The sequence below is a fragment of the Corynebacterium sp. UMB0012 genome (genome assembly GCF_030216265.1).
Taxonomy (GTDB): domain Bacteria; phylum Actinomycetota; class Actinomycetes; order Mycobacteriales; family Mycobacteriaceae; genus Corynebacterium.
The window spans coordinates 1-112,087 of the sequence record NZ_JASOKQ010000008.1; the positions used below are offsets into that span (position 1 = coordinate 1).

A 112,087-nucleotide genomic window follows, 5' to 3' on the forward strand; every position below is an offset into this window, starting at 1 on the left:
TTTTTGGAAGCAGAAACCGCCACAGGAAATAATAGAAATCAAGGCAAATGCCTAGGAACAAAACTCGGGGCACTTCACCTTGCCGACGCCCACACCCCTACCCTCCGCACAATCACCCTCCCTTCACCCAACACCGCCCCATACCCATACGGAACTCCTTAAATAGCCCTAAGAGGATCCAAAAGTCACCTCAGAAAGGATCCAAAAGAGGATTGGCAGCTCGCCCCCGCTACCGCATACTAGAAATCACAGCAGTTAAGAGCTGCTACCCCAGAGAGAGATTGTAGTTTTACTCCGCCGATCCGAAAGGAATGTATATGTTCGATACCCTCGCAGACCTCAGCTCCGCCATTGACTGGGAAGCACTCGTTAAGGGCATCAAGGGCCTCATCGAGGCTTCCTCCGAGTCCAACACCGACTCCGAGGGCCTGTCCTCCGTATTCGAGGGCCTGTCCTCCAAGGATGACGCAGAGGCTGCTGCAGAAGCTAAGTAATTAGCTTTCTGTACTCCTTCATGAAGACCAGCTAAACCCCCTCACCTTCTTCCTCCGCTCGGAACCCACCACAAGGAACCGCGCACGAAGGTGCGGGGGTTTCGCTGTTTTCAATCGCTGTTTCACGTTCGCCGTACTTACACTAGGGAGATAAAACCCATTGAGCCTTAGCATCCAGGAAGCGTGGACCGCACCGTGTCGAAACCTTCACAGCCGCCCATTCACCAACGCATCCGCGCGGCCATGACCCTGCAGCGAACAGCCGCTTTAACTGCAGTAGTTTGCGTGGCGCTGACATTACTTGGCGCATTCTTTACGCCCACTGAGTACCAGTTGATTGCCGCGGTCGTCGGTCTTGCCCTAAGCACAATCACCGTTTTTGCCTTTCGGCTGCCGCTCGCTATGGCGACGCTTTTCGTATTGGTATGGCTCGTGGCAACTATAACGGCAGAAGCGCCTTATCTAACCTGTGTCTTCCTTACCCCTGTCTTCCTGGCAGTGGTAGCTTTTCACGAAAGACATGCTCAAACTCTCGGTGTTGGTTCGATCCTGTGGATCGTAGGCCAATTCGATCCAGAGGCCGGCAGTTTAGTTTTTAACCCCGCCTCCGCCTTTACTTGGGCCATGTTTATCGGAGTCGGCGCAGTGATTGGCGCTACTCTCGCACACTCCGCTCGACGCTATAAAAATGCAATGGTGGAATGGAACGACGACGTGAAGCGCCGACAGTCCGATCTCGCCGAAACCTTGCACAATTCGGTTGTTTCTAACCTCACGGTAAATACTATGCAGCTAGAGGCCCTGAGCCTCGAGTATTCCAAACAGCCAGAGCTAGCGAAGAAACTCGATGAGCTCAGCGATTCCATGCGCTCTTCCATGTCCGAAGTACGTGCACTGACTAAGGTCCTGCGAAATAATATCGATGGAATTAACGACGGCATGAGTTTTGGTTCAACCACAAAACCAACGAGCTTTGCTCAGCTGATTTCGGAGGAAGAGGAACGCCTTTCCCGTCTCAATCGATCACCCGTTGTTGAGGTCACAGGGGAAGAGTTTGCACCGGAATTCCCGCAAGCCATTCTCGATTCCATTGCAGCCATCACAACAGAAGCCTGCCTAAACGCGGTGAAGTATTCTCCACCAGGGGCAGAGATTGCAATTTCCGTTCGACCCCATATGGGCTGGACTGTCATTACCATCACTAATCCCGTAGCTAAACCAACAAGCAAGAACACCGAAATGTCCTCCGGCATTGGCATGTCCTCCATGAACCGGATTGCAACCACGATTGACGCACGATTAGACACGGAGTTGGAATCGGGGAAATGGGAATTGATCTTATCTCTGCCGCCCAGTGCCCATAAGCGGCGTTAGTTCCACCACGATGTATAGCAAAGGCTTAATCCATACACTAAGCTTTCGTTTGTTTCTGCATATTCAAACTTTCACAAAAGGAGCGCCTTAATGCAGGCCGCACTCGCAAGTCTTCTCACTCCACTCATGCTGTCTTCCTCCCTATTGGGCGGCCTTACCCCGGGCGATCTCCCTGCCACCACCGAATACAAGTCTGCAGTCGAGCTCGCTTTCGGTTGCCCATCTCCATGGTGCGTGAAGTAAAAATATCCCTCTTGGTCGTCGATGACGACCCACTTGTCCTGGAGGCCTTGGGTCGCTACTTCGCCTCGGCTGAGGACATGGAGGTGCGCGCCACCGCAGAAAATGGCAAGGTCGCCCTCGAGCTTTTGCAAGAGCAGGACTTTGACGTCATTGTCGCGGACATCCATATGCCCGAGATGGATGGCACGACCCTCTTGCGCGAGGTCAACAAATTGGAAGACCCTCCGGTCTTTGTTGCGATGACCGCGATGGACAATGACGAGACCCTCAAAGAGGTCATGTCCAATAAGGCTGCGGCCTATATTCTGAAAAGCTCCAAGCCGGTCTACATTTTAGATACCGTGCGCGAGGCCGTGCGCGGTGGCACGGTTGTCACCCCGCAGTCGCTTACCCGTTTGTTTGAGCAGCTTCCTAATTGGAACACTGAGGGAGCAGGCGCCGATGCGGCTGCCGCAACCGCGAAGATCAAGGACAATCACCACATCTCTCCTGCGCTAGAGCAGGTCCTGGACTTGGTCTGCCAAGGAAAGTCCAACGAAGAGATTGCCAAGAGCACGCATTATGCACCGGGCACGGTGAAGAAGTACGTGTCCACCCTGCTCAGTGAATTCCATGCCAAGTCGCGCCTCGAGCTAGCAGTGAAGGCGCTCAAGGCCGGCTACGGTTCTTAGAACCCAATTGTTGGACAATCCGGGGGTAGAGTACCCCCGGATGAGTCAATACCCCCTCTAAACCCCACATGCTGGGGTTTATTTTTTGTTTTTCTACCCCCGCTTACCGTTTTCCAAAGGAGACTAGCATCACGTTTACCGCTTTCCTATAATTACGGCAACACAAAAGTTCATAGTATTTCCCAGGCAACAATTGGAACCTGAACCTGCAGGGTTGCCGCACGTCAGAGCGTTATGGCGCTCGCGTTTTCCTTTAGCCTTACACAGTCACGTCATAGAAAGCAGGTGAGTGTTGAACACCAACCTGGCGCGCGTTCGTCGCAGCAGCGATAGGCCTCCCGTCCGCACTCGGCCCGCATAATGGCCCGCTGAACATCGCACTTCACATCGAATCCCTGCGACCCTCACATTGCGTCGCGCGCACCCGCGTGTTCGCTCCTCACCCGACTGCAGCCTTGCAGTACCACATAGCTCACCGCTTACGTCCCAGCCGCCGTATCGCCTGGCAGCCCACTGTCCGGAACGAATACTGCTAGCGGCTACGGGGATGTGACCCGTTTGAAAAAGAGGTAGAACCAATATGACTTCTCCTGCTAATACCCGCTTGCCCATCTCTGATGATGTGGAAGCAGTCCTGCCTGCAGCAATTAGCCGCGCACACGACTGGTTGAAGTCCACTGCGGACGAAGAAGATAAGGCCACCGAACAGCTCGCGGACCTGCTGCGCGATGAAGACGGCGTGAAGTTCACCATGGACTTCGTCGACCGCGTCATGCGCCCAGAAGATGACAAGGTTGCCGCGCACGCGCTGAAGGATATTTCTTCCCACTATGACCCGTCGTTCCTGGGCAGCATCAATGGTGCACTCGTTGGCGCCGGTGGCTTCTTCGGCCCCATCCTGCCGAACCTAGTCATGCCGGTAGCCCGCCTATACATGCGCAAGATGGTTGGCCACCTGGTTCTAGACGCAGAGTCTGATGCCCTCAACAAGATCCTGGACAAGGCCGCCGAATCCGGTGAGCAGCTTAACCTCAACCTGCTGGGTGAGGCCGTACTCGGTGAGGAAGAGGCGAAGTCCCGCGCGGAGCGCACCCTCAAGCTCATCCAAAACCCCCGCGTGACCTACGTTTCGGTCAAGGCTTCCTCCATGGTGGCCCAGCTCAACCACTGGGATATCGACGGCTCGGTAGAGCGCCTCAAGGAGCGCCTGCGCCCGCTGTATCAGGCTGCAGCAGACCGCACCGACAAGGTCTTTATCAACATGGACATGGAGGAGTACCACGATCTCCACCTGACCATCCGCCTGTTCAAGGAGCTGCTCAGTGAGCCGGAATTCCTCACCTTGGATGCCGGCATCGTGCTGCAGGCTTACCTGCCAGATACCTTCGATGCGCTCAAGGATGTCGCTGACTTTGCCAAGGAGCGCGTGGCTAAGGGCGGCGGCAAGGTCAAGGTGCGCATTGTAAAGGGCGCGAACCTATCCATGGAAACCGTGCAGGGCGAGGTCCACGATTGGCCGCTGGCTACCTACACCAACAAGCTCGACGTTGACGCCAACTACTACCGCCTATTGGATTTCATCCTGCGCGAAGAATACGCCGATAGCGTCCGCATCGGCGTAGCAACCCACAACCTCTACACCGCGGCAATGGCCTATGAACTGGGCAAGAAGCGCGGCGTGCTGCACATGATGGATTCGGAGATGCTGCAGGGCATGTCCCCAGCACAGCAGGCAGCGGTGCGCAAGGTCTTTGACGGCCGCCAAATCCTCTATACCCCGGTTGTCCACGCAGAAGACTTCGACGTCGCCGTGTCCTACCTGGTGCGCCGCTTGGAAGAAAACTCCGCGCCGCAGAACTTCCTCTACGCGCTCTTTGCCCCTGGAGAGGAGCCATTGGCGGACCAGGAAGAGACGTTCCGTCGGGCCGTCGCCAAGCGCTGGGACACCTTCGCTGGTGCCCGCCGCACCCAGAATCGCCTCGAGGAAGACGGCCGCCAGGCACCGCGCACCGGACGCTTTACCAATGAGGCAGATACTGACCCGGCGCTCGCGCCGAACCGCCAGTGGGCGCTGGAAGCGCTCAAGCGCAATCCAGGCGAGCACGGCATTGCGGAGGTTACCGACCCTGCCGCGGTCGAAGGCCACATCGCTCGTGCCAAGGAACTGGGCACCGAGTGGGGCAAGCGCCCTGCCGCCGAGCGCGCCGCCGCACTGGAGGCCGTGGCAGATCAGATCGCGTCCCAGCGCGGCAAGTTCATCTCCGTGGCTGCGTATGAGGCCAATAAGACTGTTACCCAGACCGACCCTGAGGTCTCTGAGGCGATTGACTTCTGCACCTACTACGGCCAGTCCGCGCGCCTGCTGGAAGAGTCTTATTCCGAGTTCACCCCGCACACCGTCACCGTGGTAACCCCGCCGTGGAACTTCCCCATTGCCATCCCCACCGGCGGCATTGCTGCCTCCTTGGCGGCGGGCTCGGCGGTCATCGTCAAGCCTGCACCGCAGGTGGTTCACTGCGGCAAGCTCGTGGTGGAGACCTTCCGCACCGCCCTCGAGGCGCAGGGACTGGACCCGGACCTGGTCCAGCTCGTGCTTACTGATGAAGGCGAAGCCGGCAAGGCTCTGCTCTCCCACGATGACGTGGACAATGTCATCCTCACCGGCGCCTCCGATACCGGCGCGCTCTTCCGTTCTTGGAAGCCGAAGATGAACATTATGGCGGAGACTTCCGGCAAGAATGCGCTCATCATCACCCCAGCCGCAGACCCGGATCTGGCCATCGATGATCTCTACAACTCCGCCTTTGGCCACTCCGGACAGAAGTGCTCGGCGGCCTCCCTGGTTATCTTCGTCGGCGCGGCCGGCAAGTCCGAGCGCCTGCGCACCCAGCTGCTGGATGCCGTCAAGACCCTTAAGCCGGGCCCAGGCTTCGATATCACCACCACCATGAACGGCCTGGCGGAAGAGCCGAGCGAGAAGCTCCTGCGCGGTTTGACCCAGCTCGAACCGGGCGAGAAGTGGCTGCTCAAGCCGGAAAAGCTCAACCAAGAGGGCACCCTGTGGTCCCCGGGCATCCGCGATAATGTGCAGCCGGGCTCTTGGTACCACAAGAACGAGTGCTTCGGCCCCATCCTGGGCATCATGTACGCCGATACCTTGGAAGAGGCCATTGCCTGGCAGAACGACACCGGCTATGGCCTGACCGGCGGCATTCACTCGCTTGACGACGCCGAAATTGAATACTGGATCGACAACGTCGAGGTGGGCAATGCCTACGTCAACCGCGGCATCACCGGCGCGATTGTCCAGCGCCAGTCTTTCGGCGGTTGGAAGAAGTCCGTCATGGGACCGGGCGCCAAGGCTGGCGGCCCGAACTACGTGGCGCAGATGGGCGAGTGGGCCGATGGCGAGCTCAAGCCGCGCAACGTGGACATTGCCCCAGCAAGCCTCGCCGCGCTGCACCGCCTGCGCGATAACCTCTCCGGCAAGCTCACCGAGGACGACATCACCTGGCTGTGGCGCGCCGCTGAACTGGACCAGGTGGCGTGGCAGGAAGAGTTTGGCCGCAATCACGACCGCACCGGTTTGGTTTCTGAGGCCAATATCTTCCGCTACCGCCCGCTTCTGACCAAGCTGCGTGTGCGCGTGGGCGAAGGCTACGAGCTGCGCGAGGTTGCTCGCCAGGTGCTGGCCGCCGCAATTACCGGTACCGCCACGGAAATCTCCGCCACCCCGGAGGTTGCCACCCAGCTGCAAGACCTCGGCTTCGACGTCAAGGCCATCACCGACGAGGCTTTTGCCACCGACGTGGCCAATGACGCCTCCTCCCGCGTGCGCGCCCTGGGCACCGTGCCGGATTCCATCTACGAGGCCGCGGTGCGCTCCAACTCCGTGGTGCTGGACCAGCCCGTGCTTGCCGACGGCCGCCGTGAGCTCATGCCTTACCTCCTTGAGCAGGCAGTTTCGGTTACCATGCACCGCTTCGGCATTATCCGCAACGTAGGTAACCTGCGCGACGAGTAATTCCCGGCCGCGTCAGCGGACGTGTTAAAGGTATTGAAGGGAGGTAGCGCCCCGCCCGTGGGCCGCTACCTCCTTTTTCGTATATGCGCTGCGAGTTTAATGTGGCATAGTGGTAGGCAATGTCTACGTCACATAATTCGTCTTCCCGCGACGAGGTCAAGCGCCCGTCTGCGCAGGAAAAAGGCAACGCAACCCAGATCCAAAAGCCAGGCGAGGAAGATTCGCATACCCTCGTCGCTTATGATGACGCGCACCTTGGTGCAGAGGCTGCCAGCGAGCACCCTGCCGAGCGCGACGATAAATCCGCTGTTCTGGCCAAGGACTTCCGCACCATGGCCAAGGTCTCGGTAATCTTTATCCTTATCGTCGCCGGCCTAGCGCTGGCCGGCTACCTGCTCAAGTTCATTTGGGTAGGCCTGCTGCCGGTCTTGCTCGCCATCCTCGTCTCCACGGTGCTCTACCCCATCAGCGCGTGGCTGCGCAGCAAGGGATTCCCGCGCTCGCTCGCGGCGGTGAGCACCTTGCTCGGCCTCATCATCATCTTCTGCGGCGTTTTTGCCGCCATGGCCCCCGTAGTCACTAGCCAGAGCCAAACGCTCATTAACCAAGCCGAAGAGGGAATCAACCAGCTCACGGAGATGGTGGAAAAGTCCCCCATCGATATCCAAAGTGACCAGCTACAGTCCGTGCTCCAGGACGTGGTCAAGTTTGCCAAGGGCCAAGCCTCCACCATCGCCACCGGCGTTATCTCTGGCTTCTCGATGGCCAGCTCCATCGTCGTGGCCGCGCTGATCATGCTCTTTGTCACCTTCTTCATCATTAAAGACGGCGACAAATTCTTGCCTTGGCTGCGCAAGTACACCGGCAATTCCACCGGCTGGCACGTCACTGAGCTGGGTTCACGCATCTGGAAGACCTTGTCCGGCTTCATCCAAGCCCAGGCCGCCGTAGCCATGGTGGACGCAATCCTCATCGGCCTTGGCCTGTGGGCGCTGCAAGTTCCGCTTGCGCTCGTCATCGCTGTGGTGACGTTCTTCGCCAGCTTCATCCCGATCATCGGTGCGGTCACCGCTGGCGCCCTCGCCATCATCATCGCGCTGGTCTCCAATGGCCTGACCAACGCGCTGCTGGCGCTTGCACTTATCATCATCGTCCAGCAGGTGGAAGGCAATGTCCTCCAGCCGATGCTGCAGTCCAAGGCCATGGGCTTGCACGCGGCCGTTGTCCTACTCTCCGTCACAGTCGGCTCTACCCTGGCAGGCATCGTCGGCGCCTTCCTCGCCGTCCCCGTGGCTGCAACCATCGCTGTTGTGGTGCGCTACCACGCCGAGATGGCCGCGCTGCGCTCCGGGGAAGTCGCCCCTTCAGATATAGACATCATCACCGGCTCCAAGGATGATCCTGAAGATTTCAGCGACGTCACCTACGAACACGCCGAGACTCCACGCGACAAGGTAGAGCAGCTCTACCAGTCCATGAGTCCGCTGAGCTAAGACTCAGCCACCACTAGCAGCGCGCCGGCCCTCCCCCGGCGCGCTTTTAGTTTTTAGCGCAGAAAGCCTAGGTCCGTAGCGGCCGAGGCGAGCTGGCGCGCACCGCGGTCGAGGACGTTGGCCCAGGTGCCCTTGGATTCCTCATTGGCGGAATCGGACACCTGCTTAAGCAGGGTGCAGGGCACATCGAAGCGCTGGCATACTGCGGCGATGGAATAGCCTTCCATGTCGCACAACTGCGATTTCTTGGCCAGCTCGGTGCGCAGGGCAGTATCGGAGACAAACATGTCCCCCGTGGCCAGTCCGCGCACCGGCAGGCGGCCGGAGGTCTCGAGCTCGATGGTCTCTGGCAGCAGGTAGCGGTTGATATCGGTAAGCACTTCTAGCTTGAAGTCATGCTTGGTGACCTTATTGACTTCGAAGACGCCAGCCATGCCGTCGACAAGCGCGCCGGCCGTGCCAATGTTGACCACGCGATCGGGAAGGGCGCCGTTCGCGCGGGCGTCGGCAAGAGCTTCCGTCAGCGCAATGGCCGCCGGAACCGTACCGATTCCGGTGATGAGCAGGGGTTCGCCTTCCGGAATGTGGGCGGCTTCCGCATCTACGGCGGCGACGAAAAGGGTGCGTCCGTTGAGATTCTCCATGCCTGCGAGAATACCTGCCCACCCTAGTCAAAGTTCAATGTGCGGTTCTTCTGGCGCAGGCGAATCGTAATGTTTTTCTGTCCAGCGCCGAGGGCAATGATTTTCCCGCTGAGCACCCGGGCGACGGCCAGGTCCTCTTCCGTCGGTGCTTCGGCCGCCACCCGCGCCGTAGGCAGCCAAGCATCGTGCGGGTCTGGCGCGCCGAGGTGAATGAGCCGTTCGCGCTCCACGTCGATCCAATAGCCCTCCGTGGCCATGAAGCGGTCGTGGCTCCCTTCGAAGGAATCGCGGCGCCACCCGCCCTCGGCCACGCGGAAGACAAAGGGGCAATAGCCAAAACGCGAAGGCACGATGTAGCGCGTCTGGGGGCTGACACGCCAATGGCCGCGCGCGGAACTCCACACCTGGCGGTAGGTATCAGCCAGGCTCATGCCCAACCGCAGGCGCTGCTGCCGGTCCTCCTCTAGGCCAGCATCTTCTACCTGGGTGTTTAGCTCCCCGAGCCGCGTGGCATCGGCCACATACATGCCCAGCCACGCTTCCTCCGGAGTGGTGTACGGGCCGGTGATATCACGGTGGAAGGAATCCGGCACGGCTCTTTCCGCGTCCTGGGGCAGGCGCTGGCGGGCGGCAAAAGCCCACAGGCGCGGATGCCCCATGCGGTACAGCATCACCGTCGCCCGCGGCAGGCGTTCGTGCACCTGCTGGCGCGTCAGATAATCACCCGCGCTGATGCGCCGCAGCAGCTGCTTAGCGACGTCCCCCTCTACCTGCTGCTCCACACCCGGCGCGACTTCCATCTCCGGCAGCTGGCTAAGCAGCATCATATCGATGATGTCTCCCAAATCAAAGACCTTGCTCAATTCCGCCTGCGCCTCTGGACCAAAAGCCTCGATCCCGGCATATCCCAAGGCACCGCCCAAGCGGCGGATGAGATCCGGAGACACGCTCACTCGGTTGCGAGTCGAATGCAATTCCGCAGCGTTGAGATTACGGTCCAGGCCCACGAGGGCTCCTTCCTCCCCCTCATCGGGGATTTAATTCTTGGTCATGCTTGGGATTAAGCCGGACATTGGTCTTTGCGCGGTGCCCTTCATTGGGGTCTCGTCTTGGGAAAAAGGCGTCAGATAGAAGCCCTTCCAGGAGATTGTGGGACTCCCCAGCTTCGTCGCTGTTGGTTCTCGGTCACGCAGCTTATGACGTACTTAATCCCTACGAGTTACATCGCAGGAAAGTGGCGCGTTGCAATTACCCCTTTCATAGTCCCATTCGAGAGAATTCTTGCAACTCTTATGCCTATAGTATGACGCGGAATGATTCTTAATCATTCCCTTTCTTTCGCATTTCTCTTTCTGGCCAGCGCACAAAGGAGCCTCCCCTTTGAATGACAAGAATTCTTGGGGTTCATCTGACTCAACCCCATATTCAGATTCGAACGGACCTGCATCCCCTATGCGGGACTCCGGTACTGGAACCAACGCAGAATCTTCGGGCAAAGGCACGCGCACCGCCATTATTGTCGTTGCCGCCCTCGCCATCATTGCGCTTATTGGCGGTGGTGCCTGGGCACTAACGGGAAACAAAGATTCTGATGAATCGAGCAGCGCTGAACCGAATTTTCATTCTCAAGAAAACAACAGCGAGGAAACCACCGAAGAGACGATTTCTGAGAAAGAATCCACGCCTGAGGAGAAAGCTAAGACTACACAAGCTAAGGGCGCTAGCACTCGACCTTCCACAGAGGAGAAGTGTGGAACGCTAGCCAATAACCTAATGGACGTTCCAATTGGCACGCTTCAGCTGTTTTGCGATGGCACCTGGCTTTACATGGCCCAAAAGCAATCCTCAAATTATGGACTGTTCTACTGGACCGATAATGAGTGGAAGTTGTACCGGTCTGACAATACGACTGGAGACTCCGTCAATCAGTGCTACGACAAGGGCAAGTTGGACACGGCTGGCGCCCCGAAGGAGCTGACCAACCAGCTCCAACTCTGCGATGCACAGCAAACGCAAACTCCAAAGGTCCGCGACAAGCCTATTACCGCCGAGGAGGAATTTCCGCCCGAAGATTATTGGTACGGCGAATGCGACGGCAGCTATGTGCTCATCGCGGAGTCAGTCATTATCCCACCGGCAACTGATCCGATTTCTGAGCCCTACCGAGTACACAAGAAGTACCCAGGCTCCAAGATCATCAAGGGCGGCACATGTAGTTCCCTGCGCAGCCGCACTGAAGGCGGCTCTATCTATGCCATCATCTACGAAGCCGGTCACAGCGTGGACAAGGTCTGCGAGCTCAAGGCCAAGTACGGCGGCAATGCCCGTTCCCTCAATAACGACGCGGATTTCTCTGACCCCTGCTAATCCAGATTCCGCGCTCAATTCCCTGTCACTCCCCTTCTGCTGCGTTGACTCCCTACACCCGCTACAACGCAGCGTGCACCCCTTTGACCTTTCATCTACCGCCTCAATGTGAAAGCAATATCTTATGCCTAAATCATCTGCCCACCTAGGCCGAATAAGCATTGCAGCGAGCGCCGCCCTCATTAGTTTCTCCTTGGCTTCCTGCGATGACGAAACGTCGGATACAACCGCACAGGAGTTTTCAGTGGAGCCGGCGACGACGTCCGCTACAGAAGAAAGCAGCGATGCCAAGCCGGAAGAATCGCCCACTGACTCAGCTGCGACAGAAGAAGAACCTACTCGGCCAGTGCCCCGAACGTCGTGATGGATGACGAGCAGCCGAGCCCGGAAGCCGACACCACTTCGTCGTGTGGTGCAGCTGATGCCCAAACAGCATTCTCCGAAGGCGTATCCCAAGTCGCTCCGTGGGGCACCATCGGATGGGAGCTCTTTGACTCCTCCGGTTATGACCCCTGCGCATCCCTATCGTGGGAAACCCTGATGATTGAGGGAGGAACCAGTTCTTCGCCTTTCCACATCATGTTGTTTAATCACGGCGAATACTTGGGCACCGCAACGGCAAAGCCCTATGGATTCGCCCCACTATTGAGCGCGTGAGTGATTCCGAGATCGCGGTAACCTACCACTGGCCGCGCGAAGGTGAAGGCAATGCCAACCGCTCAGGCACAACCAACGCAGGCTTCCGGTGGGATGAAGGACAGCAAAAGGTAGTCATGTCCGGCGACGTTCCGCCTATGCAATAGTTCGATGTAAAACAAGCACGTTTCGCTAAAATTTCACCGATTTGGCAGCGAAACGTGCTTGTTTTGTTTGCGGAGGCGGCCGCGGTGCGGCGGAGCGGTGCCTCGAGGGGAACGCAAAAGCCAAGAAGTGGCCGCGTTCTAGGCTTTCGCGGGGAGCCAGGGGCGGTTATCGTGGCCGTAACGTAGCCGAAGGAGAGATAGGAATGAGCGAGAAGACGTTTCAGCAGAAATTCGGGGTTTTCGCGCTGGTGGCGGCGGTTGTCTTGCTGATCGTGAACTTAACCGTAGTAGGGCCTACGGTGTTCGGTATCTCCACGCCGCTGCTCCTCGGAATCACGGGCATCATAATGATGCGCAGTGAGAGAAGCAGCAGCGGCGCACAGGACGACTAACGCAGGCGGTGGCCTACGAAGCCGGCGGCAAGTGTGTTGCCGGAGGATTGATCGATGAGCAGGAAGTTGCCCACCGCGCCGCGGGCGGCATAGTCCTCGACGGGGAGCTCGGTCTGGGTCTGGATAGTGATGTGGGCGATGTCGTTCATGGCGACGGACTCGGGGTCCTCAACATCGGAAACGCCATCAAGATCCAGGGTGCGGGTGACGGCGGCGACGCGGGCCTTAACCAGGGAAGAGCCGTAGCGCAGCTTAAGCATCTGGCCGGGCTTAATGTCCTTTTCGGTCAGGCCGACAACGGTGGCGTCGAATTCGCGAGCGGCCGCGGGGCGCTGCGGGCCAGCGAGGATATCGCCGCGGGCGAGATCGATGTCGTCGGCAAGCAGGAGCGTGACGGAGTCGCCGGTGGCGGCGGAGTCGGCTGGGCCGTCAGCAGTGTCGATCTGGGTGATGGTGCTGGTGCGGCCTTCAGGGAGGCGGACCTCGTCGCCCACGGAGATGGAGCCCGCCTTCACGCGGCCGGCGTAGCCGCGGTAATCGGAGGCGTGCTCGCGGATGACGTACTGGATGGGGAAACGGAAATCCAGCTCATCGGCGCGGCCGGTGGCCACGGGGACGGTCTCGAGAACCTCAAGGACGGTCGGGCCGGTGTACCACGGCATAGTGGTGGAGCGCTCGACCACGTTATCGCCCTTGAGGGCGGAAATCGGCACCACGGTGGTATCGGTAATACCCAGGCGGGTGGCGATCTGGTTGAACTCGGACTCGATATCGCGGAAGACCTGCTCATCGTAGTCCACCAGGTCGATCTTGTTCACCGCGAGGACCACGTGGCGCACGCCGAGGAGGGCGGCCACGTTGAGGTGGCGGCGGGTTTGTTCGACGACGCCATGGCGGGCGTCGATAAGAAGCACCACTACCTGGGAGGTGGACATGCCGGTGACTGTGTTGCGGGTGTATTGCACGTGGCCGGGGGTATCGGCGAGGATGAAGGTGCGCTTATCCGTGGCGAAGTAGCGATAGGCCACGTCGATGGTGATGCCCTGCTCGCGCTCGGCACGCAGGCCGTCAACAAGCAGGGAAAGGTCCATGCCGTCAAAGCCGCGGTCGGTGGAGGTGCGCTCCATGGACTCGGCCTGGTCCGCGAGCACGGACTTGGTGTCATAGAGCAGGCGGCCGACGAAGGTGGACTTGCCATCATCAACGGAGCCGGCAGTGCACAGGCGCAGGGTATCGCGCTGCTTGAGGGCGCCGACATTCGGCGTGAGGGTCGTAGTCATCAGAAGTAGCCTTCCTTCTTGCGGTCCTCCATGGCGGACTCGGAAAGTTTGTCATCGGCGCGGGTGGCGCCGCGCTCGGAAAGGGTGGAAATGGAGATCTCCGCGAGCACCTCATCCGGGATCGACGCGGTAGATTCCACGGCGCCAGTACAGGACATATCGCCCACCGTGCGGTAGCGCACGGTGCGGGTTTCCAGCTCCTCGCCTTCGGCCGGGCCGCCCCATTCACCAGGAGCCAGCCACATGCCATTGCGCTTGAATACCTCGCGCTCGTGGGAGTAGTAGATGGAGGGCAGCTCCAGTTCGCGAGCGCCGATGTATTCCCAAATATCGGACTCGGTCCAGTTGGAGATGGGGAAGACGCGGACGTTTTCGCCGGCCATCTTTCCGCCGTTGTACAGGTCCCACAGCTCGGGGCGCTGGCGGCGGGGATCCCACCCGCCGAAGGAATCGCGGATGGAGAAGATGCGTTCCTTGGCGCGGGCCCGCTCCTCATCGCGGCGGGCGCCACCGCACACGGCGTCATACTCGCGCTCGGCGATGGTCTCCACCAGCGGCACGGACTGCAGCGGGTTGCGGGTGCCGTCGGGACGCTCTTGCAGGTCGCCGCGGTCGATCCAGTCTTGGACGCGGGCGACGTGGAGGCGAGCGCCGGATTCTTCCACGAGGCGGTCGCGGAAATCGATAACCTCGGGAAAGTTGTGGCCGGTATCGACATGGAGCAGCTCAAACGGCACCGTGGCCGGGGCGAAGGCGCGGCGGGCTAGCTCGAAGACAACGACGGAGTCCTTGCCGCCGGAAAAGAGGATGCCTACCTTGTCGAACTGCCCGGCCACTTCGCGCAGGATGTGGATGGACTCGTTTTCTAGGTCTTTTAAGTGTGGAGAAAGTGTGCTCATTATTCGTGTAACCCGCATTCTGTCTTGCCGTCTGCAAATACGCGCCCGGACCGGGCATCGTCGCCTTCACCGACCGGGAAGGTCAGCGGGGCGCAGCCGATGGAGCGGTATCCCTGCAGGGTGAGTGGGTGGATGATGAGGTTATTGTCCTCGATATAGCGGTCCGTATCGTCGAGATCCCAGGTAATGATGGGCGAGATCTTCAACCGGCCGGTGCGGTCGAGGCTCAGCGCTGGGGCGGTGGCGCGGTGCTCGGAATCGGCGCGGCGCAAGCCGGTAACCCAGCCGGGATAAGGATCCATGGCCATGTTCAGCGGCTCGACCTTGCGCATGCGGTTATAGGCCGCGGTATCGCGGGCGTAAAGGCGCGGGCCGTAGACCTCGTCTTGTTCTTCTGGGCTGAGCAAAGGCAGCACGCGAACAAGTGGCAGGTCCGGGTAGCGCTTTTCCACCTCGTCAGCTACCTGCAGGGTTTCCGGGAAGTGCCAGCCAGTATCGATAAAAAGCAGGTCCGCATCGAGCCCGGCGCGGTGAGCGAGCTCGGCCAAGACCGTGTTCTCCATGGACATGGTCACGGCCAGGCGGCCGGGTGCGTGTTCGGCGGCCCATTCGGTAATGGTTTCCGCTGAAGCGTCATAAAGCTTATCCGCCCACTGGTCCACCAATTGCTGGTTGCGCGCGGCTACCTCGGCGTCCAGCGGCGCGGTATCGCGCGTGCCTTCCGGGGAGATGCTGGGGTCGCGGTAGTTCTTGCCACCGTCCAGCAGGTTCGTCGTTGGGTTCATGCCGTCACACATTAGGCAAAACCCCGAGGCGGCGCAGCGGATTCTGGGCGAAAAGCCGCTGAGCTTGGCGGGAGGCGCGAATAAAAAGTTTCCAATCCGTACCAAGCGGACTAGATTTACAGACAAGACAGTCTATTGCGGGCGTCCGCGCCCAGCACAAGGAGGCACTTTCATGCAGCGTATAGCCATCATCGGGGAGGGCCCGGCAGCCCTATCCACCACCGAGAAGCTTATCAGCGCTGGCATGTGTGTGGACCTCATTACCCAGTGCACCGCACCATTCGGTCTACTCCGCCGCTTTGCGGGCTTGGCAGGCGTGCTGGGCGACGCCGTCACGGGCTCCCACTGCGGCCCCGGCACCACTCCCCGACTCCGTCTCATCGGCAACGTGCGGGTAGGACCAGACGGCGACATCACGCAGAACGAAATCCACCGCTTGGCCGCCTCGGGCAATCGCGAGCTACTCGTATTGGAACTCAAGGCCCGCGGCGTGGCCGTCACCACGTGGGAGGGCCTATGCGCCCCACTGCAGGATTTTGAAGACTGGCGCAGCGTCATCACCCGCGCGCAGCTGGCTCACGTGGGGATTTAGCAGCAGTTATCAACTAGCGCCCCACCCACCACCGGTATAAACTTGCACGGCTACCCAGCCACGGCAAGGAAAGGGGCGCGAGTCCATGGATCTGGTTCGCATTCTCATTACACGGTCGGCGCCGTATACGCCGTATTTCATCGCGGTGCTTGTCCTGCAGGCCTTATCTACGGCCGCCACGCTGTACCTTCCATCCCTTAATGCCAAGATCATCGATGAAGGTGTGTCTCAGGGCGATGTGGACTTCATCTGGCGCACCGGCGGCATCATGCTGGCCGTTGCGTTTGCCCAAGTCATCACCGCCATCGGCGCGGTATGGTGCGGCAGCCGCACCGCCATGGGTGTCGGCCGAGATCTTCGAGGCGAGGTCTTCCGCCACGTTAATTCCCTGTCCGCTGAGGACATGAGCCGCTTTGGCACGCCTACGCTCATTACCCGCGGCACCAATGATGTCCAGCAGGTGCAAATGGTTTACATGATGATGCTGAACTTCATGGTGACCGCACCCATCATGTCCATCGGCGGCATCATCATGGCCGTGCGCGAAGACGCCGGAATGTCCTGGCTGGTGTGGGTGTCCGTGGCGGTACTGCTCGGCACCATCTCCGTTATCATTTCCCGCCTCATGCCGCTCTTCCGTTCCATGCAGGACAAGCTGGATTCCATCAATGGCACCTTGCGCGAGCAGATCACCGGCATCCGCGTGGTGCGTGCCTTCGTGCGCGAGGCCTATGAGTCCGAGCGCTTTACCGAGGAAAATAAGAACATCACCCGCCTGTCCTTGAACATCGGCCGGCTTTTCGTGGTGATGTTCCCGCTCATTACGGTGATCCTCAACGTGGCCACGGGCGCGGTCCTGTGGTTCGGCGGCCACCGCGTGGATGAGGGCTTGGTCAACGTCGGCTCGCTGACCGCATTCCTGCAGTACCTGCTGCAGATTCTGGCGGCGGTGATGATGGGTACCTTCATGGCGATGATGCTGCCGCGCGCCATTATCTGTGCCCGCCGCATCACCGAGGTGCTCCAGCACGAGCCCTCCATTACCCCACCCAGCTCCACTACCTCTCCGGAGGCCTGCGCGGGCACGGTGGAATTTCGCAACGTGGGCTTTTCTTATACCGGTGCGGATGCGCCGGTGCTAGAAGACATTTCCTTTACCGCTCAGCCCGGCACCACTACCGCCATCATTGGTTCGACGGGCTCGGGCAAGACCACCCTGATTTCCCTCATCCCACGCCTGTACGTGCCGACGGAGGGCCAGGTGCTTATCGACGCCACCCCTACCACCTCCCTGGCCCGCCAGGACATCGTCCAACGCGTCTCCCTCGTCCCGCAGAAGGCTTACCTATTTAGCGGCACTGTGGCCTCCAACCTGCGCTTGGGCAGGCCCGAAGCCACCGATGAAGAGCTCTGGGAGGCGCTGCGCGTTGCCCAGGCGGACTTCGTAGAAGACTTGGACATGCCCATCGCACAGGGCGGCACGAATGTCTCCGGTGGCCAGCGCCAGCGCCTGTCCATCGCGCGCATGCTTGTTGCCCGGCCGCTGATCTACCTCTTTGATGATTCCTTCTCCGCGCTGGACGTGGCTACCGATGCCAAGGTGCGCGCCGCAATGCGCGCCTCCTTTGCCGAGCGTGAGCAGCCGGTGACCAGCATTATCGTCGCCCAGCGCGTGGCGTCAATCCGCGATGCAGACCAAATCCTGGTATTGGATGCCGGCCGCATCGTTGACCGCGGCACCCACGAGGAGCTCCTGGGCCGCTGCGCGGTCTATCAAGAAATCGTTCATTCCCAAGAAACCGCCGGTGTTGCAGGAGGCGAAAACTAATGGCTGAGAACACCACTTCTACCGCCGAGTCCACGGATGCCGGTTTTGATCCGATGGACGGCTCCGCACCCCGCCAGGCCAAGAATTTCTGGCCCTCCACCAAACGCCTTTTCTCCCTGCTTGCTCCCTTCAAGCGCCAACTGTGGGCCGTCGCGGCAATGAACATCATCTGCATCTTCTTGGCCGTGGTAGCCCCGAAGATCATGGGCAAGGCCATGGACGTCATCTTTGCCGGCGTCATTTCGCGCAACCTTCCCTCTAATATTTCCGCCGAGCAAGCCATTGCGGGCATGCGCGCTGAGGGCCAGGACCGCTTTGCGGATATGGCTTCCGCGATGGACTTCGTCCCCGGTGAAGGCATCGATTTTAACCGCCTGGGCACGCTCATCATCACCGTGATCGCGATGTATATCGTCTCCTCTGGCTTCCAGTGGTGGCAGGGAGCCATCCTCAACAAGTTAAGCATGGATATCGTGTTTGACCTGCGCGAGCGCGTGGAAGCGAAGATTAATGCGCTGCCTCTCAACTACTTTGATTCCCAGCAGCGCGGCGATATCCTTTCGCGTACCACCAATGACATCGACAACGTGCAGCAGGCCCTGCAGCAGGCGCTATCGCAGCTGTTTTATGACGCGCTGCTGGTCATTGGCATCACCATCATGATGTTCAGCGTTTCGTGGCAGCTCGCTCTGGTGGCTCTACTGTCCCTGCCACTTACTGGCCTGGTCATTGGTGTCATCGGCAGCCGCTCGCAGCGCCAGTTCAAAACGCAATGGCGCTCCACCGGTCAGCTCAACGGCCAGGTAGAAGAATCCTTCTCCGGCCACGACCTAGCCATCGTCTTCGGCCGTACCGAGGCCATGACAGAGGAATTCGACAAGCGCAACGAAGAGCTCTACCACTCCGCAGCTAAGGCTCAGTTCCTGTCCGGCATCATGATGCCCATCATGCAGTTCCTGTCCTACCTGTCCTATGTGGCCATTGCGGTCCTGGGCGGTCTGCGCGTGGCCAATGGACACATGACTTTGGGCGCTGCCACCGCATTTATCCAGTACTCCCGCGAGTTCAACCAGCCGCTCGGCCAGCTCGGCGGCATGATGCAGCAGGTGCAGTCCGGTGTGGCCTCGGCCGAGCGCGTCTTTGAGCTTCTCGACGCCGAAGAGCAAGCCCCCGACACCACCGACGAGGACCTTCCCGGCCGTGCCCAGGGGCTCGTGGAGTTCCAGGACGTTGACTTCTCCTACGCAGAGGAGAAGGAGCTCATCACCGTCCTCAACCTGCGCGTGGAGCCCGGCCAGACCGCGGCCATTGTCGGCCCCACCGGTGCCGGCAAAACCACCCTGGTCAACCTGCTCATGCGCTTCTATGAGCTAGATGGTGGTCAGATTCTCATTGATGGGCACGACATCGCCCGCATGCCTCGCCATACCCTGCGTTCCCAGGTGGGCATGGTGCTCCAGGACGCCGTGCTCTTTAAGGGCTCGATCATGGAAAATATCCGCTACGGCCGCTTGGATGCGACGGACGAAGAAGTCATTGCGGCGGCAAAGGCAACCTATGTGGACCGCTTCGTTCACGCGCTGCCCGATGGCTACGACACCATCATCGACCAAGACGGCGGCGCAATCTCCGCCGGCGAGCGCCAGCTCATCACCATCGCCCGCGCGTTCTTGGCCCAGCCCGCGCTGCTCATCCTCGATGAGGCCACCTCTTCGGTCGATACCCGTACCGAGGTCCTCGTCCAAGAGGCGATGAACGCATTGCGCGCGGACCGCACCTCCTTCGTCATTGCCCACCGCTTGTCCACCATTCGCGATGCCGACCTCATCCTCGTCATGGAGAACGGCACCATCGTGGAACAAGGCTCGCACGACGATCTCCTTGCGGCCCAAGGCGCATACTGGCGCCTGCATCAATCCCAGTTCGCTCAAGGGTAGGTCTTCCCCGGCGGTGAGCTACTCCAGCCCTACCGTCACGGTCGGCGCGTTGAAGTGAGCACCCTTGAGGTTCACCAGCTCAAGGGTGACATCGCGCAGCTCAATGTGGTCCATGATTACATCGGGCACCTCCGCATCGGGGACGGGGTGCGGCTCTGGAACACCGAGCTTGTCCAACACGGCATTGATATCGTCGCGGCTTAAATCGATATCCGCCCGGGGTGCAGAAACCTTACCCACCGCCGGGGTGGCCTTAAGCTCGGTAGCCATAATGGTCACCGGTCCGCCGCGTACCTCGGTGGTGTCCCCTCCCGTGGTCAACATGCCATCGCCGTAGCGGCCAGGCAGCGTGATCCCAAGGTTGTCGATGTCGAGGTTCTCGCCCTTCAGCTCCAGGACCCGCACATCACCGCTGGCGGTGGGGAAAGTACCCAAGGACACGGTGACATTCTTCGTCAGCGTCACCGTATCCGCGAAGACGGTACTGAAGTACGGAACCGCCGGGGCATCTTGCGCATTAACCCGTTCGGAACCGCTCACACCACCCACCGCCAGCGCGCAGGTCAGTACGGCCAAGCAGCTACGCGCCGCCCGCGGCATCGCCCTCATCATTGCTCTGCTGCTTCCTTGGTGCGGCGCTTTTTCTCACCTGGCTGCCACGCAAAGGTAAAGGCCCCGCCAATGATGCCGAGCAGGGAGCCGATGATGAAGCCGCCCAAATTGGACGTCGGCAAGGCAATAATGGCCACAATGATGCCCAGCACGCCGACATAATTCGAGGTTGCCGGCTGAAACCACGCGCCAAGGCCGAACATCGCCAGCAATACCCCGATAAGCAGCGTAGATACGCCAGAAATAGTGGAGATCATGACTAAAAGGTCAGAGATCCGGATGGTGATATAGGCCGGCGCGGCAATAATGATGCCGGACAAGATGAGCAACAGTCCGGGAAAGAAGGGCCGGCCGTTGCGCCAGCGGCGGAAGCGCTGCCAGGCGCTGGGCTTAGATTCCTCCTCGCCCGTTGCCTCCGCCGCCGGGAGGGTCTGTGTTTCTTCCGTGCTGGACTCAGCAGCCATTATCGGACCCCCTCCTCACCGTCACTCCCACATTCTTGGCAGAAAGGCTCTGTGCACCCACGGAGGTGGCCTTCACATCGTCCGCCTTGAGGGAGACCTGCTTGGAGTACAGGCCCCACGCGCCAGGATCCGCGGTATCGCTCAGCTGATTCGCATCGATACCCACGTTGACATCCTGCATCACCAAAGAACCATCCACGTCGGTCGCACCGACCAGCAGGCTATCGGACTCCACGCTGCCCTCACCCTCAGCCTTCAGCGCTAGGGTGGCCTCCCCACCTACGCCGGGCACCTTGGGAACCGTCACGGAAAGGCAGAGATCAGAGACCTTGGCATGGTCCAGCTTGATGCGCGCGACAGGAAGGTGCTCTTCGGCCTTTTGATCATCATCAACAAAAAGCGAAAAGCCCTCTCCATCCAAGTGCCCCATGGTGATCTTGAAGAAGCTACCGGAAAGGGCCAGGTTCGCGGTCAAGCCGCCCTGCGCCACGGCGAACCCAGTAACGCCAAAGGCGGCGAGGCCTGCGGTCAAGGCCACCGCGGCCTTGGTGATATTGATTTTGCCCATGGCGGTTTGCCCTTTCTGCGGCGGTCTAAGTCCTCTTCTTGGCGGGTTCGGCCGCGCTGCGGCTTCCAACCCTGGTGGCACTCCGCCGCCGTGCACAGCACGTTTAGGAGAATATGGCGACCGAGTTTCTCATCTTGACAGTGTACAGCCCACCCCGCTGCGATACCGCACTGAATGCAGACTCTGGGATTTCCACCCCTAGGCTTTAAGGTAGATAACAACGTGGAGCATCAGTAATAAAGGAGCACGCATGACCACCGTGTTCGGTTGGATAGCTATAGCCGCATCGATTCCGGTGTGGCTGTACTTTTTCACCCGCGTATGGGCCCTCTTTAAGTTCATCCGCTCGGGCGGACCCACCCAGCTCAAGCGCACCGATAGTCCGGGTAAGCGTTTATGGCGCGTAATTGCGGAGGTCTTTGGCCACTCCCACTTCAAGGGTAAACCGCTGGTCAATGCCGCCCACTGGCTGGTAATGGTGGGCTTCCTCTTTGGCATTTTGGTGTGGTTTGAGGCCTATATCCAAACCTTCGCGCCGGATAAGGGCTGGCCGTGGCTCAGCCACTGGCCGGTCTACCACTTCGTCGAGGAAGTCTTAGGCATCGCGACGGTCCTAGGTATTGGTTTCCTCATCGGCGTGCGCCTCAAACTCGGCGATACTGAGCGGGGCAGCCGCTTCTTCAACTCCCAGACCGCCGCGGCGCGCTGGGTAGAGTTCATTGTCTTTTCTGAGGGACTCGGCATGATCCTGGTGAAGTCCACCAAGATCGCCACCTACGGCGGCGGCTCCGCCTGGGCGGATTTCTTGAGCGTCCACCTTGCCAAGCTCTTCCCTGCATCCCCAGCATTGGTGAGCTTCTTCGCCCTGTTCAAGCTGCTGTCCGGCATGCTGTTTATTGTCTTTATTTCCCGCAATTTCCAGTGGGGCGTGATGTGGCACCGCTTCACCAGCTTCTTCAATATCTTCTTCCAGCGCAACGCCACCGGTGAAAAGGCGCTGCAATCCCTGCCCACCCCGGACTTGGAGGAAGACATCACCCCGGGTAGCTGGAAGATGCTGCTGGATTCCACCTCGTGTACCGAGTGCGGCCGCTGCCAAGAGCTATGCCCGGCGTGGAATACCGAAAAGCCGCTGAGCCCCAAAAAGTTCATGATGGACCTGCGCCAGGGCGCACTGGATAACTACAATCCGCACGAGGGCCTGGATGTGCTGTCCATGGCCGGAGTCATCGATGATGACGTGCTGTGGTCTTGTACTAACTGCGGTGCCTGCGTGGATCAGTGCCCAACCGATATTGAGCACATCGACCACATCGCGGATCTGCGCCGCTTCAAGGTACTTGCGGAATCGGACTTCCCTTCCGAGCTCACCGGCCTGTTTAAGAATATGGAAAACAAGGGCAATCCATGGGGCCGGAATAATTCTGAGCGCCGCGCCTGGATCGATGAGGCCCGCGCCGATGGCATCGACGTCCCCATCATTGGTGAGGACGAGGCCGATTTCTCCGATATGGAATACCTGCTCTGGGTGGGCTGTGCTGGCGCTTATGATGACGATGGCCGCCGCACCACTCGTGCCGTAGTAGACCTTCTGCATACCGCAGGCGTGAAGTTTGGCGTGCTCTCCACGGGTGAGACCTGTACGGGTGATCCTGCCCGCCGCGCCGGCAACGAGTTCCTTTTCCAGATGATGGCGCAGCAAAACGTTGAAACCCTCAACAACGCCTTCGACGGGGTCCCGGAGGGCCAGCGCAAGATCATCACCACCTGCCCGCACTGCTTTAACACGATCCGCAATGAGTACCCGGACTTTGACGGGCACTTCGACGTCTTCCACCACACCCAGCTGCTCAACCGGCTGGTCCGCGAAGGCTTGCTCAAGCCGGTGCCACGCACACCGGAGAACCGCAAGCCCATTACCTACCACGATCCTTGCTTCCTCGCCCGCCACAATAAGGTCTTCGATCCTCCACGCGAGCTGCTCGAGGCCACCGGCGTGGAGCTGCGCGAGATGGACAAGAACCGCGACGAGGCCTTCTGCTGTGGCGCCGGCGGCGCCCGCATGTTCATGGAGGAAAAGCTCGGCACCCGCATTAATGACTTTCGCACCGAGCAGGCCCTCGAGACCGGCGCGGAAGAAATTGCCACCGGCTGTCCCTTCTGCAATGTCATGATGACCGGCGGCGTGAAGTCCTTGGCGCAGGATTCCACCCCCACCACCAAGGTCAATGACGTGGCGGTTATGCTGCGCAATTCCATCTCCCTCGACGAGTCCGGCACCCTGCCGGAGCCCCACCCCAAGGCGTTCCTGGCTACCCCGGTGCGCCACCAAAAGTCCGCGGGCACCACTGACGCCCCGCTTGCCGACGCCCCCACTTCCGCCACCCACACCCCGACCGAATCGGCACAAGTTCCGGCCGCATCGGCCGCACCCGCAGCGCCGTCTGCATCGCAGGCTCCTCAAGCGCCGAAGGCTCCCGCGGCACCAAGTGCACCCACCCCTCCAAGTGCTCCGGCAGCACCTGCACCACAGGCACCCGCGGCACCAACTTCGCCACAAGCTCCCCAAGCACCGGCAGCGCCCGTCGCACCAGCTGCTCCCGCAGCACCGAGCGCACCCACCCCTCCAAGTGCCCCGACAGCACCTGCACCAAAGGCACCAGCCGCGCCGACCTCTCCTAGCGCGCCCGCAACGCCTGCAGCACCTGCAGCACCGAAACCGCCAGAGGCCCCTGCTGCGCCCACGCCGCCAAAGGCTGAGCCGCCAGCCGCACCGGCCCCGCCAGCACCGCCGGCGGCTCCGGCACCACCGGCGTCGGAAAGCGTGCCAAAGCCACCTGAATCTGAGTAGGCGCGCAGGGGCATTGGTGCGTACGCTGTAGTCCATGCATTTTAATGCGGGACTCCCCACCGATGCCCTGCTGCTGGCGGCAGGCGCAACTGAAAATACAAATTCCCTCGTCTCTTTCGCTTGGATTATGGCCGCGGCTCTACTCGCGCCGCTGGTCTCTTATATGTTGGGCTACCGCCTGCCGTCGGTGGCCCTCTTGTTGATTTTCGGCATGATTATTGGCCCTTCCGTACTCGACCTCGCCGCCGAGGACGAAGGCATCGAAATGCTCAAGGAACTCGGCGTGGGCGCGTTGTTCCTCCTCGCGGGTTTTGAGATTCAAATCTCTACGCTCAAAACCAAAGAAGCCGGAACGGCCCTATCTACCTGGATTATCTGCGCCCTCGCCTGTGGCGTGGGCGCCTACTTCTTGGTGGATAACGTGCCAGGTGCCATCGTCGTTGCCTTGGCGCTGACTTCAACGGCGCTGGGCACGCTCACGCCGATGCTGAAACAGGACCGCATTCTGGGCACCAAGGTGGGCAACTCCGTGATGATTCACGGTGCCATTGGTGAGGTCGCCCCCATTACCGCCATGGCGCTGTTGCTGGGTACTCGTTCCACACTGACGACGATGATCATTTTGTTGTTCTTCATCATCATCGCCGTTGCCGTCGCCGTCATGCCAGCGGCCATCGCCTCGACCATCCCTTGGGTAAAGGCCGCCTTTATCTCCGGTGCGGGCTCCACCAACCAAACGATTTTGCGTCTTATCATCCTGATTCTGGCCATCCTCATGGCCGTAACCGCAGTCTTTGAGCTCGATATCGTGCTCGGCGCCTTTGCCGCTGGCATTATTTTGAACCGCATCATCCCGGATGAATTCCACCGCCGCCTGGAGCACCGCCTCGATGTGGTGTTTTATTCGATGCTTATCCCGGTCTTCTTTGTGGTCTCCGGCATGAGCATTAGCTGGGATACCATCGCTCATAATCCGTGGAAGGTACTGGGCATTCCAGCTCTCATTTTGGTGACCCGTGGCCTGCCCGTCTTCTTGCGCGAAAATGTTGGGCATACCGGATCTGATATTGAAACCTTCCGCCAGCGCCTCCAGGTAGGTTTGTATTCCGCCACCGGTCTGCCAATCATCGTGGCGGTAACGTCCCTGGCGGTCAATTCCGGAATCATGGAAGCGGAAAATGCCTCCATCTTTGTCTCTGGCGGCGCACTTACCGTCGCCCTCTTCCCATTCCTCGCCAGCCTGGTGGGCGGCAAGAAGCAGCCTGAAAAGAAGGATGAGGAATCTTCCGCCGCTGAAACTAAGGACCTATAGGCAGCGTTCGCTAAGAGCACGCCCCTAGCAGGGAGGAAATTTCCTAAACTGGGATGCGTGAGTAATAACTTTGGTTCTTCCCCTATCAATCGGACCATGCGCCTGTCCGATTCCGAGCGCAACGATGCCATCAATGACCTCGCCCGCGCCGTGGGTGAAGGCCGGTTAACCATGGAGGAGTTCGAGGACCGCTCGGACGACGTCATGCGCGCTAGCACCCACCAAGACCTCGTGCCCGTCTTTCAAGACATTCCGGCGCGTGGTTCCCACGAGGTCAAGGTCTATTCCCGCGGTGAGGTCACGCGCGCCCATAATGCGGGCAAGAAGCCAAAGTTTGCGACCGCTCTGTCCGGCTCGGTGCTGCTTGCCGTTGCCAGCCCAACGCTTATCGTGATGAGCGCGACCTTGAGCAGCCCATGGCTTTTGCTCGGGGGCGCGGTAGCAGCCGCGCTCATCCCTATCCTGTGGATTCTGCTCTACGTTGCCAAGGTGGGCCCTTCCTCGTGGCACGCCCCATCCGTGCGCCAAATTGAAAAGGAGCAATTGCGTGAGATTCGCGCGCTCACGGCGCATGAGCGCGCACAGCAAAAAATGATCGAAGAAAAGATGTGGGCCGATCGCCGCATGCAAGCCGGCGAAATTACCGGACAGGCCATGGATCTGGCCAAGCGGAAGTTCAGCGAGTGGAATAAAAAATAGTCATCGCCGGTGTTGAAGCATTTTGTGTAGCTGTGAATCGTGGCACAATATTTCCATGACTTCTCCCAAACACCGCATCTTTGACCAGTCCGACAAACTCAAGGGCGTCGCGTATGACATCCGCGGCGAGGTCTCTGCGGAAGCGGAACGCATGGAGCTCGATGGCCACACCATCTTGAAACTCAACACCGGTAACCCGGCCGTCTTTGGCTTCGAAGCACCCGATGTCATCATGCGCGATATGATCGCTGCCCTGCCTACTTCCCAGGGTTATTCCACCTCCAAGGGAATCATTCCTGCCCGCCGATCCATCGTTACCCGCTACGAGCTGGAGGACTTCCCGCCCTTCGATATCAACGATGTCTTCTTGGGCAATGGCGTCTCCGAGCTCATCAGCATGACCACCCAAGCGCTGCTCAATAACGGCGATGAGGTTCTCATCCCGGCACCGGATTATCCATTGTGGACCGCAGCTACGTCCCTGGCAGGTGGCACCCCAGTGCACTACCTGTGTGATGAGGACGATGATTGGAATCCATCCATCGAGGACATCGAGTCCAAGATTACGGATAAAACCAAGGCCATCGTGGTCATTAACCCGAATAACCCAACGGGTGCGGTCTACTCGCGCGAAGTGCTGCAGAAGATCGTCAATATCGCCCGCGAGCATAACCTGCTCATTTTGGCCGATGAGATCTATGACCGCATTCTTTATGACGGCGCGCAGCACATCTCCATCGCTTCGCTAGCCCCTGACCTTCTCACTATCACGTTCAATGGCTTATCCAAGGCCTATCGCGTGTGTGGCTACCGTGCCGGCTGGATGGTACTTACCGGCCCTAAGCACCACGCCCGTGGCTTCATCGAAGGCCTTGAGCTTCTGGCCGGAACACGCCTGTGCCCGAACGTACCGGCGCAGCACGCTATCCAGGTGGCGTTGGGTGGGCGGCAGTCTATCTTTGAGCTCACTGGTACCGGCGGGCGTCTTTTGCGCCAGCGCAATATCGCCTACGAGAAGCTCAATGAGATTCCCGGCGTTTCCGCGGTAAAGCCTATGGGCTCGCTCTACCTCTTCCCGCGCCTGGATCCGAATGTGTATGAAATCCATGATGATGCCAAACTCATGCTGGATATTTTGAAGGCGGAAAAGATCCTCATGGTGCAGGGAACCGGCTTCAACTGGCCGAACCCAGATCACTTCCGCGTGGTCACGCTGCCGTGGGCATCCCAGATTGAAAACGCCATTGAGCGCCTAGGTAACTTCCTTGTGAGCTACAAACAGTAATTTTCTTCCCGCCAGTTGCTAATGATAGTGATAATCCGTCACAATAAGGTGCATGGGAAGACATTCTGCGGCAATCAAGTCCCAGCCGGCTTCCGCCCTGTGGAGCCGGCTTTTTACTTCGATAGCTCAAAATCATTGGCGGATAGGCCTTCTTGGCGCGCTCGCCGCAGCGCTCATAGCTACCGTTGCCGGCTTGGTAATACTTTGGCCCAACAGCCCTGCCAATGAGCACACGTCCGCGGAATTTCAGCAAACCTATACGCTCAATCACCCACAGGTAGAGGGCACGGTAGATACGGCTGACCATTCGGCTTGTCAATCAGAACAAACGGGACAGGTCTTTGACACTCCTCCCCTTATCCCCGGCACGGAAGAGATATATTGCGATCGCGCACTAGTTAAAATCACCTCTGGCGAAGACGCAGGGCACATGACCCAGCTGGTCACCTATGGCAAAGCTGGCGATCCGCAGTTGGAAACCGGCGACAAGATAGTCTTATCCAAGGCTACTGACCCGTCTGGGGCGGTTACCTATGCTTTTGCGGATTATCAGCGCACCGGCAGCCTAATCTTGTGGGCGGTAATCGTTGCCATCATCGTAATTGTTTTCGGCGCATGGCAGGGGGTACGCGCCATCATCGGCTTGGCGATTAGCCTTGGCGTAGTCTTTGCGTTCCTTTTGCCTGCGCTTATCGAGGCCCATAGTCCCCTCTGGACCGCCCTCGTTTCCTGCGCCGCAATCATCTTGGTCGCCGTACCACTCGTGCACGGGGCAAATTGGAAAGCAGCTTCAGCGGTAGGTGGGTCGCTGCTAGCTCTCATTATCGCGGCATTCCTCGCCTGGGCCACGATCGATACCTCGCAGTTGCAGGGCTACAGCTCCGAAGACAACCTAAAGCTCTTGCTCTATATGCCGGGCATTTCCATCCTTGGAGTGCTACTGTGCGGTTTCGTTGTCGGCTCCCTTGGCAGCCTTGCCGATGTCGCCGTGGGCCAAGCCTCCACAGTCACCGAGCTCCACGAAGCCGACCCAGACGCGCGCCCAAGAGAACTCTTTCTTTCTGCAATGAAGGTAGGCCGGGATCACATTGCCTCGATGATCTACACACTCATCCTCACCTATACCGGCGCCACGCTTCCGCTCCTTTTACTCATTACCGCAGCGCAGCGCCCCGCCAGCCAGATGCTCACCAGCGATCTCGTCGCCACCGAGTTGCTTCGCTCCGGTGTGGGTGCGATGGCTCTAATCCTCGCAGTGCCGATAACCACACTTATCGCAGCGTTTACGATTCCGCATAGCCGTGTAGCCGCCTAAACATGAACTGGCTTAGGCACAAGCGAGAGGGCCGAGCAATGTTCCTCACTGCTCAGCCCTCCGTATCGCCTTTTGGCATAACCCTAGTTAAAGGGTGCGGCCCAAAGCCTCGACCTTCCAGCCGGCCTGCTGCCAGTCTGCGACAGGCAGCACATTGCGGCCATCGATAATGTGCTTATTGTCCACAAGCTGGCCCGCCTGCTGCGGATCCAATTCTTTGAACTGCTTCCACTCGGTTGCCAGAATAACTAGCTCAGCCTCGCGCAGGGCATTGTCAGTGTCCGCGGCGTAATCCAAGGTGGGGAATACCTTCTTCGCGTTGTCCATGCCTTCTGGGTCATAGACGGTTACTGCCGCGCCAGCCAGCGACAGGGAACCGGCTACGGCAAGGGCGGGCGAATCGCGCACGTCATCGGAATTCGGCTTAAACGCGCAACCCAATACGGTCACGCGGTGGCCAAGCAGGGAGCCATTGAAGGCTTCCTTGGCAAGGTCCACCACGCGGTCACGGCGGCGCATATTGATAGCATCCACCTCACGCAGGAAGGTCAGCGCCTGGTCGGCGCCAAGCTCGCCAGCGCGGGCCATGAAGGCGCGAATGTCCTTGGGCAGGCAACCGCCACCAAAGCCGAGGCCGGCGCCAAGGAACTTGCGGCCGATGCGTTCGTCGAGCCCAATGGCGTCGGCAAGAGCGGTAACGTCCGCGCCTGCAATCTCGCAGATCTCAGAAACGGCGTTGATAAAGGAAATCTTGGTGGCTAGGAACGCATTAGCGGAGACCTTGACCAGCTCGGCGGTCTGCCAATCCGTCACGATGAATGGGGTGTCCTGCGATAGCGGCTGAGCATAAACCTCGCGCGCTACCTCTTCGGCACGGCTTTCGCCTTCGCGCACACCGAGAACGATGCGGTCTGGGGTGATGGTGTCCTTGACGGCGTAGCCCTCACGCAGGAACTCCGGGTTCCAGGCGATTTCCACGGTGGTGCCTTCTGGGGCAAGCTCATTGGCTAGCTCTTGGAGCTCCGCCGCGGTTCCCACCGGAACGGTGGACTTACCAAAGATGATGTGATCGCCCTTGAGCTTGGGCACCAGATCCGTGATGACAGCCTTCACGTAGGTCATATCGGCCGCATAGGAACCGCGGCGTTGCGGGGTGCCTACACCCAAAAAGTGCAGGTTGCCGAACGCGGCTGCTTCTTCATAGTCCGTGCTGAAGTCGAGGCGGCCGGCCTCGATATTGCGCTCAAGCACCTCCGGCAGGCCCGGTTCAAAGAACGGAACCTTGCCCGATTTAAGAGCGGAAATTTTATTGTCATCTACGTCCACGCCTAGTACTTCATGGCCGAGCTCGGCCATGCAGGCAGCATGGGTTGCACCCAAGTATCCGGTGCCGATTACAGTCATACGCATAAAGCCCCATATTAGAGGCTTTATGTGAATGCCGGTTTAAGCCTATCGAAAATTCAGGTAAGACTTCGATGGCGTCGGGCCGCGCTGGCCCTGGTACTTCGAGCCCAGCGAGCCGGTGCCATATGGGCTTTCCGCTGGTGAAGTCATCTTAAAGATAGCCAGCTGACCCACCTTCATGCCCGGCCACAGGGCGATAGGCAGGTTGGCGGTATTAGAAAGCTCGAGCGTGATGTGGCCGGAAAAACCTGGGTCAATAAAGCCCGCGGTGGAGTGGGTCAACAATCCCAGGCGGCCGAGGGAAGACTTGCCCTCCAAGCGACCGGCCAAGTCCGCCGGCAAGGTGAATTTTTCCAGCGTGGCGCCGAGCACGAACTCGCCTGGGTGCAGGATGAAGGACTGATCTTCTTCTACTTCCACCAAGGTGGTGAGATCCGGCATTTCCTCTTTGGGGTCAATATGCGTGTACCGCGAGTTATTGAAGACTCGGAAATACTTATCTAGGCGCACGTCCACGGACGAGGGCTGGATAAGTTCGCTGTCGAAGGGCTCGATGCCCAATTCGTCGGCGTCAATGGCGGCACGGATATCACGATCTGAAAGAAGCACGGCCCCAATTCTACTCATGCTAAAGGCCGCGGTGTATAGTAGGCCGGAGCGCACAAACGCGCAGTGCCGACGTAGTTTAATGGTAGAACTGCAGCTTCCCAAGCTGCTAGCGCGGGTTCGATTCCCGTCGTCGGCTCCAATTTCGGGGGAAAATTTCTTGCTAGTCAGTGGCGCTTAGCCACTGGGCCAGTTCTTTTTGTGCCCGTTCTACCCCGCCTGGATAGTGTGCTTCCAACTCTGCGGCTGCCGGTTCGAAGAATTTCTCTGTGAGCGCGGCTAGATCGCGCTCAGGAACAGTGCCGCGGATGTCATCTAGCGGGGCGCGGAACGTCATTCCACAATCGGTGCGGCGCTGATATCCGCGCCAGTCTTCGCTGTAGATGCGAAGCTCTGCCCCACGCAGGTTGGACTCAATGACCACGTTACCGAATATGAGTGTGGTAAGGGTTCGCTCTTGCATGGCGCCGAGTCTACTAGCCGCAGCGGACGATGGGCTGAGGGTCGTAGACCGTGGTGGTGGTCTCGCGGGAAAGCTCCTTGCCGCCTAGATCCTTGATGATGCGGGTATCGGACGTCGTAAAGCCTGGCGCACCAGAGGAAGGCGAGCAGTCGCTGCCGGGCACGGACATAGGTTGTGGGTCGGTCTTAGCCCAGCGGCCGTTGTTCACAGACTCGACGTCGACGGTCTTGGTGCCCTTCAGGCGCACGGTGATCTTGCCGCCACCAAAGTCGGTCTCAATGCGGACCGGGGTATTGAAGGTATTGGTGAACTGCAGGTCGATGGCGCCCTCGTACACGGTAGCCTCGCGGCCGGCTGGGTAGCGGGAAATGTAGTACGAGTGCGGGGTGTGGGCGGTGTCTTCCATGCCCGCAAAATAGGCAGCGTTGTACAAGGTGGTGGCGAACTGGGAGATGCCGCCGCCCACGGCGGAGCCGGAGTGGCCATCGATAATGATGCCGGACTCAACGTAGCCTTGCGCCGTGCCGCGAGGGCCCGTGTGGCCGTTGAGGGAGAAGGTCTCACCCGGGTTGACCACGGCGCCGTTGACCTGCTGGGCCACCAGCTCGATATTCTTGCCGGAGGCAGCGGAGTAGCCCTCGGTGGTGAACTCGCCCACGGTGTCGTTGAAGGTCGCCTTCTTGGCATCGTCGGTGGTGAACTCTGCCGGGTCCGGCTTGTAAGTAGCATCCCACTCGCGGTCATCGCCGGTCACGCGCTTGTCAAAGTCCTTCATGGTCGGCTCCCAGTCGATGATCTCGCCGTCTTCGGACGGGGTGATCTGCTTGTCGTTGCCGTTGAAGGAAATCTTGGCATTTACGCCGGGGACATCGGCGCCCTCGGAGCGCTCGGCCAACAGCTCCTGCGCGCGGTTGGTATCCACGGCGAGCTTGAGCTTACCGTCCTTCTTTTCAATGCTGGTGAACTGGGAGATTTCCGGCTTATTCAGGGTAGCGGTGACATTATTCTTGGCCTTCAAGGTAATGGGGTTATCCAGCGCCTTGGCGGCATCGCCGGTGCGCATGGCCTCGATGGCCGCATCATTGATGGCTGGCTCTACCTCTTCTGGGTCCACGTCTACGCCCTCGGAATCGAGCCAATTATCCGTAACTGCATTGTGCAGGGTGCCGGCATCCACGGTTTGGCCGAGCTTGGGGTCCGTGACCTTGAGCTCACCATTGTTGAGCTCCAACATGCCATCGACTGGATCGGTGGAGAGATCCTTCTTCACGCGGTCCAAGGCCGGCTGAAGTTGGACCTCGTCCACGTTGGTTTCTACCGGAATATCCCGGGTGGGGCGGAAGAAGCTATACAGGCGGGTAAAAGGATTGAGGGAAGGTTCTTCAATATTGTCTACGGCGCGCTGGTTATCCAGGGCAAGGCCCGATTCGGAGGGAACGAGTTCCGTGTGGAGGTCGCCGGAGGTAACGCTCACGGGCTCGGTTTCTACGCCCGCGAGCTCATCTTCGAGCTTCTCCACGGCGGCGGTGCGATCCATGGCGGAAATATCCACGCCGTTGACGGAAACGGCGCGCGGAATCTTGTCCTGGTTTGCTGCGACATCCCAGGCATAAGCAATGCCCGCGATCAGGACAAGGCCGACCAATGCGCCGAGCGCGATGAGCCAGCCTTTAGCACCATTTTTTCCTTCTGCCTTTTTCACGCCTTAAAGGTTAACGGTTTTAGTGGCATTTTTCCTAGTCCTGTGCAGGCTCGGGTGCAGCGCCGGCCGGGGGAGCGCTGACATGGCGAGCCGCGTCCGCAAGGCGTTCGAGTGGCAGGCGGCCGCCGTTGACGGCGCCGACGACGGCGTCGATCACCGCATTAATATCGCCTTCGGTGGACCACAAGGGCATGTCGGCTCCGGCATTGAGGGAGGCCACGACGGCGTCGGCAAGCGGGAGCGAATCTGCAATCGCCTTCATGCCGCCGATGTCATCGGTGTAGATGGGCCCGTCGTACTGCAAGGTCTCGCGGGCTAGGCCATAGGCTTCCGGCAGAATGGAAGCGGGAGTCTGACCATCGCCCAGGCCGGGCACGGCGAGGTGGCCCATCATGAGCGCGGCATTGGGTGCTTGGGGAAGAGCGGTTTTAAAAGGAATGAACTCGTGGCCTTCTAGTTCTTCCAGCGGCGGGGTAACGGCCTCGGCCAGGTGGGTATCGCCAGAAGCACGGCCGTGTCCCGGGAAATGCTTGAATACGGCCTTGACCCCAGCGGATTCCAGCCCGCGGGCAAAGGCCGCGCCATACTCGCCTGCTTGGACCGGATCGGTGGAAAAGGATCGATCTCCCACCACCTCTAGGCCATTGCCATCGACGTCAAGCACCGGTGCAAAGTCCACGTTGATGCCATGCGCCTTCAGGCTCGTGCCCATCTCGTGCGCAAGCTGCTCCACCTCTTGTGGGGAACGCTCGGCCGCCATCTGTTGCGGGGAAGGGTACTCCCCGAGGACGTCGGAAAACCGCTGCACGCGCCCGCCCTCAAAATCGATAGAGACCTCAAAGTCGCGGCCCACCTCTTGGCGCAGGGCATTAATGTCGCGACCCTCTTCCTGCAGCAGGTTTGGATCCGCCCAGCTGGGGATAAAGATTCCGCCCACACCGGCCTCCAGCTTGGCCTTAGCGTCGTCGTAGTTGGTGACCGGCGGCATCAGCACCGAGGCAGCCATGGCGCGGATGTCCTGCTGCGGGGCCTCTTCCTGCGACGTCTCTTCGTGCGTCTCGTGCGTCGCGGCAGCTGAGCTCGACGCGGCCGCGGTGGTGGAGTCCTGGCTCTCATTGTCCTCCTGGGTGGAAGTAGAGCAGGCGCCTAGGGCCGTCACGAGGGCGAGGCTGGCAAGGATGCGCGGAGTTTTCATGCCTTCTAGTGTGCAATATTCCTCGCGTTCTGTCGCAAGCGGTGGGTAGACTAGTGACATGAGTAACGGCGAGACAATGCTAATTGCCTACGATGGCACCGAACGAGCCGGCCGCGCCCTCGAGTACGCGGCCCAGCTGCTGCGGCCCACCACGGTAGAAATCCTCACCGCCTGGGAGCCGGTAGCCCGGCAGACCGCACGCGCCGTCAGCCGCACCGGAATGCACCAGTCCACCGTTTCCCCGGACCGCGTCGAAGAGGATCCGGCCTATGAGGAGGCGCTAAAGATTTGTCGCCAAGGCATCGAGCTGGCCGAAAGCCTGGGCCTAGCCGGCCGTGCCCACCTGGTGGAATCCGCCACCACCATCTCCTCCGCCATCATTGATGCCGCGCATGAGCTGGACGTGGACGTCATCGTGACCGGTACCCGCGCCCTGACCGGGTTCCGCGCGTGGTGGACCAACTCCACCGCCGACCAGATTGTGCGCAATGCCGGCCTTCCCGTCTTCATCGTGCCACAGGAAAACGAAGATGACGCGGACGATGATGAGGCCGAATACTTCTAAATAGCTGCTAATATCTTTAGCCATGGCTCTGGAAACCGATTCTTTGAACAAGCGCACCCTTGGCCCTGCCATCGGTAGCGCTGTTGTGGGCATCGCGCTCGGCGTCATCACCATCATCGGCATCGCACAATTCTCCGGCACCGATACCGTGCCAGAAGGCAATGCGGTTTCTGCTTCCGATGCGGTTTTGGGCGGCCCTGAGTACGGATCCCGCAACTAGGTGTGCGTACCCTCCGCGGGCGGCTTGCCCGCCCCTACCCGCTGGGGATTTTTGCCCTAGCGCTCATCCTTCTCGTGCAGCCGTGGGGGTTAACGGCCGCCGATACCAAGCATGATCTGGCAGCCAATCCGCTGCACTTTCTCCGCGGGGCGCTTAGCGCCTATACGGATACCTTTACCCTGGGGCAGCTGCAGAATCAGGCCTATGGCTATCTCTTTCCCCAGGGACCTTTCTTCGTTTTAACCCAGCCACTGCCCGATTGGGTGGCCCAGCGCCTGTGGTGGTTGCTGGTCTTGAGCGTCGGCTTCATCGGCTTCCATAAGCTCGCTTGCAAGGTGGGCCTGCGTGGCTGGTGGGTCTGGGTGGCGGCGATGCTCTACGCGCTCTCTCCTCGCGCGCTTTCTACCCTGACCGCCATTTCTTCTGAGACCTGGCCGGTCATGCTCGCTCCCTGGGTTATCCTGCCCTTCCTCAACGCCAAGCTCACCTGGCGCGATGCCGCCGCGGCCACCATCCCGGTGGCGCTGATGGGTGCGGTCAATGCCACCGCGACCATCGCGGCGTGTATCCCGGCCGCTGTAATCCTGCTCTACCGCCGCGCCTTCACGCCCGGCGCGGCCTGGCTCTTAGGCTGCCTGGCGGTATCGGCGTGGTGGATCGGCCCGCTCGTCGTGCTAGGCCGCTATGCCCCGCCGTTTACGGAATTCATCGAATCCGCGCGCGTGACCACGCGCTGGCTCAACTTGCCAGAGATTCTGCGCGGCACCACGAGCTGGACGCCGTTTGTCGATACCGAGCGCGTAGCCGGCTATGAGCTAGCCACCGAGTCCTTCTTTGTGCTGGTCACCATGGGCATCGCGGCCGTGGGCATCTACGGTCTTAGCAAGCTGCCGCGCGTGTGGTCCGTCATGCTGGTGGTGGGCATCGCGGTGCTGGGCTGCCAGATGGCGTGGTACCTCGATGCGCTCGATGGACCGCTGGCCGCGCTGCGCAACCTGCATAAATTTGATCCGCTGGTGCGCATACCGCTGCTGTTAGGCGTGGCGCGCGCCTGCGCCAATCTTCCACTACCGAGGAGTTTGCGCCCCACCAAGAAACAGACGGTGGGCGCACTGACGCTGCTGTTGTGCATCGCGGTGGTCTCCCCGGCATGGTCGCAGCGCTTGCTGCCGCTGGGTGCCTATAAAGAGGTGCCCTCCTATTGGCACGAGGCCACGGACTTTATCAATACCCATGCTGCCGATACCCGCACCCTTATCTACCCAGAGGCGTCCTTTGCCCGGCAGACCTGGGGGTGGACGCGTGACGAGCCGGCCCAGCCGCTGCTCGATGTCCCCTGGGCCGTGCGCGATGCCATTCCGCTCGTGCCGCCAGAAGCCATCCGCGGGCTCGACGGCGTCATGGCCGCGCTCAAGGAGGACCCAGCCACGGGCGTTCGCTCCCTGCAGCGCCTGGGCATCGGCGCGGTCATGGTGCGCCATGATCTCTTCACCGGCGAGGACGAGGCCCTGGCCAGCAAGTTTGGCGGCGAGGTCCATCGCTTCGGCGACGTCGACGTCGTCCTACTCAACCACGCCGGCATGTCCTTAGGGCCCACGGACCCAGTCCGCGTGGCCGGCGGCGGGGAAGCCTTGGCGCTTCTCGACGCCCACTCCACCCCCACCACCCGCCAGCTCGTCGATCACGACGCCGATATCGTCACCGATACCCCGACGCTCACGGACCGCAACTACGGCACCCTCGATGGCCCCATCTCCGCGCCCATGGCCGCGGACGACCCCAGCCACGTGAATAACCGTCTGCGCGATTATCCCTCCGCTGGGCCGCTTACCCAGGTGGAAACCCACGGCGGTTCGGTAGCAGTCTCTTCCTCGGCCGCCGATGCCACGGCCTTTGGCGGGGCCCAACCGAAAAAGTCCGCCACGGCCGCCGTGGACGGGGAGAACTCCACCGCCTGGTGGCCCGCGCCGGGCGATGACTCCGGGTGGATTGAGCTGCGCGGATCTTTCACCCAGCCGCGCCTCAATCTCATGGCCACCAGCGCCACCACGGTAACCGTGCGCTCTGGCAGCGCGGCCGTAGACGTGGACTTACAGCCCTTCCGCTCGCAGGAAGTCCGCGTTCCCGGTGGCGATACCGAGTCCATCCGCGTGGAGTTATCCCACCGCACCGGCATCGCGGAGTTAGGGGTGAAAGGCCAGCCGGTCGAGCGTGTGGTGACCGTCCCGGATACCTCGCCTGACGTGCACCAATTCTTCTTCCAGCGCATGCTGCAGGATACCGGCGTGCTCATCCGCGATTTCACGGCGCCGCGCCCCATGCGCGTGACGGTGGATTCCACCAAGCCCGTGCTTATCGACGCCCACCGCTACTCCCCCGGCGCTTCCCTCACCCTCAGCCCTGGCACGCACCGTGTGCGCACCACGGGGCCGTGGGTAAGCCTGCGCGAGGAGGGCTGGCAACCAGCAGGCTCTTCCAAGCCCACCGGGTACTCGATTGCAGCCGCTGATGAGGATCGCCTCTTGGTCACCGGTCGCGCCTTCAATAAGGGCTTACGCGGCTACCTAGGCGAGGAAGAGCTCACCCCGCGCGAGATCGATGCGGCCACCCAAGCTTTTGTCATTCCGGCCGGCCACTCCGGTGACTTCCGCATGACCTTTAGCGCCCAGCCGGTTTACCGCGCCACCCTCCTCTTCGGCGGTGCGCTGGGGTTACTTGCCCTCGGCCTATGCATCTTGGCGGCCGCGCGGCGCCCGTCCCGGCCCACGTGGCGCGCGCCACGCGGCGGTGCCGCTTCGGCCGTGGTCGCACTCGGCGCGCTGGCCCTCACCGGCTGGCCGGCCGCGGTGGCGGCCGTTGCCGCTTGGTTGGTGCTGCGCTGGACCACCATCCCGCGCGCCTACCTCGCGCCCGGTGTCGTGGCGGCGGCCGGGGCGATCCTCGCCCGCGCGCCGTGGACATCAGGATCCTATGCGGGCGATTCGCTCCTGCTTAGCTGCTTGTGTGCCGCGGGCGTGGCCTGTCTTTTCGCCTCCGACCGAGGAGAAGATCCCGGCCGGGACGCTCAATGAGCGTATAGCTCGCGGCCGAGACCACCACGGTGGCCACCACCGTTACAGCCAAAATCACCCAAAAGTCCAGGGGCTTCCCGCTAAACAGCGGCACCCCGGTAAGCGGAAACGCCAGTCCCAGAATGGCCACATGCCATAAGAAGATGGAATAGGACCACGCGCCCAGTGCCTGCATGAGCGGGCTGGTCAGCCAAGACTTATCCCGTGGGGCGAGCGCTACCGGTATCACCACGACTGCGGCAAAGGCCGCTCCCGCAATGATCCGGCGGGAAAATTCACCTGGCTCTGGATGCACCAGCCCCTGCGGCCCGAACCACTCGCGGCTGGCAAGCCACAGCACCACCGCTGCCGCGAGCCACCATGCCCAGCGCGGCCGCAACACGCGTTGCACGCGCCGGCTAACACCAGCTTCTTCGCATTCCGCGGCCAGCATTCCCACGGCAAACCACGAAGCATATGCCGGCGGCCAAATCTGCGAATTGACCTGGTCCTTGGCATAATCGGCCACAAAGGGAACGAAGCCCCAAGCCCAACTAATCACAGCGCCCAGCGCGATGGCCGCTACCCGCCAGCGCCGCGGCAGCGTACCGAGGAGCCACCCCAACAAAGGCAGGGCAAGGTAGAAGAAGAACTCCACGCATAGCGACCACAGGTGGGTAAGCCCCGGCGCTAGCCCGTCCACCACATAAATCTGGGTGGACGTGAGGTTGCTCAGCAGTTGGGTGAGGGTGAGCGAGTGGGCGTCGGGAAGCAGGAGCATCACCGCCACCACGCAGGCATAATATGCCGGTAACAGGCGCGCCGCGCGCGAGCGCCCGTAGCCGGATAAGGTGTGCAAGCCGCGGCGACGCCACAAGAGGAAGGCGCTAAGGGCAAAGAAAACAGCGACAAAAAAGTCGAAGCGCCCCGCAAAGCCCCACCCGGTTCCGGTCTGAAAAGACACGTGGGTGACAATGATTCCAAGGGAAGCTACCGCGCGTAGACCGTCTAGCTCCGGCAGATGCTGGGGTACGCTTTTCACAGATGCCTGCGGCTGCACGCTTGCTCCTAACCCCGGATCGACCTGAAACTGATTGGACATATTACTGCAATGAAACGCTACCTTTGGCCACGCTCGCCACTGGCGTGGGTTGTCATTGCCGCCGTCATTTTCTTGGTGCTGGGCACCGTGGTGCCGCCGCTGTATAACAATCAGACTCGTCCGCTGGCCTTCGACCAAAACATCAACACCGTCACCGCGCCGTCGTCAGGCGTATGGATGGATGCGCCCGAGTTCATCGCTGGGGCCAAAGCCACCGGCGATAGCAAAGACCCGCAGTGCCAGGAAAAGCAGGCACCCATGTGGTGCTACCTGCACCACGACCTGCTTACTATCGAGCGCAATACCACCACCTCTGAGGTGGCAGAAGATGATGCGCTCGCTAACTCCGATTCGCTCTCTCGCCTGCTCGCCGGCAATACTCCCCTTGCCCAAATCACGGAGCATTCCGTGTTGAACCGCGAGTCCACCTACCCAGTCGCTGCGCCAAAGGATAAATGGGACTTTGTCCTACCGGCGCTGGATACCGGCATGGCCCGTACCGGCTTCGAGCGCGATGGAATCAACTACTTCTTTCCCTCCGGTACCGAGCAGCGCTCCTATCCGTTTTTCGATCTAGCGACGCAATCCTCCACAGCGGTGGACTTCACCACGACGGAAAAGCTCGACGGTATCCCTACCTATTCTTTCCACCACGATATCCAGCCCATTTCCTTGGCTGATATGCGCAAAAGCATTACCGCCGAGGTCGATACCGGCACCGGCGATAAGCAACTAGCGGCCAAGGATTTCCGCATCTCCGGGCCAGCGAAGCGGTTCTACGACGCCGAGTCGCGCGAACTCCTCGGCCTAGATGCCACTGACCGGGTCACGGTGGAGCCCTTCTACACCATCGGCCGCGATATCTCCGTCGAGCCCACCACCGGCACCATGGTGGACCTGCGCGAGAACATCAAAATCTTCTTCGCCGCGGACGAAAAGCAGGCCGGCACCATGGTGGCGAATGATGATACAGAGGACCGTTCCATCTTTGCCGCCGATTTGCGCTGGTCCGATGAGACCCGGGCGGAGCGCCTGAATGAGGTGCGTCCGGTCATTCGCACCATTCGCGCCTTGATGGTGGTCGGCTGGGCCGGCAAGGCCATCGGCGTTGGTCTATTGCTCTGTGCCGCCTATATGTACATGCGCCGCCACCGTGAAGGCTAGGCGTCTTTTACTCCTTATCTGGGGCACCCTCCTCGTGGCCGCGGTGTGCTGGCCCTTTGCCTTGCCCGGCGAGTTCTTGTGGCGCGATATGGCGTTGCTTGACCATCCGGCGCTTTCCCCTTCTGCCTTTGGTGGCGGCAGTCTGCCCGCCCGCAATGCACCGCAGGACGGTTTCCTTGCTCTCGGGGGCGGCGCGTGGGCGGCACGGGTGCTCATTTTTGCCGCCGCCGCGTCCTCCGCGCTCACCGCGGCGCGCTGGGCACGCTCTACAGTCGCCGCGGTGAGCGCGATGGCGGTGGCGGTGGCCAATCCCTTCGTCATCGAGCGTCTCTTGCAGGGCCAGTGGTCGCTTGCGGTGGCTGCGTGGCTGCTGCCGGTCATCGCGTGGGCCGGAAAACAACGCAGCTGGGTGGCGTGGCTGGCTATGTGGGGAGCATCGCTTACCCCTACGGGTGGTCTCTTTGCCGTGGTGACCGCGGCGGTGACCTGCCGCAAGCGGGTAGCCCTCGGCGGCGTGATCTTGTGTTTGCCGTGGGCCATTCCGGGCATGTTCAATCCCGCCGCACCCGGCGATACCGCAGCGGCGGTGGCCGCGTTTGGCCCGCGGGCGGAAGACTACGTCGGCACCGCGGGCGCGCTGCTGCGACTCGGCGGCATATGGAATGCGGAAGCGGCCATCGGGTTCGCTGTGTGCGGTGTCATCGTGGCAGTCATCGCCTTGCTCGGGGCGTGGCGGGTTCCCGCGCGGTTAAGCGTCCTCGCGGCGATGGGGCTTGGCGGGGCGATGTTCTTCTGGCTGGTTCCCGGCGCGCTGGTGTGGTCCATCGATCACGTACCGGGGGCGGCGCTGCTGCGCGATAGCGGGAAACTGACCATGTTGGCGTTGCCGCTCTATGTGGCCTCGCTGGGGGCGCTGCCGAATCTGCCAGCGGCACTGGCAACCGTGGCTGCGACCGTGCAGCTGCTGCCCGTTCCGGGACGCCTCGCAGTGTTCGCGCCGCGGGATACGGGGATAGATGAGCAGTTGGTGCGCGCGATTGACGGCCGAGTGGCCTTCTTCCCAGACCGCGCCAACCTCGTGGAGGTTCCCGGCGGCGTGGCCGTCGACCCCTATTCCAAGGCGGTAGCCATGGTGGAATCGGGAGAATTGAGCGTGGACGGGACCGTGGTGGACCAAGCCTCGCCGCAGTACCGCGCGGCACTGCGCGCGTGGGAAGAGCACGATATGGACCGGTTGGCCGAGATCGGCATTGGCGTAGTCGTGGTGGACGGTGCCATAGCCGCGGAAACGAACGCGCCGCGGCCGCAGGTTCCGTGGGCGCTTACCGCTTTGTGGATGGCGTGTCCGCTACTAGCCCTTGCAGCAATTCCGCGAACTGCTCGCCGGTCTTCTCCCACGAGAAGCTAGCGGCAAAATCCCGCGCGTTGGAGCCGAGGGTGCGGCGCAGTGGGGCGTCGGCAAGCAGCTGCTTGGTGGCCGCGACGAAGTCCTCTTCGCGCTCTACCAGGATGCCGGTCTTGCCGTTAATAACGCTGTCACGCAGGCCAAATGTATAACCTACAGTGGGGACTCCATGTTGGGCTGCCTCCATTACTGCCAAACCCCACCCCTCTTTGCGCGAGGGCATCAGCAGGGCATCGGCACGGGCCAGCAAAGCGTGCTTATAGTCCTCGGTCACCTGGCCGCGGAAGCGCACGCGATCGCTTACCCCATGCTCCTCGGCATAGGCGCGCAGGTTAGCCTCCCACCAGCCGGAGCCGATGACGTCCAGGACCGCGCCCGGGGTCTGCGCCACCGTATCCATGGCATGCTCGATCTGCTTATGTGGCACTAGGCGCGAGAGCGTGACCAGGTGCACCTCGGCCTCTCGTTCCAGGGAAGGAACATGGTCCGGAACCGGGTCCAGGCCATTGGCGATGATGTGCGCGCCCTTAATACCCAGCGCCTCCAAATCCTCGCGGGAGGCCTCAGACACAGTGACATAGGGAGCGCCGCGATACACGCGCGGGGCCACCCGGGACTCAAGGAACCAACCGAGCCGGCCCAAGAGGGGACCCGCCACCGGCCACTGTTCACGGTGGCAATGGTGAGTAAGCAGCACCGTCGGCGCCCCGGACACCAGGCGAGCGAAGAAGGGGATGCCGTTTTGGGTATCGATTACCGCATCCACTCCGCGCAGGTCCCCCAGCCCTAGGCGGCCGGCCAGCATCGCCGCCCAGGCACGCGGATACACGCCAAATTTGGCGCCGCCGCGGCTATAGCGCACGCCGTCGCGCACCTCCCGGCGCGCGGCATTCATGTGCTTGGAGGTGCGAAAGACCACCTCGTGGCCCTGGGCTGCCAGGTACTCGCCCACGCGCTCCAAGTAGCGCTCCGAGCCACCGCCTTGCGGGTGGGTGGAATCGCGCCAGCATAGTAAAAGAATCTTCATCGTGAGGTATTAGCCTAGTGGGTTATGAGACATACCCGTGAGATGGCCACGCTCCGCCGCTCCATTCAGCTGCTATGTTCCTTCCGCTTTGAGCAGACGCGCCCGGAGATTTTTTACGGCGGGCTCGCGGAGGATACGGCCGCGCTGGTGGAGAACCTCGGCCGCGACCTGGGCGTGCAGCTTTCTGGGGCACGGGTGCTCGATGTCGGCGGCGGCCCAGGCTATTTTGCGGACGCCTTTGCCCGGCGCGGCGCCCGCTACGTGGGATTGGAGCCGGATGCCGGCGAGATGTCTGCGGCCGGTATCCACTTGAGCAATTCCGTGCGCGGCGATGGCACCAATCTGCCCTTTGCCGATAATTCCTTTGACGTGGTCTATTCCTCCAACGTGGCCGAGCACATCCCCAATCCCTGGGATATGGGCGAGGAAATGCTGCGCGTGACCCGCCCCGGTGGCCTCACCATCCTGAGCTACACGGTGTGGCTTGGCCCCTTTGGCGGCCACGAAACCGGCCTGTGGGAGCACTACATTGGCGGTGACTTTGCCCGCAACCGCTATACCCGCCGCCACGGACATCCACCCAAAAACGTCTTTGGCACCTCGCTTTTCGACGTCCCCTGCTCCGCCGGCCTTGCCTGGGCCCAGCGCACCGGCGCGCTCAAACTCGCCTTCCCCCGCTACCATCCCAGCTGGGCTTGGTGGCTCACCCGTGTACCAGGGGTGCGGGAGTTTGCGGTGTCTAACCTGACGTTGGTGTTACAAATGTAGCCCCCAACAACGCTGACGTCGCTGGGGGCTAGTTAAGCCTGGTTCTTAAGAGGCGTTTTCTACGCGCTCCTTCAGGGCGTGGAACTGGTCCCACACCTCGGACGGCACGCGGGAGCCCAGGAAGTTGAGGTAGCTGGCGTTATCCTGCATATCGCCTTCCCAGTCCTTCGGGTTGACGGCAAGAGCGGCGCGAACGTCCTCGATATCGAAGTCGATGCCCTCGAGGTCGATATCCTCGGCGCGGGCGGTGTGGCCCACGACGGTTTCCTCGGCCTCAATGTTGCCCTCAATGCGGTCAATGATCCACTTGAGCACGCGGGAGTTCTCGCCGAAGCCCGGCCACAGGAAGCGGCCGTCGTCGCCACGGCGGAACCAGTTAACCAGGAAGATAGACGGCATGCGGTCGCCACCCTTTTCACCCATATCGATCCAGTGCTGCAAGTAGTCACCAGCGTTGTAGCCAATGAACGGCAGCATAGCCATCGGATCGTGGCGCAGGGTGCCGACGCTGCCCTCTGCTGCAGCGGTCTGGCCGGAAGCCAGCAGGGCACCGATCATGGTGCCGTGGTTCCAGTCGAAGGCCTGGGTCACCAGCGGAACGGTGGTCTTGCGGCGGCCACCGAAGAGGATGGCGTCGATCTTCACGCCCTGCCAGTCGTCGTACTCCGGAGCGGCGCTCGGGCACTGAGAAATCGGGACGCAGTAACGAGAGTTCGGGTGCGCTGCCTTTGTAGAAGATTCCGGAGTCCAGTCTTCGCCGGTCCAGTCGATGAGGTGCTCTGGCGCCTCCTTGGACATCTCCTCCCACCAGACATCGCCGTCGTCGGTAAGCGCAACGTTGGTGAAGATGGTGTTGCCCGGCTCCATGGTCTGCATGGCAATCGGGTTGGAACCGTAGTTGGTACCAGGGGCCACGCCGAAGAAACCGTTTTCCGGGTTAACTGCGTAAAGGCCGTCCTCGCGCAGGTGCAGCCAGGCAATATCGTCACCGACGACCTCAGCCTTCCAGCCCGGAATGGTTGGGGTAATCATGGCCAAGTTGGTCTTGCCGCACGCCGAGGGGAAGGCGGCTGCAACGTGGTACTTCTTACCTTCTGGATTGGTGAGCTTCAGGATGAGCATGTGCTCAGCCATCCAGCCTTCTTCCTTGGCCATGACAGAAGCGATGCGCAGCGCGTAGCACTTCTTCGCCAGGATGGCGTTGCCGCCGTATCCGGAGCCGTAGGACCAGATTTCCTTGGTTTCAGGGAACTGGGTGATGTACTTGGTGTCATTGCACGGCCACGCAACATCTTCCTGGCCCGGCTCTAGTGGGGCACCCACGGAGTGCAGGGCGTGGACGAAATCGCCGTCGGTACCAATCTTGTCCAAGGCTTCCGCACCCATACGGGTCATGATGCGCATGGAGAGCACCACATAGGCGGAGTCAGTCAACTGCACGCCCAACTTCGGTTCCGGATCGCTAATCGGACCCATGCAGAAGGGAACCACGTACATGGTGCGGCCCTTCATGGAACCACGGAATGCTTCCGTCATCTCCTCCTTCATCGCAGCAGGCGGTGCCCAGTTATTAGTAGGACCAGCGCCATCTTCGTGCTCGGTGCAGATGAAGGTGCGGGATTCCACACGGGCAACGTCGGAAGGGTTGGAGCGAGCCAGGTAGGAATTAGGGCGCTTTTCCTCATTCAGCTTGATAAGCGTGCCCTTTTCCACCAGCTCTGCGGCCAAACGGTCAGCCTCGTCCTGGGAGCCGTCTACAAAGACCACCTGGTCCGGCTGGAAGAGCTCAACGTTCTCGCTGATCCAGCCGATAAGCTTTTCGTTTTTAGTCGGCAGCTCTCCGACGAGCCCTGGGATAGTGGCGGTCATTAGTAATTCTCCTGAGGGTGGGTATGAAAATTGGGGAAATAAATCCCCAACTGTGCCTTTCACCTCAAGATTAACGTGCTTGTCCGAATAATTTGCGCAGATTTTGTCACACCGGTTATATCCACCGCGTTTACCAGAACTTCACCAAGCGCAACCACAGATACTGTGTTAAAAATCGCCTTTTCCCATCCCCCTGTCTGGGGGTCTATTCCCCTCCCTAGCGGCAACCAAAACGATAATCTTCCACCCCCAACCGGGCCCACTGGTTATACCAGGATTGGCTTCGCCACACGTGATCCCCGGCGCGGCGTATTGCTTGACAGGGCTAAGCAGGGAAAAATAGGCCGCAATGAATAACACAGATAACTCTCAAAACACCCGCGCTGGAGAAATGCCTCCAGGACGCCCGCCACAGACCGATTTCAATGCCGTATTCGACAACGAGCTTGACTACCCACGCCTGGGCAACGTCACCTTCCGCCGCGGCACGCTGACCGAAAATCAGCATGAGCTTTTTGAAAAGCGCTGGCCAGAACTAGGCCGCACGCTGGAAGACGAGGTCATTGACCTCGATTCCTGGTTTGGCCGCAGCGGCGCCAAGACCATCGTGGAAATCGGATCCGGTACCGGCACCTCCACCGCTGCCATGGCGCCGAAGGAGGCCGATACCAATATCATCGCCGTCGAACTCTACAAGCCGGGCTTGGCCAAGCTATTGGGCCAGATCGAGCGCGAGGGCATCGACAATATCCGCATGATTCGCGGCGATGGCATCGAGGTCATGGTGCGCATGTTTGCGCCGGAATCCCTTGATGGCATCCGCGTCTTCTTCCCGGATCCCTGGCCAAAGGCCCGCCACCATAAGCGCCGCATCATCCAGTCGGGCACACTCAACCTTTTTGCTTCCCGCCTGAAGAAGGGCGGCGTGCTGCACGTTGCTACCGACCACGCCGGATACGCCGAGTGGATCGACGAGCTTGTGGACGTAGAGCCGAGCTTGGATTACAAGGGCTGGCCGTGGCCAGAGTGCCCGCAGTTGGTGGATCGTCAGGTCATCACCAAGTTTGAGGGCAAGGGCCTAGATAAAGAACACGTCATCACGGAGTATCTCTGGGAGAAGAAATAAATGAGCACCTACCTACTTGTCTGGGATGCGCCCAATATGGACATGGGCCTGGGCTCCCTGCTCGGTGGCCGCCCCACCGCCGCACACCGCCCGCGCTTCGACGCCATCGGCCGCTGGCTGGTACACCTTGCCCAGGACGTTGATGCGGAGCCGCGCGCCGATGTCTTTACTAATGTCACCCCGGGCGGCGCCGATGTCATCCGCCCATGGGTAGAAGCCATCCGCAACGTAGGCTTCGGCGTTTTTGCCAAGCCCAAGATCCACGAAGATGATGACGTGGATCCGGATATGCTTGACCACATCGAAAGCCTCCGTGAGGATCTAGCCGGCGTGATTGTTGCCTCCGCCGATGGCCAGAATTTCCAGGAACCTTTGGAAGAGCTCATCGCGGCAGGCCTTCCGGTGACGGTCCTCGGTTTCCATGAGCATGCCGCGTGGGCCGTAGGCCACGCAGATATCAATTTTGTGGACTTGGAAGATATCGAGGGTGTATTCCGCGAGCCGCTACCGCGCGTGAACCTGGATAACCTGCCTGAGGGTGGTGCATGGCTGCAGCCATTCCGTCCCCTGGCTGCGCTGCTTAATAACCGCTAGGAGGCTGCCCCAATGTTTGAAAAATGGGGACGTTTTTCCTATGCGCACCGCCGGCTCATCCCCGCCGTCATCGTCGCCGCTATCCTTGCGCTCTTTATCGGCTTTGGTTTGCAGCTCGAAGACCGCATGAGCCAGGAGGGCTGGGAGGATCCCAATGCGGCGTCGACAAGCGCGGCCCAGATCGAGCAGGAAGCATTCGGCCGCGATAACTCCGGCGATGTCATCTTGCTCTTCCATTCCCCCGATGAGAACTTCGATGCTGCCAAGCAGCACTTGGCGCAGTTGAAATCGGAGTATCCGGACCAGATTGACTCGGTGACCAGCTACTTCGACACGAAGAACCCGAACCTGGTCAATGCTGATCACTCGCTGGCTTTCGCCGCTATCGGCCTGAAAGGCGATGATGAGCAGACGCTGAAGGATTTCCGCGCCATCGAGGGCGCTCTCACGGATACCACCGCACCGGTGGAGATTGCGGGTGCCACGGCGGTTGCTGATGCCTTGGATGAGGGAATGTCCCACGATATTTCCCGCGCCGAAAAGGCCGCCCTTCCACTGGTAGGTATTCTCCTGCTGGTGGTCTTTGGCTCCGTCGTCGCGGCCTGCATGCCGCTGGTGGTCGGCGGCCTCTCCATCTTGGGCTCTTTGGGCATCTTGTCCATCCTGGCCGGCTTCTCGCAGGTCAATGTCTTTGCCCAGGCCGTCGTCACGCTGCTGGGGCTTGGCCTAGCCATCGATTATGGCCTCTTTATGGTCTCGCGCTTCCGCGAAGAGCTGGACAAGGGCCGCTCCACGGAGGAGGCGGTGGCCACCACCACCGCGACAGCCGGTCAAACTGTGGTTTTCTCCGCAGCCATGGTCGCCGTTGCGCTTTCCGGTCTCTTCCTCTTCCCCCAAGCCTTCCTGAAATCCGTGGCCTATGGGTCCATTTCTGCAGTCGGCTTGGCCGCGCTCCTTTCGGTCACCGTGCTGCCGTCCATTTTTGGCATGCTCGGCCCCAAGATCGATACCTGGTCCGTGCGCCGCACCTCGCGGACGGCACGCACTATTCAGGACACCTGGTGGTATAAGCTCCCGCGCTGGGCCATGCGCCATGCCCGCGGGCTGACCATCGCGGTATGCGGCCTGCTCATTGCCCTGACCCTGCCCATTATGAGCATCACCTTTGGCGGCATCAACGAGTCTTACCTGCCGCCTGACCAGGACACCCGCGTGGCACAGGATAAATTCAACGAAGAGTTCCCGGCCTTCCGCACGGAGCCGGTCAAGCTCGTGGTAGAAAATGCCTCGAACCAGCAGCTTGTCGACGTCGTCATGCAGGTCCGCGGCCTCGACGGCCTCACCGAGCCCATGGCGCCGACGACTGCCACCAAGGACGGCACTACCGTCCTTTCCGCCGGCATTGAAGACCGCGATGATTACGCGAAGATTGTGCACGAACTGGAAAAGGTCAAGGCCCCTGAGGGTGTGAACCTCTACGTGGGCGGTACTCCCGCCATGGAGGTGGAGTCCCTCGATGCACTCTTCCACACGCTGCCGTGGATGGCGCTCTACGTGGTGCTGGCTACATTCCTGCTCATGGCCCTTGTCTTCGGCTCCTTTGTACTGCCGCTCAAGGCCATTGTGATGACGTTGCTGACCTTGGGCGCAACGCTGGGCATCTTGACGCTGATGTTTGTTGCCGGCTTGGGCTCGGACTTCCTCAACTTCACGCCCGGCCCGCTCATGAGCCCGATCCTGGTGCTCATCATCGCCATTGTCTACGGCCTGTCCACCGATTACGAGGTCTTTTTGGTCTCCCGCATGGTGGAGGCCCGCCGGCGCGGCGCTTCTACCGACGAGTCCATTGCGGCCGGCACCGCGCATACCGGCGGCATTATTACCGCAGCGGCGCTCATCATGATCGTGGTCTCCGGCGCTTTCGGCTTCTCCGATATCGTGATGATGAAATACATTGCCTACGGCATGATTTTTGCCCTGCTTATCGACGCCACCATTGTCCGCATGCTCCTCGTCCCGGCCGTCATGCACTTGCTGCGCGAGGATAACTGGTGGGCCCCTAGCTGGCTGCGCCACGCCACCACCACCTTGACCGGCGGTGCGACGCACCGCGGCAAGACTGTTCCCTTCACTGAACTCAAAAAACGCCTCGAAGGGGGTAAGTAAGTGAAGAATTGGCTGCGCCTCATCGCCTCGTTCATCGTCCTGCTGGTCTTGGTTTATGTCTTCCGCGATGAGCTGGACTTCCTGCGCGAAGGCTTCTCGCGGCTGTCCCACTCCGATCCCGCTGCGATAGTACTCGTAGTCATCGCCTCCATCGTGGCGGTACTCGCCATGGGCGAGGTCATGCGCTTGCTCATTCGAGCCGGCGGCATCAAGGTGCCGGCCGCAGAAACCGCAGCACTGACGTTGGCCGCTAATGCCTGGTCCACCACTCTTCCGGCCGGCCCGGCCTTTTCCGCCATCCTCACCTTCTACGTGCAGCGCACATGGGGCGCGTCCGTCATGCTGTGTGGCTGGTTCTTCGTGCTGTCCTCTGCAATTTCCACGATGTGGCTCGTGCTCATTGGCTTGGGCGGCGTGCTCTTTCTGAACGCGGATATGGCGCTCTGGTCCCTCATCGGCACCTTGGTGCTCATGCTGGCGCTTTCTGGCGGCCTCTTCTGGCTGACCAATCACCCGGATAAAATCATTCGCTGGCTCAACCGCCAGAAGCTCATTAAAGGCTCCAAGCGCGAGGCCCTCGTAGACCAGGTCAAGAATCTGGAAGAGGTACACCTCACCCGCCGCCAATTCGCCTGGGTATCTTTTTACTCCCTGGCCAACCGCCTGATCGATATGGTCTCGCTATGGGGCTGTGTGTGGGCCGTTACCGGCCACCTGCCAGCGCTGCACGCGGGCGAGGACACCACGACGATGGCCGGCGTGGCGCTGGCCTATCTCACCGCTAAGCTTGCCGGTTCCGCTCAGGTCACGCCGGCCGGCCTCGGTACGGTGGAAGCCGCGATCATCGCCACTCTTGTGGCCACGGGTATGACCGCGGTGGACGCTACCGGCGCGGCCATCATCTACCGCCTTATCTCCTTTGCCTTGATCACCATCATTGGCTGGCTAATCTACTTCTGGCACTATGCCCGCAAGGGCATTACCTACGCCGCCTTGAACCGAAAGGAAAACGCATGAGAATCGCCCCCATTATCGATATCATCGCCCTGATGCTCTTCGCCGTGGCTGCCCGCCTCGCCCACGGCGGATTGAGCTTTTCCACCTGGGTAGATGCCTTTTGGCCCTGGGCCGTAGGCGCGCTTATCGGCTGGGTCATCATCCTGGCTACCAAAGCGCAAGGCAAGTGGAAGGAAGGCGGAATCGTCTGGCTGAGCACCGTCGTGGGCGGTATGGCGCTGTGGATGCTTGTCAACGGCCGCCTGCCGCACTGGAGCTTCCTTATCGTAGCGACGGTGATGTCCGCACTATTTTTCTTTGGCTGGCGGCTTTTCGCCCGCAAATAAAAATAAGGAGGGTTTAACCCTCCTTATTTTTTGCTCCACTTACTTGGAGATTACCGGTACGCCTGCCTGATTGAGAATATCAACGATGAAACCGATAAGTTCGCTGACGATATCCACAGCGCTAGACAAAATCATAAATAACTCCTTCACTAGGATTAGCTCTTTATATGCTATCCAAGCACAAGGCATTACATCGGCGCAATAGTGTGCTTCTTCGGCAGATCGCTTTCCTGCTTGGTGGCCAGTTGGCGCAGTGCCTGACGGAGCGCCAAGCGGGACTGATTCGGCTGAATCATAGCGTCTAGATAGCCACGCTCGGCCGCGACATAAGGAGCGGTCATGGTCTCATCATAGAAGTCCATGAACATCTTCTTGGTCATTTCGCGCTGTTCCGGGGTCTCGGCGGCATCGAGCTGCTTACCTGCAATCATCACCACGGCAGCGGCCGCACCCATCACGGCGATCTGCGCGGTCGGCCACGCCAGGTTGATATCACCGGTCAGGTTCTTCGAGCCCATCACCGCATAGGCACCGCCGTAGGCTTTGCGCACGATGAGCGAGACCTTCGGCACGGTGGCTTCCACCACGGCGAAGGCAAACTTGGCGCCGCGGTGGATAAGTCCCACCTTTTCCTGTTCCACGCCCGGCAGGTAGCCCGGGGTATCCACTACGAAGACCAGCGGAATATTATAGGCATCGCAGATGCGGATGAAGCGCGCGCCCTTATCGGCGGCGTCGGCATCAATGCAGCCCGCAAGGTGCATGGGGTTATTGGCCACAAAGCCAACGGTCTTGCCATCGATGCGACCGAAAGCGGTGATCATATTGGGCGCGAAGTTCTCCTGAATCTCAATGAGATCCTCGTCATCGCCCAACTGGGTCAACAAGTCCATCATGTCGTAGCCAGCATTGGTGTCATCCGGCATGAAGGCATTGAGCTCTTCGTCTTCGGCCACTTCGGCGTCGGCAGGCGCAGCAAACTCCGGCGCCTCATCAAAACAGGTCAGCGGCAGGTGATCGAGGAGATCGCGGACCATATCAAAGGCGTCGTCCTCGGAAGGGACGACCGCCGAGACGTTACCGTTGAGCTCCTGCTGGCGAGCACCGCCCAGCTCGGCGGAGGTGATGTCCTCACCGGTAACCTCACGGATGACGTTCGGGCCGGTGACATACATTTCTGCTTCCTCATCCACGGCAATGACAAAGTCCGTGGTCACAGGAGCATAGACGGCGCCACCGGCGGACTTGCCCATCATGATGGAAATCTGCGGGCTGCGGCCGGACAGCGGGAGCTGGCGGCGGGCAATCTCGGAATACATGGCCAGCGAGGTGACTGCATCCTGAATGCGGGCGCCGCCCGAATCCTGAATACCGATGACCGGGCAACCAATCTTGATGGCCATGTCCATGACCTCGGTGACCTTCTTACCAAAGGTCACGCCGACTGAGCCGCCGTACACGGTCTTATCGTGGGCGTAGATACACACAGGGCGGCCGGAGATGCGGCCATAACCGGTGACCACGCCATCGGAATAGATGGCGTCAGGGTCACCTGGAGTCTTGCCCAAGGAGCCGGTTTCGACGAAGGAACCCTCATCTAGCAATTCATTGATGCGTTGACGAGGGGTGGTGCGCCCAGCCTCGTCGCGGCGCTTGCGGGAGCGCTCACTGCCTGGGTCCTGCGCCTTGTCCAGACGCTCGCGCAGGTCAGCGAGTTTCTCAGCGGTTGTCTGCTTGGCCGCCACGTATCTTCTCCTCGATCCATTCGTCCATATGCTTGCCCACGATGCCGATGGCCGGCTCGTCGGGCACTGCTAGGTGATCACCTTGCAGCTGCACAATTTCTAGATCCTTAACGATAACTCCCCAACCGCCGTCGGGGTCAATCTCAGCGTAGCGCGGCTCCAGCTCAATCGCACCGTCGTGCATGCGCTCGGAACGGAAAAGCAGAACCGGCACGGTGACATCGGCCCAGCGATGGAAGTCGATCTTGGCCAGAATCTGGTTATCCACGAAGGAAGCGCGCTGGTGCTCCAGAACGCCGGCGGCAAGGCCGTGCTCAGAGGCGTCGGTAGTAGCGAGGAACTCCGCCAACATGGTCATGAGCGCATCTTCGCCCATGGTCTCAAGCATCTCGTACGGCGGCTCGAAGTCCAGGCCGTAGGTCTTCTTAGCAAAGGCCGCGTAGCGCTCCCACCGGGCACGGGTTTCTTCCGGGGTATCCGGCGCTGGGTTCGACGGCTGGGTGGTATCCAGCAGCGCGATGAACGCCACGTCCGCCGAATCCTGACCGCATTGGGTGCGCTGATGCAGCTGATAGGCCACCTCGTAGGCCAGCGCGCCACCGAAGGACCATCCGCCGAGCACGACCTTGCGGCCGCGAGCGTAGTGCAGGATGTCCTCGATATAAGCCTCAGCGCGCTCCTCCAGCGAGCCCTCAATGCGCTCTACGCCGTAGACTGCCACGTCCTCGGGCAGGCGGCGGGTCAGCGGCTGGTAGACCACAGTGGTGCCGCCAGCTGGGTGGAACATGAATACGGCAGGACCATCAGCCTCGCGCAGGACGCGGATATTGCCTTCTACCTCGGTCTCCAGTCCTTCCCGGACGAGGTCGGCCAAAGTCTCTAGCGCCTCAGCCTCGTGGACCTGCTGGGCGGTGACCTCGATGCCGGCACGCTCGGTGAGGCGCTCGGCGATCTGGGTCGCTACCTCATCGCTTACCTCAGGCAGCGCCGAGGTAACGCCCGCAGCTGCCTTACCGGTAAAGGTAGCCCACGTGCCAAAGACCATGCGCTCCGAGGCATCGCGCGGGGCAACGCCGACGCCCTGGCCGGGTTCGTCTTCTTCTGGTGCAGGAGTATCCGCAGAAGCAATGTCGCTGGTATCCACGCTGCCGCCGGCTACGGCCTCTTCCACCATGGCAATGACGTCGGCCAAAGAGGCATCACGTAGCGCCTGCACCTGCAGCGGCGGAATCTGGAAGTCATTTTCCACGCGATTCTTAATGCGCATGCCCATCAGGGAATCCAAGCCCAAGTCAATGAGCGGCAACTCGCGCGGCAAGTCAGAGACGTCGTAGCCCATGGATTCCGACACGATGAGCGCGAGGCGGTCTTCCACGGTTTCCTCCGCAGGATCCCAGCGTACGGCATCAACTTCTGCGGTTGCTGCAGGCTCGCTTTCAGGCACATCGGCCACGCCCGGGATGGGCGCCGCGCCCAAGTCCAAGGCGGAGGCGAAGCCTTCCGCCAAAAGCTCGGTCTGCGCACCCCGGACAGCGTAGACGGCCACGGACATGCCACCGATGGACTGGCTTACCACCGTGGTGACTTCACCGCGCGGTGGCAGGTCGGCGTGTTCCTCGGTGGCGATGATGCGCGCCCCAGGCTTGACGGCCTCGGCCGCGGCCTCCACGATGGCCAGCGCGGATGGTGCCTGGTCCGCATTGGTAGAGAAGGCCACCTTTCCCTCTGGCAGGTTGACGCGTGCGCCCGGCAGGCCGGATACGCCGGCCGACGGACGCGCGTTGGTCCAGAAGCGCTGGCGGTTGAACTGGGTATAGGGCGCCTCTACGCGCGCACCAGAGCCAAAGACCGCGCCAAAATCTACCGGCATGCCGGCAACATAAAGCTTGCTGAGCAGATCCAGCAAGGACTCGGTGGGATCCACCTTGCGCTTCAACGCATATAGCAGCTGTGCATCGGCCTTGCCCACGGCGAAGGCGGTGGACATGAGGCCCATCAGCGCTACCGGGTTCGGTGAGATTTCTACCAGCTGGGTGTGGCCGGCGTTGAAGGCCGCCTCGGTGGCATCCTGCAGGTAGACCGAGTGGCGGGTCATGCGCAGCCAGTAATCCTCATCGTGCACGGTGGTACCAGGACGATAAACCTCGCCCTTATCTACGGAGGAAAACAGCGGGGTGTGCAGCGGCTTGGCTTCCATGCCGGCGATGGCTGCATGCAGCTCGCCCAGGATGGGGTCCACGGCCGAGGTATGCCCGGCGGCCTTCACATTGAGCGCACGGGCGAACTTGCCCTCGCCGTCGAGCTTTTCCACCAGGTCCAGCACCTCTTGGCGGGGGCCGCCCACGGTGGTCATACCGGGTCCGGTATACACGGCGGGTTCGATATTGCCGTCGAGCGCGGCAATATCCTCGGCCGAGAGCTCTACGACGGCCATGGCTCCTTGCTCGGCATCGCTTAGCGACGCCTCACCCTCACCCATCAGCCGCGCGCGGTGGCAGGCAATAACCATGGCGTCCTCTGCGGAGATGCCGCCTGCGGCATAGGCCGCTGCGATCTCGCCCATGGACATGCCCATCACGCCGGCTGGGCGCACGCCAAAGGAAGCGAGCAGGTCCGTCAATGCAATCTGAATGGCGGTGATGGCCACCTGGGCGGTCTCGGTGTCATAGGTTTGGGCGTCGTCGTTGACGATATCCAGGATGGACCAGCCGGACTCAAAGTCCACGATGGCATCGAGCTCTTCCAAGCGGGCCTTGAACTGCGGCGAGAGCGCAATCATGTCCTTGGCCATCTTGCGGTGCTGGGATCCGAAACCGGAGTAAACAAATACTGGGCCCGGGACCTGCGGGGAATCCGCAGCGGCGATGCCAACGGAAACCTTGCCCTCAGCTACCTGGCGCAGACGCTTGACCGCTTCCTCGGTGGAGCTAGCCGTCACGACGGCGCGGGAACGGGAGTGGTTGCGGCGAGCGACGGTCCGGGCGACGTCGACAAGCGCGGGCTTTTCCGCTTCAATGAAGTCTGCCAACAGGGCCGCAGCGCGCGCCCGGCGCGAAGGCAATAGGCCAGAGACCGGCAATGCCACCGTTTCGGTGGAAAGCTGGGGCTCGCGCTCGGCCGGGGTGCCGCGGTAATCGGTGAGCACAACGTGTGCATTGGTGCCGCCGAAACCAAAGCCAGATACGCCAGCGACCTTGTGGCCGGAGTACTCGGGCCACTCGCGTGGATCCTCGACTACCTCGAGGTGCTCGGCCTCGAAATCGATATAGCGGTTCGGCGCCGAGTAATTGATATTGGCCGGAATCACGTCATTGCGCATGGCCTGGATGACCTTAATGAGGCCGACCACACCCGCGGCGGATTCAGAATGGCCGATATTGGTCTTGGCCGAGCCGAGCAAAATAGGAGTATCGACCCCACGCCCCGCGCCGAGCACGCGGCCTAGGGCGGAGGCCTCGATCGGATCGCCCAGAATGGTGCCGGTGCCGTGGGCCTCGATATAGTCCACGTCCTGCGGATTTACGCCCGCATCAGCATAGGCGCGACGCAGCACATCCTCCTGTGCCTCCGGGTTCGGGGCGGTCAGGCCATTGGAGTGGCCATCGGAGTTGACGGCCGAGCCCTTGATGACGGCGAGGATATCGTCGCCGTCCGCTTCTGCGTCCTCCAAGCGCTTGAGCACGAGGACGCCGGCGGCGTCGGCACGCACGATGCCATCGGCGTCGTCAGAAAAGGCGTGAATGGCGCTCGTTGGAGAGGTAACGCCCAACTCCGAGAACGCCGTGGACGCATGCGGGGCGGCCAGAATATTCACGCCGCCTGCCAGCGCCACGTCTGCGCTCCCCGTGCGCAGATCCTTCATCGCCTGATTCACCGCAACCAGGGAAGAGGAGCAGGCCGTATCCACGTTGATGGAAGGGCCGCGGAAATCCAGGGCGTAGGAAATGCGGTTGGCAACCACGGCGGAAGAAATGCCGGTCAGCGCATACGGGTGCATCTCGGCGGAATCCGCGCCGATGAGCATGCCGTAGTCATTATTGGTCGAGCCCATGTACACGCCGGTCTGCGTGCCACGCAGCTCATTGGCGGGAATACCGGCGTTTTCTAGCGCTTCCCACACCAGCTCCAATAGGATGCGCTGCTGGGGATCCATATTGGCGGCCTCAAGTGGGGACAGGCCAAAAAATTCCGCATCAAAGGAGGCGATATCTTCAAGGTAACCGCCATCGGTATTCTGCTGAGCGATCTTCTCACTCATGACCGGATCGGCGGAGTACTCGGACCACCGGCCCACTGGCAACGGGCCGGTGCCTGCGCGGGATTCCGCCAACATAGACCAGAACTCTTGGGCATTCTTGGCGCCCGGGAAGCGGCCGGAAAGACCAATGACCGCAACGTCGGATCCCTGCGCGATCCGCGGGGCGTGCTCTTCTGGTTGGGGCGCCGCAGGTGCGTTCAGCAGGCGGTCCGCCAGCAGCTCGATGGTGGGATACTCATATGCCACGGTGGCATCGAGGCGGGTGCCCAGAAGGTTTTCCAGCTCGCCGGATAGCACTACAGCATCCCGCGAGGAGAGGCCATAATTTTCCAAAGGCTTGGAATCTAGGATCTCTTCGGCGGAAACACCGGTGGCCTGGGCGACCCAGTCACGCAGCCATGCTCGCAGTTGCTCGATGGTCATAAAAAGGTCTTTCGTTACGGAAAATTACTAAATGGCGTAGGGGTATATCGCTATATTTTGTCACTTTGTTAGCGATATATCAGAATCCCACATAGTTCTTCTTGGCTACGCGGCGCGCAATCTTGCCGGAGGACGTGCGGTTGATTTCGCCAGGTGCCTTCCACACGATGTCATCCGGAGTGATGCCATGGTGGGCAGTGACCGCGGTGCGAATGGCCTCGGTGGCCTCGGCATCGCCGGACGGCTGCGCATCATCGGCGCGCTCCACCAGCAGGACGAGGGACTCAGAGTCATTGCCTTCCACGGAGAAGGCAGCAACGGAATCCGGGCGAACCTGCGTGGAAGCGGCTTGCACCGTGCCCTCAATATCCTGCGGATAATGGTTGCGTCCAGCAATGACGATGAGATCCTTCAGGCGGCCGGTGATATACAGTTCCCCATCCACGATGGCCGCCAAGTCTCCGGTGGCCATCCAGTAATCGTCTTCCGGCAGGCCATCCTGTTGACGCTCACCCAGGGTATTGCGGAAGGTCGCAGCAGTTTCCTCTGGGCGGTTGAGATAGCCGGTGGCCATGTTGGGACCGTGGACCCAGATTTCTCCGATAACGCCGTCCTTTACCTCGGCGCGCGTTTCCGGATCCACAATGGCGAGGTGCTGGTGCGGAACGCACTGTCCATTGGAGGCATAAGCAACGGTGCCATCGGATTTATCCTCGATGACGGCGCGACCTGCGGCTAGCTCCGCGCGGTTAAAGTGCGAGATGACCGGGCGCTTGTCAGTTTGCGGGGTAGACACAATAAGCGCCGCTTCTGCCAGACCATAGGACGGGCGCAGTACGGAACGGTCCACGCTGAAGGCATCGAGGAAGGAGTCCACGGCCGATTCGGTCACCGGCTCGGAACCGATAATGATGCCGCCCACGTGCGAGAAATCTGCATCCTTGGCATGGCGAGCGGCGAGTTCCAAGGCAAAGTTCGGGATGGCGGCATAGGTGGCCTGCTTGCCCGCGGTGAGGCGCCGGACCCAGCGATCCGGGTGCTGGATGAAATCGCGCGGGGTCATCATCTCGAAGTCGAGGCCCAAAATGGTGACGAATACGGCAAGGATGATACCCATATCGTGGTGCATCGGCAGCCATGAAACGATGCGGGCAGGCATCTGCAGCTGCAGTGCCTGGAAGATCTGCGCCACGTTGGTAATAATCGCGCGATTGGTGAGCTCCACGCCGGCCGGGGTGCGGGTGGAACCGGAAGTGTACTGCAGGAAAGCAGTGTCTTCTGCGGTTCCCTCCACAGGAGTCCAGGAGGAAGCCAAAGAATCAGGAAGGGCGTCGAGGGAAATGATGCGCGGGCGCTCGCGTTGAGCGGAAAAGTACGTGCGCACTGCCGCCGCCGATACGCGGTTAGTCACCACGATGGACGGTTCGCAGTCACCAAATACGGCCTTGAGGTGGTCCGAGTGCCCCGGTTCGTTGGGGTCATATAGCGGAATCGGCACCATGCCCGCGTATAGAGCGCCCAAAAAGCCGAAGACGTATTCTGGTGAATTACCAGCCAAGATAGCCACGCGGGTACCCGGCTCTGCCACCTGCTGCAGGCGCGCCGCCACCACCTTGATGCGGTTATTGACCTGTGCGCGGGTGAGCTCCCGGCAGGTTTCTTCCTCACCGTAGATCCACTGGCGCATCACCACGCGGTCTGGGTCGGTCTCCGCTTGGAAGAGCTTCTCTGCCAACTGGGCCAAGGTGAACTCGGGCGCTAAGAACTGCCCCATCTGCGCTTTTAGATCCATCGATTCTCCTTAGGTAAATGGTTTCGGTAATAAAACTATCGGAGTTGGGGGAATGGTTGTTACGCGGCGTCGATAAGCTGGCGGGCCCAGCCCACTACCCACTGGTTGGCAGTCGTGCCATCGATAACGCCACTATTAGAGGCGTACTGCGCATGCACGCCATTCGCGGCAATCAACCCCTGCGCGCGCTCTAGCGCATTAGTCACGTTTGGCGGGGCATCACACACCGAATCATTGGGCGCACAAATCTGGAAAGTGCGATCCGCGAGGCTACCGAACCCATTCTGGCGCGCACCACGCATGGAAGCCCCCGGCACGATGGGCTGAACCAGTCCGGATACCGGCTGAAGGGCAATTTCAGCACCCACACCGCCCACCTTGCGGCCTGGGTTTTGCCCGACGCCATTTTGACGGCGGCCGTCAGCGATAAGGGCCACGCCTGCGATGTTTTCCGCCGGAACCACGCCCTGGCCGCCACCAATCTCATCGGCAACGTCGCCAGCAATCACGGCCCCCTGAGAAAAGCCGCTCACAATGAACTTGGTAGCTGGGCAGCTTTGGTGAACGCTACGCAGCTCGTCATTCATCTTGGCGGTTCCCTCATTGCGGGAATCGTCGTAGCTCATCTCATGTTGCGCATTAATGTTTTTAAATTGCGCGGTATAGGGAAGAGTCCAGACTTTCACGTCGTCCCCGTAGGCCTCCTGCAGCGGCTTCGTAATAGACAACATGAACGAGCGCGGGTTCGCAGAAGGATTAATGGGGTCGTCGTCAGCCGCGGACTCCCAGGTACCCGGGGCAGAAATGAACTCCACACGGGGGCACCACTCGGGCTGCTGCGGTTGCGGCGGCGCAGCCTGCTCCGTGGTGTGCGGAGCAGGGGAATCAGTGCCTTGGTTGAGGTAACGCGACGCGCCCACGCCGATGACAGCTAAAACGACGAGGGCCGCGACAACGGTAATAGTTTTTCGCATGGATTAGTTGTACCAGGTAAACCTAGCAAATCCCTGAACGTGCGGAATCCTTGATGAGCTGGGAAAGCTCCTCAAAACTCTGCGTGGCGCGCTGCTGCTCGATGAGCTGGCCAGCAACCGCAGAAATGGTGACCTCATTCTCGTCACAAGCCGCTTTGCCGGCTCCAAGGAGCTGATCCTCTACGCCATCGACGTTAACGCCGGCGTCCTTGAGCTTGTCCAAGTACTTGGCGTCCTGTTCCGGCACCTCAGCGGACGGGATTTCAGAGATCTCGCGCGCACCGCGGTCTTCTTGCGACTTAGAGGTGGCCGTCTCCGAAGAAGAGGAAGGGGCCTCGGACTCCCGCTCGAGGGGCGCGACCTCGGTCTCTTGCGGCGGTTCGCTATCCACCGTGGCGGAATCGCAGCCCGCAAGACCCAAGCACAGCGCCGCGCCCACAACTACTAGCTTGCGCATTGCTACTTCTTCTCGGTCCGAACCTGGCCGAGGACCTCGCTGATCTTGCCGTGCTGGAATTCCTGGCTCAGGCCGCCAGCGGCAATCTCGGAATAGTCAGAGGTAGGCCAACCGAACTCGCCCTGCTCCCAGCCAGCCTGGCCCCAGCGGTCCATGATCTTGCTCTTCAAGATGTAGTGCGCACCAGTCTTCGGGGACCAGTAGATGCTGCCCTTCTCAAAGGTTTGGAAGAAGCCGCCGTTGACGGCGTTCTCACCGGACGTCGGGAAGCCAAGCGCAGATTCAGCGCCGCCCATGTCCTTGTACTTGGCGCCGATAGCGCCGTGGACTACCTGGTTGGAGCCATCCGGGTTACGGGTCAGGATGCCATCCTGGAATTCCTGCATGTAGCCCTCGCCGACCTTCTTAACCGAGCCGGTCGGGTACTTCAGGTCGCCCTTTTCGTAGCCGTTCTTGCCCCAGGCCTGGAACATATCACCGGTAATCTCCCACGCGCCGGTCTCCGGGGACCAGTAGATGGAGCCGTGCTCGAAGTGCACGAAGCGGCCTTTGCCGTCCGGGGTCTTAGACTCGCCGGTCTTAGGGAAGCCCAGCCAGGAGGTAGGTCCGCCGATTTCGGCGTAGCGTGCACCAATGCGGCCGAAGAGGGCGTGCGCACCGGTATCCGGGGACCAGTAAGCGGTACCAGACTCGAAGTCCTGGGCTTTGCCCTTCTTGGCGACGTCGTACTCGTTATTCAAGCAAGAGCCAATGACGCCGCTCTTGGTTTCCTTGGCGATGGCACCAATGGCCTCACAGTCCGCACCGCGATCAGCCTTGTCCATCTCGAGGGCATCTGCGATGTAGGGCCATGCCTGCTGCATCTCAAACTGCCAGTATTCCCAGCTGTGCACGCCGGATGGGCGGAACTTAATCACTGGGTTAATCTTGGCGCGCTTTGCGTAGTCCACATAGGTCTGGGTGGACATGCGGGAAATGACCTCCAAGCCTACGCCGGCGAGATTGGCCTGGCCCTTGGCTACGGAGTTGGCGTTGCCAAAATCGTCCTTGCCCGAACCTGCAGAGACATAGACCTTCATGTCCTTCAGGTTTTCAATGCCCAGCTTCGGATCGTGGTCGATCCAGTTTTGGGAACCTGGCTCACCCCACATCTTGCGGGAATCATAACCGCCGGCATCGCGCTGCGCAGCCATGATGGCTTCCGGCATGCCGCGCGTAGTGGTGTCCAGGTAACCGGAGAAGGAACCCACAAAGTTGAACAGGTGCGGGTTGCGCTCAGCCAAGTTCATCGCGGCGGTGCCGCCCATGGACAGGCCGGTGACCGCACGCTTGTGATTCGAGCGGTACTCATTGTCCAAAATGGGGATTAGTTCCTTGGTCAGGAAGGTCTCCCACATGTAGCGCTTACCGCGGTCTGCCTGCTCCCAGTCCGAGTAGAAGGAAGACTCGCCGCCAACCGGCATAATCAGGTTGACGTTACGGTCAGCGTACTGGTTCAAAATATTGGTCTCGATGGTCCAGCCGGACTCATCGTCACGTGCACGCAGGCCGTCGAGCGCCCATACCTCTGGGAACTTCTTTTCCGGGTGGGAGTACCAGTCACGAGCCAGCTGGATCTGCACCTTCTGCTCTTTGTCCGGCATAGCCGCGGACTTGATGTAGACCATCAGGTGGCGGTTGGTCAGGTACTCCACGCGGTTGATCTTCACGCCCTCCGGCAGGCCCTTAACATCCGGGTATTCGGTGTTCAGCGGGGTGCGAGCGGGCGGCTCCTTGGGCGCGAAATGATCGGACAGGCTGGAATCGCCGCCGATTGCGGAAGAGAGATCGCCTACGGAAGATTGTGCGGTGGCGTTTGGCAGCAGAGCCAAACCCACGGCAATAGCGGTAGGTACTGCGGCCACTGCAAGGCCCTTGCGAGCTTTGCTCGGGGAAGTGCTTTTGCGCATAGGTAAACATCCTTGAAGATTTGCCGCGGTACCTTTCCGAGGGTTCCCCTCCCCCGGACCGATGCCTGCGGCGTGAGCTGTCTATCGTGTGCTCAAGTTTAAGTTGAACTTGAGACTTACGCTAGACTGACACGCCGCTACATTGCCGGGGAGTTGCCCGGGTTATCCTGTCCGCTGACGCGGTACAGGTGCTCGTTAACAAACTCGCCGACGCCCCAGCGTGCCAGCTCGCGGCCGTAGCCGGAGCGGTTCACACCACCGAATGGCAGGCCTGCTGCGGTTACCGACGCCTCGTTGACAAACGTCATGCCATCGTTGAGCTGGTTTGCTACCTCGAATGCGGCATCCAGGTCGGTACCCCACACGGAGCTGGACAGACCATACTCCGAGTTATTGGCAATCTCGATAGCCTCTTCAACATCCTTGGCCTTGTAGACAATCGCCACTGGGCCGAAGATCTCGTTGCAGCCTACGTCGGCGGATGGGTCGACGTCGGTAAGCAGGGCAGGCTCCATGTAGGCGCCCTCGCGATCGATCTTCTTACCACCTACGCGAATCTTGGCGTCACCATTGGCCGCGGCCTTTTCCAGGCGCTCCACAATCTCATCGCGAGCACCGATGGAGGACAGCGGACCAATGTCGGCATTCTCGTCGTCATAAGTGCCGACCTTCATGTCCCCAATCTTCTTCTCCAGGTACTCCACGGTGCGGTCGTAGAAGTCCTCCAGAACAATGAGGCGTTTTGGCGCGTTGCAGGCCTGGCCGGTGTTGTACATGCGGATCAGGCTGTACTGATCCAGTACCCACTCCAAGTTCTGATCATCAATAATCAGGAACGGGTCGTTGCCGCCCAGCTCCAGCACGGACTTCTTGTAATTTTCGCCAGCGGTCTTGGCCACGGCAGAGCCTGCAGCCTCCGAACCGGTCAGCGAAACACCCTTGATGCGCTTATCCGCTACAAAGGCATCCATCTGGGAACCGGAAGCGTAGATATTGATGTACGCGTCCTTCGGCAGACCAGCCTCTTCCAGAATGTCCTGGCACGCCTGGGAAGACAGCGGGCAGATGGAAGCGTGCTTGAGCACAATGGTGTTACCCAGCAGCAGATTAGGCGCCGCGAAGCGGGCTACCTGGTAGTACGGGAAGTTCCACGGCATGATGCCCAGCAGTGGACCGATCGGCTCCTTGCGCACTACGGTCTTGTCGGCATTCTGTGCCGGCAGGTACTCGTCGGCAAGCAGCTCGTGCGCGTGCTCGGAGTAATAGCGGTAAATATCGGCAACAATCTGTACCTCAGCCTTGGCCCAACGGGTCAGCTTGCCCATCTCGCGGCCGATATGATCGGCTAATTCATCAATGCGCTCTTCATAAAGATCAGCCGCGCGGGACAAAACCGCAGCACGCTCCTCGATGCGAGTGGTCCGCCATGCATCGTAGGCCGCGGTGGAGCGGTCTAGAATGTCATCGCGCTGCGAATCATCGATACGTTCAAACTGGTCTTCACTCTTGCCTGTGTTTGGATTCTCAATAGCGAACATGCGCCCCTGTATAGTCCCAACTCACAAGCCTTGCAATGATCCCCTCCTAAGCTTGAGGAATCGCTCCCACGTCAGCTTCCAATGAATATTCCGGGGTGCGAGAGGACCTGCCGCTCGGTCCACTTCGTAAGTACCATCCTCAAACATCCAGACAATATCTCCGGTAAACGGGTCCATGATGTATCGCACCCGACCATCCGTCTTCACGTTATGGTGATGCTGGCACAGGCTCACCAGATTTCCCACACTGGTAGGCCCTTTGTCGCCGTACTCCACTCGGTGATCCAGTTGACAATAGTGCGCTGGCATTGAACACCCTGGCCACCGGCAGGTCGCATCCCGTCCCTGCACCCAGGCACGTATTTCTTCTGAGGGAACATACTTTTCGACGTCCTTGGCGGTTAGAGTTCGCACCGCAGAGTCATGTGCTAAGTCCTCCCCCAGATCGCACCATCCGGCGCTAGGAATAAAAACGCGGGAGGGATCCTCGCCGGTACGATAGGTGTTAATCACCACCTTGGTACTAGTGCGGTTAAAGATCAGATTTTCCAGCGCTTCCGCCTTTGACACCCCGTCTTGTGCTGCCGCTTTATCAACATGCCTGGAGATCGCCACCGCAGTGGCCTTATCTGTCTTCAACACGATCGTGGCTTGTCCACCCGAATAGGACACCGACACTGCACGCTCGATTTGCGCCGACAAATCTGGCTTCAGCAGCCCATCAATGAATCCGCGCAGGAAATTTCGGATTTCCGGTTCCGTCGGCACATGCTGTCCTGGGTCTTTGGGCGTGAGGAAATCTGCCAAGGCCGCATCAACCAGTTGGATCTGCGCTTCGCCCTCGCCGAGGGGGCGCAATTCCACGTCAATGACTTGGAGTCGCGGAAGGTCCAAAATCCAGTGTTCCGTTTGTACCGCGGTAGTAAGCGGCAGTTCGCGCATCCGAAAGTGGGCTTGGATCGCACTTGATACCCGCCATCGCGAAAGACCGAGCCTCTTAGACAACACGGCCAGCGTGCAATCAACGTCGTCTTCTAACTGTGGCAACACTGCCTGGAACAGTTGCCATGATTGAATTCTTTGCACCATGGCCATGACACACACGGTGTCTTCCATGTCATTGGTAGAAAAATACGCCTGTTTTGGTGGTGCGGTAGCAGTAGTCACGAAATCTCCCCCTCTGAATAATTTCGCACACCCAATCGAACTGACATCCATAGAATACCGCAATGCCGAGACACCCGCAATAGTTAGACGCATATTTGTTCGATATGCTGCGCAAAAGAAAATCCCCCTTCCATCAGGAAGGAGGATCAGGCCGCGAGAATTACCAGGCGTTCATAACGTTAAGCACCTGGGGCTTAGAACGGTTGAGCTGGTAGCCAAACTGCTCCCAGTTGTGCAGCCCCTGGGCCGGGTAGCTCACGGTTGGATTGAGACCCTGCAGGCGAGCGGCGCCTTCCCACACGCGGGTGGTGATATTGGAGCCGACCTCAAGTGCGGCACCTGCCGCTTGGTGCTCCGGCAGGTAGTGGCTATCGCCGGCGCCTGGGACACCAGAGGCTGCGGAGATGTACAGGTTGGTATTGCGCAACTTCGGAATAAGCAGCAGCGGATCGTTCTGGAAACGCTTCGGGTTAAACAGGGAACCGTACATAGCGTTGATGTTGAATCCGCCCGCATCCAACATGGCTAGACGCATGAATGTCTGTGCACCGGGGACAGTTGTAGTCAGGAAGCCGGAGTAGGACAGCGCCTGACGGAACTGGTTCGGGTGCTTAGCAGCCAGGGTCAGAGCGGCACCAGCGCCCATGGACAGGCCAGCAATGGAGTTATTGTTGCGGGCAACACCGAAGTTGCGCTCCAAGTAGCCAGGGAGCTCGCTGGTCAGGAAGGTCTCCCACTTGTAGTTGACCGGATTTTCCAGGTCGTAGGTAGCAGGACCCTGCCAGTCAGCATAGAAGGAAGCAGCACCACCGACGGGCATAGCGAGGGTGATGTTGTGCGGCTCGTAGGTCTTGGCAGCATTAACGTCATTTACCCATGCGTTTGTGCGCTCGGTGGCACGCAGGCCATCCAGCAGGTAAAGGGCAGCATTGCCGCCACGCTTTGCCGGCTGAACCTGCACCGGAATGGTGCGGCCCATAGCCTGGGACCATACGTCGCAACGCTGGACCCACCAGCCGACCTTGTCCCACTCACACGTACCAGTGGCGTCACGGCGCAGCCAGTCGCGGTTGGCTGCCTCTGCCGGCTGGGAACCCGCCACGACGGCCAGGCCCAAAGCTACGGCAACTGCCATGATGACTGAAAGGACGCGACCCTTGATGGATGCAGTCATCTTTCTCCTTCAAACTACTCGGTGATTGTCACTAAGTTCTATCGTCCGGAACCTGTATACCGTTAACGTCACGGATCGATAACAATGTCACAGAATAGTGTAACTTAGGTTCCCCCTAAAGTCTGCATTTAAAGGGATTAACGCAGGTAGTCAGAGGGATTAGCAGAAAAAGTGAGGGTCCGGCCGTCGGTCAGGGAGAATTTAATATTTTTCCAGAAACGGTCCCAAGTTAGGGGTTCCCTGTATGTGGCGAAGAGTTTCTGAAAATCGGCGTCGGCAAGCGCGGCGCGAGCCTTGGCCGCCTCGTACTTATCAATCCACGCCGGGATCTCGTCAATATCGGCCGCGGAATCTGCCACCTGCCACGACATATCCAAGCTCTTGTCGTGCCCAATGCGTCCGCCCTCGATGCGCGGCTGGCGCGCTGCCAAAGGGTTGCTGAGGCCAATATTGTCCAACACGCGAATATCCAGCGGCGCATTCATGGAAGACAGGCCCAAATTGAGCAGGTAAACGGTCGGCGGATCGGTGCGCGAAGGGTCTGCAGGCGTGGCCGTCCACGAGAACCTATCTTCGCCCTTGATATAGCGGAAGGTCATGGCGTCGCCGGCCTCTAGCTCGTCGATGCCCTCCTGGTAGTCCTCCATAAACTTGGCACCAAGGAACTCTTCGGCGCGCATGGGAGGATCCTGGCGCTGGGTAGCATAGGTCCAGAAATCGCGCTCGTCCACGATGGAAATTTCATCCGCATAGATGCTGCGATCCACCGGATGGCCGCGCAGAACGATAACCAGCGCCCACACCGCGCAGAGGACGGAGACGATCCACATGCGTACGCTAACGACAAAAATCGGAAGCAGAAACGCAAAAAGTGGCAGCAGCAGCATGCGGCCGTGCATAAAGTCTCCACCCACACGCAAGACGTAAAGCGTATGGATGAGCGCCGCGCCCACAAAAAGATACGTGGCAGTGGCGGTGGATCGCAGAGCCGTGGGGCGCAGGTCCGCCTTCCACAGACCCGCAATGGCAAGCACGACAAGCGGCAGGAAGAGCCAGTACGGTCCGGCAAAATCCGCCAGGTAGGTAAAGCCCTTGCCCCATTCGGAACCCGCCGCGGACTTGGCCACGGCCGTGTGCGGGGTCAGCAGGCCGTAGTAACCCATGCGGAAAATCTCATAGGCCAACGGCAGCGGCACTGCGACGGCAAGAATCTTCCACCAGCGGTGGGATACGAGCAGCACGATTCCCACCAGGCCGCCGTACAGAGCGAGCTCTGGGCGCACCAGCCAGGACAGTCCGGCCCAGAAGGCGAGCCAATAGGCGTCGCTATTGCTCCCGGAGTGGCGGCGCGGGCGCGACCACCGCAGCAGCAGCCACCACAGCACCGCAAGGTAGAAGATGCACAGGCCCCATTCCAGGCCCGAGGTAAAGAAGTCGCGGGCCGGTGGCAGGGCCAAATACACAAGTGCGCCGGCCGGAAGGACCGCTCCAGAGCGCATGCTTGCCGACGCCCCCGTGCCCACAACCATTGCCGCTACCGCCAAGAAAAGACCCAAGTAAATGGCGATGCCTTCCAGGTTTGCGTGGGAAACCCAGCGCACAAGGAAGATGAGGTACTGCCATAGCGTGGAAGTATTGGCCTCCACGCGCTCGCCCATATTGAACACGGGCCCGTTTCCAGCTTCGAGATTGCGCACGGTACGCAGGACGATGAGGCCGTCATCGGAAATCCAGCGGCGAGCGAAGCCGCCCCAGAAAGATAAAACACCGATCACAAGAACGGCCGCTGGGGCACTCCAGCGGGCGATACTCTTGTGGTCGGTGTTAAGCACGGGGAGAAAGTTTATCAGCCCCGCAGAAAATTTCTATATCGATTCCGCTGTGTCTAGAACAACGGCATGATATAAACCGCCATGGCAATGCAGGCAAGCCAAGCCAAGGCGAGAACCTGCAAAGTGCGGTCCTCCAGTGCAATCTCGTCCGGTGCGCCACCCTGGCCGCGGTCCACATCGGCCGCATAGCGGAGGATGGCGATGGTAAACGGCACCATGGAAATCTGGTACCACACGCCACCGGTCTGGGCGTCATTTGCGAGTTCGAAGCCCCACAAGGTGTAGCAGATGACCACAGCGGTGGCGGCTAGGGTCCACACGAAGCGCAGGTAGGTGGGAGTATACCCCTCCAAGGACTTGCGGATTTTCGCGCCGGTCTGTTCTACCAACAGGATTTCCGAGTAGCGCTTGCCAGAGGCCATAAACAGCGAACCGAAGGCCGCCACCAGCAAGAACCACTGGGACAGCTCGATGCCTGCGGCTACGCCACCGGCCATAGTGCGCAGCATGAAACCGGAGGACACCAGCGCAATATCGATCACCGGCATATGCTTCCAGCCAAAGCAATAGCCCAACTGCAACGCGATATAAATCGCCATCACGATAGCCAGCTGCGGGCCGGCAGTGGCAAGGAAAGACAGGCCAATGGACAGGCCGATGAGCACCACGGCCATGACATAGGCGAGCTTAATTGGCAGCACGCCCGAGGCAATCGGGCGGAAGCGCTTGGTCGGATGCTCTTGGTCCTCGCGCCAGTCCTTCGCATCGTTAATCAGGTAGATGGAGGAAGCGCCGAGGCAGAAGACGACGAAGGCCAAGAGGACGTCGAGAAGCACGCGGCCATGGAACAACGCATCGGCGCCGGCTGCGGCGGGGGCGGCGAGCACCAGGACGTTTTTGACCCACTGCTTGGGGCGCAGGGCCTTAATCATGCCATCGACAAGATTCTTCGGCGGCTTGCGCTTGCGGCCGGTATCTACGCCGGAGGTGTGCGGTTCCGAATGGAAAAAGTGCTGGTTTCCATCATCACTCATGCTTCATTCCTTTCATCACAACCTCCGCGGTAGCAGCGCCGATGGCCGCACCCACGGCCGTATCTGTTGGGTAGTGCACTCCGAGCACCATACGCGATGCCATCATTACCGGCACGCCGAAAAGGGGCGCCTTGCGGCCGGTCAGGCGGCTTACCGCCACCAGGAATGCGGTGGTCGAAGTCGCGTGCGAGCTGGGAAAGGAGAGCTTAGAGGGCGTTTTTACTCCCACGCGCACGTACGGATAGTCCGGGCGCTTGCGGCGCACGATGCGCTTGAGCACCACGCTGGCGGCATGCGCGAGGAAGGCGGCGGCCCCAACACGGACCCAGCCTTCGCGGCGGCGCTTGTCGATGCCCGCCCCTACCGCAGCGCTGCCTATCCAGCCCAAGGCATGCTCGCCCCAGTGGCTAAGCCCGCGGGCGGTGGGAAGCACGCCGGGCACGTCGAAGGCCGCACCCTGGATGGATTCGAGGACGCGCGATTCTGCTACAGAAAGCTTATTGGGCATCGAAGACCTTCTTCCAGGACTCGCGCGAGGTCAGCTCCGGCTGTGCTGCGCGGTATTCGGCGCGCAGGTCATCGAAGTTTTCCTCGATTTCCTTCAGCAGTTCGCGGGTCTGGGTCACGAGGTCCTTGGCTAGGTCGCGATCACGCTTGCGGAAGGCCACGCCGGTGCCACCCGCGGTGGACACAGTGGCCGAATCTACGCGGGACAAGGTGAACCAGCGGGCCTCGTCCGGGGTGAGGTTGAGCTGCGGCGCCTCATGGTGCGCAGCGTCTTCCTTGCTGACGAGGTGCTTGAGGCCCTTGATGGCCCACGGGATCTTCTTAATCTTGGCCAGACGGCCGCCGATATTGCGGGTGGGCACGCCCGGCGCGCCAGTGGGAGATGGGAGCTCATCGGCGGATTCCAGGATGACGGCATCGGAATAGTTCTTGCGGATCTGTGCGATGCGCGGCAGTGAAGACTCCAGGATGTCGAAGAGATGGTCCGGCCCGGCCAGGAAGTCCCGCATGGCCTCAATTTGGATGGCCATGGTGGAGTATTCCATGCACATGGTGTGCTTGAGGGTGGACTTAAAGATGGACTTGGTAATGCCCTTGGCCGGTCCCTCGTGGTACATCGCGGCAACGATGAGGCGGTTGCGCAGGTGGAAGTAGGCCTGCCAGTCAATGGCATCGTCCTTGTCGGCCCAGGCCATGTGCCAGATAGCGGCGCCCGGCCAGGTCACCGTGGGGAATCCGTTGCGCGCAGCGCGCAGGGAGTACTCGGTATCGTCCCACTTGATAAACAGCGGCAGCGGCTGGCCGTTGGTTTCTGCCACGATGCGCGGGAAGAGACACATCCACCAGCCGTTGTACTCCACGTCAACGCGGCGGTGCAGCGCGCGGGAATCGTACTTCTTCGGATCCAGGTGGGTTTCGCGGGTACCGATGGCGCGCAGCGGGTACTTAGCAAAGTCGTGGTCGTAGACGGCGTGCGGCGCCGCGCCCCACATGAAATCGGCACGGTTAACCTGCTCGCCGGTAGTGCGCAGCTGGGAGCGTTCCTGCAGGTTAAGCATCTGGCCGCCGACGACAATGGGCTTGGCGGCGTAGCGGGCCGCCTGAACCGCACGCAGTACGGAGTCCGGCTCGATAGCGATGTCATCGTCCATGTACAGGATGAAGGGCGAATCGGTATTCTCCAGCGCCTCGTACATGATGCGGGAGTAGCCGCCGGAGCCGCCCAGGTTGCCCTGGCGGAATTCGCGGAAGCGGTCGCCAAAGTGGGCCACCGCCTCGTCGTAACCCGGCTCATCGGCCGGGTGCTGGTTGCCTTGGTCCGGCATGAGGACGAAGTCGATGATCTCATCTACCACCGGGTCCTCGGCCAGCGCCTTGAGCGCTGCCACGGCATCGGTCGGGCGGTTAAAGGTGGGGATGCCAACCGCCACGCGCTTGTCCTGCGCCGGCTGTTCGGTGCCGTCCGGCAGCAGCTGCGGGCCGGGGGCATGGGGGGAGCACCAGGCGGCGTCGGCAAGCGTGGTTTCCTGCTCGGCGGTGATATCGAACCACAACCAGCCGCCGTCCTCGAAGTTTTTAAGCGGCAGCTCAAACTCGTGGTGGCCTGTGCCTACCAGGTGGTTGGCCACGGAAATGCGCTGGCCATCCTGCTTGGAGCGGTAGAGGGAAATATTTGCCTGGCCCTCAATGTCTAGGCTGAGAATGACGGAGCGCAGCTGCGACCAACGGCGCCAATAAGAAGCCGGGAAGGCATTGAAGTAGGTCTCAAAAGAGGCTTCCTCGCCGGCAGGAATGGTTACGGACGTGCGGTTAAACCAGCTGAGGCGTTCGCGGTTTTGCTCGGCTTCGATGAGGTAGAGCATCCGCACATCAAAGGGCTCGCCACGCTTAGGCAGCAGGATGCGCTGCAGGGGCTCATGGGCCTGGGTGTTGTTGGCAGTCACGATAGCTTCGATTCTCCAAACGGTATAAACAGTAGTCAGCGATTTAGCGTAGTTGCTTTTGCATAAGTACTACGGTTTACACGCGGAGCCCGTATGATGGAACCTCATGAGATGGGTTCCTTGCGTGGCAGCAGTAGGTCTTCTCACTGTAGCCAGCGCGCCCGCCGCTATCGCAGAGGAAAAGCCCGCGGTGGAGTTTCTGGACCACGCCCAAATCCTCAGCAATTCGGACGAAGACGCCATTAAATCGCAAGCACAGTCCATGCATTTGCCGGATTCCGTGCACGAGGTTCTCTACGCTACGTATCCGAATTCAGGCGAGGATTTTTCCCGGACTCTATTCCAAGACTTGGCCCGCGAGCATCCACATTTCATCAGCGGAAGTGAGTTACAGAAAAATGTGCTCGTCATCGCGGTAGGTTTTGAGCCCAATAGTATGGCTGTGCACTGCGGCACAGAGGTGTGCCAAGACATCAAGATTTATGACGAGGGCCGCATGGACGGCATCTTGGACCAGATGCGGCCGGCGCTGGCGGACGATGACTATACCGTCGGCATGATCTTGGCGACGCGCGCCGCCGCGGATACCACCGTGCGCCGGCAATATACGCAGAATGTGCCCACGTGGTCCGTGTTCATTGCTGCTACGTTAGCGATCGTGGTCCTTGGTGCGGTTGGCCTCATTACTTACTTGTTCATCCGCCGCGCCCGAGTGCGCAAGCGCTTCGATTATATTAAGGGCGCTCGCGACGGGGCCGAGGAGCTCATCGCGCGCACGGAGGCGCGGATTAATGCCCTGCATTCCTCCTTGGCGGGCGACTACCTAAAGGTACAGTGGCGCTCTCTGGTCAATCAGTACACTGATGCGCGGCCGACGCTCAAGGCGCTGGAGAACATCCAGGATTATTCCCTGCACGCTGCTTCCATCAAGGAGGCCTACAAAGCGCTCAAGCAAATCAATACGGCCGCAGCACAGATAGATTCCCTGGAAAATTTCTGCACCGGCGATACCGCGGTGCGCGCAGGCGAGGTGCAATGGCTGCTTGGTGACGCCCAAGCGGCGCTCTCCCGCCAGCCCGACAACGCCAGCTTGCGCCAGATAACGCAGCGCATTAATGACCTGTCCCAGGATCTGTCGCGGGAAGACTTCGACTCCGCCTTCGCTCGAGTCCTCAAGGACTACCACCCCATGGTGGGCGCGCTGCCAGAAAGGCTATATCCGCAGCGCGACCGCAAAACTCCCCCGCTTCTGGGGACGCCGGAATGGCGCCCCGGCATGGGCACTCACTACATGCCCTATAGGTTTGCGGGCTTCTGGGTGGCTAACAATAACGTCTCCTCCCAGCTGCCCAACCCATATCGCTTCTAGGCGTTGACCGGCTCGGTTACCGGATCGATGCCCAGCTTGTTGAGCATGTAGAGCACGCGGACTTCGAGGTCATCAGCCAATTCGCGCGTCTCCTCCACAGTATCCGCGGCAGCGATATCCCAGATTTTGATGTCCTTGCCCGCCTCATCGCGCTCGATCTCGCGGCCCAAGAACACGATGTAATCCGGCATCGCTACCGTGCGCACCTCATCGAGGTACTTATTCGGGGCCTCACCCATGCCGCGCTCGTTCATGACGTGGGCAAGGTGGCCTTCCGCTTCGTTTTCTGGGTGAGCAACGGCGGTATCTACAAAGAGGGCGTCACCGGCGTGCTTGCGGGTTAGTTCCGCTGCGGCTTGAGCCAACGCATTATTGGTACCGGCAGCAAAGCGAACGTGCAGGCGGTGAGCACCGAAGTAGTCGCGCACCTCACGCTCCACCAAAAGCGGCACGAATTCATCGAGCTCCGCCTTCTTGGTGTGCTTGGCAATAACCTCATCGAGCTTGGCATCGATTTCCGCGGCCGTGTACTCGTGGCCGTAGTTCTCGTGCAGATCCTGGCGCAGGGTTTCAAACTGGTTCATTGTTAACCCCTTTCTCGGATTATTGTCCCGTTTGATATTTGTTAACCTATAGTTAACTTTAACAGTTAACGTTGGGTTAAGTCAAACGGTTGGGAATAACCCAATAGTTTCTGCACCGAAAAGCGGAAAGGCCCGCCGGGAGTTCCGGCAGGCCTTCTTGGACTGTTCCTTCTTTTTATCGGGAATGCGCGATGCGCGGCTACGCAATTTCAGATGCTCCTGCAGCCGCTCCGGCGACATTTTCCACATGCGGCGGTCAGCCATGCCGTCACCTCCTTTCCTCAGAGGTGATTAAGCATAGCGCTTAGTGGCCACGCTCCTGCTCAATGGCCTTGCCCTCGTTCCAGAAGGGCGCGAGCTTATTATCAAACATGGACAGCGCCGAACCGATAGCCATGTGCATATCCAGGTACTGGTAGGTGCCCAGGCGGCCGCCGAAGAGAACCTTATTATCCTTCGACTCCTGGGCTGCGAGCTTACGGTATGCCTCCAGCTTGGTGCGGTCCTCTGGAGTATTGATTGGGTAGTACGGCTCATCGCCCTTATCGGCAAAGCGCGAATACTCCTTCATGATGACCGTCTTATCCTTCGGGTACTTATCCTTGCGCTCCGGGTGGAAGTGGCGGAACTCATGGATGCGGGTGTAGTCCACGTCCGCATCGTTGTAGTTCATCACCGGGGTGCCCTGGAAGTCGCCGGTATCCAGCACCTCCAAGTCAAAGTCGAGGGTGCGCCAACCCAGCTCGCCCTCGGCAAAATCAAAGTAGCGATCCAGTGGGCCAGTGTAGACCACGGGCGCATCTGGAGACTCGGCGCGCAGCTCTTCGCGCACTTCAAACCAGTCGGTATCGAGGCGGACCTCGATATTGTCATGATCGGCCATGTTTTCTAGCCATGCCGCGTAGCCGTCGACCGGCAGGCCCTCATAGGTGTCGTTGAAGTAGCGGTTATTGAAGGTATAGCGCACCGGCAGGCGGGTGATATTCGCGGCCGGCAGCTCCTTCGGATCGGTCTGCCACTGCTTTGCGGTGTAATCGCGGATGAAGGCCTCATACAGCGGGCGACCGATGAGCGAGATGGCCTTCTCCTCCAGGTTTTGTGCCTCTTCCGGGGAGAATTCGCCGGCCTGGTCCTTAATGAGCTGGCGGGCCTCATCCGGGGAGTAGTAGCGGCCGAAGAACTGATTGATAAGACCCAGGCCCATCGGGAATTGGTAGGCGGTGCCATCGTGCATGGCAAAGACGCGGTGCTGGTAGTCGGTGAAGTCGGTGAACTTATTGCAGTAATCCCACACGCGCTTATTAGAGGTGTGGAAGAGGTGCGCGCCGTACTTGTGCACCTCGATTCCGGTGGTGGGTTCGGCCTCGGAGTAGGCATTGCCGCCGAGGTGATTGCGGCGCTCCACAATGAGCACCTTCTTATCCAGCTGGCTAGCGGCGCGCTCGGCAACCGTTAGACCAAAAAATCCAGAGCCAACAACGATGAGGTCATAAGAAGTCATGGTCTCCACTTTATTGCACTACGGCAGCTGACACGGCGCATCGGCGTGTCGCAACAGATTTCACAGAAGTCACAAAAGTACCATCACTATCAACTCTTAACTTTTGGCAACCGTTTTTACAGCTGCACAACCCTAGGGAGATAACAGTGCAACAACGACGTCGACTAGTACCCACCAGGTCAAAGTGGTCCACCCCCGTCATCGCGGCGGTCACTTCCATCACGCTCGCCGTAACGGCCGCATTCGGCGGACAGCAAGTTCTCAAGACCCAAGACTCCGGCAACGGCGGCCCCATTGAGGTCAAAAATTCCTCCTCTAGCTTCAGCGACGGCGAATCCATCGTCGTCGATGACCCAGCCGTAGCCGCACAGGGCGATGGCGAAAGCCGCCGCGCGGTCAAGCAGTTCCACCGCGACGAAGCCTTCAACATGTTCGCCGTCACCTGGGAGGGCAAGCGAGATATCAACTCCTTCGTCCGCTCCAAGCAGCAGGACGGTTCCTGGAGCGAGTGGCTGCCCATGGACGCAATGAATTACACCGAAGGCAAGAACGGCACCGAGCTCATCTTCGTGGGCGATACCAACGATGTGCAGGTTTCTATGGCCAACGTTGACCTCGTGACCGGTTCCAACCTCGACAAGAAGGAAGACTCCCTCCTGGACAAGGCCGCCAAGGGCGCTGACGCCAATCGCCCCGCGCCGCTTGCGTACAACGTCGGCGATATCTCCCCCGTGGCCGATGAGCGCACCCAGGTTGCGGATCTCGACGCCGTGTTTATCGACGGTAACGCCCAGGAAGGCGAAGCCATCGAGCCCACCGCAGAAACCGCGGGCATGCCCAAGGTGGTCACCCGCGCCGGCTGGGGCGCAGACGAATCTAAGCGCTGCCAGCAGCCCACCTACGACGATGGCATTAAGGCCATGACCCTGCACCACACCGCGGGTACCAATAACTACACCCGTGCACAGGCAGCGGCACAGGTACGCGGCGCCTACGAGTACCACGCGCAAACCCTAGGCTGGTGCGATATCGGATATAACGTGCTCGTGGATAAGTTCGGCACGATTTACGAGGGCCGCTACGGCGGCTTGGACAAGGCTGTCCAGGGCGCCCACGTGGGTGGCTTCAACTCCAATAACTGGGGCATTTCCATGATTGGCAACTACGAGACAGCGGAACCGTCTCGTGAGATGCTCAACTCCGTGGCTGAGATTGCCGGCTGGAAGGCTGCTACCTCCGGCATCGATCCGATGGGCAAGGCTAGCTTGTACTCCGGCGGCTTCTACGGCTCCAAGTTCCCGGCGGGTACCATGGCCACCGTGCCGGCCTTCGCAGGCCACAATGATTTCCACAACACGGCGTGCCCAGGTCAGTACACCATGCGCCACTGGGATGAAATCCGTAAGAACACCAAACGCAAGGCGGATTCCATCAAGTCCGGCAAAAATAGCACGGACCTGAACTGGCAAAAGTCTCCACAGCCAAATACCCCCAAGACTCCGCAGCAGGCGGGCGAAGAAATCATGTCCTCGCTTGGCGAGGTCGAGGTACCGGTCTCCACCATCTCGGCCCTCGCCGGCATTGCGGCCGCGGTCTTTGGCGTCCTCATTGCCAACGATCGTCTGCAGAAGCCAGACACCGACCAGAAGGTGGCGGGCAACCTGACCACCGGCGATATCCCGGAGATTGTCAATAAGGTTGTCCAGGTCTCCAGCAACGAAGGCCTGAAGGAATCGTGGACCTCCGTTCTCAACGCTTTCGGCCCAGTCCTAGGCTTGGCAGTCGGCGGCCCGGATACTACCGACGGCGGCAAGATCCTTTACCAGCTCTTCCAAAATGGCGTGGTGCTCTCCTCCAAGGAGTCCGGCACTAAGGCCCTGACGGGTGAGATTGCCAAGAAGTGGTCCGAGGGCGATAATGCCTCCAAGCTCGGCCTGCCGACCTCCAACGAGGAAAAGAATGGCAAGGAAATCCGCGTGAAGTTCCAGGGTGGCGAGATTGTCTACAACACCGAAACGGAAAAGGTAGACATCTTCACCGACTAGAACCAGCGCTCTAGCACCTTCGCGACGCCCGCCTGGTGGTTAGCCACGGTGACCGCATCCGCGGCCGCCTTAACCTCTGGGTGGGCGTTTTCCATGGCCACACCACAGCCGGCCCACGTCAGCATCTCGATATCGTTGGGCATATCCCCAAAGGCAATAGTCTCCTGCTGGGCGACGCCGGTGTGCTCCGCCAGCCATTCCACCCCGCGGCGCTTAGTCACATTGGGCGCGGCAACCTCCAAGATTCCTTCCTGCATGGAATAGGTCAGGTGCGCGAGCTCCGGATCGATGTAGGGCGCAATGAGCTCATAGAGCTCAGGGGCGGAGTAGTCCGTGTTGCGGATGAGGAACTTCACCGCCGGCTGCCCCACTAGCTCACCCATGCTGACCACGCCAAAGCCCTCAAACAGGGCGTTTTCGGAGTAGTGGCGCTCGACTACGAAGAGGTCCTCGACGGCGTCGGCAAGCGAGCCCCCAGCCCGCTCCGCACCAAAGCCCACGGAGCCAAGTACGGTCTGGGCCACGTCCACCACTTCCGCCAACGCGGCAGGCGAAAGCTCATGGGCGGACATCACCCGATCCTCTGCGGAGTCATACAACACAGCACCATTCGAGGTCACGCATACCGGCCGCACGGGCAGCTGTTCCAGCACCGGGGCTATCCAGCGAAACGGACGGCCAGTAGAAAGCGCAAAATAGGCACCCTGTTGGACTGCCCGCGCTACGGCGTCACGGTTGCGACGCGGGACGCGGTGGTTGCGGTCCAGCAGGGTGCCGTCAATATCGCTCGCGATGAGGCGAGGAGCGCGGGAAGGGAAATTCTCCATACCCGCGAGTTTACGTCAGGACTTAGATGTTCAGGTCCTCGTCCTCATTATCCTCCCAGTCCAAGGAACGTTTAATAGCGCGCTTCCAGTCACGGTAGAGGGCCTCTACCTCTTCCTTCTCGCGCTTCGGCTTAAACACCTTCATGTCTCCTTCCTGGTTACCCAAAACGCTCAGGTCATCCCAGAAGCCATTGTCCAAGCCTGCCGCGAAGGCCGCGCCGGTGGCGGTGGTCTCGATATTCTTCGGGCGGTGTACTTCCACGCCGAGGATATCGGACTGGAACTGCATCAGCAGTTCATTCATGGTCATGCCACCATCCACGCGCAGCTCGGTAATCTCCACGCCGGAGTCCGCCACCATAGCGTCGGCAACATCGCGCGTCTGGTACGCGGTGGATTCGAGCACGGCGCGAGCCAAGTGCTTGCGGTTAGCAAAGCGGGTCAGGCCCACGATGACGCCGCGAGCATCCGGGCGCCAGTACGGAGCGAAGAGTCCGGAGAAGGCCGGCACGATATAGACGCCGCCGTTGTCCTTAACTTCGCGCGCGAGGTTTTCGATGGACGCAGCGTTGGGGATGATCTGCAGGTTATCGCGCAGCCACTGCACCAGGGAACCGCCCATGGATACAGAACCCTCGAGGGCATACACGGGGCGCTCGCCCTCGCGCTGGAAGCAGACGGTGGTCAGCAAGCCGTTCTCGGAGAACTTCGGGGTAGTACCCGTATTCAGCAGGAGGAACAGGCCGGTTCCGTAGGTATTCTTTGCGGAACCTGCGCGGAAGCAACCCTGGCCAAACATCGCGGACTGCTGGTCACCCAGGATGGCGCGGATAGGCACGCCGGAGAGCGAGCCGCGCTCACGCACGGTACGGAAATCGCCCAGGGACGGGCGAATCTCCGGCAGCATGGACATCGGGATGCCCATTTCCTTACACAGTTCCTCATCCCACTCCAGCTTTTCGATGTCCATCAGCAAGGTGCGGGAAGCGTTGGTGACGTCGGTGGCGTGCAGCGCTTCGCGGCCGGCATCGCCCTCGGCGCCGCCGGTGAGGTTCCACAGCAGCCAGCTATCAATGGTGCCGAAGAGCAAGTCGCCTGCCTCAGCACGCTCGCGGGCACCTTCGACGTTATCGAGGATCCACTTCACCTTCGGTCCCGCCGGGTAGGAGTTGATGATCAGACCGGTGCGGCGGCGCCACTTTTCTGGTCCTTCCTCACCCGAGAGTTCCTTACAGATGGCGGTGGTACGGGTATCTTGCCAGACAATGGCGTTGTAGACCGGCTTACCGGTGTGCTTATCCCACACCACGGTGGTCTCACGCTGGTTGGTGATACCTACCGAGTCAATGTCTTCCACGGTGATGTCGCCATTGGCAAGAGCCTCACCGACGGCGCGACGGGTATTGCTCCAGATTTCTTCCGGATCGTGTTCTACCCAGCCTTTTTCCGGGAAGATCTGCTCGTGCTCGAGCTGGCCAACGGCAGCCTGCTCGCCGTTGTGGTCAAAGATGATGCAGCGCGTCGACGTGGTTCCCTGGTCGATAGCGGCGACGTATTTCTTGTTAGTCATGTGTCTTGTCTCCTATACGAAGATGGAATTAGAGCGCAACGGACAACAGGCCAACGGCTACGGCCGCGACCAAAGGGGCCACGATAGGGACCCAAGCATAGCCCCAGTTCGCACTGCCCTTGTCCTGGATGGGCAAGATGAATGCATAGGCAATTCGCGGGCCCAGATCACGGACCGGATTGATGGCATAACCCGTGGGGGTACCTAGGGACAGACCGACCGCCACAACAACGAAGGCAACAGCGAAGTAGCTCATTGGGCCAAGCTCGCCGCCGGTGGGGCCGAAGGCGATGAACATCAGCAGCACGCAGGTGGCGATGAACTCCGTTACCGCATTCCAGCCGTTCTTAGGATGTGCCGGCTTGGTAAAAAAGATACCGTTGGTGTCCTTATTGGCGCCGGTGACGTTTCCGGCGTCGTCGTAATTATTGGCGTCGAAAAGCTGCTTGAAGGCAGCCCATGCCAGGATGGCACCGAGGATAGCGCCGAGGATCTGGCCCAGGAAGTAGTACGGAACCAGGGACCACTCGAGCGAGCCATTGACGGCCAACATTACGGTGACGGCGGGGTTAAGGTGCCCGCCCGTGGGATCGGCCACGCTCGCGCCGACGAAAACCGCCATACCCCAGCCCAGGGCAATAACTATCCAATCGGAGCCGCGTGCGCCAGAGGTGCGCAGGTTTACCAGCGCACATACACCGTTACCTAGAAGGAGCAGCAACGCAGTGCCGATAAACTCCCACAGGAATGCATCAAATCCGGTCATAACTTATACCTCGTTTTGGGTGGGTCGGGCGGATCCTGCGCGTACCAAAATGTCATTGGCCTCACGGTCAGTTACCGCAGCTTCTGCTTCAAGTTCGGCCTGCGTGTGGGCCTTGAATTGGGATACCTCGCGCTCCTTGTCGGCGTCGCTCCAGCCCAGCAGCGGTGCTACAAAATCAGCAACAGCCGGGGCAGCGTTCACACCGCGGTCGCCGTACTCGATGGCGATGCGCAGGCGGCGGGACAGGATGTCTTCCAAGTGCAATGCACCCTCGTGGGTGACGGCGTAGCGGACCTCGGCCCACAGGTAGGACTCGGCACCAGGAACTGGCTCGAGCAGGGAGGCGTCCTCAGCTGCCGGTGCCAAAACCTCACCCAGCAGGGAGCCATAGCGGCCGAGCAGGTGCTCAATGAACTTCTCGCTCAGGTTGTAGCGACGAGCCAAGGATGGGACCTGGTTGGCCAAGGCGTGGTAGCCGGCGGCGCCCAGGATCGGGGTTTGCTCGGTGATAGACTCCGGGACCTTGGTATCCAGCTCCTCCACTGCCAGGTCCACGGCATCCTTACCGATGACGCGGTACGTGGTGTACTTACCGCCGGCAACAGAAACCATGCCTGGGGCCACGCGCGCAACCGCGTGGTTACGGGAAAGGTTGGTGGTGGAATCGGACTTGCCGGACAGCAGCGGGCGCAGACCGGAGTAGACGCCCACGATGTCATCGCGGGTGATCTTGCGGCGCACGCGCTGGTTAACCTGATCCAAGATGTAGTCGATATCGGACTTGGTTGGTGCCGGATCTGGCAAGGAGAGGCCCTTTTCCCAATCGGTATCGGTGGTACCGATAATCCAGTACTCGCCCCACGGGATAACGAAGAGAACGGACTTTTCGGTAACGAAGCACAGGGCTGCCTCTGCATCGAGCGCATCTTTCGGCACGACGATGTGCACGCCCTTGGAGGCGTGAACGGTGAACTTGCCCTCCACGCCGGCCATCTCTTGAATCTTGTCATTCCACACACCGGTGGCGTTGATAAAGACCTTGCCGCGCACGGTGGTCTCGCGGCCGGTGGCGGTATCGCGTACCTTGGCGCCTACGATGCGGCCGCCGCGGTCCTTGTCAAAGCCAATGACCTCGGTATTGGTACGTACATCGGCACCGTACTCTGCGGCGGTACGCAGCACGGTCATGGTGTGGCGGGCGTCATCAACCAAAGTGTCGTAGTAGCGCACGCCGCCCACAATGGCATCGTCCTTCAGACCCGGGGTCACCTTCAGCACGCCCTTGCGGGTAAGGTGCTTCTGCATTGGCACGCTCTTCGAGCCACCCATGAGGTCATAAAGAGTAAAGCCACCGAACATCATCACGCGCTCCCATACGTGGTGGGTCAGCGGGAAGATAAACTTCAGCGGCTTCACCAGGTGGGGTGCCAGGGTGGACATGTTCAGCTCGCGCTCCTTGAGGGACTCCGCCACCAGGCGGAAGTCAAACATGGCCAGGTAGCGCAGGCCACCGTGGAACATCTTGGAGGAGCGAGAAGAGGTACCTGCGGCGAAGTCGCGCGCCTCAATGACGGCGGTCTTGAGGCCACGGGTAGCGGCGTCCGCTGCCGCACCGGCGCCTACGGAACCGCCACCGATGATGACTACGTCGTATTCCTTATCCGCGTACCCATTCCATAGATTTTCAAAGTATTCGGGGTTAAAGGATTGGTTGCTTTGCTGGGTCATTGCTGACCGCATCTCCTTCCTTGGTGCTTGCATGTGCCTGCGCCATAAATCCATGAATGAGATGGCAAAAGCACAGCTAAGAGCAGTTAAATTGTGGTTTCGGTGGAAAGATTCACACCACGGCTGCAGAGATTTTATCTCCTTAAACCTATGATAGGAGTCACGGGAGTCAGTTACACAGATGGTTACTCACACGTAGGTTTCAGGCCCGTAAGCAGTAACTTTTCCTAAAATACTTAGCCACCCGAAAAGAAAAAGCACCCCCTGTCGGGGGTGCAAAGCAGACGCAAAGCCCGCGCTATTTCTGCGCTAACCGTGCCATCACTTCAAGCACTTCGGACATTCCGGCTTTCTCCGCAGAATATGTGACCGCTTGGGCGCCCTTGACCACCTCAATAGGGGCAGTTTCCAAAGCCACCACCGGCATCCAGTCAAGGAAATCCTCATCTCCTGGCTCGTTAGCAAAAACCAGGGCCTCCTCCGGCTTAGCTTGCAGATCCTCGAGGATGCGCTCCACGCCTTGTACCGCGGTCGCGGCAGTGACGGAGAGTGCATTGGTATCGAGACGCGGCTGCACAGCATCCTCATCAAGGACAACGCTCCACACGGCCTGCGGAACATCCACCTCACCGGCGGGTGATATCACGATCAGGACTTCGGCCGCCGGATAGATCTCCGCCAAAGCCTTGTGCAATCGCGGAGTCAGCGCGCCATCTTCCCAATTCAGCGCGCTACTGTGCGCCACTACCACGCGGGGGATGGAAGAGAATTGCGCCTTCATGCGGTGCGGCAAACGCGAGACGATAAGCCGGGATTGGGTAGCTGCCGCCAAAAGGCCTTGCTCTGCTACGGAACCGGCCCATATCTCCTTGCTGCTGGCCGCGATGGACGCTTGGGTTTGCGCGACCTCCGACTTCAGCTGCGCCATGACATCCGCGACCTTATCGCGACCTTCATCCAAGCCGCGGGTTGCCTCTTCTACTACGGCGTTGAGGTTGTTCTTGATCCACTCCAGGGTCTCCGGAGCGGTACGCGCCTTATTCTTTGGCTCCTCCCCGTCTTTTCCCTTGGCGGCGGCCATGTGGTTGCGCACCAAGTCAACCGTAGTAACGGAGACGCGTTCTTTGAGGCCCACTAGATCGTCGCGCAGTCGGCGTACGCGGTGGCGTTCTGTTTCTACTTCAGCATCGCGGGCTTCTGCCTCTTCAAGGGTAGGAGCCCCTCCACCCTTACGGGCGGGCACCCAGTATTCACCGGCAGGCATGGGTCCAAATTCGGCTTCGTACTGCTCCCATAGTCCTTCCAACGCCTCTTGCATACGGCGTCGAATCTCCGCGGTATCAGCCTCCGCATCGCCGGTGGGATAGTACGGTTCGAGGGCGGTAATAAAGACAGGGGTCTTGGTCCGCCCCAGGTTCTTTTTGTGCCCCTTGGTCCACAGGCGCTGCGAACCAAAAATGACCTGTGGGATTACCGGCACCCCCGCCTCATAGGCAATACGAGAGGCGCCACTTTTCATGCTGCGGATTTCAAAGCTGCGGGAAATTGTTCCTTCAGAAAACACGCCCACGAGTTCGCCGTCCTTGGCCAGCTGTACCGCTTGGCGGAAGGAGGCGCTGCCATCGATACGGTCAACTGGCACGTGGTGCATGGCCTTCAACAACGGACCTGCCACCGGGGCTTTAAAGATTCCAGCTTTAGCCAGGAAGCGTACGAGACGCTTCTTGCGATAGGCCAAAAAGGCGCCGAAAAGGAAATCCATGTAGCCGGTGTGGTTGCAGACCAACACCGCGCCGCCCTGATCGGGGATATTTTCTTCCCCCGAAAGGCGCATTTTTAATCCCTGTGCCAGAGTCACCCCCCTGCCAATGTGGGTGATCTGGCGGTACAGGAAATTCGTCGCAGCGTTCATAACTCTCCAGGACGACGGCGGACTTACTGCGGGGTCAGGACATCCTTGCCCACGAAGGGGCGCAGGGCCTCAGGGACAACGACGGAGCCGTCGGCCTGCTGGTGGTTTTCCAGAATGGCTACGAGCCAGCGGGTAGTCGCCAGCGTGCCGTTCAGGGTAGCTGCGGTCTGGGTCTTGCCGTTCTCGTCGCGGTAGCGAGTGGACAGGCGGCGCGCCTGGAAGGTGGTGCAGTTCGAAGTGGAGGTTAGCTCACGGTAGGTGCCTTGGGTAGGAACCCAAGCCTCATTGTCGAACTTGCGGGCCGCCGAAGAACCGAGGTCGCCACCGGCAATATCGATGGTACGGTAGGGCAGTTCCATGGCTGCAAGCATGTCCTTTTCCATGGACAGAAGGCGCTGGTGCATTTCTTCCGCGTCCTCCGGCTTGCAGTAGACAAACATCTCCAGCTTGTCGAATTGGTGGACGCGCAGGATGCCGCGAGTGTCCTTACCGTGGGAGCCAGCCTCACGGCGGAAGCAGGAGGACCAGCCAGCGTACTGCAGCGGGCCATTGGAGAGGTCGATGATCTCATCCTTGTGGTAACCGGCAAGGGCCACCTCAGAGGTACCGACGAGGTACATATCATCGGCCGGCAGGTAATAAACCTCATCGGAGTGCTGGCCCAAGAAACCGGTGCCGGACATAATGTCTGGGCGAACCAGGACTGGCGGGATCATCAGCTTGAAGCCAGCTTCGCGTGCCTTCTGCGCCGCGAGCATCAGCATTCCCAGCTGCAGGAAGGCACCATCGCCGGTGAGGTAGTAAAAACGAGCGCCGCCTACCTTAGCGCCGCGCTTGACGTCAATGAGGCCGAGGGACTCACCCAACTCAAGGTGGTCCTTTGGCTCGAAGTCGAACTCAGGAATCTGGCCTACTTCTTCTACCACTACGAAGTCATCTTCGCCGCCGGCCGGGGCACCTTCGACCACATTATCGAGCTTGTACTGCAGCTCTTCCACCTTGGCCTCAGCGGCAGACTGTGCCTCTTCCGCCTCCTTGACCTTGGCCTTCAGCTCATTGGAGCCCTCCAGCAGTGCCGGACGCTCCTCTGGGGAGGCTTGGCCAATCTTCTTGCCAAAAGCCTTCTGTTCAGAGCGCAGTTCGTCGGCCTTTTGGATAGCAGCGCGGCGCTGCTCATCAGCTTCCAAGAGCTGGTCTACGAGGGAGGGATCCTCACCTCGGTTCACCTGGGAAGCACGGACAACGTCGGGGTTTTCGCGGAGTAGCTTGAGATCAATCACGAATGTAAGTTTAGCGTATTGGCAACATCTTGCGGTGGTAATAACCAGCGAATTATGATGGCTTTATGTCCGCCGTTCAGCTCCCCGCCCGCACAATTACGGACGGTTCCGTTCCAAAACACACCCAATTGCACGATATCCTCGAAGAATTGTGCCGCACGACCCTCAAACCCGGCGATATCCTGCCTGGCGAGAGGCTTCTTGAAGAAACCTATGGCGTGTCACGGATCACGGTACGCCGCGCCATCGGAGATCTTGTCGCGGCCGGAAAATTGCGGCGCGTCCGCGGAAAGGGCACCTTCGTAGCGCCCAATCCCCTTGTCTCCCGGCTCCACCTAGCCTCATTCTCGGATGAGATGGGCGCACAAGACGTCACCGCCTCCTCCAAAATCCTTACCAGCGGCCGCAGCAGCGCCCCGGAGGATGCCGCCCTCTTTTTTGATACGCCCGCCCAGACCGAACATATTCACCTGCGCCGCCTGCGCTTAGGCGATGGCGAGCCCTACTCCATTGATGACGGCTGGTATAACTCCACGTATGCGCCCAGCCTCCTAGAAAATGACACCTACAATTCGGTCTACGCCATTCTCGACTCCGTCTTTGACGTCCCTATCACCGATGCGGATCAAACGGTCTCCGCGATTTCAGCCGATGCGGACACTGCTCCGCTTCTCGACGTCCCCCTGGGCACGCCACTGCTGCACATCGTGCGCTACTCCCGCTCGGGCGATAGGCCGGTGGAGTGGTGTTCCTCCGTCTACCGCACCGACCGCTACCGGCTGACTACCCGGGTGGCTAGGGAGAACAGTATCTAGCCAGCGCCCTGCTTAAAAGGTAAGATTAAGGGCCTTATGAAGAAATCACCTGCGTGGCGTTCCGCTGTGGCCGTCCAGATTGTCTTGATTGCGGCAATCGCGGCGGCCGTTTTCATGGGCATCTATGGCGTTATCAGCTCCCATAAATCGGGTGGCGAAGATACTACCGCTGCCCAGCAGCACAATAGCGGGGATACTTCAGAAACCGCCGCTCCTAAACCGGAGCCTTTCACCGCTGCGGCCGCCGGCGCTTGCTTGACGTGGGACATCGCCCAGGATGGCTCCGCCACTGGGTTCAAGGAAGTGCCGTGCTCGGAACAGCACCGCTTCGAGGTTTCCAAGACCGAAGACCTAAGCATCTACCCCACTAGCGAATTCGGCCCTGATGCCACCCGCCCAGCGCTAACCCGCCAACACCAATTGCGCGATGAGCTGTGCGAATCCGCCACTGTGGGCTACCTGCACGGTAAGTGGGATCCGAATGGTAAGTACGATGTGGCGTCCATTCTGCCGCCGCAGTCCGCCTGGGATCGCGGCGACCGCACCTTGCTGTGCGGCCTGCAAACCACCGATGATCACGGCGTACCGCAGCTTACTACCGGCAACGTCGAGGCCTCCGAGCAGGCAAACCTCGCCAAGCCGGGCGAGTGCTTGGCCATCGATGACAAGCAGGTTCCGCACGTCGTCGACTGCGCTAAGCCCCACCAAATGGAGACCGTTTCCGTCATCGATGTGGGCAAGCAGTTCCCTGACGGCTACCCGGACGGCAAGGATATGGACAAGTTCCTGTCCGATACGTGTACCGCCGCTACTGAGGACTACCTTGGCGGCGAGGAACAGCTCTACCAGTCCACGCTGCAACCATTCTGGGGCTCTATCACCGAGGCCTCGTGGAATGGCGGCACCAAATCCGTCAATTGCTCCCTTGTGCATGCCCGCGAAGGCGGCGGTTTCTCTGCCATCACCGGTTCCGCTACCGGTGGCCGCCAAGCGCTGACTATCGACGGCCAACCGCCGGAGGAACGCCCCGAGCGCAATCCACTGCGTGAGGACAAGGACAATAGTCCGGCACCCGAGTCCGCCGCCCACGCACCGGCCCCAGCGCCCTAATGGTCGAGGTATCAGAAGAGCGCTTCGATGAGATGGTCAACGAGGCGCTGGATCAAGTCCCCGAGGAATTCGTGCGCCGCATGCGCAACCTCGTCATCTTGGTCGAAGATGAAAATCCCGATAACCCTATGCTGCTAGGGCTCTACGAGGGCGTCGCACTGCCGCACCGCACCTTCGATCACACCGGTTTCCTGCCCGATGCGATCTTCATTTACCGCAACACGCTGCAGCGCTGGTCCGGCAGCGAGGAAGAATTAGCAGAGCAGGTCAAGGTCACCGTATTTCACGAACTCGGCCATTACTTTGGCCTCGAAGAAGAGGAGCTGCACCGCCTGGGCTGGGGCTAGAGCTCCGTATCCGCCCACCGGGTTAACGTCCACTCACCAAAGTCCTTGCCGCGCGGTTCTATCACCATAAAGCGACAATTGGCCAGGTAGCCGGTATAGGCAAAGTCGGCATCAACACCCGTGGCGTGTTTGGTGACCACGCGGATAGCGGCGCCGTGGCTGACGAGAATGACATCGTGGTCGTCGGCAAGCTGGTCCGCAATGCCCTCCAGCACCGGCTGGTAGCGCGCCAGCACATCATCCAAGGTCTCGCCGCCTTCCATCCCGGCGCCGCGCTCGCCATCGCACCAGCCACGCATGGCCACCATGTGCGAACGATGGGCATCCTCGCTACCGTCCATCTCCCAGTCGCCGGCGAAAATCTCGTGTACGCCGGCGATTACGTCAACGCGCTGGGAAAACTCCGGCATGCCGCGCTCCTGTTCAAAGGCGCGCGCCGCTAGCATCGCGGTCTGCTGAGCGCGCAGGGCAATGGAGCATTTAAATTCCACCTCGCGCTCGCCCACCAACTGCGCTAGCTCACGGCCTACGTCCGTGGCTTGGTCGCGCCCGCGCTCGGTAAGCTCTGCCCCGGGCGGGCGGGTATCGAGGAAGCGGGAAATATTGGAATAGGTCTGGCCGTGGCGCAGCAGGATAATTCTTCCGGGCATGCTTCTAGATTATTGGCCCCTGCGTGCCCGCGCTACCCAATCATCCGCCGCCGCCAGATCGCGCGGTGGCTTGCCCGCCGGGGTTGCCGCCGGCCAGGAGCCGAGGAAAAGCAAGTCCTCTGCCCGCAACCACAAGGCCCGCAGTGCCTCCGCCACCGGCTGATCGTCAATGTGCCCAATGAGGTCCACGTAGAAGCGGTACGTACCAAAGGCCTCCCGCGTGGGGCGCGACTCAATCCGGGACAGATCCACCCCGCGGTGCGCAAAGTCCTGCAACGCCCCCACCAGGCTGCCTGGCTCATTTGGCAGGGTGAAGATGACGCTGGTGCGGTCCTGGCCAGTCCTTGCAGTGGGTTTTCCCGGACGCCCCACCAGGACAAAGCGCGTTGCGGCGCCCTCGACATCTGCCACGCCCTGGGCGATGGTCTCCAGCCCAAAGATCTCGGCGGCCCGCGCCGGAGCTGCGGCCGCATCCGCTTCCCCACGGGCTACAGCCTCGGCCGCGGCGGCATTGGAACTGGCCGGCACGAACTCTACCTCCGGCAAATTGTCCTTTACCCAGCCGCGGATTTGCTGGAATGCCACCGGGTGGGTGCTCAGCCGCGCAATGTCACCCGCGCCCTGCCGGGTCATGATGCTAAAAGCCACGGGGACATCCACCTCGCGGTAAATCTGCACCGGTTCGGCTTCAACGAGCGCATCAAAGGTAGTGGTGACAGCGCCATCGACGGAATTTTCAATGGCTACGCAGGCGTACTCGGCGTGCCCGGCGCGCACGGCGGCCACGGCCTCCGAAGGCGAGCCAACCGGCATGGTCTCTACCTGCGGCAGGTGCGCGGCAAACTTATGCACAGCCGCTTCCGTAAAGGTGCCGGCCGGACCGAGGAAGGCGATGGTGGTAGTCATGCACGTCACCTTAGCCCACTAGACTGGTGCCCCATGGACTTTTCCGTAGAACAACTCCGCGCGGATCTGCACGGCCTTGTCCCCGAGGAGCACGGTTTCACCTACCTGGATGTAGACCGCGAGCCCTCCGGTCGAGGCCGGCTGAGCGGCTGGGTCCTCTCCGCCAAGGATCTCTGCGATGTCCGCGGCATGCCTACTACATTGGGAAATGTCGATCGCACCTACTACCCCGAGCGCAGCGATGCCTTTATAGAGGCCTTGGAGAAGCAGGGTGCGCGCATCATCGGTAAGTCCTCCACGCCGGAGTTGGGTCTGCGCGTGGATACGGAACCAGTGGGCCTGCCCCATCCCGATAATCCCCTTTATCCCGGCTGCACTCCGGGTGGTTCCTCGGGCGGTGCGGCGGTCCAGGTCGCGCGGGGGTTGCTGCGCGCGGCGCACGCCAGCGATGGCGGCGGTTCCATCCGTGTGCCGGCCGCGGCATGCGGCGTGGTGGGCTTTAAACCGGCAGGAAAAGAACTGGGTGTGCAGGGCTTTATCACCCGGACCGTGGCCGATAATGCCTTTCTGCATGGCCACCGAATGATCACCCCGCGCGCCCGCATTGGTCTGCTGGTAGAGCCGCTGTTTTGTGATGCCAACGTCGATGCCCACCACCTGCGCGCCGCCCGCGAGGCCGCCCAACGCCTACAGGCAGCCGGCTTCACCGTGGTGCCCATTTCCCCGTATCCGCAGGCCCGAGCTACCTTTGCATATTTCCGCACGACCTTTACCTCCCGCCTGGCGGGGCTTAACCCGGCGGCGGGCTATGCGGAGTGGATTGCTAAACAGGGCCGGCGCGTTAGCGCCGCTGAGCTGGCCGCGGCGCGGGCGCATGTCCGGCAGCTACCTGGCTTGCTGGCCCAAGAGTGGGGAGTCGATACCATCCTCACCCCAATGTTGACCACGGACCCGCCGCGTATTGGTTCATTCCTTTCCCTGCCCCATGCGGAGAATTTCGCGGCCCAGACCCGGTGGTCTCCGTGGGGTTCCCTCTTCAACATGGCCCGCCTGCCAGCCATTTCCGTACCGTGGGCCGTACCCAATCACCCGCCAGTAGGCGTACACCTGGGAGGCATTACGCTTTCCGACGCCGCCCTGCTCGGCCTCGCCCACATCCTCCACCCATGACCAAGTCCCTACGCGCCGAGCTGCTCATCGTCCTCACCCTCACCTTTGGTATTTCCGGGGTGCGGGCGGTATTGAACCTCATCAATTCCCTGGCCGCGCCGCAGCGGCTCGACGAGCAATCGGTCACGCTCAATTCCAGCCAATCCTCCCTTGCTTGGGTGGATATGGGACTGCAGCTGTGCTCGGCCGCCGTACTCTTTTCCTATGGAGCCTTAGCGCTTTTCCTGCTGGCCAAGGACCGCTTTGTGCCCCGTGCCCACCGCGCCCGCGACTGGCTAGAAGGCGCAGGGCTTGCCGCCCTCATTGGCATCCCGGGGCTCGCCCTGTATGTCGCGGCGGTGCACTTGGGGTGGAGCAAGGAGGTCATCCCCGGCGACTTCGCCAATGCTTGGGTGGAAATTCCCGTTTCCCTCCTCAAGGCCGCTGCCAACGCCTTCGCGGAGGAAACCGTGGTGGTGATGTGGCTGATGACGCGTTTGCGCCAGGCCCGCTGGTCGCTGCCAGCCACGCTGGCCGCAAGCTCCATTCTCCGCGGTTCTTATCACCTCTACCAGGGAGTTTCCGCTGGCTTTGGCAATATCATCATGGGTTTAATCTACGGCTACTACTACCACCGCACGGGGCGGGTATGGCCGCTGGTCATAGCGCATTTTCTTATCGACGCCGTCGCTTTCGTGGGTTATTCCTTCCTGTGAAAATCCCTGTAGGGGACGTCGCGAAGCAGGCGTTGCTCCCTGCTCCTTGTAAGGTATAGCGCATGACTGAATCAGGACGAGATCCGCATCGGGAGGCCCGCCGCGCCGGCGACGACTCCTCCACTGAATTCGTCCTTGGGGCCGATGGACGTCCCCTCAAGGATCGATACGGCCGCCCCATTCGACGCCGTTCCTCCGCCCGCCCGACGCCGCGGCGCGTGGAACCCGAGCAACAATCCTTTCGCGCTCCGCAGCCACAGCAACAGCCCCCGCGCCGCACTCCGCCCCCAACGCCGAGCCGCTACCCCAGCCAGTACCGCGCGCAGCAGCGCCCGCCTCGTCGTACCGAGCCGCGCCCGGCGCCCCGGCAGCGCCCGCACAGCCGCCGCAAGAAGGTCAATCCGGCCAAGCGCGCCCTCGGGTGCGTTGGCTTGGCGCTCGTTGTCCTACTGGTATTCAATCTCGTCTTCATGTTCTGGACCGATGCCCGCCTCACCCGCGTGGAGGCGCTGCCAGAAGAACAAGTGTCTAATACCGCCGGCACCAATTGGTTGCTCGTCGGCTCCGATTCCCGCCAGGGACTCAGCGAGGAACAGCAGGCGGAGCTCGGCACCGGTGGTGATGTGGGCGAGGGCCGCACCGATACCATCATGTTGCTGCACATCCCCCGCACCGGCAAGGCCAAGCTCGTTTCCATCCCACGCGATAGCTACGTGGAAGTCCCCGGTTTTGGCATGGACAAGATCAATGCCGCCTTTACCTACGGTGGACCACAGCTCCTTACCCAAACCGTCGAAGGCACGACCGGTCTGCGCATCGACCACTACGCCGAGATCGGCATGGGCGGCCTAGCCAATGTGGTCGACTCCGTGGGTGGGGTAGACGTATGCGTGAAGGAACCCATCAATGACCCGCTGGCCGGCATTGATCTCCAAGACGGCTGCCAGAAGCTCAAAGGCCGTGATGCCCTCGGTTACGTGCGCACCCGCGCTACTGCCATGGGTGATCTAGACCGCGTGCAGCGCCAACGTGAATTCTTCTCCGCTTTGCTGGATAAGGTGGCTTCCCCGGCTACCCTTATCAACCCATTTCGCGCCTTCTCCTTGGTCAACCACACCGCTTCCTCGTTCATCGTGGGCGACGGGGACCACATCTGGCACCTTGCCCGCGTAGCGCTTGCCATGGGTTCCGGTGTGGAAACAGAAACCGTCCCCATCGGCGGTTTCCAAGATACCGAGGTAGGCAACGTCGTCCTCTGGGACGATGAAGCAGCCGCCGAGTTGTGGGATTCTCTCAAATAGCGATCAAAATATGGCCCTTCCTCTACTGGGAAGGGCCATATTCTTGTCTTTAGCGCAGGGTCACCTGGCGGGACTTGATGTTTTCTAGCTGCTTGCGCTCATCGGCGCTCAACTGGGCATCATTAGAGATTTCTTCCTCCAAGGCCTTGTCCACGCGAGTGAGGTGGTCCTCATAAGAAGCGTGGTCAACCTCTGGATCCAAGTCGAAGACCGGAGCGATGAGACCGTGGGTGCGGAAAACACCGGCGAACTTGGTGCCCTCGCCCAAGTTCAGCTCGCCGCGGGCGGCGACGCGCGCCAGTGCGTTCAGGAATGCGGATTCATCGTCATTCGGGCGGACCCAACGGATGTGGGCCTTGCCACCGCCGGCATTTGCCCAAAAGGCCGCACCGGTAATGTTCTCGCCCACCTGGTAGGACTCAATGACGGAATCATTAGCGGCGCGTAGCGACTGTGCAATCTGCGGGGTGACCTGTGCTCCCTCCGGAATCCACCATTCGAAGTCCTGGTGAACCTGCACGTCGAGGGTAGCAGAGGAATCGATAAGCTCCTCCAGCTTCGGCTCCGAACCGTCGGCCGCGGTGGATTCCAGGGTGGCGCCCGGCTCATTATTCTTCACCCAGTTAAGGGCAAAGGCGAGGTCGCGCCCCGGGTTGTGGGTATGGGACTGCACCTGCAGGCCCACGAAGGCATCGCCGCCAAATTCGGTGTCCCGAATAAGCGCAGCAGAAGCACCCGGCAGGACGGTGGCTACATACACGTTCTTATCGCAGCCTTTAACGTCAAGCTTGGCAAAAGCGGAGGGGACGAACTCCTGCATGGCGACCAGGGAGGCCTCCGCAGCAAGTCCGCCGTAGGGGCGGGGATCCTTTTCCAGGGCGGCGCGCTCCTTGGCGCGGGCAGCGAGCTTTGCCTGGCGGCGGGACATGCCCTCAGGCAGCTGTTCCTTGTTCTTTTTCTTCTTGGCCATGCCTCCAAGATACCTGCTTACTAGAGCTCAATGGCATGTAGGGCCACTTCGGGTTGGTTGGTAGCGAGCATATCTACCCCGTTAGCCCACGCCCACTTCATATCCTCCGGCTTGTCTACAGTCCACAGGTAGGTAGGCAATCCCTGCGCGCCGATAATTGCCGGCTGCAGCTTCGCGCGCAGCAACGATACGCCGAGCGCGGTGGGCTTGGACAGCATTACATCGGGACGGTTGACATGGCGCTCCCAATCGCGACGAAGATAAATCCGGTCCATGTGCGGCGCCAAGTTCTGCATGCGGCGGATGGCGTGGTGGGAAAAGGAAATAACGTGGATCCGGGGGTCGTCGAAAAGCCCCGCATAACGCAGGCGCAGCACCGTTTGCTCCTCCAGGATGTCACCCTGCCCGGAGGGGTGCTTGGTCTCGATATAAAGGTGGTGCGGTGTGCCCTGAAGTAGTTCCAAGAGTTCGTCGAGAAGCATCATACGCTGGCCCGAACCGATGTCAACGCCGCGCAATTCTTCCCAGTCCATCTTGGAAATGCGGCCGGGGCGCCCCGCGGTGCGGTCCAACGTGGGATCATGCTGAACCACTACTTTTCCATCGCGCGTCAAGCGCACATCGCACTCGACGCCGTGAATTGGCAAATCTAGGGCTTTTTCAAAAGCTAGAGGGGATAGCTCCGGATATTTTCCGGAGTATCCCCTATGAGCGACAATCTTCACTAGCCGAAGAACTCTTCCTTGATGTCATTCAGGGTCTTGGCAGAAGCATCGAAACGCTCCTTTTCGTGCTCATTGAGCTGCAGCTCAATCGCGCGCACGATGCCGGAGCGGTTGATGATGGCAGCGGTACCGATGTAGAGATCCTCTACACCATACTCACCCTGCAGGTAAGCAGATACTGGCAGCGCCACGTCCTGGTTCTGGATGACGGCGGCGGTGATACGGGCCAGGCCCATGCCGATACCGAAAGAAGTGGAGCCCTTAGCGTCAATGATGGAGTAGGCGGCATCGCGGGTGTCTTCGAAGATCTTCTCGATGCGCTCTGCATACTCCGGATCCGTATCCAGCTTCTTGGACATCGGGACACCTGCGATATTCGCGGTGGAGATGGCTGGCAGCTCGGAATCGCCGTGCTCGCCCACGATGTAGGCGTGTACGGACTTCGGTGCAACATCTTCCAGCTCGCCCAGCATGTAGCGGAAACGAGCGGAGTCCAGCACGGTGCCGGAGCCGATGACGCGCTTGTGGTCCAGGCCGGAAGCCTTCCATACGGCGTAGGTCAGGATGTCCACTGGGTTGGAGGCAACCAGGAAGATGCCATCAAAGTCATTCGCCATGACATCGGAGACGATGCTGTTCATGATCTTGACGTTCTTGCCCACCAGGTCCAGGCGGGTCTCACCCGGCTTCTGTGCGGCACCGGCGCAAATGACGACCATATCGGCGTCTGCGCAATCGGCGTAGGTGCCCTTGGTGACGCGGGTGCGGGTGGGGGCCCAGACAACACCGTGGTTGAGGTCCATGACGTTGCCCTCTAGCTTCTTTTCATCGATATCGATGATTGCCAGGTGGTCAACGATGCTTTGGTTGATGAGAGCGAAGGCGTAAGCGACTCCCACATCGCCGGCACCAATGAGAACTACTTTGTTTCCTACATGATTTGCCATGACCCCATTGTGCAACTCTTTGAAGATTTTTGCACGGGCTAAATCTCACACTGAAAATCCCACCGAAATCTGGGATAATCGGGCATTATGAAACGCGCACTCCGCCGCGCTGCACTAATCGCTCTTGGCGTAGCCGCGGATCTCACGCCCATTGTCCGTATGACCAGCCGGCAAACCTTACCGCCCAATATGTCGGCTGGAATTTTGGGTGCGGAATTAGCTACGTGGGCGGCTGTTTCGCCCTCCTTACTTCCCCGCCCGTGGTGGGTGACCGCTGCCAACGTGGCAATCGGGCAGGGCATTGGGCATCTAGGTGCGGCGTCAACAAGCTTCGTGCTCAATAGCATTGGCAAGCGCCCGCAGGACCGCCTCGGCCCACAACATCGACAAATTATGCACCTTGCTATTGGCGCCGGGACTGCATTTAATGCCGTGCTTTCGCTGCGCAACCAGAAGAAGCAGGCGGAGTTGGTCAATAAGCAGCTCGTGCGGGGGCCCGCCACGGCGGCCATCGGCCTGGCCGCGGGCACCGCGGGCTACGGCACTCTCCTACTCATCGGGGAGGCCACGCAGCTTGCCGTCACTAAACTGTCACGCCAGCTAGGCCGGTGGGTGCCTGCACTCGTTGCTTGGCCGGTGGTTACCGCAGGACTGAGCCTCACGGCGTTTGCACTTTCTGACCGCGTGGTCTTTCGACGCTGGCTACGCTCGCTATCGCACCAAGCGCAGCGAATAAACAAGCAGATTTTCCCTGGCACCTCCATGCCCTGGGAGCCAGAGCGCTCCGGCAGCCCATGGTCGCTCGAGCCGTGGTCGGCGCTGGGACAGCAGGGACGCCGCTTTGTCTCCAACGGCCCCCGCGCCCGCGATATCCGCACAGTAACGGGAACCGATGCAAAGGAACCCATCCGTATCTACGCCGGATACATACCAGGGCGCTCCTTCCAGCAATCCGCGGAAAAGATCCGCGCCGAACTCGAACGCACCGGTGCCCTGCGGCGCGAAACTATCGTCATCCAAATGCCTGCCGGCTCGGGATGGATCAATAACTGGGGTGCGTGCTCCTATGAGTTTTTGACCGGCGGTGATTGCGTCACCGTCACCATGCAATATTCCTACCTGCCTTCGGTTTTTTCCTACCTCGTGGATAAGAATGCACCGAAGCAAGCGGCCCGTGAATTGATTCGGGTGGTACAAGAAGAAATAGATAGGCTGCCTAAAGAAAACCGCCCGCGGCTTTATTTCGCAGGTGAATCGCTTGGCGCCTACGCCATTATGGATAACTACCATAATGCGGAAGACCTACTTTCCGCGTGCAATGGCGCGGTCTTTTCTGGGCCTCCGCGCATGACGCACTTTACCCAGCGCCTGCGCCGGGATATTGGTTCCCTAGAACGCCTGCCCGTTATCGATGGCGGCAAGCATGTGCGCTACGCGGCGGCCCCTGACCATACGCTGCACGACGCCTTTGGCAATGACTACGCCCATACCTGGCGCCGCCCCCGCATGCTCATTGCCCAGCACGCTTCCGACGCCATCGTGTGGTGGGATCTCAACCTTCTCGTGCGCAGGCCCACCTGGATTCATGAACCGCAGCCGGAAGCGCTGCACGCGGATACCTTCCGGCAGCTGCATTGGGTTCCGTTCATTACCTGGTGGCAAATTGGCTTGGACCAGATCAATTCCCTCAACGTCCCTGGCGGGCACGGACACAACTATTTTGAGGAAATGCTCTGGTATTGGGATGAGGTCTTAGGTTCCCAATCCCGCCAATCGCTCACGCCGAAGTTGGCCAAGAAGATTGCCCGCTTTATCCGGCGCGACGCTTAGTCGCATTTCACCCCAGTACTGTGGTGCGGGCAGTACCCATTAGGCACCTTATATAGGTACTGCTGATGCTCATCCTCAGCCAGGTAGTACTCCCCAGAATCAGTTTCGGAGAGGAGTTTGACCTCCGTGGTGGTATCCCCAAATCCGAATTCCTTGAGTTTTTCTGCATAGGAATCCACGATGCCCTGGATTTCTGCGCGCTCTTCCTCCTTGCGTGGGTAGAAAGCAGAGCGGTATTGCGTTCCTACATCATTGCCCTGGCGGAAACCCTGCGTGGGATCGTGCGCTTCTAAGGCCTGTACGACAAGATCGCGCAGGCTGATGCGCTGCGGGTCATAGACCACCTCCACCGCTTCGGCATGGTTGGTTAGCCCACGGCACACCTCATAGTACGTGGGATTCGGGGTGGTACCGCCCGCATAGCCCACCGAGGTGGATTCCACGCCTTCGGTCTCCCAAAACATCTTCTCCGCACCCCAGAAACATCCCAATGCAATAAGAATGGAGCGCTGCCCGTCCTTCCACGGCCCGGTAATCGGTGTTCCTAGAACGGCGTGCGGGGCGGGGTCCACAATCGGCTCCGTTCGTCCCGGCAGAGCCTCGTCTGCAGCAACGAGTTTGGGCTCCGGCTTAAACATCCACATGAGGTATAGCTCCTTCCTTATTCCTTCTTCCCAACGTTGTACTGCGAAAAGCTATTCCGCGGCCAGTTAATATTCTCGCTAGTTCCACAATTCGAATTAATCATGGCGAAATCTTTCAACCGTGCCTATCATCGGGACACGTACCCGAAGAAAGGATTTAACAAATGGCTGTTTACGAACTTCCTGACCTCCCATACGCATTCGACGCACTGGAGCCACACATCTCCGCAGAGATCATGGAGCTCCACCACGATAAGCACCACGCAACCTACGTTGCTGGCGCTAACGCCGCACTCGAGGCACTCGAGGAAGAGCGCAACGGCGAGGCTAACCCGGATCGCATCCGTGCCCTCTCCAAGAACTTGGCGTTTAACCTGGGTGGCCACACCAACCACTCCATCTTCTGGAAGAACCTGTCCCCGAACGGTGGCGGCGAGCCAACCGGCGAGCTGGCAGAGGCTATCAACCGCGACTTCGGCTCCTTTGAGAAGTTCAAGGCTCACTTCTCCGCCGCTGCTACCTCCCTGCAGGGCTCCGGCTGGGCCGTTCTGGGCTACGACCACATTGCTGGCCGCCTCATCATCGAGCAGCTGACCGACCAGCAGGGTAATACCTCCATCAACTTCACCCCGCTGCTGATGCTGGATATGTGGGAGCACGCTTTCTACCTGCAGTACAAGAACGTTAAGGCTGACTACGTTAAGGCCGTATGGAACGTCTTCAACTGGGATGACGTTGCTGAGCGCTTCGCTGCAGCCACCAAGTAACTCCTTTTAGTTACTTCGGCCGCCCCTTCGGGGCGGCTTTTTCTATGCCCGGATAAACTCCCGGAATTGCTGCACTGGGGGTGCGTCGTCCCCGGCGCGCCACACTAAACCGAGCTCGCGGTACGCTGGCGGCGTGAGGGGAATCAAGCTCCCCACCTGTAGATAAGGATCATCCAGCGGCAAAAGCGCCACCCCGAGTCCTGCCGCTACCAGCCCCGCAACGGTAGTAAGTTCCATCGACTCGAAGACGAGGTGGGGGCTAAAGCCAGCGTCGTCCGCGAGGGCATCGAGAAGCATGCGCGTGCCATAGCCTGGGAGCATGCCGATGAACGGTTCTGCAGCGAATTCCGCTAGTTCCACCTCCCGACGGTTCGCTGCCCAGTGACCCTCCGGCACCGCAAGGCCTAGTCGCTGCACCTTAATTTGGTGCCAGCCCAGGGCTGCATCAGGCCGCGGGCCCACGAGAGCAAGGTCAGATTCGCCGTTTTCCACCCTGCTCACCAGCTCCTGCGCCGCGCCTTGATGCAGGCGAATATCCACGTGCGGGTGCTGCGCGCGATAGCTCTTGAGCAGGTCCGGAACCAACCAGGTTCCCAGCGAGTGCATGAAATCTAGACGCACGGTGCCGCGTTCTGGATCCATGAGGCGGGCAACATCGTCCCGCCCTACCTGGTAGGCGCGGAGCATTTCTCGCCCAGCCGCAGCGAAAGCCCTCCCACGCGAATTCACGTGTAGGGTGCGCCCAGTGCGCTCGAAAAGGCGGGCGCCAAGACTAGCTTCTACGCGCTGTACGCGGCGGGTCAGCGCGGATTGGGAGATCCCCAGTTCATCGGCCGCAGCACCCACGCGACCATGATCCACCACGGCGAGGAAGCCGCGAACATCCTCCACATTCATGCATACTCCGCATCGTTTAGTGTAATTTTCCACATTTTACACATACTGCATGGCCGGGCAGGCTAAATAACATGACTCGAACGCGGCGCGCAACGGTAGCCATGCTCCTGGTGGGCTTGGCTATTTTCTCCAGCCTGTATTCCACCCAAGCCATTCTTCCCACGCTGGTAGACAACATGGGCCTTTCTTCCACCGAGGCGGCCATGACCGTATCGGCCGCCACGGGCGCGCTGGCCCTATGTGTGGTGCCCGCATCCATCCTCTCCGAGCGTTTCGGCCGCGGACGCATCCTGCTTATTTCGGCCGTTTCCGCGACCGGGGTGGGGCTCATTGTTCCCCTCGCCCAGGAGGGGTGGCAGCTCATCGTGGTACGCGGCCTGCAGGGTGCGCTGCTGTCCGGCGCCCCCGCCACGGCAATGGCATGGCTTTCTGAAGAGCTCGATGGCAAAGCCCTGCCGCGGGCTATGGGCCTATACATTGCAGGCACCTCCGTCGGTGGCCTTACCGGCCGCCTCATTCCCACCGGACTGGTGGAGATTTCCACGTGGCGCTGGGCGCTCTTCGGCTCGGCGCTGGTCTCACTCGCCTTTGCCATTACATCGTGGCTGCTGCTTCCTACCCAATGCAATTTCCGGCCTAAATCCATCCATCTCAAGACCGAAAGCAGGGCACTTTTGAGCCATTGGGCCAACCGGGATTTGGCCTTGCTCTTTCTCACCGCATTCCTGTCCATGGGCACGTTCGTCTCCATGTATAACTTCTTAACCTTCCGGCTTATCGATGATTTTGGGCTGACCCCTTCGCTAGCCGGCTTGGCCTTCCTGTTCTACCTTTCTGGCACTTGGTCCTCGGCTCGGGCTGGAGCGCTAGTGGCGCGGATCGGCCACGGGAAGACCCTGTGCGGCTCGGCTGCACTTTTTACTGTGGGCATCGCCTTCTGTGCCGGTAACCTTCCGCTGACGCTTCTCGGAATGATCGCCTTTACCGTGGGCTTTTTCGCCGTACACTCCACCGCCTCCGGGTGGGTGGGCCAGATTGCCACCCACGACCGCGCGGAGGCTTCCTCGATGTATGTGTTCTGCTATTACTTTGGCTCTTCTGTGGTGGGCGCATGTGCCGGCCTGCTTTTCGACGCCCTATCGTGGCCCCTCTTCATTGCTTTCTTCACCGCCGTAGCCCTCGCCCTTACTGCGCTGACTTGGACCAAGATTAAATCCGGCTAAAATCGGTTTTATGCCTGAGAATAAGTGGTCGGCGCGGACATGGCACCGCAAGGCCTCCCGTCCCGTCTCCCTATGGATGATGGTTTTCATCCTCGTGGGTGCAACGCATACCTTGGTCCCGAACTACCGGTGGGTACTCATCCACCTCTTCACCCTCGGACTGGTAAGCAATAGCATCATCGTGTGGTCCCAGCACCTCACGGAGAAATTCACCCAACAGCGCCTCCCCGAGTCTGCCCGCCCTACCCAATTAGCCCGCATCTACGGCCTCAATGCCGGAATCATCCTCGTGTTAATCGGCCAAATCCTCATGGAGTTCTGGTCCCAACACTGGATTGTCACCCAGGTGGGCGCCACGCTCATTGCACTGATAATGCTCTGGCATGCGGTATCGCTCTTCCAGCAATGGCGCGGTGCCAAAGATAAGCGCTTCCGCCCCGTAGTGGGCGCCTATGTACTTTCCGCCCTGTGCCTGCCGGTGGGTGCCATCTTTGGCGGGCTGCTGGCCGTCTATCCCGGCCATCCCACGCTGCTACTCGCCCATATCGCCGCCAATATCGGCGGATTCATCGGCTTGGCCGCGGCCGGTTCTCTCACCATCCTTTTCCCCTCCATCTGGCGGACCCAAGGTATTAATCGCCACATGCACTCCTCCTTTGCACTGCTCGCAGTCGGTGTGGTTGCCACCATCGGGGGCGCTTTCCTCGGCTTCCCCGAATTGGGACTTATCGCCTACTGCTGCGGTTGGGCGCTGAGCTTGCAGCAGTGGCTCGCTAATGTGCTGACGGTGGCTAAGGACCCGCGCGATCGCATCACCTTTGCCTCGGTCTCCGTGCTCATGGCCTCGCTATGGCTGGTGCTGTCTTTGGTGTATTACACGGTGCAGCATTTCTTTATGCCCGAGCCGGCGCTGCCCACCCTCGCCTTGCTAGTGGGGTTTGCCGGTCAACTGCTCATCGGCGTGATGAGCTACCTCTTGCCCAGCACCATGGGCGGCGGCCCCGCTGCCGTCCGGGCGGGCTTGCAGCAACTGGACAAACTCGGCCTCCTGCGCGCCACCTTTGTCAACGGCGGGCTGCTCATCTGGATCGGCACCGATATTTCCCTGCTTAAGGTGGTGGCCTCCCTCCTGTGCATCCTGTCCCTGGCAGTCTACCCCGTGCTCATCTCCCGGGCAGTCAAGGCCCAGAAGCAGGTCTTGATGAAGAAGGCGGAGGGTCCGGATCCGAAGCCCGGGCCAGAATGGAACCAGGTCTATGCGGGCATAGCGATCCTCGCGGTCATCTACGCCCTATTTACAGCGCTGTAGTACCCGGCGCGCCGGCATCCATCCACTCGCGGACCGCGCGGGTGGCCTGGACGTCGCCGGAGTTATAGTCCAGCAAGCGCTGCCGCGCCACGAGGTCACCAGCTAGCGCCTCGCGGCGCGCGTTCACGGATTCTTCGCCGTCGAAGTCTTCTTCTGGCCAGGTAAAACCCGCTTCTGGGGCGACTACCTTTAGGCCTAGGCCGAAGGGACCGGCGAAGGATCTTTTGACGTGGGCGAACATATCCACCCACTCCGGTGAGGAGATAAACTCTTCTACTTCCCGCTCATCCACCTCGCGGAAACGCTGCGCGGACATGCGCATCCAATGGTTCTCACCGTGGGACGAGTAGCAATATGCAGCAAATGTTTTGCCCTCCGCATGTGCCTTAGCACGCACATCCATCAACCAGCGCCAGAACGCCGCAAAGTTCTCTGCCTCGGCGCGCCCGCCCAACGGATCCCACGTAACAAATGGGACATAGTTGCCGTCGTGCCAGGCTCCCCATAGGTACGCGCCCTGGTCCAGGTAAGCTTCCATGTCCACGTCTACCTCCACGTCCGCACGCGGAACGTGCACGTCGCCGCGGCGCAGCAACACCTCCCCGGCGCGCCAGGCAGAAGCAAGGCGGGAGGGTTCGCCCAGGTCGGCGTCAATAAGCGCCTGCACGGTAGTAATCCCGCGCTCGCGGTAAGGCTTAGCACGATCGCCGGACAGGAAAAGCGAAATATCATCCGCTGCCACCAGCTCCTGCTCGCACAAGGACCAAAAGCGGCAGCTCGCGCACTCCTTAACCCGCACCGGCGCGGTAGGAAGCGGCTGATTCCAGGCGCGTTCCAGATCAAACTTCGCTGTTTCCGTAAAAAATGCCCGGGTGCGGTCCTGCCCGATGGCCCCGCCCCGGCCGGAATCGAGCCCGAGATCCTGCAAAGCACGGGCAGCAAACGCTAAGCGGTAGCCATCTACCGCATGATGGCGCAGCTTATACGGCGCCTCAAGCGGCTCACTCAGGCCCAAGCGATGGGTGGGTACCGCCGGCGTCGTCTTGGTGTCATTCTTACGGGCCACACGGTGATTGGACACGATAATTGGGGTGTACTTATCACCCTCGCGCAGCAGCAAATCTACTCGCACCATCCACTCCGCGGTGGCGAAGACCGCGTTGGTGATGTGCGTATACCCGGAAGCTAAGGCCTCAAGGGTGCGCATGGAGCGCTCCCACTCATCACCTTCCAGATCTATGCGGCGAAACCTGCCAGAGCCCTTGCGGGGAAACATCTGCATGACGGCCTCCGCTGCGGCCGCGTGGCGTTCCGCCCGGGCAATCGAGGCATGGGTACGCGGCATCTCGGGGTGCGCGCGCCGCTGCACTAAGCGGTAGCGGCACCCCACAAGATCCGAAGCAACAACCACATCCTCCACACCGGGTGAGCTTAATAGAACGGCAAGGTAAAGTTGAATCCACACTCGATCAAACGTGAGGGAAATTTAATGAGCATTCTGAAGAAAGTTAAAAAGGCCCGCCAAGAAGCACGCGCACAGGCAAAGGCCGCCAAAACCCGCGCCAAGGCAGAGGTAAAGGCCCAGTCTAAGGACCGCCGCCGCCAGCAAAAGCTCCTGGCCAAGCAGGAAAAGCACCTCATTAAGTCGGAGGAAAAGGGCCTTAAGAAGCGCCGCAAGCACGAGGAGAAGATGGCCAAGAACGAGCTAGCCAAGCTCAAGGCCGGCCGCTTTAACTCCGATAACATCAAGCGCTATGCCGGTGCACTGCGCACCGCCGCACCCCTGCTGCTGCCGCTCCTCTACCGCGGTTACGTGGGCCTGAAGACCGAGGGCGAAAAGCGCAAGGCCGCTAAGGCGGGCGTGAGCTCGGATCAGATGGCTTCCTTCTCCGGCTACGGTGCGCCGCTCAAGGCCCGCACCGCCGGCATCCGCAACTCCCTCGATAACACGGACGTTCCGGCCGGCTTCAAACGCGATGTGCGTGACCGTCTGCAAGAAGTAGACTCCGCCATCGATAATGCCGAGTTCATGACCGAACAGCAGCGTCGCCGCGCTCACAAGACCATTAGCTCGGAAATTGACTCCATTACTGCGGAAATCCAGCAGCGCCTGGCCCAGTAAAAGAGATACACGCCGCCACCGCCTCCTATTCGGTGGTGGCGTTTATTATTTTCTATAAAGATCCGGGATTTTTCGGGAAAAGTATTTTCGGCCAGAAAAAGTTGCTGATAATCTTCTCACCGCCCTACCCCTTTAACACCGTTTATGCTCCCTGTACTTGGTGCAATTTTTAAAATTGGAGGAAATACGTCCCGCCGTGAAGTGACCCAATTTTACGACGATTTGGACCACACCCTATTCCCTGAAGACCAGCTAGAAGTCGTTCGCTTCAGCGTAAACGGTCAAAATTACCTTATCGATCTCTCCACGGATAACGCGCGGCATTTCCATAATCTGCTCGCCCCCTACGTGGACGCCGCCCGCATAGCCCCCGCGCTCGATGCGCAGCGGGCAAGCCCCAGCCACATCCGCGAATGGGCCCGCACCCAAAGCCTGCCAGTGGCGCACCGCGGAAAGATCCCCCAGGACGTTATCGAGGCGCATAACGCCGCTAATTAAAGCACGCCTTGCTCGCGCGCTGCCGCCACAGCAGAGGTGCGCGAGCGCACGCCCAACTTGTCATAAATGTGCACAAGGTGGGACTTTACCGTGGCCTCAGACAGCATGAGGTCCTGGCCAATCTGCCGGTTCGACGCCCCCGCTGCTACCAGCTGCAAGACCTCGAGCTCACGCGGCGTGAGCGAGGTGCGTGGCGTACGCACGCGAGTCATCAGCCTATCGGCCACGATGGGAGATAGCGCCGAATCACCCTCCGCAGTCGAGCGCACTGCGGACAGCAGCTCGTGCGGTGGTGCATCCTTGAGCAAATAGCCCACGGCACCGGCTTCGATAGCGCCGAGGATATCCGCATCAGTGTCATAGTTGGTAACCACGAGGACCTTGGGCGGGGTGGCCATCGCGGAGCGAATCTGCGCGGTTGCCTCCGCTCCGCCCATAACACGGGTCCCTTCCACACCCGCGCCGAAGCGCAGGTCCATCAAAATGACATCGATGCCGCCCGCCTGCGCTGCCGACACCGCAGCTTCGGCCGTAGCGACCTCCCCTACGACGTCGATATCCTCTGCGCCCTCAAGCACGGAGCGCAGACCCAGGCGGACGATTTCGTGGTCATCTGCCAATAGGACCCGAATCACGACATTCCTCCTATCGATGTCATTGTCAACCAAAAGTTTAATCTACCCGGTTGCCTAAGGGCATACTAACTGACACGGCAGTGCCCTCCCCCGGCGCGGATTCAATAATGACCTCCCCACCTAGCTCCTGGGCGCGGCGCCTAATTGCGGCCAGCCCAATATGCCCGAGCCCAGCCGGGGTGCTTTCCACCGCGGCCGGATCAAAGCCCTTGCCGTTATCCACCACATCCAGGCGCACCTCGTCACCCTCATAGGTCACCGTGATCCGGGCACGGCTTGCCTCTGCATGCTTGACGACGTTCCCCACAGCGCCCTGCGCAATCCGCAGCAGCGCCGCCTCTACCTTCATGGGCAGCTGCTGTACCTCTCCTTCGGATTCCACCTCGACGTGAATATCTCCGGTAGCGCCGAAATTTTCCGCCATACGGGTCAACGCGGCCTCAAGGGATGCCTCATTGAGCGTCGGCGGCTGCAGGGCAGCAATCATGGCGCGCGCCTCGTGCAAATTATCCGCGGCCGTCCTGCGGGCCAGCTCGATGCGCTCTCGCGCCTTGTCCGCGTCCTGCTTATCCAGATCCCGGTCCGCCGAATGCAGGAGCATTTGAATGGAAGATAGTCCCTGGGCAAGGGTGTCATGAATCTCGTGCGCAATGCGCTGACGTTCGGCCACCATGCCGGCATCGCGCTCCGTGGCTGCCAGCTGCGAACGGGTTTCAATCAACTCTTTATTCATCCGCGACAGCGTCCGGAAGGCGTAGGTGATCGCTATCGTCACCAGCGCCGAGACCGCCGGCCCCATGACGCCGCCGAAGGTCAGACCCTGCGGAATCTGCACCACCACGGTGATGATCGAGGCAACGATGACGCACGCGATGCCCGCCGCCATGTCCAGCACCGTGAGGTACAAAAAGAACATCGCGAAAACCAAATAGATTGCCGCTGGGGCCACGAACAGATCCGCCACCCACAGCACCGAGAGGATGCACAGCCACAGGTAGCGCACCGGCCTTGCCCAATATTCCCCGTATACCGAGCCAGCGAAATACACGGCCGCAAAGCCCACCAAAAGCAACAGGTTGATGATCGCTTGCGAAAGCGGCATCCGCGCGGAGGTAAAAATGCCCACCACCAGCAGGCCAGCGGTCAGGATATGGATGCCGGTGCGCAGCGCGTCGGTATCCCGGTCTATTGTGGAGCTCATGCGCAAAAGCCTACTTCCCCTACTCGCCCTAGCCACTTTTGGGATCGCCGGCTGCGATTCATCCGCGCCCACCCCTGCACCCACCACCACGGTGACTCCGGAGGCTTCGGAGAAACCGGAGGTTAACGTCGCCCAAACCGCGGAAGTCAATGACTGGAGCGATTGCCCCTACATCGGCCCCGGCTGGCTCGAAGAAACCAACGGCCAGCGCCTGACCAAGCAGGGCATCGACACGCGCTTTCCCACCCCGGCCTGCGTCTTTTGGTCCTACCAGGACGAGCCACAGGCCACCGTCATCGTGCGCGATATGCCCACGGTCGAGGACGCCCGCGCCGCAGTGGATTGGGCCGCGCCTATCGACGCCACCGAACCCGCCTCCTTCGACGGCTGGGAAGGTGGCCGGGGCGTAGTCAATGAGCACGCCGTGTACGCGGTGCAAAAGGACACGCACGCGGTGCTGGTGTGGAGCAACCAGCAACAAACCGTTAAGTCAGAGCAAATCGCCCACGAAGCGATCGCCAACTTGGGTCTTTAGACCGCGACGTCGTTATACGGCATCATCGGCGACAGCCACGGGAATACAACCTCCATAAGTAGGAAGAAGACTCCCACCGCAATAGCAATGGCCAAGATGGCCTTCACCGGCGTCGGCCCCGGCAAGAGATTCCACAAAGCGCGATACATTATTTCTCCTCTTTTTCTACTTCCATAGCGTGCACAATCATGCGCTCCGCGTTGGAAAACTGCGGGTGACACGTGGTCAAGGTCAAGATCTCGCGGCTCGGATCGGCGTCCGACTCTGGCACGGGGTTGGTCACCGAGACGTCGCCAGGCGTCGTAATATGCCGCCCAGCCACATGGGAATACTCCAGCGGAATTCCATTGAAACAGTCCGCCTGCTCGCCATCGATGGGCAATACGCGATAGGTAATTCGCTCCTTCTGCGTCTCCACCACGATGTCATCGCAGGTCTCTAGCTTGCCCAAGTCATTAAAGGGAGCCCCCTTGCCCACGCGGTGGCCCGCAACCGCAAAGTTGCCCATCTCTCCCGGCATCTGGGAATCCACGTAGCGGCCCGGGCCGCGCAGCAGGTCATCTTCATTGGTGCCCTCAATAATGGCGAAGCGGTAGTCGGAACCGAACGTGGGTATGTAGAGCTGCGCGAAAGCCTCACCCAACTCCGGCTCCAGCTTCTGCCGCGGATTGCGCCATTGCTCTTCGAGGTGAGCGCTCGCTTCCTCCTGCAGCTGACCGGATTCTACATTTGTCCAATAGGCTTCATAGAATGCAAAGAGTAAAAGAACCACGCCAATGGTTAGCATGAGTTCCCCAAGAACTTTAGTCATGCCTTAAACCATACTGCCCATGAAAGGTTGAGCATGTACGAAGTCTTCATGTACCCGGTTTCTGGAATCATGAAATTCTGGCACTGGCTCATCAGCAGCTTCGTCGGTGAATCTACCGCCTGGCTGATTTCCATCATCCTGCTGGTTATCACCGTGCGCGGCGTCGTTGTTCCCCTGAACTGGATTTCCGTACGCTCCGCCCGCATCGGCGCACTCATCCGCCCGGAGAATAACCGCATCAAAAAGCAGATGAATAACGCCACCACCACCGAGGAAATGGCGGAGCTCATGCAAGAGGAAAAGAACCTCATGAAGAGTTATAACTACAACCCCGCAGCTGGTTGTGTTCCCCCGCTCGTCATGATTCCGGCCTTCATCGGCCTCTATCAAGTGCTCCTGCGCATGTCGAATATTGAGCGCGGCTCCACCACCGTGGGCATGCTCAATGCCTCCGATGTTTCGGCCTTCCGCGAAACCACCTTCTACGGCGCTCCGCTGACGGATTTCGCCCGCGAACACGGCGATCTCATCAACCCCATCCTCATTGCTGCCATCGCCTTTACCATGGCAAACTCGGTGATTTCCCTCGTGCGAAGCTTCCGCACCACTCAGTTTGATAAGAAGGTTAACCGCCGCGTCTTCATACTCATGGGCTTTTTGCTGTTGGTAATCCCTTTCTTCCTGTGGCACCTAGCCCAAACCGGACCTATCCCAGTAGCAATCATTCTTTACTGGGGCTGCGCCTATCTCTTCATGCTGATCCAAACCGCTATCTTTGAGATCATTTTGCACCGCGACTACCCGCTTACTGAGGATGTCCACGCTATGCGCCGCGAAAGCATTCGCCGCTGGCGCAAGCGCGAAAAAGAACCCACCCTCTCCAAGGAGGAGAAGAAGCGGGTTAGCCAGCTACGTATGGAGGCGCGAAAATACCTTAAATCGAATAATCAGCAGGGGGAGCGGAAAGCATCTGAGTAGCCAGGTCGCGAGCCGTCTGCAGCGGCCCAATCTCCTTGGTGAGCCGAGCACCCGCACGGCCGCCGTCCAAGAAAATCAACAGCTGGCTCGCCTGCGAGGACGATGGGTAACCGTTGCGCTCTGTTAGCAAGGCCGTCAGAGTGGAATGCACCCAATTACGGTGTTCAACGCAGGCAGCCACGATACCGTGTTCCGCCTCGGTTTCGGGGCGCGGATACTCTCCGGCCGCATTTAAGAAGTGGGATCCGCGGAATTCCTGCGTGGGTTCTTCCTCGATCGCCTTATCAAAAAAGGCAAGGATCTTTTGATCCGGATCCGTCATCTCCGCGGTACGCTGTTCCCAATCTTGGCGAAACTTCTCATCCAAAGCTTCTACATAAGCGATAACGAGCGCATCTTTGGAACCAAATAAAGAGTACAAAGAAGCTTTAGCCACATCCGCCTCGCGCAGGATGCGGTCGATTCCGATGACACGAATGCCTTCGGTGGTAAAAAGCTTGGTCGCCGATTCCAGCAGCCGGCTGCGCGGGCTGGGCCGATTACGGCGCGACTTCTTCTCTGCCATGGGTTCCTCTCTAAAACGACAAAGCCGGTTCATCTATACTTTATAGACAAACCGGTTTGTACGCGAATTAAATTTGGGCTACTTCTTGATGAGCCCCACGATCCACAACAGGATACAAGCACCACCCGTAGCGGCAATCAAGGAGAAGATCCATCCACCTTCCTCAATGTTCAGGAAGTGGATAATCATGCCACCGATGATGCCACCCAGCACACCAACAATAAGGTTGGTCAGCAGGCCGTGGTCGCGCTTCATAATCTTCTCTGCCAGCCAGCCGGCAATGATACCAATGACAATCGAGCTGATAAGCCCCAGACCCAAGTTCATAAATTCCTCCTAAATTAGCGGGTATACCTTAGCGTACACGAGCGCACACTACCTAAGGAAGCTCCGCACAACAAGAGCGCTCCGCCCTTGTGGGCGAAGCGCTCTATGAATAGCAGTCTCTAGCTTTCCTCATCCGGACGGACAACCATCATCGGGCACGGTGCGGACTGCAACAGTGCGCGAGAGGTCGAGCCCAAGAGCATGCCTTTAAAGCCGCCGCGGCCGTGCGAACCAACAACCAATAGCTGCGCGCCTTCTGCAGCCTCGGTCAAAGCACTCACCGGACGGTCACGGGTAATGAGCTTCTTTACCTCAACCTCTGGGTACTCCTCGCGCGGCTCCTTCAGATTCTCGGTCAGAAGCTCGCTCTGCTCCTTTTCAATATCAGCCCACTCGGACTGGGCGGCCGACAGACCCGCCAAGGAAGCCTGCACCTGCATATCCATCCAAGTATGCACGGCAATCAAAGCAGCACCGCGGGCCTGTGCCTCGCGGAAGGCGTAAGCCGTGGCCTTCTGCGATACCTCGGAACCATCCACACCAACGACGACAGGGCCGTACTTGGTGGAATCCGTAACATGATTATCTTCGCGAACGACGACCACTGGGCAAGAGGCGTGGGATACAACCGAAGCAGAAACGGAACCCATCACCATGCCGGACAGGCCACCCATGCCGCGGGAGCCCATGACAATCATGGTGACATCGTGCGACATTTCTAGCAGCATGTCGATGGGGGAACCCTCGGCCACAGTATGACCAATCTTCAACTCCGGGGCCACCTCATGAGCGATGGCGCGAGCTTCCTCGATCTTCTCGAGGGTCTCGGCCTGCAAGTCGTCGAAAAGCTCCTTTGGCGGAACCATGCCCTCTGCGTACAGGAACTGTGGCATGGTGTAGCTAGATGCGATCCGCAGTGGAATCTCGCGCTTCATAGCCGTATTTGCGGCCCAACGTACTGCATTCTTCGATGCATCCGAACCGTCAACGGCAACGACTACAATGTCTTCCTTAGCCATGATGTGTCCTTTCGGTGGTTATACCTTAATTGTAGTACGGATTAGGCTTGAGGGTTGACGGTTGCAGCCTCGGAATTCGACGGGAACATAACGGTGTACACAAACTCCAGGACGGTGCGAATTACGGCACCAATACCTTCAGAGAAAAAGGCAACAACCGGTTCAATGAGAGAGTTAAAATCCATGGACAAAACATTAATACATCGCCGAAAAGGTTTCACGCCTTTGCCGATTAAAGACGGTCTGAATCCAACCCGCGTGCGCACTCCCGAGGCAGGCATAACGGCCTGGGATTTTCTTAGTACAGTAATTTCGGCACAACGCCATCGACACCCCGACGACGACGCCTCGGCGCTCCAGGCGCGCTTCGACTCTGGCGAGGTTGTCCTACGCAATCAGACCAAGCTTCGGCCGGACTCAATATTAGGCAACGACGAGGACGTCTTTTTCTACCGCATTCCGGCACCCGAAACACCGGTGCCTTACGACGTCCCCATTCTCTTCGAGGATGAACATATCCTCGTCGCCGATAAGCCGCCGTTTATGGCAACCATGCCACGCGCACGCCACATCGTACAGACAGCTACAGTCCAGCTCCGACGAATGACAGGAAACGCCGAGCTCGCACCGGCGCACCGCCTAGACAGACTTACCTCCGGAATTTTGCTATTCACCAAACACCGCGATGTCCGCGGCGCCTACCAGACCCTCTTTGCGGAAAAGAAGGTACAGAAGACCTATCAGGCGATCGCCGAATATCGCCGCTTTCCGACGCCCCTGCAGTGGGCCTCCCACCTCACCAAAACCCCAGGCGAAATCCAGGGCCGAATCGGCGACGGTCGCCCTAACGCATTCACCACGCTCGCTTCAGTCGAGCGAATAGACAACACCCCTTATGAAAAAATCCACGGCGACCTGCCGCGATTGGGCAAGTACACGCTAAAACCAACAACGGGAAAGACCCATCAATTGCGTCTCCATATGTGGCAGGCCGGCGTACCCATCCTGGGTGATCCCGTCTATCCAAAAATCTTTCCCGAAGAAGCAGAGGACATGCGTATTCCTATGCATCTCACAGCGACCCATATCGAATTCACCGACCCTATTAGCGGAAAGCCTCGGCAATTCGAGTCCGATCTACCTCTTTACACGCACCACCTAGTAGAGAATCAATAACCTAGGCCGGATAGCCAATGATCAATTCGAGTGCACTTCGCATCAAATTGTAGAAGGCACTACCAAAGTTCTGACCCGGACAGCTATTCACTCCTAGCTTCGACCATCATTTGAAGCACACTCATGAAATACCCCGATAAGGCAGCGATGCCGAAAATCCAATTCAGTGCGACGTTGCCTACGATAATTACCGACATAAGAAACAATAGAGTACAAACCGCAGCGAATAAAAGGTAAATTCGTGCTCTATTTCGTTGGTTCCCCATCTCTTTCCCTTTCTTGAAATCAACGATCCTGGCGCAGGGGTGATCCCCACGTTGAGCCAGTATAGCGCGTGCAGTTCCTCAGTATGCGAATACGCCTAAGCATACGCGCATGTTCCGTCGACCGCGACGCTCTTCGCAACCTTCTTAAGACCATCGAATTCAGAGTTTTCCCAGCGATTTAGTCTCTAAGACCGATAGAGAATGTATAGTGTCATAATTTGCCAAAAGTCCAGGCGAATTAGGTACTATCCACTTACTCCCCATCCGGCGAAATGCGATCGATTGAGTGGTAACGGGCTTGACCCATTACGTCGCCGCGAGCTTTGTCACCCCACGTAGCGTCATAAGACCCACACTACATCCCCTGCTCTACTTGATCCACCACGGTAGAAATTTGCGCTTGGTTCATGCTGTTGAGGCTAGCAAAACGCAAAAAAGGGAAGGAGACGGTTGCTTACCGTTTCCTTCCCTTTGTGTTTCATTATGGAGTTTTGTTTTGTTGTTTGGTGTCGGCGGTGACTTACTCTCCCACAACCTCCCGGTTGCAGTACCATCAGCGTGTGCAGGCT

General features: G+C 60.1%; 98 protein-coding genes, 1 tRNA gene and 1 pseudogene. 46 read left to right on the forward strand and 54 right to left on the reverse strand.

Annotation, left to right across the window (positions count from 1 at the left end; all coding sequences use genetic code 11):
* Positions 1 to 317 precede the first annotated feature (317 nt).
* From QP324_RS05380 to QP324_RS05405, 6 genes are all read left to right on the forward strand, one after another.
* The gene (locus tag QP324_RS05380) at positions 318 to 494 is read left to right on the forward strand and encodes a hypothetical protein (RefSeq protein WP_239278548.1); all 177 of its coding nucleotides are present in this window, start codon (positions 318 to 320) and stop codon (positions 492 to 494) included.
* Between the two features lie 183 nt (positions 495 to 677).
* Positions 678 to 1,868 (forward strand): sensor histidine kinase, encoded by a 1,191-nt coding sequence (locus QP324_RS05385; RefSeq protein ID WP_284814919.1) that lies wholly within the window; start codon positions 678 to 680, stop codon positions 1,866 to 1,868.
* A gap of 90 nt (positions 1,869 to 1,958) precedes the next feature.
* Complete coding sequence (locus tag QP324_RS05390) at positions 1,959 to 2,111, forward strand: hypothetical protein (RefSeq protein WP_200435578.1); 153 nt, start codon at positions 1,959 to 1,961, stop codon at positions 2,109 to 2,111.
* Positions 2,112 to 2,122: 11 nt separating this feature from the next.
* Entirely contained in the window at positions 2,123 to 2,782 is a 660-nt protein-coding gene (locus tag QP324_RS05395; protein WP_284814921.1) for a response regulator transcription factor, read from the forward strand.
* A 580-nt stretch (positions 2,783 to 3,362) separates the two neighbouring features.
* Entirely contained in the window at positions 3,363 to 6,806 is a 3,444-nt protein-coding gene (locus QP324_RS05400) for a bifunctional proline dehydrogenase/L-glutamate gamma-semialdehyde dehydrogenase (RefSeq protein WP_284814922.1), read from the forward strand.
* Between the two features lie 119 nt (positions 6,807 to 6,925).
* On the forward strand, positions 6,926 to 8,299 hold the full coding sequence (locus QP324_RS05405) for an AI-2E family transporter (protein ID WP_284814924.1): 1,374 nt from the start codon (positions 6,926 to 6,928) through the stop codon (positions 8,297 to 8,299).
* Between the two features lie 53 nt (positions 8,300 to 8,352).
* On the opposite strand, the gene QP324_RS05410 is transcribed toward QP324_RS05405, so the two are convergent.
* Together QP324_RS05410 and QP324_RS05415 are read right to left on the reverse strand one after the other, a co-directional pair.
* The gene (locus tag QP324_RS05410) at positions 8,353 to 8,943 is read right to left on the reverse strand and encodes a nucleosidase (protein WP_200435582.1); all 591 of its coding nucleotides are present in this window, start codon (positions 8,941 to 8,943) and stop codon (positions 8,353 to 8,355) included.
* A 23-nt stretch (positions 8,944 to 8,966) separates the two neighbouring features.
* Complete coding sequence (locus QP324_RS05415) at positions 8,967 to 9,950, reverse strand: hypothetical protein (RefSeq protein ID WP_284814927.1); 984 nt, start codon at positions 9,948 to 9,950, stop codon at positions 8,967 to 8,969.
* A 445-nt stretch (positions 9,951 to 10,395) separates the two neighbouring features.
* Between QP324_RS05415 and QP324_RS05420 the strand changes: the two genes are divergently transcribed.
* The 3 genes and pseudogenes from QP324_RS05420 (at position 10,396) to QP324_RS05430 (ending at position 12,505) form a co-directional block, all read left to right on the forward strand.
* Positions 10,396 to 11,310: a hypothetical protein gene (locus QP324_RS05420; protein WP_284814929.1), complete on the forward strand. Its 915-nt coding sequence runs from the start codon at positions 10,396 to 10,398 to the stop codon at positions 11,308 to 11,310.
* Between the two features lie 540 nt (positions 11,311 to 11,850).
* Positions 11,851 to 12,113: pseudogene (locus tag QP324_RS05425) on the forward strand (LppP/LprE family lipoprotein).
* Between the two features lie 203 nt (positions 12,114 to 12,316).
* Positions 12,317 to 12,505, forward strand: a complete 189-nt coding sequence (locus tag QP324_RS05430; RefSeq protein WP_049378983.1) for a hypothetical protein — start codon at positions 12,317 to 12,319, stop codon at positions 12,503 to 12,505.
* On the opposite strand, the gene QP324_RS05435 is transcribed toward QP324_RS05430, so the two are convergent.
* The 3 genes from QP324_RS05435 to QP324_RS05445 are packed head-to-tail and all read right to left on the reverse strand — an operon-like array spanning position 12,502 to position 15,469.
* Positions 12,502 to 13,785 (reverse strand): sulfate adenylyltransferase subunit 1, encoded by a 1,284-nt coding sequence (locus QP324_RS05435; protein ID WP_284814931.1) that lies wholly within the window; start codon positions 13,783 to 13,785, stop codon positions 12,502 to 12,504. The genes QP324_RS05430 and QP324_RS05435 overlap by 4 nt on opposite strands.
* Complete coding sequence (cysD, locus tag QP324_RS05440) at positions 13,785 to 14,684, reverse strand: sulfate adenylyltransferase subunit CysD (RefSeq protein WP_239278560.1); 900 nt, start codon at positions 14,682 to 14,684, stop codon at positions 13,785 to 13,787. Before cysD ends, QP324_RS05435 begins: the two co-directional genes overlap by 1 nt.
* Positions 14,684 to 15,469: a phosphoadenylyl-sulfate reductase gene (locus tag QP324_RS05445; RefSeq protein ID WP_284814933.1), complete on the reverse strand. Its 786-nt coding sequence runs from the start codon at positions 15,467 to 15,469 to the stop codon at positions 14,684 to 14,686. Before QP324_RS05445 ends, cysD begins: the two co-directional genes overlap by 1 nt.
* A 172-nt stretch (positions 15,470 to 15,641) precedes the next feature.
* Between QP324_RS05445 and QP324_RS05450 the strand changes: the two genes are divergently transcribed.
* From QP324_RS05450 to QP324_RS05460, 3 genes are all read left to right on the forward strand, one after another.
* Positions 15,642 to 16,061 carry a methylenetetrahydrofolate--tRNA-(uracil-5-)-methyltransferase gene (locus tag QP324_RS05450; RefSeq protein WP_284814935.1) on the forward strand — a complete coding sequence of 140 codons (420 nt, stop codon included), beginning with the start codon at positions 15,642 to 15,644 and terminating at the stop codon, positions 16,059 to 16,061.
* Between the two features lie 85 nt (positions 16,062 to 16,146).
* Positions 16,147 to 17,889 carry an ABC transporter ATP-binding protein gene (locus QP324_RS05455; RefSeq protein ID WP_284814936.1) on the forward strand — a complete coding sequence of 581 codons (1,743 nt, stop codon included), beginning with the start codon at positions 16,147 to 16,149 and terminating at the stop codon, positions 17,887 to 17,889.
* Entirely contained in the window at positions 17,889 to 19,826 is a 1,938-nt protein-coding gene (locus tag QP324_RS05460; RefSeq protein WP_284814937.1) for an ABC transporter ATP-binding protein, read from the forward strand. Before QP324_RS05455 ends, QP324_RS05460 begins: the two co-directional genes overlap by 1 nt.
* 18 nt (positions 19,827 to 19,844) lie before the next feature.
* Here the strand turns inward: QP324_RS05460 and QP324_RS05465 are convergent, their stop codons facing one another.
* From QP324_RS05465 to QP324_RS05475, 3 genes are read right to left on the reverse strand one after another with little or no spacing between them, the layout of a single operon-like run.
* Positions 19,845 to 20,438, reverse strand: a complete 594-nt coding sequence (locus QP324_RS05465; protein ID WP_284814939.1) for a hypothetical protein — start codon at positions 20,436 to 20,438, stop codon at positions 19,845 to 19,847.
* The gene (locus QP324_RS05470; protein WP_284814940.1) at positions 20,435 to 20,902 is read right to left on the reverse strand and encodes a DUF6114 domain-containing protein; all 468 of its coding nucleotides are present in this window, start codon (positions 20,900 to 20,902) and stop codon (positions 20,435 to 20,437) included. The genes QP324_RS05465 and QP324_RS05470 overlap by 4 nt, the downstream gene beginning before the upstream one ends.
* Positions 20,892 to 21,470 carry a DUF6230 family protein gene (locus tag QP324_RS05475; RefSeq protein WP_284814942.1) on the reverse strand — a complete coding sequence of 193 codons (579 nt, stop codon included), beginning with the start codon at positions 21,468 to 21,470 and terminating at the stop codon, positions 20,892 to 20,894. The genes QP324_RS05470 and QP324_RS05475 overlap by 11 nt, the downstream gene beginning before the upstream one ends.
* A gap of 250 nt (positions 21,471 to 21,720) precedes the next feature.
* Between QP324_RS05475 and QP324_RS05480 the strand changes: the two genes are divergently transcribed.
* The 5 genes from QP324_RS05480 to QP324_RS05500 are packed head-to-tail and all read left to right on the forward strand — an operon-like array spanning position 21,721 to position 28,932.
* Positions 21,721 to 24,321 (forward strand): (Fe-S)-binding protein, encoded by a 2,601-nt coding sequence (locus QP324_RS05480; RefSeq protein WP_284814943.1) that lies wholly within the window; start codon positions 21,721 to 21,723, stop codon positions 24,319 to 24,321.
* Positions 24,322 to 24,355: 34 nt separating this feature from the next.
* Positions 24,356 to 25,633, forward strand: coding sequence for a cation:proton antiporter (locus tag QP324_RS05485; protein WP_284814944.1), 1,278 nt, complete (start codon positions 24,356 to 24,358; stop codon positions 25,631 to 25,633).
* Positions 25,634 to 25,690: 57 nt separating this feature from the next.
* A complete protein-coding gene (locus QP324_RS05490) occupies positions 25,691 to 26,332 on the forward strand; it encodes a DUF1707 domain-containing protein (protein WP_284814945.1) in 642 nt (213 codons plus the stop codon).
* A 55-nt stretch (positions 26,333 to 26,387) separates the two neighbouring features.
* Entirely contained in the window at positions 26,388 to 27,617 is a 1,230-nt protein-coding gene (locus QP324_RS05495) for a pyridoxal phosphate-dependent aminotransferase (RefSeq protein ID WP_049378968.1), read from the forward strand.
* Between the two features lie 52 nt (positions 27,618 to 27,669).
* Entirely contained in the window at positions 27,670 to 28,932 is a 1,263-nt protein-coding gene (locus QP324_RS05500; protein WP_239274233.1) for a YibE/F family protein, read from the forward strand.
* Between the two features lie 87 nt (positions 28,933 to 29,019).
* Here the strand turns inward: QP324_RS05500 and QP324_RS05505 are convergent, their stop codons facing one another.
* Together QP324_RS05505 and dcd are read right to left on the reverse strand one after the other, a co-directional pair.
* The gene (locus tag QP324_RS05505; RefSeq protein ID WP_284814949.1) at positions 29,020 to 30,342 is read right to left on the reverse strand and encodes a UDP-glucose/GDP-mannose dehydrogenase family protein; all 1,323 of its coding nucleotides are present in this window, start codon (positions 30,340 to 30,342) and stop codon (positions 29,020 to 29,022) included.
* A gap of 42 nt (positions 30,343 to 30,384) precedes the next feature.
* Positions 30,385 to 30,948, reverse strand: coding sequence for a dCTP deaminase (gene dcd / locus QP324_RS05510; RefSeq protein WP_284814950.1), 564 nt, complete (start codon positions 30,946 to 30,948; stop codon positions 30,385 to 30,387).
* Positions 30,949 to 31,013: 65 nt separating this feature from the next.
* On the opposite strand from dcd, the gene QP324_RS05515 reads away from it, so the two are divergent.
* Positions 31,014 to 31,087, forward strand: a tRNA-Gly gene (locus QP324_RS05515).
* Between the two features lie 21 nt (positions 31,088 to 31,108).
* Here the strand turns inward: QP324_RS05515 and QP324_RS05520 are convergent.
* From QP324_RS05520 to QP324_RS05530, 3 genes are read right to left on the reverse strand one after another with little or no spacing between them, the layout of a single operon-like run.
* A complete protein-coding gene (locus tag QP324_RS05520; protein ID WP_204610817.1) occupies positions 31,109 to 31,408 on the reverse strand; it encodes a hypothetical protein in 300 nt (99 codons plus the stop codon).
* 13 nt (positions 31,409 to 31,421) lie between these two features.
* A complete protein-coding gene (locus QP324_RS05525) occupies positions 31,422 to 33,110 on the reverse strand; it encodes a VanW family protein (RefSeq protein ID WP_284814952.1) in 1,689 nt (562 codons plus the stop codon).
* A 34-nt stretch (positions 33,111 to 33,144) separates the two neighbouring features.
* Positions 33,145 to 34,305 carry a glycoside hydrolase family 3 N-terminal domain-containing protein gene (locus QP324_RS05530; RefSeq protein ID WP_284814954.1) on the reverse strand — a complete coding sequence of 387 codons (1,161 nt, stop codon included), beginning with the start codon at positions 34,303 to 34,305 and terminating at the stop codon, positions 33,145 to 33,147.
* Positions 34,306 to 34,363: 58 nt separating this feature from the next.
* On the opposite strand from QP324_RS05530, the gene QP324_RS05535 reads away from it, so the two are divergent.
* The 3 genes from QP324_RS05535 to QP324_RS05545 are packed head-to-tail and all read left to right on the forward strand — an operon-like array spanning position 34,364 to position 38,161.
* Positions 34,364 to 34,870: a universal stress protein gene (locus QP324_RS05535; protein WP_284769128.1), complete on the forward strand. Its 507-nt coding sequence runs from the start codon at positions 34,364 to 34,366 to the stop codon at positions 34,868 to 34,870.
* 22 nt (positions 34,871 to 34,892) lie between these two features.
* Complete coding sequence (locus QP324_RS05540; protein WP_005325448.1) at positions 34,893 to 35,090, forward strand: DUF2613 domain-containing protein; 198 nt, start codon at positions 34,893 to 34,895, stop codon at positions 35,088 to 35,090.
* 2 nt (positions 35,091 to 35,092) lie between these two features.
* Positions 35,093 to 38,161 (forward strand): alpha-(1->3)-arabinofuranosyltransferase family protein, encoded by a 3,069-nt coding sequence (locus QP324_RS05545; protein ID WP_284814956.1) that lies wholly within the window; start codon positions 35,093 to 35,095, stop codon positions 38,159 to 38,161.
* Here QP324_RS05545 and QP324_RS05550 read toward each other — a convergent pair.
* Positions 38,082 to 39,242: an acyltransferase gene (locus QP324_RS05550; RefSeq protein WP_284814958.1), complete on the reverse strand. Its 1,161-nt coding sequence runs from the start codon at positions 39,240 to 39,242 to the stop codon at positions 38,082 to 38,084. The two genes, QP324_RS05545 and QP324_RS05550, sit on opposite strands and share 80 nt — an antisense overlap.
* Positions 39,243 to 39,251: 9 nt before the next feature.
* On the opposite strand from QP324_RS05550, the gene QP324_RS05555 reads away from it, so the two are divergent.
* Both QP324_RS05555 and QP324_RS05560 read left to right on the forward strand, forming a co-directional pair.
* Positions 39,252 to 40,406, forward strand: a complete 1,155-nt coding sequence (locus QP324_RS05555; RefSeq protein ID WP_284814960.1) for a DUF3068 domain-containing protein — start codon at positions 39,252 to 39,254, stop codon at positions 40,404 to 40,406.
* Positions 40,396 to 41,814 (forward strand): hypothetical protein, encoded by a 1,419-nt coding sequence (locus QP324_RS05560; protein WP_284814962.1) that lies wholly within the window; start codon positions 40,396 to 40,398, stop codon positions 41,812 to 41,814. Before QP324_RS05555 ends, QP324_RS05560 begins: the two co-directional genes overlap by 11 nt.
* Here the strand turns inward: QP324_RS05560 and QP324_RS05565 are convergent.
* Positions 41,729 to 42,838 (reverse strand): glycosyltransferase family 4 protein, encoded by a 1,110-nt coding sequence (locus QP324_RS05565; protein WP_239278578.1) that lies wholly within the window; start codon positions 42,836 to 42,838, stop codon positions 41,729 to 41,731. The genes QP324_RS05560 and QP324_RS05565 overlap by 86 nt on opposite strands.
* A gap of 24 nt (positions 42,839 to 42,862) precedes the next feature.
* Between QP324_RS05565 and QP324_RS05570 the strand changes: the two genes are divergently transcribed.
* Positions 42,863 to 43,606 (forward strand): bifunctional 2-polyprenyl-6-hydroxyphenol methylase/3-demethylubiquinol 3-O-methyltransferase UbiG, encoded by a 744-nt coding sequence (locus QP324_RS05570; RefSeq protein WP_284814964.1) that lies wholly within the window; start codon positions 42,863 to 42,865, stop codon positions 43,604 to 43,606.
* Positions 43,607 to 43,651: 45 nt separating this feature from the next.
* On the opposite strand, the gene QP324_RS05575 is transcribed toward QP324_RS05570, so the two are convergent.
* On the reverse strand, positions 43,652 to 45,475 hold the full coding sequence (locus QP324_RS05575) for a phosphoenolpyruvate carboxykinase (GTP) (RefSeq protein WP_284814965.1): 1,824 nt from the start codon (positions 45,473 to 45,475) through the stop codon (positions 43,652 to 43,654).
* A 349-nt stretch (positions 45,476 to 45,824) separates the two neighbouring features.
* Here QP324_RS05575 and trmB point away from each other — a divergent pair, with 349 nt between their 5' ends.
* The 5 genes from trmB to QP324_RS05600 are packed head-to-tail and all read left to right on the forward strand — an operon-like array spanning position 45,825 to position 50,704.
* On the forward strand, positions 45,825 to 46,601 hold the full coding sequence (gene trmB / locus QP324_RS05580; RefSeq protein WP_239235640.1) for a tRNA (guanosine(46)-N7)-methyltransferase TrmB: 777 nt from the start codon (positions 45,825 to 45,827) through the stop codon (positions 46,599 to 46,601).
* A complete protein-coding gene (locus QP324_RS05585) occupies positions 46,602 to 47,195 on the forward strand; it encodes an NYN domain-containing protein (protein ID WP_239278581.1) in 594 nt (197 codons plus the stop codon).
* Positions 47,196 to 47,207: 12 nt separating this feature from the next.
* Complete coding sequence (locus QP324_RS05590) at positions 47,208 to 49,361, forward strand: MMPL family transporter (RefSeq protein WP_284814968.1); 2,154 nt, start codon at positions 47,208 to 47,210, stop codon at positions 49,359 to 49,361.
* Positions 49,362 to 50,378, forward strand: a complete 1,017-nt coding sequence (locus QP324_RS05595; RefSeq protein ID WP_284814970.1) for a YbhN family protein — start codon at positions 49,362 to 49,364, stop codon at positions 50,376 to 50,378.
* Positions 50,375 to 50,704, forward strand: coding sequence for a DUF3054 domain-containing protein (locus QP324_RS05600; RefSeq protein WP_239278585.1), 330 nt, complete (start codon positions 50,375 to 50,377; stop codon positions 50,702 to 50,704). Before QP324_RS05595 ends, QP324_RS05600 begins: the two co-directional genes overlap by 4 nt.
* Positions 50,705 to 50,892: 188 nt before the next feature.
* On the opposite strand, the gene QP324_RS05605 is transcribed toward QP324_RS05600, so the two are convergent.
* The 13 genes from QP324_RS05605 to QP324_RS05665 all read right to left on the reverse strand — a co-directional run bounded on the left by QP324_RS05605 (position 50,893) and on the right by QP324_RS05665 (position 71,497).
* Positions 50,893 to 52,449: an acyl-CoA carboxylase subunit beta gene (locus QP324_RS05605; protein WP_284814971.1), complete on the reverse strand. Its 1,557-nt coding sequence runs from the start codon at positions 52,447 to 52,449 to the stop codon at positions 50,893 to 50,895.
* Positions 52,424 to 57,130 (reverse strand): type I polyketide synthase, encoded by a 4,707-nt coding sequence (locus QP324_RS05610; RefSeq protein WP_284814972.1) that lies wholly within the window; start codon positions 57,128 to 57,130, stop codon positions 52,424 to 52,426. Before QP324_RS05610 ends, QP324_RS05605 begins: the two co-directional genes overlap by 26 nt.
* A gap of 79 nt (positions 57,131 to 57,209) precedes the next feature.
* The gene (locus tag QP324_RS05615; protein WP_284814973.1) at positions 57,210 to 58,922 is read right to left on the reverse strand and encodes an AMP-binding protein; all 1,713 of its coding nucleotides are present in this window, start codon (positions 58,920 to 58,922) and stop codon (positions 57,210 to 57,212) included.
* A 59-nt stretch (positions 58,923 to 58,981) separates the two neighbouring features.
* Positions 58,982 to 59,896: a cutinase family protein gene (locus tag QP324_RS05620; RefSeq protein WP_284766623.1), complete on the reverse strand. Its 915-nt coding sequence runs from the start codon at positions 59,894 to 59,896 to the stop codon at positions 58,982 to 58,984.
* Between the two features lie 22 nt (positions 59,897 to 59,918).
* Positions 59,919 to 60,353: a hypothetical protein gene (locus tag QP324_RS05625; protein WP_284814974.1), complete on the reverse strand. Its 435-nt coding sequence runs from the start codon at positions 60,351 to 60,353 to the stop codon at positions 59,919 to 59,921.
* Between the two features lie 2 nt (positions 60,354 to 60,355).
* A complete protein-coding gene (locus tag QP324_RS05630; RefSeq protein WP_239274020.1) occupies positions 60,356 to 62,302 on the reverse strand; it encodes an alpha/beta hydrolase-fold protein in 1,947 nt (648 codons plus the stop codon).
* A gap of 137 nt (positions 62,303 to 62,439) precedes the next feature.
* Positions 62,440 to 63,840: an NAD-dependent succinate-semialdehyde dehydrogenase gene (locus tag QP324_RS05635; protein WP_284814975.1), complete on the reverse strand. Its 1,401-nt coding sequence runs from the start codon at positions 63,838 to 63,840 to the stop codon at positions 62,440 to 62,442.
* A 21-nt stretch (positions 63,841 to 63,861) separates the two neighbouring features.
* A complete protein-coding gene (locus QP324_RS05640; protein ID WP_284814976.1) occupies positions 63,862 to 65,007 on the reverse strand; it encodes an HNH endonuclease signature motif containing protein in 1,146 nt (381 codons plus the stop codon).
* 160 nt (positions 65,008 to 65,167) lie between these two features.
* On the reverse strand, positions 65,168 to 66,181 hold the full coding sequence (locus QP324_RS05645) for an alpha/beta hydrolase family protein (protein WP_284766617.1): 1,014 nt from the start codon (positions 66,179 to 66,181) through the stop codon (positions 65,168 to 65,170).
* 137 nt (positions 66,182 to 66,318) lie between these two features.
* On the reverse strand, positions 66,319 to 68,013 hold the full coding sequence (locus QP324_RS05650) for a hypothetical protein (protein ID WP_284814977.1): 1,695 nt from the start codon (positions 68,011 to 68,013) through the stop codon (positions 66,319 to 66,321).
* Between the two features lie 53 nt (positions 68,014 to 68,066).
* The gene (locus QP324_RS05655) at positions 68,067 to 69,047 is read right to left on the reverse strand and encodes a decaprenyl-phosphate phosphoribosyltransferase (protein WP_250409107.1); all 981 of its coding nucleotides are present in this window, start codon (positions 69,045 to 69,047) and stop codon (positions 68,067 to 68,069) included.
* Positions 69,040 to 69,555 carry a phosphatase PAP2 family protein gene (locus QP324_RS05660; RefSeq protein ID WP_284814978.1) on the reverse strand — a complete coding sequence of 172 codons (516 nt, stop codon included), beginning with the start codon at positions 69,553 to 69,555 and terminating at the stop codon, positions 69,040 to 69,042. Before QP324_RS05660 ends, QP324_RS05655 begins: the two co-directional genes overlap by 8 nt.
* Entirely contained in the window at positions 69,545 to 71,497 is a 1,953-nt protein-coding gene (locus QP324_RS05665; RefSeq protein WP_284814979.1) for a glycosyltransferase, read from the reverse strand. Before QP324_RS05665 ends, QP324_RS05660 begins: the two co-directional genes overlap by 11 nt.
* A gap of 124 nt (positions 71,498 to 71,621) precedes the next feature.
* Between QP324_RS05665 and QP324_RS05670 the strand changes: the two genes are divergently transcribed.
* Entirely contained in the window at positions 71,622 to 72,866 is a 1,245-nt protein-coding gene (locus QP324_RS05670) for a hypothetical protein (RefSeq protein WP_284814980.1), read from the forward strand.
* On the opposite strand, the gene QP324_RS05675 is transcribed toward QP324_RS05670, so the two are convergent.
* The 3 genes from QP324_RS05675 to glf form a co-directional block, all read right to left on the reverse strand.
* Positions 72,863 to 73,450 (reverse strand): three-helix bundle dimerization domain-containing protein, encoded by a 588-nt coding sequence (locus QP324_RS05675; protein WP_284814981.1) that lies wholly within the window; start codon positions 73,448 to 73,450, stop codon positions 72,863 to 72,865. The genes QP324_RS05670 and QP324_RS05675 overlap by 4 nt on opposite strands.
* An 81-nt stretch (positions 73,451 to 73,531) precedes the next feature.
* Positions 73,532 to 73,714, reverse strand: coding sequence for a DEAD/DEAH box helicase (locus QP324_RS05680; RefSeq protein ID WP_239278600.1), 183 nt, complete (start codon positions 73,712 to 73,714; stop codon positions 73,532 to 73,534).
* Between the two features lie 40 nt (positions 73,715 to 73,754).
* On the reverse strand, positions 73,755 to 74,951 hold the full coding sequence (gene glf, locus QP324_RS05685; protein ID WP_040425343.1) for a UDP-galactopyranose mutase: 1,197 nt from the start codon (positions 74,949 to 74,951) through the stop codon (positions 73,755 to 73,757).
* Between the two features lie 146 nt (positions 74,952 to 75,097).
* Between glf and QP324_RS05690 the strand changes: the two genes are divergently transcribed.
* Positions 75,098 to 76,996 carry an N-acetylmuramoyl-L-alanine amidase gene (locus QP324_RS05690; protein ID WP_284814982.1) on the forward strand — a complete coding sequence of 633 codons (1,899 nt, stop codon included), beginning with the start codon at positions 75,098 to 75,100 and terminating at the stop codon, positions 76,994 to 76,996.
* Here QP324_RS05690 and QP324_RS05695 read toward each other — a convergent pair.
* The 6 genes from QP324_RS05695 to serS all read right to left on the reverse strand — a co-directional run bounded on the left by QP324_RS05695 (position 76,993) and on the right by serS (position 85,079).
* Complete coding sequence (locus tag QP324_RS05695) at positions 76,993 to 77,823, reverse strand: HAD family hydrolase (protein ID WP_284814983.1); 831 nt, start codon at positions 77,821 to 77,823, stop codon at positions 76,993 to 76,995. The two genes, QP324_RS05690 and QP324_RS05695, sit on opposite strands and share 4 nt — an antisense overlap.
* Before the next feature lie 22 nt (positions 77,824 to 77,845).
* Positions 77,846 to 79,393 (reverse strand): glycerol kinase GlpK, encoded by a 1,548-nt coding sequence (glpK, locus tag QP324_RS05700; protein WP_239274041.1) that lies wholly within the window; start codon positions 79,391 to 79,393, stop codon positions 77,846 to 77,848.
* 28 nt (positions 79,394 to 79,421) lie between these two features.
* On the reverse strand, positions 79,422 to 80,159 hold the full coding sequence (locus tag QP324_RS05705; RefSeq protein ID WP_005325393.1) for an MIP/aquaporin family protein: 738 nt from the start codon (positions 80,157 to 80,159) through the stop codon (positions 79,422 to 79,424).
* A 3-nt stretch (positions 80,160 to 80,162) separates the two neighbouring features.
* On the reverse strand, positions 80,163 to 81,887 hold the full coding sequence (locus QP324_RS05710; RefSeq protein WP_284766605.1) for a glycerol-3-phosphate dehydrogenase/oxidase: 1,725 nt from the start codon (positions 81,885 to 81,887) through the stop codon (positions 80,163 to 80,165).
* 298 nt (positions 81,888 to 82,185) lie between these two features.
* Positions 82,186 to 83,799, reverse strand: coding sequence for a 1-acyl-sn-glycerol-3-phosphate acyltransferase (locus QP324_RS05715; protein ID WP_284814984.1), 1,614 nt, complete (start codon positions 83,797 to 83,799; stop codon positions 82,186 to 82,188).
* Between the two features lie 23 nt (positions 83,800 to 83,822).
* Positions 83,823 to 85,079: a serine--tRNA ligase gene (gene serS, locus QP324_RS05720; RefSeq protein ID WP_049359893.1), complete on the reverse strand. Its 1,257-nt coding sequence runs from the start codon at positions 85,077 to 85,079 to the stop codon at positions 83,823 to 83,825.
* Positions 85,080 to 85,144: 65 nt separating this feature from the next.
* Between serS and QP324_RS05725 the strand changes: the two genes are divergently transcribed.
* From QP324_RS05725 to QP324_RS05735, 3 genes are read left to right on the forward strand one after another with little or no spacing between them, the layout of a single operon-like run.
* Positions 85,145 to 85,894, forward strand: coding sequence for a GntR family transcriptional regulator (locus QP324_RS05725; RefSeq protein WP_284814985.1), 750 nt, complete (start codon positions 85,145 to 85,147; stop codon positions 85,892 to 85,894).
* A gap of 36 nt (positions 85,895 to 85,930) precedes the next feature.
* A complete protein-coding gene (locus QP324_RS05730) occupies positions 85,931 to 87,004 on the forward strand; it encodes a septum formation family protein (RefSeq protein ID WP_284814986.1) in 1,074 nt (357 codons plus the stop codon).
* Entirely contained in the window at positions 87,004 to 87,351 is a 348-nt protein-coding gene (locus QP324_RS05735) for a metallopeptidase family protein (protein ID WP_049377520.1), read from the forward strand. The genes QP324_RS05730 and QP324_RS05735 overlap by 1 nt, the downstream gene beginning before the upstream one ends.
* Here the strand turns inward: QP324_RS05735 and QP324_RS05740 are convergent.
* Positions 87,348 to 88,001 carry a histidine phosphatase family protein gene (locus QP324_RS05740; protein WP_284814988.1) on the reverse strand — a complete coding sequence of 218 codons (654 nt, stop codon included), beginning with the start codon at positions 87,999 to 88,001 and terminating at the stop codon, positions 87,348 to 87,350. The two genes, QP324_RS05735 and QP324_RS05740, sit on opposite strands and share 4 nt — an antisense overlap.
* A 9-nt stretch (positions 88,002 to 88,010) precedes the next feature.
* Entirely contained in the window at positions 88,011 to 88,907 is an 897-nt protein-coding gene (gene pheA / locus QP324_RS05745) for a prephenate dehydratase (RefSeq protein ID WP_284814990.1), read from the reverse strand.
* 33 nt (positions 88,908 to 88,940) lie between these two features.
* On the opposite strand from pheA, the gene QP324_RS05750 reads away from it, so the two are divergent.
* The 3 genes from QP324_RS05750 (at position 88,941) to QP324_RS05760 (ending at position 92,073) form a co-directional block, all read left to right on the forward strand.
* Positions 88,941 to 90,077, forward strand: a complete 1,137-nt coding sequence (locus QP324_RS05750) for an amidase (RefSeq protein WP_284814992.1) — start codon at positions 88,941 to 88,943, stop codon at positions 90,075 to 90,077.
* Positions 90,074 to 90,772, forward strand: coding sequence for a CPBP family intramembrane glutamic endopeptidase (locus QP324_RS05755; protein WP_284814993.1), 699 nt, complete (start codon positions 90,074 to 90,076; stop codon positions 90,770 to 90,772). Before QP324_RS05750 ends, QP324_RS05755 begins: the two co-directional genes overlap by 4 nt.
* A gap of 62 nt (positions 90,773 to 90,834) precedes the next feature.
* Positions 90,835 to 92,073 (forward strand): LCP family protein, encoded by a 1,239-nt coding sequence (locus tag QP324_RS05760; RefSeq protein WP_284814994.1) that lies wholly within the window; start codon positions 90,835 to 90,837, stop codon positions 92,071 to 92,073.
* 49 nt (positions 92,074 to 92,122) lie between these two features.
* Here QP324_RS05760 and QP324_RS05765 read toward each other — a convergent pair whose 3' ends face one another.
* The 3 genes from QP324_RS05765 to QP324_RS05775 are packed head-to-tail and all read right to left on the reverse strand — an operon-like array spanning position 92,123 to position 94,715.
* Positions 92,123 to 93,043, reverse strand: a complete 921-nt coding sequence (locus QP324_RS05765) for a DUF5926 family protein (protein WP_239278627.1) — start codon at positions 93,041 to 93,043, stop codon at positions 92,123 to 92,125.
* A gap of 20 nt (positions 93,044 to 93,063) precedes the next feature.
* Complete coding sequence (locus tag QP324_RS05770; RefSeq protein WP_239278628.1) at positions 93,064 to 93,768, reverse strand: glycerophosphodiester phosphodiesterase family protein; 705 nt, start codon at positions 93,766 to 93,768, stop codon at positions 93,064 to 93,066.
* Entirely contained in the window at positions 93,768 to 94,715 is a 948-nt protein-coding gene (locus QP324_RS05775; protein WP_225746279.1) for an L-lactate dehydrogenase, read from the reverse strand. The genes QP324_RS05770 and QP324_RS05775 overlap by 1 nt, the downstream gene beginning before the upstream one ends.
* Before the next feature lie 87 nt (positions 94,716 to 94,802).
* On the opposite strand from QP324_RS05775, the gene QP324_RS05780 reads away from it, so the two are divergent.
* Entirely contained in the window at positions 94,803 to 96,545 is a 1,743-nt protein-coding gene (locus tag QP324_RS05780; protein WP_239278629.1) for an alpha/beta-hydrolase family protein, read from the forward strand.
* Here the strand turns inward: QP324_RS05780 and msrA are convergent.
* Positions 96,542 to 97,189 (reverse strand): peptide-methionine (S)-S-oxide reductase MsrA, encoded by a 648-nt coding sequence (msrA, locus tag QP324_RS05785; protein ID WP_284815012.1) that lies wholly within the window; start codon positions 97,187 to 97,189, stop codon positions 96,542 to 96,544. The genes QP324_RS05780 and msrA overlap by 4 nt on opposite strands.
* Before the next feature lie 164 nt (positions 97,190 to 97,353).
* Here msrA and QP324_RS05790 point away from each other — a divergent pair, with 164 nt between their 5' ends.
* A complete protein-coding gene (locus QP324_RS05790; protein WP_005325362.1) occupies positions 97,354 to 97,956 on the forward strand; it encodes a superoxide dismutase in 603 nt (200 codons plus the stop codon).
* A 42-nt stretch (positions 97,957 to 97,998) separates the two neighbouring features.
* Here QP324_RS05790 and QP324_RS05795 read toward each other — a convergent pair whose 3' ends face one another.
* Positions 97,999 to 98,853, reverse strand: a complete 855-nt coding sequence (locus QP324_RS05795; protein WP_239278631.1) for a LysR family transcriptional regulator — start codon at positions 98,851 to 98,853, stop codon at positions 97,999 to 98,001.
* A gap of 71 nt (positions 98,854 to 98,924) precedes the next feature.
* Here QP324_RS05795 and QP324_RS05800 point away from each other — a divergent pair, with 71 nt between their 5' ends.
* Positions 98,925 to 100,076, forward strand: coding sequence for an MFS transporter (locus QP324_RS05800; protein ID WP_284815014.1), 1,152 nt, complete (start codon positions 98,925 to 98,927; stop codon positions 100,074 to 100,076).
* A gap of 10 nt (positions 100,077 to 100,086) precedes the next feature.
* Positions 100,087 to 101,385, forward strand: a complete 1,299-nt coding sequence (locus QP324_RS05805) for a copper oxidase (RefSeq protein WP_284815016.1) — start codon at positions 100,087 to 100,089, stop codon at positions 101,383 to 101,385.
* Here the strand turns inward: QP324_RS05805 and QP324_RS05810 are convergent.
* The gene (locus tag QP324_RS05810; RefSeq protein ID WP_284815017.1) at positions 101,372 to 102,805 is read right to left on the reverse strand and encodes a TM0106 family RecB-like putative nuclease; all 1,434 of its coding nucleotides are present in this window, start codon (positions 102,803 to 102,805) and stop codon (positions 101,372 to 101,374) included. The two genes, QP324_RS05805 and QP324_RS05810, sit on opposite strands and share 14 nt — an antisense overlap.
* Positions 102,806 to 102,874: 69 nt before the next feature.
* Here QP324_RS05810 and QP324_RS05815 point away from each other — a divergent pair, with 69 nt between their 5' ends.
* Both QP324_RS05815 and QP324_RS05820 read left to right on the forward strand, forming a co-directional pair.
* Entirely contained in the window at positions 102,875 to 103,507 is a 633-nt protein-coding gene (locus QP324_RS05815; protein WP_284767268.1) for a DUF6474 family protein, read from the forward strand.
* Between the two features lie 201 nt (positions 103,508 to 103,708).
* Positions 103,709 to 104,005 (forward strand): Lsr2 family protein, encoded by a 297-nt coding sequence (locus tag QP324_RS05820; RefSeq protein ID WP_308768357.1) that lies wholly within the window; start codon positions 103,709 to 103,711, stop codon positions 104,003 to 104,005.
* On the opposite strand, the gene QP324_RS05825 is transcribed toward QP324_RS05820, so the two are convergent.
* Positions 104,002 to 104,640 carry a response regulator transcription factor gene (locus tag QP324_RS05825; RefSeq protein WP_040425341.1) on the reverse strand — a complete coding sequence of 213 codons (639 nt, stop codon included), beginning with the start codon at positions 104,638 to 104,640 and terminating at the stop codon, positions 104,002 to 104,004. The two genes, QP324_RS05820 and QP324_RS05825, sit on opposite strands and share 4 nt — an antisense overlap.
* Before the next feature lie 37 nt (positions 104,641 to 104,677).
* On the reverse strand, positions 104,678 to 105,841 hold the full coding sequence (locus QP324_RS05830; protein ID WP_239282353.1) for a sensor histidine kinase: 1,164 nt from the start codon (positions 105,839 to 105,841) through the stop codon (positions 104,678 to 104,680).
* Between QP324_RS05830 and QP324_RS05835 the strand changes: the two genes are divergently transcribed.
* A complete protein-coding gene (locus QP324_RS05835; protein WP_284815022.1) occupies positions 105,840 to 106,376 on the forward strand; it encodes a DUF2020 domain-containing protein in 537 nt (178 codons plus the stop codon). The two genes, QP324_RS05830 and QP324_RS05835, sit on opposite strands and share 2 nt — an antisense overlap.
* On the opposite strand, the gene QP324_RS05840 is transcribed toward QP324_RS05835, so the two are convergent.
* Both QP324_RS05840 and QP324_RS05845 read right to left on the reverse strand, forming a co-directional pair.
* Positions 106,373 to 106,525, reverse strand: a complete 153-nt coding sequence (locus QP324_RS05840; protein WP_005325347.1) for a hypothetical protein — start codon at positions 106,523 to 106,525, stop codon at positions 106,373 to 106,375. The genes QP324_RS05835 and QP324_RS05840 overlap by 4 nt on opposite strands.
* The gene (locus QP324_RS05845) at positions 106,525 to 107,187 is read right to left on the reverse strand and encodes a class E sortase (protein ID WP_284815023.1); all 663 of its coding nucleotides are present in this window, start codon (positions 107,185 to 107,187) and stop codon (positions 106,525 to 106,527) included. The genes QP324_RS05840 and QP324_RS05845 overlap by 1 nt, the downstream gene beginning before the upstream one ends.
* 33 nt (positions 107,188 to 107,220) lie before the next feature.
* Here QP324_RS05845 and yidC point away from each other — a divergent pair, with 33 nt between their 5' ends.
* A complete protein-coding gene (yidC, locus tag QP324_RS05850; protein ID WP_284815025.1) occupies positions 107,221 to 108,165 on the forward strand; it encodes a membrane protein insertase YidC in 945 nt (314 codons plus the stop codon).
* On the opposite strand, the gene QP324_RS05855 is transcribed toward yidC, so the two are convergent.
* The 4 genes from QP324_RS05855 to QP324_RS05870 form a co-directional block, all read right to left on the reverse strand.
* Positions 108,122 to 108,730, reverse strand: a complete 609-nt coding sequence (locus tag QP324_RS05855; RefSeq protein WP_005327015.1) for a TetR/AcrR family transcriptional regulator — start codon at positions 108,728 to 108,730, stop codon at positions 108,122 to 108,124. The two genes, yidC and QP324_RS05855, sit on opposite strands and share 44 nt — an antisense overlap.
* Positions 108,731 to 108,808: 78 nt before the next feature.
* Entirely contained in the window at positions 108,809 to 109,057 is a 249-nt protein-coding gene (locus tag QP324_RS05860; protein WP_005327014.1) for a GlsB/YeaQ/YmgE family stress response membrane protein, read from the reverse strand.
* 119 nt (positions 109,058 to 109,176) lie between these two features.
* A complete protein-coding gene (locus QP324_RS05865; RefSeq protein ID WP_005325338.1) occupies positions 109,177 to 110,076 on the reverse strand; it encodes a universal stress protein in 900 nt (299 codons plus the stop codon).
* Positions 110,077 to 110,117: 41 nt separating this feature from the next.
* The gene (locus QP324_RS05870) at positions 110,118 to 110,261 is read right to left on the reverse strand and encodes a hypothetical protein (RefSeq protein WP_005325337.1); all 144 of its coding nucleotides are present in this window, start codon (positions 110,259 to 110,261) and stop codon (positions 110,118 to 110,120) included.
* Here QP324_RS05870 and QP324_RS05875 point away from each other — a divergent pair.
* Positions 110,260 to 111,252: a pseudouridine synthase gene (locus tag QP324_RS05875; RefSeq protein ID WP_284815028.1), complete on the forward strand. Its 993-nt coding sequence runs from the start codon at positions 110,260 to 110,262 to the stop codon at positions 111,250 to 111,252. The genes QP324_RS05870 and QP324_RS05875 overlap by 2 nt on opposite strands.
* The last annotated feature ends 835 nt before the right edge of the window (positions 111,253 to 112,087 follow it).

Excerpts from the sequence above, each read along its gene's own strand:
- QP324_RS05380 (WP_239278548.1), top strand. The coding sequence starts at position 318 with ATGTTCGATACCCTCGCAGACCTCAGCTCCGCCATTGACTGGGAAGCA.
- QP324_RS05390 (WP_200435578.1), top strand. The coding sequence starts at position 1,959 with ATGCAGGCCGCACTCGCAAGTCTTCTCACTCCACTCATGCTGTCTTCC.
- QP324_RS05400 (WP_284814922.1), top strand. The coding sequence starts at position 3,363 with ATGACTTCTCCTGCTAATACCCGCTTGCCCATCTCTGATGATGTGGAA.
- QP324_RS05405 (WP_284814924.1), top strand. The coding sequence starts at position 6,926 with ATGTCTACGTCACATAATTCGTCTTCCCGCGACGAGGTCAAGCGCCCG.
- QP324_RS05410 (WP_200435582.1), bottom strand. The coding sequence starts at position 8,943 with ATGGAGAATCTCAACGGACGCACCCTTTTCGTCGCCGCCGTAGATGCG.
- QP324_RS05420 (WP_284814929.1), top strand. The coding sequence starts at position 10,396 with ATGCGGGACTCCGGTACTGGAACCAACGCAGAATCTTCGGGCAAAGGC.
- QP324_RS05430 (WP_049378983.1), top strand. The coding sequence starts at position 12,317 with ATGAGCGAGAAGACGTTTCAGCAGAAATTCGGGGTTTTCGCGCTGGTG.
- QP324_RS05435 (WP_284814931.1), bottom strand. The coding sequence starts at position 13,785 with ATGACTACGACCCTCACGCCGAATGTCGGCGCCCTCAAGCAGCGCGAT.
- cysD (WP_239278560.1), bottom strand. The coding sequence starts at position 14,684 with ATGAGCACACTTTCTCCACACTTAAAAGACCTAGAAAACGAGTCCATC.
- QP324_RS05445 (WP_284814933.1), bottom strand. The coding sequence starts at position 15,469 with ATGAACCCAACGACGAACCTGCTGGACGGTGGCAAGAACTACCGCGAC.
- QP324_RS05450 (WP_284814935.1), top strand. The coding sequence starts at position 15,642 with ATGCAGCGTATAGCCATCATCGGGGAGGGCCCGGCAGCCCTATCCACC.
- QP324_RS05455 (WP_284814936.1), top strand. The coding sequence starts at position 16,147 with ATGGATCTGGTTCGCATTCTCATTACACGGTCGGCGCCGTATACGCCG.
- QP324_RS05460 (WP_284814937.1), top strand. The coding sequence starts at position 17,889 with ATGGCTGAGAACACCACTTCTACCGCCGAGTCCACGGATGCCGGTTTT.
- QP324_RS05465 (WP_284814939.1), bottom strand. The coding sequence starts at position 20,438 with ATGATGAGGGCGATGCCGCGGGCGGCGCGTAGCTGCTTGGCCGTACTG.
- QP324_RS05470 (WP_284814940.1), bottom strand. The coding sequence starts at position 20,902 with ATGGCTGCTGAGTCCAGCACGGAAGAAACACAGACCCTCCCGGCGGCG.
- QP324_RS05475 (WP_284814942.1), bottom strand. The coding sequence starts at position 21,470 with ATGGGCAAAATCAATATCACCAAGGCCGCGGTGGCCTTGACCGCAGGC.
- QP324_RS05480 (WP_284814943.1), top strand. The coding sequence starts at position 21,721 with ATGACCACCGTGTTCGGTTGGATAGCTATAGCCGCATCGATTCCGGTG.
- QP324_RS05485 (WP_284814944.1), top strand. The coding sequence starts at position 24,356 with ATGCATTTTAATGCGGGACTCCCCACCGATGCCCTGCTGCTGGCGGCA.
- QP324_RS05495 (WP_049378968.1), top strand. The coding sequence starts at position 26,388 with ATGACTTCTCCCAAACACCGCATCTTTGACCAGTCCGACAAACTCAAG.
- QP324_RS05500 (WP_239274233.1), top strand. The coding sequence starts at position 27,670 with ATGGGAAGACATTCTGCGGCAATCAAGTCCCAGCCGGCTTCCGCCCTG.
- QP324_RS05505 (WP_284814949.1), bottom strand. The coding sequence starts at position 30,342 with ATGCGTATGACTGTAATCGGCACCGGATACTTGGGTGCAACCCATGCT.
- QP324_RS05520 (WP_204610817.1), bottom strand. The coding sequence starts at position 31,408 with ATGCAAGAGCGAACCCTTACCACACTCATATTCGGTAACGTGGTCATT.
- QP324_RS05530 (WP_284814954.1), bottom strand. The coding sequence starts at position 34,305 with ATGAAAACTCCGCGCATCCTTGCCAGCCTCGCCCTCGTGACGGCCCTA.
- QP324_RS05535 (WP_284769128.1), top strand. The coding sequence starts at position 34,364 with ATGAGTAACGGCGAGACAATGCTAATTGCCTACGATGGCACCGAACGA.
- QP324_RS05540 (WP_005325448.1), top strand. The coding sequence starts at position 34,893 with ATGGCTCTGGAAACCGATTCTTTGAACAAGCGCACCCTTGGCCCTGCC.
- QP324_RS05550 (WP_284814958.1), bottom strand. The coding sequence starts at position 39,242 with ATGTCCAATCAGTTTCAGGTCGATCCGGGGTTAGGAGCAAGCGTGCAG.
- QP324_RS05555 (WP_284814960.1), top strand. The coding sequence starts at position 39,252 with ATGAAACGCTACCTTTGGCCACGCTCGCCACTGGCGTGGGTTGTCATT.
- QP324_RS05565 (WP_239278578.1), bottom strand. The coding sequence starts at position 42,838 with ATGAAGATTCTTTTACTATGCTGGCGCGATTCCACCCACCCGCAAGGC.
- QP324_RS05570 (WP_284814964.1), top strand. The coding sequence starts at position 42,863 with ATGAGACATACCCGTGAGATGGCCACGCTCCGCCGCTCCATTCAGCTG.
- QP324_RS05575 (WP_284814965.1), bottom strand. The coding sequence starts at position 45,475 with ATGACCGCCACTATCCCAGGGCTCGTCGGAGAGCTGCCGACTAAAAAC.
- trmB (WP_239235640.1), top strand. The coding sequence starts at position 45,825 with ATGAATAACACAGATAACTCTCAAAACACCCGCGCTGGAGAAATGCCT.
- QP324_RS05585 (WP_239278581.1), top strand. The coding sequence starts at position 46,602 with ATGAGCACCTACCTACTTGTCTGGGATGCGCCCAATATGGACATGGGC.
- QP324_RS05590 (WP_284814968.1), top strand. The coding sequence starts at position 47,208 with ATGTTTGAAAAATGGGGACGTTTTTCCTATGCGCACCGCCGGCTCATC.
- QP324_RS05600 (WP_239278585.1), top strand. The coding sequence starts at position 50,375 with ATGAGAATCGCCCCCATTATCGATATCATCGCCCTGATGCTCTTCGCC.
- QP324_RS05610 (WP_284814972.1), bottom strand. The coding sequence starts at position 57,130 with ATGACCATCGAGCAACTGCGAGCATGGCTGCGTGACTGGGTCGCCCAG.
- QP324_RS05615 (WP_284814973.1), bottom strand. The coding sequence starts at position 58,922 with ATGGATCTAAAAGCGCAGATGGGGCAGTTCTTAGCGCCCGAGTTCACC.
- QP324_RS05620 (WP_284766623.1), bottom strand. The coding sequence starts at position 59,896 with ATGCGAAAAACTATTACCGTTGTCGCGGCCCTCGTCGTTTTAGCTGTC.
- QP324_RS05625 (WP_284814974.1), bottom strand. The coding sequence starts at position 60,353 with ATGCGCAAGCTAGTAGTTGTGGGCGCGGCGCTGTGCTTGGGTCTTGCG.
- QP324_RS05630 (WP_239274020.1), bottom strand. The coding sequence starts at position 62,302 with ATGCGCAAAAGCACTTCCCCGAGCAAAGCTCGCAAGGGCCTTGCAGTG.
- QP324_RS05635 (WP_284814975.1), bottom strand. The coding sequence starts at position 63,840 with ATGTTCGCTATTGAGAATCCAAACACAGGCAAGAGTGAAGACCAGTTT.
- QP324_RS05645 (WP_284766617.1), bottom strand. The coding sequence starts at position 66,181 with ATGACTGCATCCATCAAGGGTCGCGTCCTTTCAGTCATCATGGCAGTT.
- QP324_RS05655 (WP_250409107.1), bottom strand. The coding sequence starts at position 69,047 with ATGAGTGATGATGGAAACCAGCACTTTTTCCATTCGGAACCGCACACC.
- QP324_RS05660 (WP_284814978.1), bottom strand. The coding sequence starts at position 69,555 with ATGCCCAATAAGCTTTCTGTAGCAGAATCGCGCGTCCTCGAATCCATC.
- QP324_RS05675 (WP_284814981.1), bottom strand. The coding sequence starts at position 73,450 with ATGAACCAGTTTGAAACCCTGCGCCAGGATCTGCACGAGAACTACGGC.
- QP324_RS05680 (WP_239278600.1), bottom strand. The coding sequence starts at position 73,714 with ATGGCTGACCGCCGCATGTGGAAAATGTCGCCGGAGCGGCTGCAGGAG.
- glf (WP_040425343.1), bottom strand. The coding sequence starts at position 74,951 with ATGACTTCTTATGACCTCATCGTTGTTGGCTCTGGATTTTTTGGTCTA.
- QP324_RS05695 (WP_284814983.1), bottom strand. The coding sequence starts at position 77,823 with ATGGAGAATTTCCCTTCCCGCGCTCCTCGCCTCATCGCGAGCGATATT.
- glpK (WP_239274041.1), bottom strand. The coding sequence starts at position 79,393 with ATGACTAACAAGAAATACGTCGCCGCTATCGACCAGGGAACCACGTCG.
- QP324_RS05705 (WP_005325393.1), bottom strand. The coding sequence starts at position 80,159 with ATGACCGGATTTGATGCATTCCTGTGGGAGTTTATCGGCACTGCGTTG.
- QP324_RS05710 (WP_284766605.1), bottom strand. The coding sequence starts at position 81,887 with ATGACCCAGCAAAGCAACCAATCCTTTAACCCCGAATACTTTGAAAAT.
- QP324_RS05715 (WP_284814984.1), bottom strand. The coding sequence starts at position 83,799 with ATGAACGCTGCGACGAATTTCCTGTACCGCCAGATCACCCACATTGGC.
- QP324_RS05725 (WP_284814985.1), top strand. The coding sequence starts at position 85,145 with ATGTCCGCCGTTCAGCTCCCCGCCCGCACAATTACGGACGGTTCCGTT.
- QP324_RS05730 (WP_284814986.1), top strand. The coding sequence starts at position 85,931 with ATGAAGAAATCACCTGCGTGGCGTTCCGCTGTGGCCGTCCAGATTGTC.
- QP324_RS05735 (WP_049377520.1), top strand. The coding sequence starts at position 87,004 with ATGGTCGAGGTATCAGAAGAGCGCTTCGATGAGATGGTCAACGAGGCG.
- QP324_RS05740 (WP_284814988.1), bottom strand. The coding sequence starts at position 88,001 with ATGCCCGGAAGAATTATCCTGCTGCGCCACGGCCAGACCTATTCCAAT.
- pheA (WP_284814990.1), bottom strand. The coding sequence starts at position 88,907 with ATGACTACCACCATCGCCTTCCTCGGTCCGGCCGGCACCTTTACGGAA.
- QP324_RS05750 (WP_284814992.1), top strand. The coding sequence starts at position 88,941 with ATGGACTTTTCCGTAGAACAACTCCGCGCGGATCTGCACGGCCTTGTC.
- QP324_RS05755 (WP_284814993.1), top strand. The coding sequence starts at position 90,074 with ATGACCAAGTCCCTACGCGCCGAGCTGCTCATCGTCCTCACCCTCACC.
- QP324_RS05760 (WP_284814994.1), top strand. The coding sequence starts at position 90,835 with ATGACTGAATCAGGACGAGATCCGCATCGGGAGGCCCGCCGCGCCGGC.
- QP324_RS05765 (WP_239278627.1), bottom strand. The coding sequence starts at position 93,043 with ATGGCCAAGAAGAAAAAGAACAAGGAACAGCTGCCTGAGGGCATGTCC.
- QP324_RS05775 (WP_225746279.1), bottom strand. The coding sequence starts at position 94,715 with ATGGCAAATCATGTAGGAAACAAAGTAGTTCTCATTGGTGCCGGCGAT.
- QP324_RS05780 (WP_239278629.1), top strand. The coding sequence starts at position 94,803 with ATGAAACGCGCACTCCGCCGCGCTGCACTAATCGCTCTTGGCGTAGCC.
- msrA (WP_284815012.1), bottom strand. The coding sequence starts at position 97,189 with ATGTGGATGTTTAAGCCGGAGCCCAAACTCGTTGCTGCAGACGAGGCT.
- QP324_RS05790 (WP_005325362.1), top strand. The coding sequence starts at position 97,354 with ATGGCTGTTTACGAACTTCCTGACCTCCCATACGCATTCGACGCACTG.
- QP324_RS05795 (WP_239278631.1), bottom strand. The coding sequence starts at position 98,853 with ATGAATGTGGAGGATGTTCGCGGCTTCCTCGCCGTGGTGGATCATGGT.
- QP324_RS05800 (WP_284815014.1), top strand. The coding sequence starts at position 98,925 with ATGACTCGAACGCGGCGCGCAACGGTAGCCATGCTCCTGGTGGGCTTG.
- QP324_RS05805 (WP_284815016.1), top strand. The coding sequence starts at position 100,087 with ATGCCTGAGAATAAGTGGTCGGCGCGGACATGGCACCGCAAGGCCTCC.
- QP324_RS05815 (WP_284767268.1), top strand. The coding sequence starts at position 102,875 with ATGAGCATTCTGAAGAAAGTTAAAAAGGCCCGCCAAGAAGCACGCGCA.
- QP324_RS05835 (WP_284815022.1), top strand. The coding sequence starts at position 105,840 with ATGCGCAAAAGCCTACTTCCCCTACTCGCCCTAGCCACTTTTGGGATC.
- QP324_RS05830 (WP_239282353.1), bottom strand. The coding sequence starts at position 105,841 with ATGAGCTCCACAATAGACCGGGATACCGACGCGCTGCGCACCGGCATC.
- QP324_RS05840 (WP_005325347.1), bottom strand. The coding sequence starts at position 106,525 with ATGTATCGCGCTTTGTGGAATCTCTTGCCGGGGCCGACGCCGGTGAAG.
- QP324_RS05845 (WP_284815023.1), bottom strand. The coding sequence starts at position 107,187 with ATGACTAAAGTTCTTGGGGAACTCATGCTAACCATTGGCGTGGTTCTT.
- yidC (WP_284815025.1), top strand. The coding sequence starts at position 107,221 with ATGTACGAAGTCTTCATGTACCCGGTTTCTGGAATCATGAAATTCTGG.
- QP324_RS05855 (WP_005327015.1), bottom strand. The coding sequence starts at position 108,730 with ATGGCAGAGAAGAAGTCGCGCCGTAATCGGCCCAGCCCGCGCAGCCGG.
- QP324_RS05860 (WP_005327014.1), bottom strand. The coding sequence starts at position 109,057 with ATGAACTTGGGTCTGGGGCTTATCAGCTCGATTGTCATTGGTATCATT.
- QP324_RS05865 (WP_005325338.1), bottom strand. The coding sequence starts at position 110,076 with ATGGCTAAGGAAGACATTGTAGTCGTTGCCGTTGACGGTTCGGATGCA.
- QP324_RS05875 (WP_284815028.1), top strand. The coding sequence starts at position 110,260 with ATGGACAAAACATTAATACATCGCCGAAAAGGTTTCACGCCTTTGCCG.
- QP324_RS05870 (WP_005325337.1), bottom strand. The coding sequence starts at position 110,261 with ATGGATTTTAACTCTCTCATTGAACCGGTTGTTGCCTTTTTCTCTGAA.